Source organism: Clostridium porci, assembly GCF_009696375.1.
Lineage (GTDB): Bacteria > Bacillota > Clostridia > Lachnospirales > Lachnospiraceae > Enterocloster > Enterocloster porci.
Map to the genome: position 1 here is coordinate 115,344 of NZ_VUMD01000004.1, position 115,343 is coordinate 230,686.

Annotated in this window: 110 protein-coding genes, 6 tRNA genes, 4 pseudogenes and 1 riboswitch (2 of these 121 cut by a window edge); of the genes and pseudogenes, 19 read left to right on the forward strand and 101 right to left on the reverse strand. The window is 46.2% G+C overall.

The window, feature by feature from the left end; translation table 11 throughout:
* Positions 1-205, forward strand: the 3' portion of a protein-coding gene (locus FYJ39_RS05705; protein WP_154471562.1) for a hypothetical protein. Its footprint begins 104 nt before the window's first position; the window shows 205 of its 309 coding nt (coding positions 105-309); its start codon lies off the left edge, out of view; its stop codon occupies positions 203-205.
* 1 nt (position 206) lies between these two features.
* Here the strand turns inward: FYJ39_RS05705 and FYJ39_RS05710 are convergent, their stop codons facing one another.
* The 4 genes from FYJ39_RS05710 to FYJ39_RS05725 all read right to left on the reverse strand — a co-directional run bounded on the left by FYJ39_RS05710 (position 207) and on the right by FYJ39_RS05725 (position 5,205).
* Entirely contained in the window at positions 207-1,658 is a 1,452-nt protein-coding gene (locus FYJ39_RS05710; protein ID WP_154471564.1) for a 4Fe-4S dicluster domain-containing protein, read from the reverse strand.
* Between the two features lie 174 nt (positions 1,659-1,832).
* On the reverse strand, positions 1,833-3,011 hold the full coding sequence (locus FYJ39_RS05715) for a SpoIIE family protein phosphatase (protein WP_154471566.1): 1,179 nt from the start codon (positions 3,009-3,011) through the stop codon (positions 1,833-1,835).
* Complete coding sequence (locus tag FYJ39_RS05720; protein WP_154471567.1) at positions 3,011-4,963, reverse strand: [Fe-Fe] hydrogenase large subunit C-terminal domain-containing protein; 1,953 nt, start codon at positions 4,961-4,963, stop codon at positions 3,011-3,013. Before FYJ39_RS05720 ends, FYJ39_RS05715 begins: the two co-directional genes overlap by 1 nt.
* 2 nt (positions 4,964-4,965) lie before the next feature.
* A complete protein-coding gene (locus tag FYJ39_RS05725) occupies positions 4,966-5,205 on the reverse strand; it encodes a (2Fe-2S) ferredoxin domain-containing protein (RefSeq protein ID WP_154471569.1) in 240 nt (79 codons plus the stop codon).
* A gap of 475 nt (positions 5,206-5,680) precedes the next feature.
* Here FYJ39_RS05725 and FYJ39_RS05730 point away from each other — a divergent pair, with 475 nt between their 5' ends.
* The 3 genes from FYJ39_RS05730 (at position 5,681) to FYJ39_RS05740 (ending at position 8,288) form a co-directional block, all read left to right on the forward strand.
* Entirely contained in the window at positions 5,681-6,790 is a 1,110-nt protein-coding gene (locus FYJ39_RS05730; RefSeq protein WP_154471571.1) for an ABC transporter substrate-binding protein, read from the forward strand.
* A gap of 156 nt (positions 6,791-6,946) precedes the next feature.
* A complete protein-coding gene (locus tag FYJ39_RS05735; protein ID WP_154471573.1) occupies positions 6,947-7,684 on the forward strand; it encodes an ABC transporter permease in 738 nt (245 codons plus the stop codon).
* A 13-nt stretch (positions 7,685-7,697) separates the two neighbouring features.
* Positions 7,698-8,288 (forward strand): ABC transporter ATP-binding protein, encoded by a 591-nt coding sequence (locus FYJ39_RS05740; protein WP_154471574.1) that lies wholly within the window; start codon positions 7,698-7,700, stop codon positions 8,286-8,288.
* Positions 8,289-8,406: 118 nt separating this feature from the next.
* On the opposite strand, the gene FYJ39_RS05745 is transcribed toward FYJ39_RS05740, so the two are convergent.
* The 4 genes from FYJ39_RS05745 to FYJ39_RS05760 form a co-directional block, all read right to left on the reverse strand.
* Positions 8,407-8,652, reverse strand: coding sequence for a hypothetical protein (locus FYJ39_RS05745; protein WP_154471576.1), 246 nt, complete (start codon positions 8,650-8,652; stop codon positions 8,407-8,409).
* A 1,165-nt stretch (positions 8,653-9,817) separates the two neighbouring features.
* Positions 9,818-10,435, reverse strand: a complete 618-nt coding sequence (locus FYJ39_RS05750; RefSeq protein WP_154471577.1) for a manganese catalase family protein — start codon at positions 10,433-10,435, stop codon at positions 9,818-9,820.
* Positions 10,435-10,710, reverse strand: coding sequence for a spore coat protein CotJB (locus FYJ39_RS05755; RefSeq protein WP_353847328.1), 276 nt, complete (start codon positions 10,708-10,710; stop codon positions 10,435-10,437). The genes FYJ39_RS05750 and FYJ39_RS05755 overlap by 1 nt, the downstream gene beginning before the upstream one ends.
* The gene (locus FYJ39_RS05760) at positions 10,707-11,081 is read right to left on the reverse strand and encodes a spore coat associated protein CotJA (protein ID WP_154471579.1); all 375 of its coding nucleotides are present in this window, start codon (positions 11,079-11,081) and stop codon (positions 10,707-10,709) included. The genes FYJ39_RS05755 and FYJ39_RS05760 overlap by 4 nt, the downstream gene beginning before the upstream one ends.
* A gap of 163 nt (positions 11,082-11,244) precedes the next feature.
* Here FYJ39_RS05760 and FYJ39_RS05765 point away from each other — a divergent pair, with 163 nt between their 5' ends.
* Positions 11,245-11,496: a hypothetical protein gene (locus tag FYJ39_RS05765; protein WP_154471580.1), complete on the forward strand. Its 252-nt coding sequence runs from the start codon at positions 11,245-11,247 to the stop codon at positions 11,494-11,496.
* A gap of 269 nt (positions 11,497-11,765) precedes the next feature.
* Here FYJ39_RS05765 and FYJ39_RS05770 read toward each other — a convergent pair whose 3' ends face one another.
* The 19 genes from FYJ39_RS05770 to ruvA form a co-directional block, all read right to left on the reverse strand.
* A complete protein-coding gene (locus FYJ39_RS05770; protein ID WP_154471582.1) occupies positions 11,766-12,275 on the reverse strand; it encodes a CBS domain-containing protein in 510 nt (169 codons plus the stop codon).
* A 113-nt stretch (positions 12,276-12,388) separates the two neighbouring features.
* Positions 12,389-12,925 (reverse strand): energy coupling factor transporter S component ThiW, encoded by a 537-nt coding sequence (gene thiW, locus FYJ39_RS05775; RefSeq protein WP_154471584.1) that lies wholly within the window; start codon positions 12,923-12,925, stop codon positions 12,389-12,391.
* A 75-nt stretch (positions 12,926-13,000) separates the two neighbouring features.
* A riboswitch (TPP riboswitch) is annotated at positions 13,001-13,110 on the reverse strand.
* Positions 13,111-13,240: 130 nt separating this feature from the next.
* Entirely contained in the window at positions 13,241-13,996 is a 756-nt protein-coding gene (locus FYJ39_RS05780) for a M23 family metallopeptidase (RefSeq protein WP_178258505.1), read from the reverse strand.
* Positions 13,997-14,036: 40 nt separating this feature from the next.
* A complete protein-coding gene (locus FYJ39_RS05785; protein WP_154471586.1) occupies positions 14,037-14,990 on the reverse strand; it encodes a SpoIID/LytB domain-containing protein in 954 nt (317 codons plus the stop codon).
* Between the two features lie 155 nt (positions 14,991-15,145).
* Positions 15,146-16,669, reverse strand: coding sequence for a carboxypeptidase M32 (locus tag FYJ39_RS05790; protein ID WP_154471588.1), 1,524 nt, complete (start codon positions 16,667-16,669; stop codon positions 15,146-15,148).
* A gap of 199 nt (positions 16,670-16,868) precedes the next feature.
* Positions 16,869-17,669: a prepilin peptidase gene (locus FYJ39_RS05795; protein ID WP_154471590.1), complete on the reverse strand. Its 801-nt coding sequence runs from the start codon at positions 17,667-17,669 to the stop codon at positions 16,869-16,871.
* Between the two features lie 193 nt (positions 17,670-17,862).
* Positions 17,863-18,315 carry an NUDIX hydrolase gene (locus FYJ39_RS05800; protein ID WP_002567924.1) on the reverse strand — a complete coding sequence of 151 codons (453 nt, stop codon included), beginning with the start codon at positions 18,313-18,315 and terminating at the stop codon, positions 17,863-17,865.
* A 173-nt stretch (positions 18,316-18,488) separates the two neighbouring features.
* Positions 18,489-19,289, reverse strand: coding sequence for an ABC transporter ATP-binding protein (locus FYJ39_RS05805; protein ID WP_154471592.1), 801 nt, complete (start codon positions 19,287-19,289; stop codon positions 18,489-18,491).
* Positions 19,290-19,291: 2 nt separating this feature from the next.
* Positions 19,292-20,362, reverse strand: a complete 1,071-nt coding sequence (locus tag FYJ39_RS05810) for a FecCD family ABC transporter permease (RefSeq protein WP_235919748.1) — start codon at positions 20,360-20,362, stop codon at positions 19,292-19,294.
* 3 nt (positions 20,363-20,365) lie between these two features.
* Positions 20,366-21,499, reverse strand: coding sequence for an ABC transporter substrate-binding protein (locus FYJ39_RS05815; RefSeq protein WP_154471594.1), 1,134 nt, complete (start codon positions 21,497-21,499; stop codon positions 20,366-20,368).
* A complete protein-coding gene (locus tag FYJ39_RS05820; RefSeq protein WP_154471596.1) occupies positions 21,496-22,695 on the reverse strand; it encodes a nitrogenase component 1 in 1,200 nt (399 codons plus the stop codon). Before FYJ39_RS05820 ends, FYJ39_RS05815 begins: the two co-directional genes overlap by 4 nt.
* 11 nt (positions 22,696-22,706) lie before the next feature.
* Complete coding sequence (locus tag FYJ39_RS05825) at positions 22,707-23,984, reverse strand: nitrogenase component 1 (protein WP_154471598.1); 1,278 nt, start codon at positions 23,982-23,984, stop codon at positions 22,707-22,709.
* Positions 23,950-24,738, reverse strand: a complete 789-nt coding sequence (locus tag FYJ39_RS05830; protein WP_154471599.1) for a nucleotide-binding protein — start codon at positions 24,736-24,738, stop codon at positions 23,950-23,952. The genes FYJ39_RS05825 and FYJ39_RS05830 overlap by 35 nt, the downstream gene beginning before the upstream one ends.
* Before the next feature lie 286 nt (positions 24,739-25,024).
* On the reverse strand, positions 25,025-26,455 hold the full coding sequence (locus FYJ39_RS05835; RefSeq protein ID WP_154471600.1) for a peptidoglycan D,D-transpeptidase FtsI family protein: 1,431 nt from the start codon (positions 26,453-26,455) through the stop codon (positions 25,025-25,027).
* Positions 26,452-27,804 carry an FtsW/RodA/SpoVE family cell cycle protein gene (locus FYJ39_RS05840; protein ID WP_154471601.1) on the reverse strand — a complete coding sequence of 451 codons (1,353 nt, stop codon included), beginning with the start codon at positions 27,802-27,804 and terminating at the stop codon, positions 26,452-26,454. The genes FYJ39_RS05835 and FYJ39_RS05840 overlap by 4 nt, the downstream gene beginning before the upstream one ends.
* A gap of 5 nt (positions 27,805-27,809) precedes the next feature.
* Positions 27,810-30,062: a U32 family peptidase gene (locus FYJ39_RS05845; RefSeq protein ID WP_407923831.1), complete on the reverse strand. Its 2,253-nt coding sequence runs from the start codon at positions 30,060-30,062 to the stop codon at positions 27,810-27,812.
* A 63-nt stretch (positions 30,063-30,125) separates the two neighbouring features.
* A complete protein-coding gene (gene zapA / locus FYJ39_RS05850; protein WP_154471602.1) occupies positions 30,126-30,815 on the reverse strand; it encodes a cell division protein ZapA in 690 nt (229 codons plus the stop codon).
* A 107-nt stretch (positions 30,816-30,922) separates the two neighbouring features.
* On the reverse strand, positions 30,923-31,915 hold the full coding sequence (ruvB, locus tag FYJ39_RS05855) for a Holliday junction branch migration DNA helicase RuvB (RefSeq protein ID WP_154471603.1): 993 nt from the start codon (positions 31,913-31,915) through the stop codon (positions 30,923-30,925).
* 57 nt (positions 31,916-31,972) lie between these two features.
* Positions 31,973-32,605: a Holliday junction branch migration protein RuvA gene (gene ruvA, locus FYJ39_RS05860; protein WP_154471604.1), complete on the reverse strand. Its 633-nt coding sequence runs from the start codon at positions 32,603-32,605 to the stop codon at positions 31,973-31,975.
* A gap of 165 nt (positions 32,606-32,770) precedes the next feature.
* Here ruvA and FYJ39_RS05865 point away from each other — a divergent pair, with 165 nt between their 5' ends.
* Positions 32,771-33,877 (forward strand): ribonuclease H-like domain-containing protein, encoded by a 1,107-nt coding sequence (locus FYJ39_RS05865; RefSeq protein WP_154471605.1) that lies wholly within the window; start codon positions 32,771-32,773, stop codon positions 33,875-33,877.
* Positions 33,878-33,934: 57 nt separating this feature from the next.
* Here the strand turns inward: FYJ39_RS05865 and xerD are convergent, their stop codons facing one another.
* The 9 genes from xerD to FYJ39_RS05910 form a co-directional block, all read right to left on the reverse strand.
* Positions 33,935-34,825 carry a site-specific tyrosine recombinase XerD gene (gene xerD / locus FYJ39_RS05870; protein WP_154471606.1) on the reverse strand — a complete coding sequence of 297 codons (891 nt, stop codon included), beginning with the start codon at positions 34,823-34,825 and terminating at the stop codon, positions 33,935-33,937.
* A gap of 227 nt (positions 34,826-35,052) precedes the next feature.
* Positions 35,053-35,913: an EamA family transporter gene (locus tag FYJ39_RS05875; RefSeq protein ID WP_154471690.1), complete on the reverse strand. Its 861-nt coding sequence runs from the start codon at positions 35,911-35,913 to the stop codon at positions 35,053-35,055.
* A gap of 58 nt (positions 35,914-35,971) precedes the next feature.
* Entirely contained in the window at positions 35,972-36,514 is a 543-nt protein-coding gene (locus FYJ39_RS05880; RefSeq protein WP_154471607.1) for a hypothetical protein, read from the reverse strand.
* Between the two features lie 63 nt (positions 36,515-36,577).
* On the reverse strand, positions 36,578-37,168 hold the full coding sequence (locus FYJ39_RS05885) for an NUDIX hydrolase (protein ID WP_154471608.1): 591 nt from the start codon (positions 37,166-37,168) through the stop codon (positions 36,578-36,580).
* A gap of 33 nt (positions 37,169-37,201) precedes the next feature.
* Complete coding sequence (gene proC / locus FYJ39_RS05890; protein WP_154471609.1) at positions 37,202-37,999, reverse strand: pyrroline-5-carboxylate reductase; 798 nt, start codon at positions 37,997-37,999, stop codon at positions 37,202-37,204.
* A gap of 123 nt (positions 38,000-38,122) precedes the next feature.
* Complete coding sequence (locus FYJ39_RS05895; RefSeq protein ID WP_328597524.1) at positions 38,123-39,400, reverse strand: diaminopimelate decarboxylase; 1,278 nt, start codon at positions 39,398-39,400, stop codon at positions 38,123-38,125.
* 115 nt (positions 39,401-39,515) lie between these two features.
* On the reverse strand, positions 39,516-40,952 hold the full coding sequence (pyk, locus tag FYJ39_RS05900; RefSeq protein ID WP_154471610.1) for a pyruvate kinase: 1,437 nt from the start codon (positions 40,950-40,952) through the stop codon (positions 39,516-39,518).
* Positions 40,953-41,011: 59 nt separating this feature from the next.
* Positions 41,012-41,866, reverse strand: coding sequence for a hypothetical protein (locus FYJ39_RS05905; RefSeq protein WP_154471611.1), 855 nt, complete (start codon positions 41,864-41,866; stop codon positions 41,012-41,014).
* Positions 41,867-41,908: 42 nt separating this feature from the next.
* A complete protein-coding gene (locus FYJ39_RS05910) occupies positions 41,909-42,850 on the reverse strand; it encodes a magnesium transporter CorA family protein (RefSeq protein ID WP_154471612.1) in 942 nt (313 codons plus the stop codon).
* Positions 42,851-43,139: 289 nt separating this feature from the next.
* Between FYJ39_RS05910 and FYJ39_RS05915 the strand changes: the two genes are divergently transcribed.
* A complete protein-coding gene (locus FYJ39_RS05915) occupies positions 43,140-47,423 on the forward strand; it encodes a 2-hydroxyacyl-CoA dehydratase (RefSeq protein ID WP_154471613.1) in 4,284 nt (1,427 codons plus the stop codon).
* A gap of 162 nt (positions 47,424-47,585) precedes the next feature.
* Here the strand turns inward: FYJ39_RS05915 and glyA are convergent, their stop codons facing one another.
* Positions 47,586-48,833, reverse strand: coding sequence for a serine hydroxymethyltransferase (gene glyA / locus FYJ39_RS05920; RefSeq protein ID WP_154471692.1), 1,248 nt, complete (start codon positions 48,831-48,833; stop codon positions 47,586-47,588).
* 278 nt (positions 48,834-49,111) lie between these two features.
* On the opposite strand from glyA, the gene FYJ39_RS05925 reads away from it, so the two are divergent.
* Positions 49,112-49,429: a hypothetical protein gene (locus FYJ39_RS05925; protein ID WP_154471614.1), complete on the forward strand. Its 318-nt coding sequence runs from the start codon at positions 49,112-49,114 to the stop codon at positions 49,427-49,429.
* 286 nt (positions 49,430-49,715) lie between these two features.
* On the opposite strand, the gene recJ is transcribed toward FYJ39_RS05925, so the two are convergent.
* Entirely contained in the window at positions 49,716-51,446 is a 1,731-nt protein-coding gene (gene recJ / locus FYJ39_RS05930) for a single-stranded-DNA-specific exonuclease RecJ (protein WP_154471693.1), read from the reverse strand.
* 15 nt (positions 51,447-51,461) lie between these two features.
* Positions 51,462-52,829 (reverse strand): branched-chain amino acid transport system II carrier protein, encoded by a 1,368-nt coding sequence (gene brnQ / locus FYJ39_RS05935; protein WP_154471615.1) that lies wholly within the window; start codon positions 52,827-52,829, stop codon positions 51,462-51,464.
* Between the two features lie 239 nt (positions 52,830-53,068).
* On the opposite strand from brnQ, the gene FYJ39_RS05940 reads away from it, so the two are divergent.
* Positions 53,069-53,142: transfer RNA gene (locus FYJ39_RS05940), tRNA-Arg, on the forward strand.
* Between the two features lie 206 nt (positions 53,143-53,348).
* Here FYJ39_RS05940 and FYJ39_RS05945 read toward each other — a convergent pair.
* From FYJ39_RS05945 to FYJ39_RS06055, 23 genes are all read right to left on the reverse strand, one after another.
* Positions 53,349-53,669 carry a hypothetical protein gene (locus FYJ39_RS05945; protein ID WP_154471616.1) on the reverse strand — a complete coding sequence of 107 codons (321 nt, stop codon included), beginning with the start codon at positions 53,667-53,669 and terminating at the stop codon, positions 53,349-53,351.
* Positions 53,670-53,738: 69 nt separating this feature from the next.
* The gene (locus FYJ39_RS05950) at positions 53,739-55,025 is read right to left on the reverse strand and encodes a dicarboxylate/amino acid:cation symporter (RefSeq protein ID WP_154471617.1); all 1,287 of its coding nucleotides are present in this window, start codon (positions 55,023-55,025) and stop codon (positions 53,739-53,741) included.
* An 18-nt stretch (positions 55,026-55,043) separates the two neighbouring features.
* Positions 55,044-55,907 (reverse strand): dTDP-4-dehydrorhamnose reductase, encoded by an 864-nt coding sequence (gene rfbD, locus FYJ39_RS05955; RefSeq protein ID WP_154471618.1) that lies wholly within the window; start codon positions 55,905-55,907, stop codon positions 55,044-55,046.
* Between the two features lie 322 nt (positions 55,908-56,229).
* Positions 56,230-56,301: transfer RNA gene (locus FYJ39_RS05960), tRNA-Gln, on the reverse strand.
* Positions 56,302-56,343: 42 nt separating this feature from the next.
* Positions 56,344-56,417 (reverse strand) — tRNA-His (locus FYJ39_RS05965).
* Positions 56,418-56,456: 39 nt separating this feature from the next.
* Positions 56,457-56,530: transfer RNA gene (locus tag FYJ39_RS05970), tRNA-Arg, on the reverse strand.
* 22 nt (positions 56,531-56,552) lie between these two features.
* A tRNA-Gly gene (locus tag FYJ39_RS05975) sits at positions 56,553-56,623 on the reverse strand.
* A gap of 14 nt (positions 56,624-56,637) precedes the next feature.
* A tRNA-Pro gene (locus FYJ39_RS05980) sits at positions 56,638-56,712 on the reverse strand.
* A 104-nt stretch (positions 56,713-56,816) separates the two neighbouring features.
* On the reverse strand, positions 56,817-57,317 hold the full coding sequence (locus tag FYJ39_RS05985; RefSeq protein WP_154471619.1) for a YfcE family phosphodiesterase: 501 nt from the start codon (positions 57,315-57,317) through the stop codon (positions 56,817-56,819).
* Positions 57,295-57,936, reverse strand: a complete 642-nt coding sequence (gene rdgB, locus FYJ39_RS05990) for an RdgB/HAM1 family non-canonical purine NTP pyrophosphatase (RefSeq protein ID WP_154471620.1) — start codon at positions 57,934-57,936, stop codon at positions 57,295-57,297. Before rdgB ends, FYJ39_RS05985 begins: the two co-directional genes overlap by 23 nt.
* A gap of 13 nt (positions 57,937-57,949) precedes the next feature.
* The gene (locus tag FYJ39_RS05995; protein ID WP_154471621.1) at positions 57,950-59,368 is read right to left on the reverse strand and encodes a lectin like domain-containing protein; all 1,419 of its coding nucleotides are present in this window, start codon (positions 59,366-59,368) and stop codon (positions 57,950-57,952) included.
* 16 nt (positions 59,369-59,384) lie between these two features.
* Complete coding sequence (locus FYJ39_RS06000; RefSeq protein WP_154471622.1) at positions 59,385-60,548, reverse strand: THUMP domain-containing class I SAM-dependent RNA methyltransferase; 1,164 nt, start codon at positions 60,546-60,548, stop codon at positions 59,385-59,387.
* A gap of 19 nt (positions 60,549-60,567) precedes the next feature.
* Positions 60,568-61,125 carry a phosphodiesterase gene (gene yfcE, locus FYJ39_RS06005; RefSeq protein WP_178258794.1) on the reverse strand — a complete coding sequence of 186 codons (558 nt, stop codon included), beginning with the start codon at positions 61,123-61,125 and terminating at the stop codon, positions 60,568-60,570.
* A 40-nt stretch (positions 61,126-61,165) separates the two neighbouring features.
* Positions 61,166-61,498 (reverse strand): rhodanese-like domain-containing protein, encoded by a 333-nt coding sequence (locus tag FYJ39_RS06010; RefSeq protein ID WP_154471623.1) that lies wholly within the window; start codon positions 61,496-61,498, stop codon positions 61,166-61,168.
* Positions 61,499-61,680: 182 nt separating this feature from the next.
* Positions 61,681-61,866, reverse strand: a complete 186-nt coding sequence (locus FYJ39_RS06015) for a hypothetical protein (protein WP_154471624.1) — start codon at positions 61,864-61,866, stop codon at positions 61,681-61,683.
* Between the two features lie 313 nt (positions 61,867-62,179).
* Positions 62,180-62,902 (reverse strand): C40 family peptidase, encoded by a 723-nt coding sequence (locus FYJ39_RS06020; protein ID WP_154471625.1) that lies wholly within the window; start codon positions 62,900-62,902, stop codon positions 62,180-62,182.
* A gap of 239 nt (positions 62,903-63,141) precedes the next feature.
* A complete protein-coding gene (locus FYJ39_RS06025; protein WP_278853434.1) occupies positions 63,142-63,861 on the reverse strand; it encodes a C40 family peptidase in 720 nt (239 codons plus the stop codon).
* Between the two features lie 207 nt (positions 63,862-64,068).
* The gene (locus FYJ39_RS06030; protein ID WP_154471626.1) at positions 64,069-64,578 is read right to left on the reverse strand and encodes a DUF1700 domain-containing protein; all 510 of its coding nucleotides are present in this window, start codon (positions 64,576-64,578) and stop codon (positions 64,069-64,071) included.
* 117 nt (positions 64,579-64,695) lie between these two features.
* The gene (locus tag FYJ39_RS06035) at positions 64,696-65,595 is read right to left on the reverse strand and encodes a sensor domain-containing diguanylate cyclase (RefSeq protein WP_154471627.1); all 900 of its coding nucleotides are present in this window, start codon (positions 65,593-65,595) and stop codon (positions 64,696-64,698) included.
* A gap of 529 nt (positions 65,596-66,124) precedes the next feature.
* Positions 66,125-67,306 (reverse strand): iron-containing alcohol dehydrogenase, encoded by a 1,182-nt coding sequence (locus tag FYJ39_RS06040; protein ID WP_154471628.1) that lies wholly within the window; start codon positions 67,304-67,306, stop codon positions 66,125-66,127.
* 122 nt (positions 67,307-67,428) lie between these two features.
* Positions 67,429-68,820 (reverse strand): glucose-6-phosphate dehydrogenase, encoded by a 1,392-nt coding sequence (gene zwf, locus FYJ39_RS06045; RefSeq protein WP_154471629.1) that lies wholly within the window; start codon positions 68,818-68,820, stop codon positions 67,429-67,431.
* Position 68,821: 1 nt separating this feature from the next.
* Positions 68,822-70,228, reverse strand: a complete 1,407-nt coding sequence (gndA, locus tag FYJ39_RS06050) for an NADP-dependent phosphogluconate dehydrogenase (RefSeq protein WP_154471630.1) — start codon at positions 70,226-70,228, stop codon at positions 68,822-68,824.
* A 17-nt stretch (positions 70,229-70,245) separates the two neighbouring features.
* Complete coding sequence (locus FYJ39_RS06055; RefSeq protein WP_154471631.1) at positions 70,246-71,262, reverse strand: lactonase family protein; 1,017 nt, start codon at positions 71,260-71,262, stop codon at positions 70,246-70,248.
* Positions 71,263-71,651: 389 nt separating this feature from the next.
* Here FYJ39_RS06055 and FYJ39_RS06060 point away from each other — a divergent pair, with 389 nt between their 5' ends.
* Positions 71,652-72,878 (forward strand): M23 family metallopeptidase, encoded by a 1,227-nt coding sequence (locus FYJ39_RS06060; protein WP_154471632.1) that lies wholly within the window; start codon positions 71,652-71,654, stop codon positions 72,876-72,878.
* Between the two features lie 142 nt (positions 72,879-73,020).
* Here the strand turns inward: FYJ39_RS06060 and FYJ39_RS06065 are convergent, their stop codons facing one another.
* The 3 genes from FYJ39_RS06065 to FYJ39_RS06075 all read right to left on the reverse strand — a co-directional run bounded on the left by FYJ39_RS06065 (position 73,021) and on the right by FYJ39_RS06075 (position 75,177).
* Positions 73,021-73,776 carry an N-acetyltransferase gene (locus tag FYJ39_RS06065; RefSeq protein ID WP_154471633.1) on the reverse strand — a complete coding sequence of 252 codons (756 nt, stop codon included), beginning with the start codon at positions 73,774-73,776 and terminating at the stop codon, positions 73,021-73,023.
* Between the two features lie 4 nt (positions 73,777-73,780).
* On the reverse strand, positions 73,781-74,128 hold the full coding sequence (locus FYJ39_RS06070) for a TfoX/Sxy family protein (protein ID WP_154471634.1): 348 nt from the start codon (positions 74,126-74,128) through the stop codon (positions 73,781-73,783).
* Between the two features lie 140 nt (positions 74,129-74,268).
* Positions 74,269-75,177 (reverse strand): helix-turn-helix transcriptional regulator, encoded by a 909-nt coding sequence (locus tag FYJ39_RS06075; RefSeq protein WP_154471635.1) that lies wholly within the window; start codon positions 75,175-75,177, stop codon positions 74,269-74,271.
* 147 nt (positions 75,178-75,324) lie between these two features.
* Between FYJ39_RS06075 and FYJ39_RS06080 the strand changes: the two genes are divergently transcribed.
* Complete coding sequence (locus FYJ39_RS06080) at positions 75,325-76,137, forward strand: hypothetical protein (protein WP_154471636.1); 813 nt, start codon at positions 75,325-75,327, stop codon at positions 76,135-76,137.
* A 299-nt stretch (positions 76,138-76,436) separates the two neighbouring features.
* Here FYJ39_RS06080 and FYJ39_RS06085 read toward each other — a convergent pair whose 3' ends face one another.
* The 7 genes from FYJ39_RS06085 to FYJ39_RS06115 all read right to left on the reverse strand — a co-directional run bounded on the left by FYJ39_RS06085 (position 76,437) and on the right by FYJ39_RS06115 (position 83,076).
* Positions 76,437-77,363 (reverse strand): transketolase family protein, encoded by a 927-nt coding sequence (locus FYJ39_RS06085; RefSeq protein WP_154471637.1) that lies wholly within the window; start codon positions 77,361-77,363, stop codon positions 76,437-76,439.
* Positions 77,353-78,180 carry a transketolase gene (locus FYJ39_RS06090; RefSeq protein ID WP_154471638.1) on the reverse strand — a complete coding sequence of 276 codons (828 nt, stop codon included), beginning with the start codon at positions 78,178-78,180 and terminating at the stop codon, positions 77,353-77,355. Before FYJ39_RS06090 ends, FYJ39_RS06085 begins: the two co-directional genes overlap by 11 nt.
* 25 nt (positions 78,181-78,205) lie before the next feature.
* Positions 78,206-79,477 (reverse strand): PTS ascorbate transporter subunit IIC, encoded by a 1,272-nt coding sequence (locus FYJ39_RS06095; protein WP_178258828.1) that lies wholly within the window; start codon positions 79,475-79,477, stop codon positions 78,206-78,208.
* A gap of 29 nt (positions 79,478-79,506) precedes the next feature.
* Positions 79,507-79,797, reverse strand: a complete 291-nt coding sequence (locus FYJ39_RS06100) for a PTS sugar transporter subunit IIB (RefSeq protein WP_154471639.1) — start codon at positions 79,795-79,797, stop codon at positions 79,507-79,509.
* Between the two features lie 54 nt (positions 79,798-79,851).
* A complete protein-coding gene (locus FYJ39_RS06105; protein WP_154471640.1) occupies positions 79,852-80,301 on the reverse strand; it encodes a PTS sugar transporter subunit IIA in 450 nt (149 codons plus the stop codon).
* A gap of 172 nt (positions 80,302-80,473) precedes the next feature.
* The gene (locus FYJ39_RS06110; RefSeq protein WP_195840384.1) at positions 80,474-82,504 is read right to left on the reverse strand and encodes a BglG family transcription antiterminator; all 2,031 of its coding nucleotides are present in this window, start codon (positions 82,502-82,504) and stop codon (positions 80,474-80,476) included.
* A 212-nt stretch (positions 82,505-82,716) separates the two neighbouring features.
* Positions 82,717-83,076, reverse strand: a complete 360-nt coding sequence (locus FYJ39_RS06115; RefSeq protein ID WP_278853441.1) for a serpin family protein — start codon at positions 83,074-83,076, stop codon at positions 82,717-82,719.
* Positions 83,077-83,700: 624 nt separating this feature from the next.
* On the opposite strand from FYJ39_RS06115, the gene FYJ39_RS06120 reads away from it, so the two are divergent.
* Complete coding sequence (locus FYJ39_RS06120; protein WP_154471642.1) at positions 83,701-84,054, forward strand: Fur family transcriptional regulator; 354 nt, start codon at positions 83,701-83,703, stop codon at positions 84,052-84,054.
* Between the two features lie 281 nt (positions 84,055-84,335).
* Positions 84,336-84,989, forward strand: coding sequence for a hypothetical protein (locus FYJ39_RS06125; protein ID WP_154471643.1), 654 nt, complete (start codon positions 84,336-84,338; stop codon positions 84,987-84,989).
* A gap of 339 nt (positions 84,990-85,328) precedes the next feature.
* On the opposite strand, the pseudogene FYJ39_RS21660 reads toward FYJ39_RS06125, so the two are convergent.
* The 10 genes and pseudogenes from FYJ39_RS21660 to FYJ39_RS21360 form a co-directional block, all read right to left on the reverse strand.
* Positions 85,329-85,403 (reverse strand): annotated as a pseudogene (locus FYJ39_RS21660) (IS200/IS605 family transposase); the annotation flags it as partial.
* 147 nt (positions 85,404-85,550) lie between these two features.
* A complete protein-coding gene (locus FYJ39_RS06135) occupies positions 85,551-86,003 on the reverse strand; it encodes a tyrosine-type recombinase/integrase (protein ID WP_195840385.1) in 453 nt (150 codons plus the stop codon).
* A gap of 13 nt (positions 86,004-86,016) precedes the next feature.
* Positions 86,017-86,367: a hypothetical protein gene (locus FYJ39_RS06140; protein WP_456236681.1), complete on the reverse strand. Its 351-nt coding sequence runs from the start codon at positions 86,365-86,367 to the stop codon at positions 86,017-86,019.
* A 37-nt stretch (positions 86,368-86,404) separates the two neighbouring features.
* Positions 86,405-86,608, reverse strand: a pseudogene (locus FYJ39_RS06145) (IS1380 family transposase); the annotation flags it as partial.
* Positions 86,609-86,928: 320 nt separating this feature from the next.
* Positions 86,929-88,857, reverse strand: coding sequence for a hypothetical protein (locus FYJ39_RS06150; protein WP_154471645.1), 1,929 nt, complete (start codon positions 88,855-88,857; stop codon positions 86,929-86,931).
* Positions 88,858-88,881: 24 nt separating this feature from the next.
* The gene (locus FYJ39_RS06155) at positions 88,882-89,715 is read right to left on the reverse strand and encodes a carbohydrate ABC transporter permease (RefSeq protein ID WP_278853429.1); all 834 of its coding nucleotides are present in this window, start codon (positions 89,713-89,715) and stop codon (positions 88,882-88,884) included.
* Complete coding sequence (locus FYJ39_RS06160) at positions 89,712-90,602, reverse strand: carbohydrate ABC transporter permease (protein WP_154471647.1); 891 nt, start codon at positions 90,600-90,602, stop codon at positions 89,712-89,714. Before FYJ39_RS06160 ends, FYJ39_RS06155 begins: the two co-directional genes overlap by 4 nt.
* A 94-nt stretch (positions 90,603-90,696) precedes the next feature.
* Positions 90,697-91,989 carry an ABC transporter substrate-binding protein gene (locus tag FYJ39_RS06165; protein ID WP_154471648.1) on the reverse strand — a complete coding sequence of 431 codons (1,293 nt, stop codon included), beginning with the start codon at positions 91,987-91,989 and terminating at the stop codon, positions 90,697-90,699.
* A 184-nt stretch (positions 91,990-92,173) separates the two neighbouring features.
* The gene (locus FYJ39_RS06170; protein ID WP_154471649.1) at positions 92,174-93,814 is read right to left on the reverse strand and encodes a sensor histidine kinase; all 1,641 of its coding nucleotides are present in this window, start codon (positions 93,812-93,814) and stop codon (positions 92,174-92,176) included.
* Complete coding sequence (locus FYJ39_RS21360) at positions 93,804-95,339, reverse strand: response regulator transcription factor (RefSeq protein WP_154471650.1); 1,536 nt, start codon at positions 95,337-95,339, stop codon at positions 93,804-93,806. The genes FYJ39_RS06170 and FYJ39_RS21360 overlap by 11 nt, the downstream gene beginning before the upstream one ends.
* A 701-nt stretch (positions 95,340-96,040) precedes the next feature.
* Here FYJ39_RS21360 and FYJ39_RS21665 point away from each other — a divergent pair.
* Positions 96,041-96,217: pseudogene (locus FYJ39_RS21665) on the forward strand (transposase zinc-binding domain-containing protein); the annotation flags it as partial.
* Positions 96,218-96,344: 127 nt separating this feature from the next.
* Here FYJ39_RS21665 and FYJ39_RS06185 read toward each other — a convergent pair.
* The 3 genes from FYJ39_RS06185 to FYJ39_RS20460 form a co-directional block, all read right to left on the reverse strand.
* Positions 96,345-96,548 (reverse strand): PDDEXK family nuclease, encoded by a 204-nt coding sequence (locus FYJ39_RS06185; protein ID WP_154471651.1) that lies wholly within the window; start codon positions 96,546-96,548, stop codon positions 96,345-96,347.
* 88 nt (positions 96,549-96,636) lie between these two features.
* On the reverse strand, positions 96,637-97,401 hold the full coding sequence (locus tag FYJ39_RS06190; RefSeq protein ID WP_154471652.1) for a hypothetical protein: 765 nt from the start codon (positions 97,399-97,401) through the stop codon (positions 96,637-96,639).
* Positions 97,402-97,411: 10 nt separating this feature from the next.
* Positions 97,412-97,567, reverse strand: a complete 156-nt coding sequence (locus tag FYJ39_RS20460) for a hypothetical protein (RefSeq protein WP_195840386.1) — start codon at positions 97,565-97,567, stop codon at positions 97,412-97,414.
* Between the two features lie 61 nt (positions 97,568-97,628).
* Here FYJ39_RS20460 and FYJ39_RS06195 point away from each other — a divergent pair, with 61 nt between their 5' ends.
* Positions 97,629-97,808: a hypothetical protein gene (locus FYJ39_RS06195; RefSeq protein WP_154471653.1), complete on the forward strand. Its 180-nt coding sequence runs from the start codon at positions 97,629-97,631 to the stop codon at positions 97,806-97,808.
* Between the two features lie 744 nt (positions 97,809-98,552).
* Here FYJ39_RS06195 and FYJ39_RS06200 read toward each other — a convergent pair.
* The 6 genes from FYJ39_RS06200 to FYJ39_RS06225 all read right to left on the reverse strand — a co-directional run bounded on the left by FYJ39_RS06200 (position 98,553) and on the right by FYJ39_RS06225 (position 103,102).
* Positions 98,553-99,386, reverse strand: coding sequence for a YiiX/YebB-like N1pC/P60 family cysteine hydrolase (locus FYJ39_RS06200; protein ID WP_154471654.1), 834 nt, complete (start codon positions 99,384-99,386; stop codon positions 98,553-98,555).
* 116 nt (positions 99,387-99,502) lie between these two features.
* A complete protein-coding gene (locus FYJ39_RS06205) occupies positions 99,503-100,162 on the reverse strand; it encodes a hypothetical protein (RefSeq protein WP_154471655.1) in 660 nt (219 codons plus the stop codon).
* Between the two features lie 489 nt (positions 100,163-100,651).
* Entirely contained in the window at positions 100,652-101,542 is an 891-nt protein-coding gene (locus FYJ39_RS06210; RefSeq protein WP_154471656.1) for a Fic family protein, read from the reverse strand.
* A gap of 62 nt (positions 101,543-101,604) precedes the next feature.
* Positions 101,605-102,216 carry a protein adenylyltransferase Fic gene (gene fic / locus FYJ39_RS06215; protein ID WP_154471657.1) on the reverse strand — a complete coding sequence of 204 codons (612 nt, stop codon included), beginning with the start codon at positions 102,214-102,216 and terminating at the stop codon, positions 101,605-101,607.
* Positions 102,217-102,516: 300 nt separating this feature from the next.
* Positions 102,517-102,894: a TnpV protein gene (locus FYJ39_RS06220; RefSeq protein ID WP_154471658.1), complete on the reverse strand. Its 378-nt coding sequence runs from the start codon at positions 102,892-102,894 to the stop codon at positions 102,517-102,519.
* A 52-nt stretch (positions 102,895-102,946) separates the two neighbouring features.
* Positions 102,947-103,102: a hypothetical protein gene (locus tag FYJ39_RS06225; RefSeq protein ID WP_154471659.1), complete on the reverse strand. Its 156-nt coding sequence runs from the start codon at positions 103,100-103,102 to the stop codon at positions 102,947-102,949.
* A 418-nt stretch (positions 103,103-103,520) separates the two neighbouring features.
* Here FYJ39_RS06225 and FYJ39_RS06230 point away from each other — a divergent pair.
* The 4 genes and pseudogenes from FYJ39_RS06230 (at position 103,521) to FYJ39_RS21185 (ending at position 105,943) form a co-directional block, all read left to right on the forward strand.
* Positions 103,521-103,938 (forward strand): annotated as a pseudogene (locus FYJ39_RS06230) (YjdF family protein).
* A 178-nt stretch (positions 103,939-104,116) separates the two neighbouring features.
* Positions 104,117-104,719 carry an alpha/beta fold hydrolase gene (locus tag FYJ39_RS06235; RefSeq protein WP_154471660.1) on the forward strand — a complete coding sequence of 201 codons (603 nt, stop codon included), beginning with the start codon at positions 104,117-104,119 and terminating at the stop codon, positions 104,717-104,719.
* Between the two features lie 74 nt (positions 104,720-104,793).
* Complete coding sequence (locus FYJ39_RS06240; protein ID WP_154471661.1) at positions 104,794-105,441, forward strand: hypothetical protein; 648 nt, start codon at positions 104,794-104,796, stop codon at positions 105,439-105,441.
* A gap of 379 nt (positions 105,442-105,820) precedes the next feature.
* Complete coding sequence (locus FYJ39_RS21185) at positions 105,821-105,943, forward strand: hypothetical protein (RefSeq protein ID WP_268890652.1); 123 nt, start codon at positions 105,821-105,823, stop codon at positions 105,941-105,943.
* 491 nt (positions 105,944-106,434) lie between these two features.
* Here the strand turns inward: FYJ39_RS21185 and FYJ39_RS06245 are convergent, their stop codons facing one another.
* The 10 genes from FYJ39_RS06245 to FYJ39_RS06290 all read right to left on the reverse strand — a co-directional run.
* Positions 106,435-107,844, reverse strand: coding sequence for an ABC transporter ATP-binding protein (locus FYJ39_RS06245; RefSeq protein ID WP_154471662.1), 1,410 nt, complete (start codon positions 107,842-107,844; stop codon positions 106,435-106,437).
* Positions 107,841-108,536, reverse strand: a complete 696-nt coding sequence (locus tag FYJ39_RS06250) for an energy-coupling factor transporter transmembrane component T family protein (RefSeq protein WP_154471663.1) — start codon at positions 108,534-108,536, stop codon at positions 107,841-107,843. Before FYJ39_RS06250 ends, FYJ39_RS06245 begins: the two co-directional genes overlap by 4 nt.
* Positions 108,536-109,135, reverse strand: coding sequence for an MptD family putative ECF transporter S component (locus FYJ39_RS06255; RefSeq protein WP_154471664.1), 600 nt, complete (start codon positions 109,133-109,135; stop codon positions 108,536-108,538). Before FYJ39_RS06255 ends, FYJ39_RS06250 begins: the two co-directional genes overlap by 1 nt.
* Positions 109,136-109,277: 142 nt before the next feature.
* Entirely contained in the window at positions 109,278-109,895 is a 618-nt protein-coding gene (locus tag FYJ39_RS06260; protein WP_154471665.1) for a TetR/AcrR family transcriptional regulator, read from the reverse strand.
* 315 nt (positions 109,896-110,210) lie between these two features.
* Positions 110,211-111,842, reverse strand: coding sequence for an ABC transporter substrate-binding protein (locus FYJ39_RS06265; protein ID WP_195840387.1), 1,632 nt, complete (start codon positions 111,840-111,842; stop codon positions 110,211-110,213).
* A 61-nt stretch (positions 111,843-111,903) separates the two neighbouring features.
* The gene (locus FYJ39_RS06270; protein ID WP_278853423.1) at positions 111,904-112,662 is read right to left on the reverse strand and encodes an ABC transporter ATP-binding protein; all 759 of its coding nucleotides are present in this window, start codon (positions 112,660-112,662) and stop codon (positions 111,904-111,906) included.
* A 4-nt stretch (positions 112,663-112,666) separates the two neighbouring features.
* Complete coding sequence (locus FYJ39_RS06275; RefSeq protein WP_154471667.1) at positions 112,667-113,452, reverse strand: ATP-binding cassette domain-containing protein; 786 nt, start codon at positions 113,450-113,452, stop codon at positions 112,667-112,669.
* The gene (locus FYJ39_RS06280) at positions 113,449-114,273 is read right to left on the reverse strand and encodes an ABC transporter permease (protein WP_154471668.1); all 825 of its coding nucleotides are present in this window, start codon (positions 114,271-114,273) and stop codon (positions 113,449-113,451) included. Before FYJ39_RS06280 ends, FYJ39_RS06275 begins: the two co-directional genes overlap by 4 nt.
* Positions 114,263-115,204, reverse strand: coding sequence for an ABC transporter permease (locus FYJ39_RS06285; RefSeq protein ID WP_195840388.1), 942 nt, complete (start codon positions 115,202-115,204; stop codon positions 114,263-114,265). Before FYJ39_RS06285 ends, FYJ39_RS06280 begins: the two co-directional genes overlap by 11 nt.
* A gap of 87 nt (positions 115,205-115,291) precedes the next feature.
* A protein-coding gene (locus FYJ39_RS06290; RefSeq protein WP_154471670.1) for an ABC transporter ATP-binding protein crosses the window boundary here: on the reverse strand, positions 115,292-115,343 show its 3' end. Its footprint extends 1,691 nt past the window's final position; 52 of the gene's 1,743 nt are visible here — the last part of the coding sequence; its start codon lies off the right edge, out of view — the gene reads right to left on this strand; the stop codon is at positions 115,292-115,294.

Sequence of the window (115,343 nt, forward strand, 5' to 3'; positions counted from 1 at the left end):
AATTACACTTATTAATCTCTATTATCACAACCTCAAAAAGCCCCAGGAGAAAGCAACTCCCAGGGCCAAGGCATCTATTTCTATCGACCTGAAAAGCCATCACGTTCAGGCTGCAATTTCACTTAATTTTCCTTCAAAAGCCACCATATCTTCTGGTTCTACCGTTTCTCTTCAAAAACCACAAGTGTCATCTAAACTACCGTAGCTTAATGCCGGTGCATGGAAAACTTATCCATCGGATACTTCTTCAGATTATCCAGAACATTCCGTTCCTCAGCAGATCCGATGAGATGATCTCTGGCTTTCTTGGCCTCCATTTCTGTCTTGTGGCTGCTGGGACCGCCCACGCAGCCTCCTACGCAGGCCATACCCTCCACAAAATCCTCAGGCAATCTGCCTGCCTTCATAAGCATCAGCGCCTTCTTACATTCTGCGGCTCCATTGCAACGGGCTACCTTAATATCTGTGTTCTCATCCATTTCCTTCAGGCATTGAAGCACAGCCGCCGCAACGCCGCCTCCGTTGCCAAAGCGTTTTCCAAATATAGAGCTTTCCTGATAGTCGTTCTCTGCAGGCTGAAGCTCCACTCCCTTAGCCCGCATCATGGCTCGGATTTCGCCGAAGGTCATGGCATAGTCTGCATTTCCTTCTATATTCAAGTCCAGGCTTTCACTCTTCTTGGCTATACAAGGCCCGATAAACACCGTGATTGTCTCTGGACGCTCGTACTTAATCATTCTGGAAACGCCGCACATGGGTGAGACTGTAGTGGACATATTCTCTAACAGCATCGGAAAATGCTGCTTAATCATATTTACAAAGGCGGGACAGCAGGAGGTTGTCATTTTCTTTCCCTCCTTGTAGGCTTCAGCCCACTCTTCCGCTTCCGAGGCAGCCGTCATATCTCCTCCCAGACCAACCTCCACCATATCCGCAAATCCCAGCTGCTTTAGGGCAATCTTCCAGCTGGCCATGGTAATATCAGCGCCGAACTGCCCTTCCGTAGAAGGAGCGACCATAGCCACCACCCGCTTACCTGCCTGAATCAGCCGTATCACATCCACCATAAAGGTTTTGGAGCCAATGGCGCCAAAGGGGCAGCTGTGAATACAGGCACCGCACTGAATACACTTTTTTTCATCTATTACACAAATTCCATACTCGTCATATGTAATAGCATCCACAGGACAGGCTTTCTTACAGGGACGTTCCAGGTGAGCTATTGCATTGTAAGGACAGGCATTGGAGCATTTTCCGCACTCCTTGCACTTGGCAGGGTCAATATAGGCACGCTCATAGCCCATACTGATAGCCCCGAAGTGACATGAGTTCTGACAGGCCTTCCCCATGCATTTGCGGCAATTATCTGTCACGATATAGGAGGCGATAGGACATTCCTCACAAGCAGCATTGATGACCTGAACCACATTGGAGGAATCTCTGCCGGCAGGGCATTTCCCTTCTGCCAGACGGACTCTCTGTTTGATGATCTCTCTTTCTTTATAAATGCAGCAGCGGTAAGTTGCCTGGGGTCCAGGAATCATCTTAAATGGAATTTGATCCCGCTGTTCCTCCAAACTTTCTTCCCATGCAGCCTTGGCCACTTCATAAAGAACATCATGCTTAAGGCGCAGGATTGTCGCATCGTTGGTTACCATTATTATTTCCTCCTTTAAGTTTTAGACAGTGTCAAGTATTTTGCTGTTCAGCCAGGTCTCAGCACTGGATTGTTAAGTTTATGACAATATATGAATCTACTATATCCTATAGAAAAATGCAAGTTTAAAATAAGGTACAAAGGCTGAATGCGAGTATTCCATCACTTTTTACATTTAGTAGTAGGAAACTGCTACCGTTTTTCCCATCTCCTCAATCACATGCTTTAGCTGCTCTACCAGATTCTGACGGATGCCCAAATCAAAGGGCAGGCCCGGATTCTGGTATGCGCTGTTAATCGCTTTTCCCACATAGAGATGGACCTCCGTGCAATCCTCAATCAGCACCTTGGCTACCATGGAACCGCCATTGGGTTTATCCAGCTCCTGAAAAAACTCCTCTGAAACCGTCTCATTCTTCACATACCGGCGAAGGAGCTGAAGCACCCGGTTCAAAGTGAGAACCCCCTCTGTCACCAGATCTACACCTTCCATATAAGCAATCGGAGGAATCTCCGGATCCACATAGTCCAGAGATACGTCCAGCTTCCGGTTCAGCACCCGTGATACGATTGTAGCGCTGGTACCGCCGCAGACAATGGTCTTGGCATAAGGATCTCCCATAAAATCATGAACCATACGAACATCATCCTCCGGATTTCTGGCAGGACCTGTCATAAGGTGGACAGGCTTACTGTCAATAATCCTCATGCAGGCAACGGTAGTATCGTCACCCGGTCTAAACTGGTACAGTTCGTCGCAGGCTCTGCTGATGGCAGCAGCCAAACGCATAGCGGACACAGTCAGCTGGTACTGACGCACCGCATAATCTGCAATGTCCTGCCAAAGCCATCCAAAGTTTAAAAGCTCTCCTACCCCTGCATGTATGGTTCCATCGCTCATAAGAATCAGAGCGTCGCCCTTTTGCACCTTAAACCGGTATTCATTAATGGACTTGCCCTGTATGATTCGTGTGTTCCTTGGAATCTCCATCAGCCTTCCGTCCCGTATGAAAATACAGCCCGGATTGTCATATTCAACCAGGTAGGCATCCCCATTGTGGTACACCTGGAGAATACTGAAGGTGGAATAAGCCACCTGGCGGATCTGACAGATGGGCAGAGTCTCGCTGATTGTATCGACACATTCCTCCAGAGTAGCTCCATTTAAGAACATGGTTCCCAGGATCTTAGAGGTAAGGGTGGACAGGATGTTGGCCTTCACACCGCTGCCCATACCGTCTGCCAGAATCATGATATTCGAATCCTCTGTCTGAAGCAGCTCCACCTTGTCGCCACAGAGTATCTCGGAAAACTTATTCAGGCTTTTATATGCAACATCAACCGTAATTCCCATTATTTACCTCCGCCGCCTCCTGGCCTGTGCAGTTCGTCACTGTTTAAACGGACATAGCCTGTTTTTCCAGAGCCTGAGGACTGGGGGCTTCCAATATGAACATAGCCCCTGGAACCGGTTTCCTTGGGCTTCTCCTTAGGCGTCATCACTCCCCTTAAGGGCACCGCTCCGCTACCCAAATGAACCTCAGCTATCTCCCGTTCCTCATCCCCGCCTGCGTATCCGCCATCGCTTCCATCCTCCAGCAAGGAATGGCACAGCTTGGTCAGGGTCGTCTTTGTCTCTGCCGTTGTCTCCCCTAACAGGCCGGCAATCTCCTGGGCCACCATCATTTGCTTATGAATAATCTTCTGTGCCAGATCAATGGTTTCCAGCTTCTTCTCATACTCCTCCCTAGCCTGCTCCTCCTCCCTGGTAATGTCGATAAAGGTGGCTAGAACCGCATTTTCACGCTCTATGTATACAATATTTTGCAGAGTGGAAAGCTTATACTCCGGATAGCTCACCCGCTTGCCGTGAATATTTTGGTGCGTATCGAATACCCACTGGAAGTTCACCGGATCGATAAGCTCATATAGATACATCTGAAGAGCTTCGGATCGGGTTTTCCCAAAGTATTTCTCCCCTACATCAGAATACTCCAGAATCCGCATATCTTCTCCCACAATAAGCACAATGTTAGGGGACGTTTCCATTACCAGATTAGCCATAGACTCCGCCTTTTCATGCATAAAGGGAATACACATACTCACTTCCGCCTTATGCTGAAATACGGCAATGGCCTTCTCCCGGCAGGTGGGATAACCACATGCGCCGCAATTTAATTCATCCTCAGGCTTTGTCTTATTGGTCATACGGAGGATGTCCCGAATCTGAGCCTCTGTAGGCTGAGTTTCTCTGGGCGAACGATCCTCAAAGATCTTATCAAATGCCATCTTTTCCCATACAGGAGCCATCTGCTCTTTTTCAGCAGGCACACGCCCTATGGTTTCCTCCATATCCAGCTTCACCTTGAATCTGGATATAGACTCGTCATTTACAGCCGGCCCCTTGATACAGCCGCCAGAGCACATATTCATCTCAATGAAGCAGCCGCTTATCTCTCCTCTAGCCATGCTCTTGCACAGATCAATGCAGTTTGACACGCCATGAACATAAAACTTACGATAGCTGTCTCCTTCCTCCGCGGTAGCCAATACAGAGTTGACGATACCATTGGTTACCGGATAAAGTCGATTAACCTTCGGATCAAAACGGACAAACGGCTTGTCCTCGCAGTCCTCGATCACAATATCTTCTTCCTTCAGCCACTGATTGATATCCTTAAAATTAAGAACACCGTCAATGCAGTCATCATGTCTCGTATCCTTAGATTCCTTTTTCTTGGCGATACAGGGCCCCAGAAATACCACCTTAACGTCTCTGCCCAGTTCTTCCTTTAAAAGCTTTCCATGGGCAATCATAGGCGATACTACGGGAGCCAGGTTCGGAATCAGCTGGGGGTAATATACTTCCACCAGATCATTGACGCTGGGACAGCAGGTTGTAATAATATTCTCCATCCTGTGCTCTTTCAGCAGCTTCGTATACTCGGCCGTAACAAAGGCAGCCCCCTCCGAGGTCTCCCTTACATCTTCAAAGCCCAGACGCATCAACGCGGTACGAACCTGTCCTATGGTCTTATATTTTAACAGCCCCATATAAGCCGGAGCTATGGAAACCACCACCCTCTGCCCTTCCCGGATAAGGCCCTTTACCATATCCAGATCGCTCTTTAAGGTCTTTGCGGATTGGGGACAGATTTTCAGGCAATGGCCGCAGAGCACGCACTTATCAGGCATAATCACCGCGCGTTCATCCTTCACCTGAATCGCCTTAACCTCACAGTAGCGGACACACTTATAGCAATGCTTACATTTTGTGGCTTTGAAGTCAATGATTTCCATGCCCATGGCTATAGTCTCCCCTTAATTTCATTTTCAAAGAATACTTCCGTATCCTCAGGCTTTAAAGAATAGAGCTCTTTCTCTACCGTTACACACACACCATGGTCACAGTTGCCGGAGCAAAATGCGCCATTTAAATCTACTTGTTCGGAAAGTCCATTGGCAGCCACCAGTTTCTGCAGCTTTTCAATAATTTCCCTGGAACCTTTCAAATGACAGGCACTTCCAATACAAATCGTAACTTTCATCCCTTCGTCCTCCACCTTACACGTGTATTCGCTGGTCACCCCAAACGTTAACATCATTATCTCATATCATGATGCCTATATCAATAATTTTTCTCAAATATTTTATGGAATTGGCAGATACTTTATGTTATACTGTGAGCACTTGACATGGTCTTTTCCTGTCTGGCAAGAACGGCCTATCCTTTAGCGGATGGCCTAATGAATCTGGTGTCTTATCATCCGAGAGGATGCTGCTCCGGGTCGATGACGGCATCAGGCCGGTCACATAAGAAACACTTCCCATAGCCAGAGGATATGGCAGCCTATCCGGGCATAGTCCCAACTCCCGGACGGGCGCATTGGACAGTGAGGCCGTCTGGTTTACCCTCCTCACAAACCATGCCTTAAGTCCCCTGGAAAAATACCATGTCTAACTAGAAGGTTCATAGCAGTAATTATCTATAAAAGGTTTAAAATGTTTAAAAAGGAGATAGTTATGAAAAAATCAATTTCTTACATGATGGCTGCCTGTTTGGGAATCTCTCTGCTGCTAAGCGGATGCGCAGGAAGCGGACAAGCGCCACAAAAGCCAGCAGCGGAATCTTCCTCTGAATCCGGCAGCGCTGCCAAAACTTCCTCTGCTTTACAGGAAAAAACCACCGTAAGTCAGGATTCTGCTGACTCAGGCAAGGCTTCCGATTCAGCAGGTGTGGATGGAATTCGCGTCGGCTCTCTCAAGGGGCCTACTTCCATGGGGCTGGCATCGCTCATAGACAAGGCATCCAAGGGAGAGACGGAAAACTCTTATGAATTTACAATGTCAGGCACGGCCGACGAGCTGGTTGGCAAAATTGCAAACGCAGATCTGGATATCGCTCTTTTACCTGCTAATATAGCCAGCGTCCTCTATGCCAAAACCCAGGGACAGGTTACAGCTATAGACATCAATACTCTGGGGGTGCTCTATGTAGTGGCTTCTGACGATTCCATTCAAACTATGAACGATTTAAAGGGCCGTACCATTTATATGACAGGGAAAGGCACTACCCCCGAATATGTTATGAACTATCTTTTAAGCCAAAACGGCCTTTCCATATCCAACGTTGATCTTCAATTTAAATCAGAGGCTGCAGAGGTTGCTTCTATCCTGAAGGAGGACTCCACAGCCATTGGCGTGCTGCCCCAGCCCTTTGCAGCGGCTGCCTGTATCCAGAACGAGGCATTAAAAACTGTACTGGATTTGACCGAGCAGTGGAATCTGCTGAATCAGGAAAGCAAAAGCATGCTGGTAACAGGCGTAACCGTTATCCGAAGTGATTTTCTCCGCGAAAATAAAGCGGCTGCTGAGCTGTTCCTAAAGGATCATCAGGCATCTGCTGCTTTTGCGGCAGAGCATGTGGAGGAAGCAGCAGAGCTTATCGCGGCTCAGGGCATTGTGGAAAAGGCTCCTATTGCTAAGAAAGCACTGCCCCTGTGCAATATTGTATGTCTTACTGGCGAAGAGATGAAAGCCGCGCTTTCCGGCTATCTGTCCGTACTCTATGAACAGGATGCCAAATCCATTGGCGGCGCTATGCCCGGAGATGATTTCTACTACATTCCATAATCGAAGATAACTTCTTTTTGCTTACCACAGGGTTTTGTCCTCTCTGCAGCCACCGGATGAACATCCCGGTTTCCACAGGGGATGGCTGCAAAAAAGAGGCGGCGCAATATCTGCGCTGCCATTTTACCATATCTAAAACAGGGAGCGTCAAATGCAATGAAATACAGCCATCCCTTACGAACATGTTTTATATGGCTTTTCTGGCTTGGAGTCTGGCAGGGAGCAAGCCTGCTCATCAATAACAATATTCTGTTTGTGGGACCTGTGGAAATGGCTGCCTCCCTCTGGGGACAGCTTGATCAGACATCCTTCTGGCTTACCATACTCTGCTCCTTTTCCAGAATCAGCCTGGGCTTTCTGGGCGCGTTCCTCTGCGGGATTCTTCTGGGAAGCCTGGCTTACATTTCTCCTCTTATAAGAGAATTGATTGAACCAGTGATGCTTCTGATCAAGGCTGTACCTGTAGCCTCCTTTGTTATACTGGCATTAATTTGGGTCGGTTCCGGGAACCTTGCTGTGTTTATCTCCTTTCTGGTTGTAGTGCCTATGATTTATATAAATACGCTCTCAGGGCTTGGCAGTACAGACCGTAAGCTTTTGGAGATGGCTAGGGTATTCCGTATTCCTCTTCGGAAACGGATTCATTATATATACATCCCTGCCCTTCTGCCCTATCTGATCAGCGGCTGCAAAACGGCTTTGGGAATGAGCTGGAAGTCAGGAATCGCAGCAGAGGTTATCGGTATTCCCAGGGGGTCTGTGGGGGAGCAGCTATACTATTCCAAGCTTTATTTAGATACAGCGGGACTTTTTACGTGGACCTTTGTGATTGTTGTAATCAGCGCATTGTTTGAACAGCTCTTTTTGTTTATGCTGAGGAAAATCCAAAGGTAGAAAGGTGACTGTTATGATAATCCTGAACAATATAACAAAAACCTATGGGACTCTTACTGTGCTGAAGCATTTGTCCCTGACTCTGGAAAAAGGAAAACGCTACTGCCTTATGAGTCCCTCCGGTTCTGGAAAGACCACACTGCTGCGCATTCTTATGAGGCTGGAGAAGCCAGATTTCGGGAGTATTTCCACGGCATCAGGAATACCCTTTGAGGAGCTGGTGATTTCTCCTGTCTTTCAGGAGGATCGGCTTTTTGAAGCCTTCTCCCCTGTTGAAAACGTGAGCATAAGCGCAGGCCGCTTCAGGAAATCGGCCCAAATTAAAGAGGAGCTTGAACGGCTGCTGCCAAAGGAATGTCTTACCCGGCCCGTATCTACCTTAAGCGGAGGTATGAAGCGGCGAGTAGCCATTCTGCGGGCACTCCTTACTCCGTCGGACATTCTTTTGATGGATGAGCCCTTTACCGGATTGGATGAAGAAATAAAGCAAAGAGTGATAGAATATATAAAGGAAAAACAGGAGGGAAGGCTTCTTGTGCTTACTACTCACCAGGATGAGGACATTGCCCTTCTGGAAGGAACATTGATCCGTCTTTCTTTTTAAGACTGGATTATCTTTTCAAGATGAGGTAGAATAAAGAACCTGCTGACAAATACCTAATTTATAAATGAATTCCAGTGATTTAAAATGGACGCAAAAAAGTTGACAAATATCAGCGCTGTTACACTGCTTTTACCGCTGCTTTAGATTCAATGCCGTTATTGATAAGAGGCATTCCTCTGTTGCATTCCGAATCCGTAAGGTTTTTTAAATATTCTTTTTTTATTTTCTGGATCTCTGATTCCACATAGCCAGACACGGAAGCAAGTTCCTCATCAAGCTCTTTTATATATTCTACCGTGGAATGTTTAATTGTTTCAATCGTTTTATTCCGTTTATCCCAGGACTGATGGCAGGAATGATCCATTATAGCCGGCTAGCAACATTTTAATCAAAACGACTAGAGCAATAGCCCTTCTTCCGACAGATGAATATCAAGGATCTGCTTTTTCATATATAAAATCAAAGTTTACGCAATTCTTACTCCGCCTCAAAAGATGGTTGTGTGAAATCATCGAGTCAATGTCGAGTATTATGATTTGCATCTAGTAATCTTGTTTTTCCATCATAAGAAATAATCTCCTGTATTTGCGATAGTAATTATAACATATAAGAAGCCATTCTTCTTTATTTTATCAACAGGCCCTTTTTAATCTGTCTCAACAAATGATTTTAAGGAATCATAGAATCAATATCAAGAACAATCAGTTGCATCTGGCTATCCGTTTTTCCCATCATAAAAAAGCACCTCCTAATCTGATATATTAATTATACCATATAGAAAATGCTTTTTCTTTAGTTTGTCAACAGGTCCACTTTGAAACAGTCTCGCTGTTTGATACCAGTTCGACCAATCCGCTTTTATTAGTTGCTCAATATCTTTTTTGAAGATTTAAAGAATAAGTGAATTTGTCAACAGAGCCAGGTATACACACTCGTAATTTGGGGAAGAACAAGCTACAACTTGCCATTGATAACGCAATTTTAAATCAAATACTCTGATTGGGCAAGAAACGGCAGGTATTTCTTATTTACTTCATCTGTAAAATCTCTTTTTAAATACAATAGCTAATCGGAGAGTTCCTTTCTCTCATGATAACAGGCTTCTACTGCCTCCACATCACTTGCATACTCCCCTTTATCAATGAATTCACCGATTCTTTTTGCAGTACCTTTCCAGTATTCATAGCCCTCTATGTTCTGCTAGAAAATCCAGAAAGACGCTAAGGAGGCTCCTATCTTCTTCTGTCACTAAATAAGTAATTGTGAGACTCTGAAAGCCACAAAAAACCTAGCTCTTTCGAGTCTTGTTTCTGCCTCTCTTCTCATCAAATTTTATATCCACTTTGCCTAAAAATCTCACTTAATATATTCCATTCAAGATTATTTCTATAGGAAGTGCATAAATTCTAGTCAGTTTGCTTCACAATCATTTACCTATTTCTAAACGGGTAATGGAAAGTGCCGCAGACAGGATAGAGCCCTTCCACAGGGCTCTGCCCCCGCTTCTCCTATTCACATTACAGTCTTACTTACTGTCTGCTAGGTACTGACTGCACATCAAATGCAGGGTTAAATGCATAGAAATTCCTGCTGTCCAGATTATCCTGAGTGATTCTTAACAGTTCACCGAATCTCTGATAATGCACAACCTCCCGCTCTCTCAAATATTTGATAGGTTCACAGACATCATAATCCTTTACTACACGAAGGATGTTATCGTAGGTGCTTCTAGCCTTCTGCTCTGCTGCCATATCCTCATGAAGATCCGTAATCACATCGCCTTTGGACTGAAACTCACAGGCATTAAAAGGTATACCTCCTGCCGACTGAGGCCAGATGCCTGTAGTATGATCGATATAATAAGGGCCAAAGCCCTGCTCCACCAGCTGATCGGCTGTAAGGTTGCGGGTAAGCTGATGAATGATAGCTGCTACTATCTCCAGATGACCCAGCTCCTCAGTTCCGATATCCGTAAGTGCTCCCTTACACTCTTTATAAGGCATAGCATAACGCTGTGAAAGATATCGCATGGAAGCTCCCATCTCACCGTCTGGGCCACCATATTGACTCATTATAAACTGAGCCATCTTCGCATTTGGCTCTTTAATATTAACCGGAAATTGTAACCGTTTTTCATATTTCCACATTAATTCTGACCTCCTTCCCACGGCCATGGGTCATCCATCCAGGACCAGTACGATGAATCATTGCTGCGGTAAGCCATAAGTGGTCCGAACTGCGCTTCGTATGATGCTACTGCATTGCGGTACATTTCAGATACCTGATTAAAGTATGCCAGCGCCTCCCTATCACAAGGATGTGTGTCAAGATACAGCTGGGTATCATCCAAAGAAAAGCCTACCTGATCAATTTTCCTTAAGAGCGCCTCACGAGAATTGGAATCACAATCATACATCATCATCTGCCGCACCTCCCGTAATTAAATTCCAGATCCAAATCCGGGAAGATAGTCCCCTGTAACAACCCTCTCTCAGGAGCATAGGTCGTCTGCCACTGCTGCCAGGGCACATAGGCCATTGCAACTGGGAACTGCTGCTCCAGACATCCGGGAGCCGTCTGCGTACATGCCATTCCGCCTGGCTGTGTAAATGAGGCTTCTGGAAATGCGTAATTAGGTGTGTTTACATCATATTCCCATGAATTCCAGGGAAATGTGGTCATATCCGAATAATCCGGCGTAGCGGCAGAGCCCCATTGGTTGCTGAGACAGTTACTTGCCGGTACAGATCTCTGGCCGCAGCTTCGACCACTTACATCTGTATAAGAATTCATATGGTGAATACTCCTTTCAATTAACATTTTCTACTATAGTCTATGTGGAGCCAAAGTACGGGTGACAAAAACTTCAATCCAGACAAACTGTAACACTTTGTCTACCTGTCCCATATGATATAGTACAAAATTTAAAAAAAGGAGATGCGATATATGTGTTGTTTTGAATCTAGATGTGGATGCAATCGTTGGAATAATGGATGCGGTTGTGGCTGTAATCGTTGGAATAATGGATGCAGCTGCGGCTGTAATCGCTGGAATAATGGATGCGGCTGCGGCTGTAATCGCTGGAATAATCGCTGTGGCTGCGGCAATGATAACCGGCGCGAGGCCTTCCGTGATGGCTTTCGCGAAGGCTTTTGGGAGGGCTTCCGTGACGGTTCCCGCATCGGTTGGAGCGGATTTACTACTCTAAGAGGAAACAGCAGAGCTTTCTCTGAAGATAGCTGCTGCGACTGTGACAACTAACTTGAAAATCAAATCTTGCCTCTCATTAGCAAACGGGATTTAGGAGAACCTGCCCGGACTGCGGACAAAGGCGGCGCTGGGAAGTTAATCCCAGCGCCGCCTTGTCTCATCTGATTTTGCAAGCTTACTGCTGCATACTAGCCACTCCTGTTTCCTCTTTCTCTTTGCCAGCACATTTTCCGGCTGTTTCTGATTCATGTACACCTCTGTCAGTCTCTATACAAAGGCTTTTTCTTTGCCGCGCATTCTTACTACTGCTGATAGGTCTACATTTTTATGCGCTCTGCCGCTGACTGCGGCTTCTAGCTGAGAGCCATCCTTGGCTGTCTCGCATTTCCGATAGAAGTATTTAATAATATCCTTTCTGGTTATAATTCCGATGAAACACTTCTGATCATCTAAAACCGGAACAAAGTTCTGATTCAGCGCTTTACCAATCAAATCCTCCATATCTGCGTCCGCTTTCACCGGGCGGTTATCACACCTGCGGCGTATGGCAGTAACCGGTATTTTCTCTGCGCTCTTAAGATCCAGGTTAAACTGGTTTTTCATGCCCCATAACAGATCGCCCTCTGTCAGTGTTCCCACATAACGGCCTGTTCTGCTGACAATCGGTACAGAGGAATATTTATGGTGCTCCATCTTCTCCAAAGCCTGTCTTAACGTATCATCCTCACTTATATACGCTACGTCACTTTTAGGAGTCAGGAAAAATAATATGTTCATATTGTCACTCCTTCTTCCTGTATTCTTTTGTTAGTATAAAATACGCCTCTGAACCGTCTGTGAACAAATTATTATAAAACTCTGAAATTTCTTAAAAAGTGGAAAAAGTTTCCTTATTTCCCTACTGCGCCGGACAGCTCCATCTCCATGTCCAGCAGATGTTTCAAATATTTAAACGCTCCCGATTTGCACAGAACACCCATTAAAAAAGCCGCAATCACAGTGCCGCTTAAGGTGCTCATAAGGAACGGCATCACATAAGCAAACACTGCCGCTTCCTTTCCCATAAGCAGGGTTGCAACAGGATAGCACAGTACCCCTCCCAAGATTCCGGTTCCAAAAACTTCCCCTCCATAGGCCCAGACCAATTTCCCGGAATGCTGATACAACATGCCGCAGGCAAAGGCTCCAATCATGCTGCCTGGAAAGGCCAGGAGGCTGCCTGTTCCCATGAGGTTACGGATAAGAGACGTGCAGAAAGCCATTGCCACACCATACCAGGGTCCCAGGAATACGCCTGCGATAACATTTGCCAGGTGCTGGACAGGAAAGCATTTGGATGCTCCAATCGGAATGGAGAGGCTGGACAAAGACACTGCAACCGCCACCAGCATTGCGCTAACCGCTAATTTTTTAACATTTACGTTCATTTCATATCCTCCGTTTTTCATAATACTTTGTACAAAAGGTCCACCCCCCGCAGGAAATGAACCTTGAAATGCAAAAAATAAGCGTCTCATATTTCCCTACGTTGGCATTACCCAAATCAGGTACGATAGGTCGAAGTTCGATTACTTCCTCTCAGCCTGCTTTACAAGCTCCCTGTTGTCATTTAGCATATCACCGGTTGTTTGCCTTGTCAATGTATTGTATCAAATTATTTTTCCATACAGATCCCTCACAGGCAAAAAACCAGCTGGTTAGCCGGTTTTCTGACTAATGCTTCTATAAAGCTTAGCGCTTTCCTACTCCATGAAATTCAGAGGATCTACCGTCTTATCCTGATGCTGCAGCTCGAAGAATACATTAACGCCTTCTACGGAATAATATTTGGTAGGCTCTGATACATAGCCCATAATCTGTCCCTGCTTCAAATACTCGCCCTCTACTGCGCAGACTTCCTTCAACTGACCACAGGTAGCTTTGTACTCATTACCCAGATCCAGGACAACGTAGCTGCCGATTTCATCACTGACGCCCACCTCCAGGACCTTTCCATTGGCAGGCGCCTCTACAGGAGTGCTGACATCAGCCTGAATCACTATTCCGGGATTGCATTTGTACTGATCCAGGGTTGGGAAATAAATTGTCTGATCCATGCTGTAATCCAGAATAACATTTCCCCTTACAGGCCATGTCATCTTGCTGGAATCATTAAAATTCAGCACCAGGGCTTCTGCCGCATTCTGCCCAGCTCCCGCCTCTGCCGCCAGGTCATTGCCCTGGTTCTCGTTCTTTGCCACAGCTGTCTGGCTGGGCGCCTGGATTATATCTTTCGCGTTTTTCGTCCCATCAGAAGCTCCTGCAACCGGAGGAAGCTCCGGATCGGTTTCCTGGGCAATCATCTCTGGCTGTGGAACCTCAAGGTACGGATTTGTCTCATTACCTTTTCCTCTTTGTACGGTAAACACTCCTGCTGCGGCTACAATAGTCAGCAGGCCTAACACTAGCATGACAAGAAACAGCTTATCCTTGAACATTTGATTTACTTTCTCTTTCACGTTTATCACCTCGGTACTATTCTTACCAAACCGAGACTGATTATTCAGAAAGGAGTGTAATATTTTTATAAAAATATCCAAGAATGTCCTCTGCCTTCCATCCCTCCTTTGCCTTCTGGTTAGCTGTCCATTGACTTAAGCCGTAGCCATGCCCGATTCCCTTTGATGCTGCCCGGATTTGCTCCTCATAAGGCTCCAGGGTAAACGCAGCCGACTGAAGTCCCAGAGCATACTGAACCTCCTCTCCTGTATAGCTGTAACCACCAATTTGCAGCTCCTCTATATACCCGGCCTCATCCCTGGCTGCGATCTGTATCGAGTCCGGAATCTGGGATGGGTCTATCTGGCGGGAACTGGAACTAGTCTGAGGAATACTGTTAATACGCGCCGCAAAATCCTCCTTTGATAGTGCCAATATCTGCATATACCCTTCCGCCTCCACATCGTTTGGACACTCTAAGCTCTGAAAATAAGGATGTGCAAAATCCCCATTTCTGGTCATTCCTGCTGCCGCCCGGCAGTACATAGGCTCAATACACTTCCCTTCGTAAGTCATAACCATACCGGAGGTGGCTTTTACCGCAGACTCTAGCTTCTGGTAATACTGCGGAAAACGGCTGGAGCCCCATAGTCTTTTAAGCTGATCCGACTCCAGATAATCCATATCCAGAGACGACTCTTCAATCTCTTCCTCCTCTCCTGCCGCTTCCATTTGACGGCAGATATAAGTCCTGGCAATAATGGCCTGAGCCTTTAATGCCTCCGGCTCAAACTCCACAGGCATCTGTCTGGCAATGACTCCGGGAAGGTATTCCTCCATATCCATGTAATAAGAACCGCCGCTGCGATCCAGCAGGATACGCCGCCCTCCAGATACACCTTTTTTCTGCTCATAGCTTAGCTCTTCCCCACGTATCGTGCCTGTCCAGGCCAGGGTTCCTACATAAGGAACCATCAGGCCTATGACAGCAGCCCATATAATACGTTTATTCAAAGTCCTTATCCCTCCATTTCCAGCATGGTATGCACATGCACTTTGCTACGTATAATATATGAGCGGCTATTCCTGCCTATGAGGCGTTTGTCCTTAAGTATAAAAATATCGCCGCGCCAGAAAAGAGCCGGCAGGCGATATATGATGGAATGTGTTTATTGCTGTGAGAGCCCTTCCTCTTGCACTTCTATGCCATAAAGCTTTGCATATTTTTCTTTCAGATAATCCAAATAATAATGCGGGTTAAAATCCTCTCCCGTCACATCCTTCAGCAGCTGGCGGCTAGTTTTAAGCTTTCCGAACTGATGGATATGCTCTTTCAAATACTGCCGGATCACATTCACCTTTCCCTTCTCCAGAAGTCCCTCAAAATCCATGTTCTTTTTCATATGGCAGTAAAGCTGTGCGCCAAAGGCGCTTCCCAAAGCATAGGACGGAAAATAGCCGAAGGAGCCTTGGGACCAGTGAATATCCTGAAGCGCCCCTTCTGCAGCCGTTTCAGGACGTACTCCCAAATATTCCTCATATTTGGAGGCCCAAACTTCAGGCAGCTTCTCCACATCTAAATCCTCCTCAATAAGCATTTTTTCAATCTCATATCGGATTAAAACGTGAAGGCTGTAGCTCAGCTCGTCAGCTTCGGTACGGATAAGGCCGGCTGTCACCTTATTGACAGCAGCCACAAAGGTATCCAAGCTTACCTCTCCCAGCTGCTTTGGAAACATGTTCTGCACACGCCCGTAGATGGGAACCCAAAAGGCGCGGTTTCTGCCGATTATATTTTCGAAAAAGCGGGACTGTGACTCATGCATTCCCATACTGGCTCCCTGACCTGCAGGAGTGAGTGTCAGCTCATCCCGGATTCCCTGCTCATAGATGCCATGGCCTGCCTCATGGATAACGGAGAACAGGGAGCTGTCCACACAGTCAGTATAATGAGTAGTAATCCGTACATCCTTATTATGAAGGTTCGTGGTAAAGGGATGGGCGCTAACTGCCATAACGCCCCGATCAAAGTCAAACCCCACATATTCAGCCAGGAACCGGGCCAGCTTCTCCTGCTGTTTCACAGGATAATCCCCCTTAAGAAAGCTGTCGTCCGCCTTTTTACTTTCCTCTGCCACCTGCTTTAAGAAGGGAACCAGTTCTCTTTTTAACAGTCCGAAAAACGCATCCAGATTTTCCATGGAAAATCCAGGTTCAAAGTCATCCAGCATCACATCATACAGCCTTTTTCCATTATTAGCCCGGTAGCCGGCAAATTTCTTCTGATATTCGATTACCCTTTTAAGGGTAGGAGCAAAGGCTTTAAAGTCATTGTCCTCCTTGGCTCTGGCCCACACCCTGGTAGCTCTGGCTGTAAGTGTGGCAAAATCCTGGTATTCATTCTGGGGAATACACTGGATCTTCTCCAGCTCCTCCCAAAGCTCCCGCACATTGGCGGCCTCTGGCTCAGACAGTGCTTCATCTTCCCTGCATTCCTTTAATCTCTGACGCAACTCACTACAGGTTAAGGCCTGAAAATATTCTCCAGAAAGTACTCCAATCACCTGGGAGGTCAGCTCTCCGGCCTCTTGAGGGGCCAGGGTTTCATTGTCCCATTCAAATAGAGTCATAGCCGTCTTAATAGCCATGACCCGATCCATATATGTCTTTAACTGCTCATATCGTTTACTCATTTCCAAACGCTTCCTTTCTATTTATATCTGCCTGCTCCGGTATAAGACACTTTAAAAAAAGGTTCCCCCATCCGCTCCTTTTTATTCTTCCTGCTAATTAAGAATACGAAGCCTCTCCTCTTCCGATAAAGCCTATTCCCTGTTCTGGTCTTCCACATTGTTTAAACTATAAGGCAGCTCTTAATGCTGTCTCTTCTACCTAGAAAAAGCCTGCATACCAGGACGTAATCCATTTCCCAAAGAGAAGGCAAAACCAGGTTCCTACAGCAATGGCCGGGGCAAAGGGAATCAGGGATGGTTCCTCTCTTTCCTTCCTCTGCCCGGATGATAAAGCAGCAAGAATTAACCCCATAATACAGCTGACAATCAGATTTAAAAGATTGCCAGGAAATCCAAGATAAAGGCCAGTAACAAAGAACAGCTTAATATCTGCGCCTCCCATGCTTTCCTTACCAAGCATCCGGTCAAAAGCTGTAGTAAGCAAACGCAGGCCGCCTGCTATGGAAACGCCTCCCATAAGTCCGGCTGTCAGCCGCTCCGTCACAGGCTCTCCTGAGTATGGTAGATAAACACACCACCAAAGAATCGCTGCCAGGTGAAAGCCATCAGGAATTTCATAAATCTCCCAATCTATCAAAGCCTCCCCCAGAAGGATGAACGTAAATATCAGATAGAAAATAGCCTTTAAACTAAGGCCATAACGAAAAAGCAGGCTGACAGCCACCGTTCCCATAAGCGTCTCTGACCACAAATAACGGAAGGGAATCGCAGCTCTGCAAAAGCGGCATCTTCCTCTTAGAAAAATCCAGCTAAATACCGGAATCAAATCCAAGACTCCCAGCGTATTACCGCAGGAAGGACAGCGGCTCCGTCCCTTCATAACACACTCTGCGCGAACCATCCTCCAGGACAGACAGTTGATAAAGCTGCCTCCGGCTGCTCCCGTAAGGAAGGCAAGGGCTGTGAAATATATAATTGCAGGCCAGTTATTCTCCACCATAGCAGTATCCCCGGTTTGTACTTACATGAATATCGGCATCCAATGCCGCTACCACCCATTATAGCTTATCCCAGGTTCCCTTACAACCGGTAAATCAAATATAATTACGTTACCTTCAAAGTCCGGCGGATTCCAGCTGATATCCAAAGGCGCCCCGGTGAGCCCGGAGCGCCTTAAAACTAAGTCAATTTCATTAAAAATATTTCTTGCTTCCCCAAAGATTACTTTTCTTCAAATCCAGATATTCATTGTAAGCCTTTTCCAGTATCTGCTTTTCATTGGAAAACTTAAGCAAATGGTAAGCCTCATAAAATTTATAATACCCCGAATCCAGAAAGTATTCTTCCCGCTGTGGTTTGCTGTAATAGCTGTCGGCCATCATCAGGTACCAGTGCACATCCTTTTCCACCACATCCTGAGGGGTGTTAAAGGAGTATTGGCTTTTACCTATATATTTGATAATGGATGCACTGACGCCGGTCTCCTCCTTTACTTCACGGAGCGCCGTTTCCTTATATTCCTCACCAGCTTCTACTGTTCCCTTTGGCAAAACCCAGCCTTCGTACTTATTTTTGTAATTTTTGTACAGAACCAGGATTTTTCCTCGAAAAATAACCACACCGCCGCAGCTCGTTGCTTCAATCATTGCAATTCCTCCTGGTGTTGGTGTGAACCTGGCTACGCTTTGTTAGCCCTTTTAACGGCCTGCGCAAGCCATAACTGGTCTTAGTATACAACGTTTGGAGGGGATATGCAAGGAGTATGTTTTATTTCATTATTATTTAACCTTCAACCAGCCTTTTTCTCTGGCAAAAGCGGTTATTGAGCGGCGGTCTCTTTTGCGATCTGATATGGAAAAATCGTATGGTATTTCCGCGAATCTACCAGCACGGAGACAACCTTCGTGCAAACGTCAAAGTACTCTCTGATGTGATCCTCGGTAACAATTTCCAGGGTATTCCCAATTATTTTTTTATTTTTATAACCCAGCATCAGCGTAGTATCTGAAATTTTCAGGGCATGATTTGGAAAATGAGTATTAATTAAACAGCTGGTTTGAAATTCCTTTGCCGCCCGCTCAATGGTATTTACAATTTGAAGCTGGTTTTTCATATCCAAATTGGACTCTGGCTCATCTAAAATCAGCAGCTCCGGCTCTGAAATCAACGCCCTTGCCATCATCACCATCTGCCGCTCGCCGCCGCTTAACTGATTGAAGCTTTTGCAGGCCAGCTTTTCCACCTGCAGAACCTTCAGAATTTCGTATGACCTTTCGTAATCCTCCTCTGACGGCATGGCAAAGAAGTTCTGTCTTGCATTTAGCCCCATAATTACCACATCAATCACACGATAGGAATAAATACTTTGTTTCGCCTGGGGAACATAGCTGGTATGCTTCCAAAATTCGTTTGTGCCGCTGCCCAAAGCCTGTCCATTGAACCAGGTTTGTCCTTCCTTCCATTTCAGAAAGCCCATAATGCATTTAAGCAGCGTTGTTTTCCCAACTCCGTTGGGACCAAGAATCGTCATAATCCTGTTGCTTTCCACAGAAAAATTAAGATTCTGTAAAAGCATGTGTTTTCCGTAACCAAAGCTTCCATTTCTGACTTCCAGCTTCATATTCAGCCCTTTCCCCCCATTGTTTTTCTTAACATATACGCAAAAAACGGCGCTCCTATCATCGCTGTAAGAATGGACAGCGGAAGCTCGGCTGCTGTTAACGTTCTGGCAATTCCGTCAATCAGCAGCAAATACGCTGCGCCTGATATTACACAGGCAGGCAGCAGCCCACGGTGATCATTGCCGACAAAAAAGCGGCAGATATGGGGAATCACCAGGCCAATCCAGCCAATGAGCCCACACAGAGAAACTGAAACGGCCGTCATAAGAGTGGAAGCTACAATAATCAGCAGACGCAGGAGCTCCACATTGACTCCCAGAGAGCGGGCCTCCTCTTCATCCAGAGACAGCAAATTCATTTTCCAGCGCAACGCCAGCATAACCAAAATGCAGGGGCCAAGAGTGGCGGCAGCCAGCCAAACCTTTTGATAGGAGGCAGACGCCAGGCTGCCCATCAACCATACGGTAATAGCCGGCAGCTTATCCTGGGGATCGGCGACGTATTTCACAAGAGACACCAACGCTTCAAACAACGCACTTACAATCACGCCGGAAAGCACAAGCATATACAGCTCTCTCTTTTTCTGCATCCGGGAAACCAGCAGCACCAAGCCTACAGCCAAAAGCCCGAAGGCCAGGGCCTGAAGCTGCACCAGAAAAGCGCCTGCCGAAAAGAGGATAGCAACCGCCGCACCAAAGCCTGCTCCAGCAGATACTCCCAGAATATCCGGGCTTACCAGAGGATTGCCAAATAAGCACTGATAAGCTGCACCGGAGCAGGCCAGTCCCGCACCGACGAGCATGCTCAGCAAAATACGGGGCAAACGCGCCTGCATTACTACATTTACCCGGATCTTATCCATTCCCTCCATTGAATCTGTAAACCACGCAGCAATGATTGCGGCAACCTCACCTGGTGTAATGGAATATCTTCCGATACACATGGAGAAGAAAAATGCTCCTATCAGCACCAGCAGCATAATCAGTATTTTCCCATAAACAGAATGCAGCACTGCCTTTTTCGTTCCCATGTCAATCTCTTTCCCCTCCTTTTTTCCAGGATTCCCCGTCATCTGTCAGAAATCCTGAGTATCATTTAAAATCTCGTCCAGCATAGCTTCTGTCAGCTCAAAGCCGTACACCTCTTTATAAAAATCCGAAACCTCCTTACGCATATCCAAATCCTCAAAAAGCTGAGGATGCTGAATTTTAGCCAGCCATTTCACCATCAGAGGCGTCTCCACTCCTGGCGGGTCCCACCGGTAGCCGCCAATCGGAATTTTATATACCTGTCCTTTTGCCACAGCGTCCAAAACCGACCAATCCTGTCCCTCCAGCTTATTTCCAACGATATCAGAGGGCTGCATAGATGTAAAATTACCAATATAAATAATATCCGGATTCCACTGGTAAATCTGCTCCATATTCACATTCAGCGCTTCACCTGACAAATCCTGCGCAGGATTCACAGCGCCGCTCTTACCAACATAGTACTCATAAAACCCGCTTCCATTTACCTTCAGATTATCTGACATAATCAAAATATTTTTATAATCCTCTAAAGAAAGCGTATCAATTTTCTCTGTTACCTCACCGACACTGTCATGGAAATAGGCAATCAGTTCTTCAGCCCGCTTCTCTTTGTCAAACATTTTCCCGATAATCCGAATCCAGGTTTCCAAATCCTCCAGTGTTCCATACTGCAGCGCCACTACTTTAATGCCTGCGGCTTCCATCTTTGCAATTTCTTCTTCCATGTAATTCCACTGGAAAACTACCTCTGGCTCCAGTTTCAAAAGCTCCTCAATATTTACCACAAAGCTGGTATCCACAAATTCTGTGTTGGCATGGGCCAGCTCAGGGTACATATATTTAAGGGCGCTGTCCTCATAGGCAAGAAGGGAAGAGGGATTGCAGGCAATTAAATGATCCGAGTTTCCGACAACAGCATAATAAATATAGGGAAAGGGCATAATGGTGGTTGCCACACGCTCCGGTACGCCATCCAGCACAATTTCCTTCCCCAGCTGGTCCACAATCACAATCTCCTCCTTGCCGATGCCTTTCTCGTCCCTGGACGCTTCTGTAATAACAGACTCCTCGGACTTCTCCTTGGCTACGCCTTCCCCTCTGGCTCCCTGGCAGCCGCCAGTCAGCGCCATACAGCCCACAGTTACACAGGTCAGCATAAAATATTTGATTCGTCTCATATCTGTTTGCACGAAATGTTTTCATGCGCTCCTCTCTCTTCGTATTCTGCCAACTCCTTTAAAAGCCTGTCAAACTCTTTGCTTAAAAATCTTGGCGCCTGATTCCAATATAATTTACTGGATAAGGCCACATGGGGCAAGGCCCGAAAGTCCATCCTCTCATCCCCCTCCAGCAGCTCCTCCATCAATGGATCACCTGCCAGAATCCGGTATGATCCAGACTCAATCAGCTCAATCAGCCTTTCCTCGCTATGAATATCAATATCCCCCTCTCCTGCAATATCATGGTTCAGCCCATACAAGGTACCCACCGCTACCTTTACATCTGGATTCTGCCTCAATATAGCTCTGCGCATGCTGTTCGCCAGCACCTGTTCTCCTACAATCAGAATCCCTCCTTCCTGAGAACCATCGCAAATTACCCTGCATTGCTGATCCTGAATCGTCCGCTCCAGAGCCTGACAAACCTCATCCTCCTTTCCAAGAGGCATGCCAACCACATAGGGAATTTGGAACTTCTCCCAAAGCAGCTTTGCCGCCGCCACACCGGATTCAGTCACCACCAGGTTAACCTCTGCCCCGGCCAGATTACGTATCTGCTCCATAGATGCGCCCATCATCATGCGCCCCACTACGGTAAAGCCCCAGGAGGTAAGGCATTCCGTCAAATCTGTGTCGTTTCCATTTGCCCCCATGTCAATGGCGTTGGTGCCTAGAATATTGACGCCTCTGTCAACCCGTTTCTCCTGAGCTCTGGTAAACCGCCCGATCAATGCGCAAATGGCCGCTTCCACCCCTTTGTTGTATAAGCCCAGGCCATTGGTATCAAAACCAAAGGAGGGTACCCCTGTCTCCATCTCAATTTCCCTGGCAATTCCTTTCATATCTGAACCGATCACCATAGGCACCGGGCTTCCAATAACCGTATAAATGCTTGGCTTTACCAGCTCTCCCGCCTGAATGGCATTGTCAATCAACCGGTCATCCCTGCCAAGCACCGCGTCAATATCCCGCAGCCCCGAGCAGAAAATTTTCGCCTTGCTTCCATACCAGCGAGGCTCGTCATATCCTGTATAGTTTCCCGTACAGCCAGACGCATCATGAATAATGGTAACTCCTCCAAGATCAAATACGGCAGAGCATACCCCTGAATAATCCGGTGCCAGTGCGGGAAGGGTTATCCACAACTGCTCCATGATCCTCAACCTCACACAACCAGTACTGCATCATCTAAAAGTTTCCTTAAATCTGCTTTCTCCCCAGCAGCCTTTTCCATCATCTCCATCAACTCCACAATCCCTCCATATCCATAGAGTCCATGCTGCCCTCCTAGATCCAAAACATGAGCCGCCCCGGTAATATACGCAGCGCTGTACCCAATCGACAAAGCTTCTTGTGTCAGCTTTTCAAACACAGTGACTCTTGGATTCTGTGTCTGGATGATATTTACCTGGGGATGCTTCGATACTATCCATTTATAATTCTCCTCATCCGGGGGCAGCACCTTCTGTTCAAAAATATGCGTCACCTGGAACCCATGCTCCAGCAGCGCTCTCGCCAGATCAAAGGGCCGCGTCACAGCCTCACCGTCCAGGAGCACCGTCATTCCCTTCAGCTTCCCTGCTGTCTCCCACATCCTCCGCTCACATTCTTCCTCATAGATGGAAAGCTCCGGACACCTTACCCGCAGCTTATCCGCAATACGGCTGTAGGTATCCCTAATACAGGAAGTCCGAAAACTTGTCAGCGCCGTTACAAACGGAGTTCCATGCTTGCTCTCCATCTGCTGGGAGGCATATGTTCCGGCTGGGGAAATCACCAGATTCAGACAGCTGCGCGCCATCTCCTGATAGGCGTCAAAGCCTTCATAATTAGAAATATGCCGGATGTCTGAAATCCCCATCCTTTTCAGTATCGTAAACAGCTCGCTGGTCTGACGCAGAGGTGAAAGGCTGCCAATCAGGTTTACGCCCTGATCCCGCTCCTTCGTTACGTCCAGAAGGCTGTAAATCTTATTCTGAATATTGACGCCCGGAGGAAGCTTCGTATCCGTTGAGGTAGGATTCATATGGCAGAACATAAATCTTATATGGGGATACGCTGCGGAGAGCTCCTCTGTCAGAGCGTCATGATCCGTCCCCAGCAGATCATCAATACAGCTGACAAAAATCATCAGCACACGAGGCATCCGGTTCCGTTTCTCCAGATGTGCCAGCAGCTTCCCTGCACCTTCAATGATTCTCTCCTCATACCCACCGGAAACAATGTCCTCTTCCGTCAAAAACAGATAGGACACCCGGTTTTTCCGTTTTTCAAGGCAGGCAGCCAAAGCCCCGTGCCGGCCGCAGGCTGCCGGACTTACAAAAAGCTGATAGCTGTCGGGAACCAGATGCCCTGTTTTTACCACTCCCCATCCTCCGTGTGCCGGGGACGAATAATGAAGAGAGTCCTCAAAGCCATTCCTTTGCGCACAGCATCCGTTCATGTCCGCTCACCTCCAATACTTTATCTGCCAAACTGGCATAGACCTTTGCCATACTGCTTTCCGGCAACGCTTCGACGACAGTCTTTCCCTGGGCCTCCGCAATCTGAACCGCCTTATCACGGGGAATAATGCTGATGACGGGCTCACCTATCTCCTGAGCCGCCTTCTCTACCAGCTGTTTCTCGTTTTCTACATTTCTGCAGTTTAATATAATTCCACCCACTTTTGCATAACCCCGTTTCCCAAAATTATGGACAGCGCTGGCAATATTTGAAGCCGCATAGAGGGCCATCATCTCTCCTGAGGTTACAATCAGCACCCGTTCTGCAAAGCCGCCGCGAATGGGCATGGCAAAGCCGCCGCATACCACATCTCCCAATACATCATAGAGTACGATGTCGGGTTGAAAGCGCTCAAAAGCCCCCAGCTCTTCCAGCTTTTCAAAGGCCGTGATAATCCCTCTGCCTGCACAGCCAATACCTGGAGTAGGACCTCCGGCCTCCACACAGAGAATACCATGATATCCAGTGTAAACCAGATCCTCCAGCGTTACGCCCTGGGGGCCCTTTTCCCGAATCTGTCCCAGGACTGTCGGAATCTTTACGCCACCCATCAGACATTTGGTAGAGTCTGACTTGGGATCACAGCCAATTTGCATGACCTTATAGCCAAAGGTGCTTAAGGCCGCTGACAAATTCGACGTTGTGGTGGACTTTCCAATCCCTCCCTTTCCATAAATTGCGATTTTGATCATAGGAATACCTCTTAACTTCAATTTTAACACATAATTTCATTACTGAAATTGATGATTAGTTATGGCTAACTTCTAAAGAAGTCTACTACGAACTTCCACATTCGTCAATACTTTTAATTCTCAATTAGGAAATTTAAGAAATCCTGATCAAGGAAAAATTTTGCTGAAACAGGGCGGCTAACCTGCCGCCCCCCATTAATACAAGGAAACAAAAGAACATGTCAAACCAATATGAGCGCCGGGAACATTTTTACCGGGCTATGAGAGCCCTTCTCCATTTCGCCTCCTAACGGCTCATATATAAATCAAAGAGCTGCCGTGCAATGGGAACTGCCGCTTTCCCACCGCTTCCTCCTTCTTCCACTAAAACCGTAACCACCAGCCTTGGAGACTCTGCCGGCGCAAATCCGGTAAACCAGGCGTGGGTTTCCTTTCCTGCCTCAAATTCCGCTGAACCGGTTTTGGCAGCCACTGTATATGCGTCGGTTCTTGCTCCAGAAGCTGTGCCCTCTGTAACCACTGCCTGCATCAGCTCCGTCAGATCAGCAGCCTCCTTTGCCGTCATAAGGCTGCCATAGGAGGATGGCATGAATTTTTTAATCTCCTCTCCCCCTGCACTTACCACAGAATCTAAAAAATAAGGCTTCATCAGCGTACCGCCGTTTGCAATGGCTGCCGTTATCATGGCGCTATGGATAGGCGTTATCTGGGTGGCACCCTGGCCGATAGAAGTTTGAAGTATTTCCCATGGGCCGGCTCCTTTGTTCATATGAAAGGCACTCTGCTTGTAGGGCACGCCGGGAAGGGGCAGACTGGCGTTAAACAGAAGCTCCCCGGCAGTCTCATTAAAATTTCCCAAATCCATTTCCAGACCCAGGCTGGCAAAGGCCCCATTACAGGAATTGGCGAAGGCCTGAGTCAAATTCTGACGTCCGTGGGCTGTGGAATGATAGCATTTAATCTGGTATTTCCCGTTGCTGTAAACCCCACTGCAATCAAACTGGTAATCCTTATAATCATCAGGGCGCTCTCTCATATATGCAAGGGCTGTCACAATTTTAAAGGTGGAGCCCGGAGGATACAGTCCCTGAGTGGCCCGGTTTAAGAGACGTCCTTCACCATTTCTATCGCCTGTAAGCTCCTCCCAGTCCTGAAGTAGGGTATTGGGATCATAGCCGGGCTTGGATACCATGGCAAGAATCTTTCCGGTATCCGGCTCCATGGCAATCACAGCCCCTTTCCGGTCTCCAAGAGCCGCATAGGCTGCCTGCTGAAGCTCTGCATCCAAAGTAGTGTAAACACTGTCTCCAGGGTTCTTCTTTCCTGCCAGCTCATTGGCAATCTGTTCAATCAGATTTACATGAGATGTAAGCAGATAGAAATTTGCCATTGCTTCTATCCCTGTTTTTCCCCTGGCAGAGTATCCCACCACATGGTCAAAGACACTGCCATAGGTATAGACCCGGCTCTCATTCCCATCTTCATCTATCTGGGTCTGTGCCAGCACCGTGCCATCCTCCGCCAGAATGTTACCTCTAAAAATCTGATCAGAAAAGCTATCCAAACGTGCATTGTAGGAATTGTTAATCACATCCTCACTTCCAACCTGAATAAAATACCCCAGATACACCGCCAATGACAGGAACAATCCCACGATCACATAGGTAATTCTTATAATATTTTTATTGGCCTTCGGGTTTGGACTTGCCTTCTTCATAAAGCCTCCTCTTCCATATCCTCCTCATCGCTGCACTTTAAAATATAAAGCCCCTGTATCATTCCAAACAGCAGGAAAGCGCTTAAAATAGAGCTGCCTCCGTAGCTTACAAAGGGCAGGGTTACTCCTGTAGAGGGAATAAACTTCGTTACTCCGCCCACTGTCAAAAACACCTGGATAATATATTCTATCCCAAGCCCAAAGGCAATGAGCTTATAAAACATAGCCTGCATGCTGGCCGCAATCATCATAAACTGGATAAAGCAGCCCAAACAGATAAGAAGCACGCAGACTGCGAATATTCCTCCTAGCTCCTCTGACACGGCGGCAAAAATAAAATCCTTCTCCACCACCGGTATCTTTCCCGGCATCCCCTGTCCAAGACCCATGCCGAACCATCCGCCTGTGCCAATGGCGAACAAGGACTGAGTAATCTGATAGCCTTTGTTGTCGATATCTGCCCAGGGGTTTTTCCATGCTGCCACCCGCCTTTGTACATGTTCAAAGAGCCGATACGCCGTCATAGACGCCGACGCCCCTAAGCAGGCCCCTACCCCCAGGTAAAGCCAGCTTCCAGTTGCGATAAACAGCATCAGCACATACGTAAGAAAGAAAATCAGAGCGCCTCCCAGATCCTTGGACAGCACCATTATCAGCACATGGGCCGCAGCCACCGCTGTGGTAGTGACAATGGTTTTAAAATTCAGGGACTGGTAGAAGGCAGCTGCTACAAACAGTACAAAGGTGAGCTTCACAAACTCGGAAGGCTGGATGGCTATTCCTCCGATGGTCAGGGATAGCTGAGCCCCGAAGCTTTCATTTCCTGCCAGCCATACCGCCAGAAGCACCGCAAGCCCCACCCCGGCATAAAACCACCGGAACTTATAAAGCTGCCACACCCGTTCCATAATATATGGGATAAGCCACGCAGCAACCGCAGAGACCGCCGCGATAGCAAACTGGCGGACTGCCTTATCCATCTCCCTGCTTAAGGACAGACGTGTCAGCATTATAAACCCAACGCACAGCAGCATGCAGGTATTATTCACCAACAGTCTGGACACATTTCTGAATATCATCCGGTACAAATAGATGTAACACAGGAAAAACACTGCCTGAGCCCCATAAAATCCCATCAGCATTCCCCTCAAGACTTCATCCTCCGTCTTTAAGTACATCACAAGATAGGCCAGAAAATGGAGCCCTAACATAACCCGTATCTGCCTGCCGCAGATCCTCCGCTTTTGCTCTATATAGGGGCAAGAAAAGAAACGGAAATTGGCATAGGTGTAGACAGCCATAAGGATAATCATCATATATTTGGATATCTGGGCAATAAGATTGGTCATAAGCATTACTCCACTCCACGTTTAAAATGTCCCCTGGTAAACTCCCTGTAAGGAACCTTCACTGTCTCCCCATAGAAAAATGCCCTTGAAAAAGCGTCCAGAACAGCCTCTGCCTGCGTTGCGTCCTCCAGCGTAAATGCCAGACGGATTCCATACACGCCAAGGGCCTTCACCTCCATTTCATACCCCAGCAGAGAGGTAGGGGAGGGATTATAAATGGTATTATAGCAGAAAGCACAGTGGTTTTTTACAGGAAGAAAAGCACCCGTCCGATCCTTTAGCATCAGGCTTCCCGGCTTTTGACAGCAGCCTTCTGATGTCCGGGTAATACACTGAGCTGACACCATCATAGGAGCATGGCCATAAACCATCAGTTCAGCCGGTATTCCAAAATCAGAACAAGCAGACAGGACAGGCTCCAGCTCCCTGACATTCAGCTCCAAAGGCAAAGTAAGGGACTTCGCCCCGGTTTGAGCCAGGACTCCTACTGCTCTGGTATTCCATCCGTAGACAGATGCGTCCAGCTTGAAGGGAAGCTGTACCCCTGCCTCCCTAAGCCACTGCACTTCCTCCAGAGCTTTTATAATCACTCCATCAAAACCAGCCTCATTCAGCAGCGCCTTATTGGTTTTGAAATACCTGATAGCATGCTCCCTGAAAATCTGAGGCAACATAAGGTAGCAGCTTTTATCCCTTTTATGGCAGCGGCCTGCTGTTTCCTTCCAGCTTTCGGGAGGGAAGGCTCCCGCGTCAATATAGATAGCCGCCGCTTCTTTGCAGGCCAGAGCTGGAGGAAGCTGTGCAAGATCCTCCAGAGATACGGACATCTGGAGCGCCAAGGATACAGAAGGCTTTGGCTTTGCTCCGTTTCCCCTCCTGCTCTTCTGCTTTCTGTCCGTCTCCGCCCATTCCGTAGCTGGGTATCCCTTTATATTTCTCCTGCAAGGCTCCAGTACCTTCTCTTGTAGGGCCTCAAATCCCTTTCTTCTCAGCTCGTTTAACGCTTGAACCGGAAGAAACAGCTCCCCCTTTATATCTGTAGTCAGACGGGTAAGAGTAAAGGGTGTCCCCCCTGTTTTCTTAAGCTGCCTTTCCACTGTTTCCCGTGTGATCGGCTGCTTTAAGGCTGCTTTAGGGGCCTGTCCCTCCACAGCCACCCCCCTTTTGCCTGATCGTAAGGTCAGTCTGGCGGGAAGTCCCTGCTCCAGGGTAATGTAACCCTCAACCGGCTCCTTAAGCTCCGCCTCCACATAGGTTTGATCCAGAAAGCTAAAAAGCCTGGGGTTTCCCTCCCGAAACTCCGGCTTTGCCCTTAAAGCCAGCATTTCACGCCCGTTATGAGCGTGGTAGTACCCAGAGGTAAAACCGCCTCTGTCAAAGAGTTCTAAAAGCTCCTTCCTGTCCTCCGGTTCTACATAATAGCCCTCTCTGCCCTGTTCCAGATAGAGATCCGTATATTTGCGGTAGATACGGACGACTCCGGCTGTGTAGCGTGAACGTTTCATCCTTCCCTCAATCTTAAGAGAATAGACGCCTGCTTCTATTATATCCGGCAGAAGATCCAGAGTACATAAATCCTTCATGCTCAGTACATGCCGTTCATGTTTCTGATTTAAAGGCTTCTGGGGCTGGCTTCTCTCATACACCGTATAGGGCAGGCGGCAGGGCTGGGCGCAGCGCCCCCGGTTTGCGCTTCTTCCTCCGATCAGACTGCTCATCAAACATTGACCGGAATAGCAATAGCACAGTGCGCCATGAACAAAGCTTTCGATCTCCACATCTACTGCGTCGTGAAGCCTCCGGATTTCAGCCAGAGACATTTCCCTCGCAGTCACGATCCGGCTGCATCCAAGCTCCTTCATCATCCTGGCCCCATATAAGCTGGTAATGGTCATCTGGGTGCTGGCATGAAGCTCCAGGCCCGGAAATTTAGTCTTTAGCTCCTGCAGTGCCCCCAGATCCTGGACAATGGCTCCGTCCAGACCCGCCAAATAGTAAGGCCTCATGTATTCTGCCAGATCCTTTAGCTCCCGTTCTTTAAAAAGGGTATTCACGGTCATATACAGTTTGCGCCCATGTAGATGTACGTAATCAATGGCCTCCACCAGCTCTTTTTCATCTGCGTTATCTGCGTAGGCTCTAGCCCCAAACCGGCTGCCTCCCATATAAACCGCGTCGGCTCCGGCCGCCACCGCCGCCTTCATGCTGTCCCAGGAACCGGCTGGAGCCAGTATTTCTACCTGTTTTTTCTCCATCATACTTTGACCTTTCTGAAACAAAGGATGCCTCACGTTGATTCATGAGACATCCCCCTTGTTCTTTTATCTGCGCCCGCCTTTGCGTCCGGCAGCCTTTCTGGCTGCCTGCAAAGCCTTCTGCGCCAGCTCTTCTTCCGCAGCCTCTGTACCCTCTAAGGTGCAGGCTGTCTCTGGAAGGACTTCCTTCTCTGCCCCCTGCTCTATGCTGTCCTTCGTCTGTAACGTTTCATCTTGCGTATCTGACATTTCTGTCTGCTCTACCTCAAGGGTCTTCGTTATTTCCTCTGTTGCCCTTATCTGCACTCTGGAGGCAGCTGCCTCCCTCTCCCTTTGACCCCTGTCTGTTTGCTGTCTGACTTCCTTTAGCTCTCCCTCCAGCTGTGCGCACCTTCTGGAAAGTTTCTCCAGCTCTCTCTGGCGTTCCTCTAAATCCTTAAGCACTGCCTCCAGCTTCATCTGGGAGCTGACCAGCTCATGCTTTAAACTGTAGGTTTCCTTCTCCAGCTCCTTTTTCTGGCGTTCCATACCGCCTGCACGCTCCACAGCCTTGAAATAATCGTCGGCAAGGTTCAGCTCCATCATTACCGTCTGGTAATCGGCGTTCTGCTTCGTGTACCCCGGCACCTTGCGCATCTGGGCTTTTTTCTCATTTACATAGCTGGCTGTCTTCTGAAGATAGCCTTCATCCTCGCTGCCCCCTAAGGTATATATCTTTCCATCTATTAACACCTGCGTATAGTTCTTCGCTTCCATCTATGTCTCCTGCTTTCAAAACGGGCTTTTTGGGTTACCTTTCATCAATGATACCATAATCAGACCAAACCCTCAACCCCTCTGCATACAAGATTTTAAGCAGACCGTCACAGCTCAAGCCCCAGATGCCTGTAGGCTGTCTCTGTTGCGGTGCGCCCTCTGGGTGTCCGGTTAATCAGTCCGTTCATCAGAAGATACGGCTCGTATACATCCTCCAGAGTACCGGAATCCTCTCCCAGAGCCGCAGCCAACGTATCAAGCCCCACCGGTCCGCCGGAGAATTTCTCTATAATCATCAACAGGATATTCCTGTCGTTCTGGTCCAGTCCCAGCTTGTCCACATCCATTATATCCAGAGCAAAATCCGTCACTTCTTTTGTAATAACACCCTCATACTTAACCTGGGCAAAGTCCCGGACCCTCTTTAACAGCCGGTTTGCCAGACGGGGCGTTCCTCTGGAACGCCTTGCAAGCTCTAGGGCTCCCGTCTCCTCAATCTCCACATTTAAAATTCTGGCTGAGTGAAGGATAATCCTGCCCAGTTCCTGAGGCGTATAAAATTCCAGCCTCTGAACCACTCCGAACCGATCTCTGAGAGGCGCCGTCAGAAGCCCGGCTCTGGTAGTGGCCCCTACCAGCGTAAAATGAGGAAGTTCCAGACGGATGGATCTGGCTGTCGAATCCTTTCCCAGCATAATATCAATGGCAAAGTCCTCCATAGCCGGATACAGTACCTCCTCCACCTGACGGTTCAGGCGGTGAATCTCATCCACAAAAAGCACATCCCCCTCCTGGAGCCCATTAAGTATTGCCGCCATTTCCCCCGGCTTTTCGATGGCCGGGCCGCTGGTTACCTTCATGCTGGTTCCCATTTCATTGGCAATAATACCTGCCAGGGTAGTCTTTCCCAGTCCCGGAGGCCCGTAAAAAAGCACGTGATCCAGAGCCTCCCCCCGTTTTTTAGCCGCTTCTATATATACGTTCAGCGTAGACTTAAGCTTTTCCTGGCCTACATAATCGGCAAGCCGCTGAGGCCTCAGCGTCGTCTCAATACGCACATCCTCATCTGTAGCTTCCGTTGTTATAATTCTGCGTTCCATAAATACCTCAACCATCCATCCATTTGCCCCGCTCTTCCCCTGCAGCAACGGCATCATTTATAAAAAGGACAAATACTTTAGCGACGCCTTCAGGACATCCTCCGCAGTCATCCCCTCCGAAACCTCCACCTGCTTCACAGCTCTGACCGCCTCCATATTGGAATAGCCCAAAGCGACCAATGCCTGAACCGCCTCCTTTGCAGCCTCCGCCAGCTCCAAGGCCAACGCCCCGCCGGGCGATACAGCTCCCTCTCCCGGTGCATCCGCCAGCTTCGCCAGCACCCCCTCCATGGGTATCCTGTCCTTCAAATCCAGAATCAGCCTCTGGGCAGTCTTAGCGCCGATCCCCGGAGACTTGGACAGAGCCTTCACATCCTCGCTGACAATGGCAAGCCTCAAGGCATCGGGACTCAGTGCCGAGAGAATCCCCAAAGCTCCCTTTGGACCAATGCCGTTCACTCCGATGAGCTGTTTGAACATATCCCTGTCTTGCCTGTGCAGGAAACCGTACAGGGTCATAGCGTCCTCCCTCACCTGAAAATATGTATGAACTGTCACCTCCGTCCCCAGATCCGGAAGCTCCGGAAGGAGGGAAACCGGCACATGAACAGACAGCCCCACCCCTCCTGCCTCTACTACGATTGTATCCTCATTTACAGCCACTAAGGGCCCCTTTATATAAGAAATCATGGTTTTTCCCCATTCTCTTTCCTTATCATTTCCTGCCCTTCATCATATCATACCCCTTTATTCAATGCAAGAGATAACGAACAAATATTCTGTTCTCCCCTTGCATTCGGAGGCAAATTACGGTAAACTAACGGATATAGAGGAATAACAAAGGAGCCCTGTCTTATGATAACCATTAAGCGCCCGGTTGATTTACCAGATACATATCCCCTGGAACGCATCGGCCCCTTAAAGGAGCTGCTGTTCTTTGATATCGAAACCACTGGCTTTTCTGGCGATACCTCACAGCTTTACCTTATCGGCTGCACCTATCACGACGGCTTTGGCTGGAAGCTGATCCAGTGGTTTGCGGATACAAGGGACAGTGAAGGCCAGCTTTTGGAAGCCTTTTTTACCTTTATGGAGAGGTTCAAGGTACTGGTGCATTTTAACGGGGACGGATTTGACATTCCCTATCTCTTAAAACGCTGCAAACACCTTGGGCTAAACTATAATTTTGACAAAATCACAAGTCTGGATCTCTACAAAAAAATAAAGCCCTACCGGAAGCTTCTGGGGCTTGAGAACATGAAGCAGAAATCCATTGAAGCATTTCTGGGCGTCAGCCGGGAGGATAAATATTCCGGAGGCCAGCTTATCGACGTTTACAGAGAATATCTTATGACCCGCCAAACCCTCCTGTATGATCTTCTCATTCTTCACAATGAGGACGATTTAAGGGGAATGCCCTCCATTCTGCCAATCTTAAGCTACCCGGATCTGATGGAGTCGCCCTTCTCCCTGCTCTCCCAGCAGGCCTGCTCCTGTGAAAATAACCAGGGAACTGACTGTGCATTTTTAAATCTGGTATGGAAAAGTCCATATACTGTCCCGGTGCAGCTGTCATATGACTGCTATCCGGTAAGCCTGGAGCTTCATCAGGATACCCTAACCTGCAACATTGCCCTGTATCAGGGAGAGCTTAAGTATTTCTATCCCAACTACAAGGACTATTACTACCTGCCCCTGGAGGATGCCGCTATCCATAAAAGCGTAGGAGCCTATGTAGACAAAAACGCACGGAGGAAAGCCACTGCCAAAACCTGCTATACCAGAAAGCAGGGGCTTTTCCTTCCCCAATTCGGCTCTCTATGGGCCCCGGCCCTGCGGGAGGACTATAAAGCTTCCCTGACCTATACCCAGTATTCCCCGGAGCTTTTGTCCGATACAGACTGTGCCGATACCTATGCCAGACAGCTTTTATCCTATGTAAGCGAAAAAAATCGCCTGTAGAGCAGGCCAATCCCCGAAGAGCAGCAGCCCTTCGGGGATTTACAATTCAGTTCTCTGTCAGGCTTTTTTTCTCATGAAAGCATCCCGGTAAGCCTCCCTGACTGTACTGTCCGAATAGGCCGCGTACATCTGAGTCGTAGCTGCGTCGGAGTGTCCCAGCATCGCCTGGACCGCATGAATGTCCGCCCCGCCCCGGAGCAGATGAGCCGCGAAGGAATGGCGCAGGGTGTGGGGAGTTATATCCGCCTCTATGCCTGCTTTCGCCCCATAACACTTAATAATCTTCCAAAAGCCCTGTCTGCTCATGGCCCTTCCGTTGCAGTTGGTAAAAAGCCACTCCGACTCCTTTCCTTTTAAAAGAGCCTCACGTCCCTGATCCAAATACCGTACCATAGCCTGCTTTGCGTTTCTCCCAAAAGGCACCATCCGCTCCTTTTGGCCGTCCCGGCAGGTAATGTAGCCTACCTGCAGATTCAAATCATTCATGGAAAGTCCAATGAGCTCCGACACACGGATTCCCGTAGCGTATAAAAGCTCCAGCATGGCCTTGTCCCGAATTTCCTTAGGCGAACCATTCATTGGCTGCTCCAGAAGAGCATTCACCTCATTAACGGTCAAAATAACCGGCGCTTTCTTTTCAATCTTAGGCGCCTTTAAAAACTCCGCCGGATCTCTGCGTATCCTTCCTTCCCGGAAGAGGAAATGAAAAAATGCTTTGATGGAAGCCAGCTCTCTTGAAATGGTAGTTGTCGCCTTCCCTTCCTTTTCCAAAAAAAGGATATAAGAGTTGAGGCTGGTCCTTGTGATCTTTCCAACCTCGGTAATCCCCTTTTCCTCCAAAAACGCTGCCAGCTGCGTCAAATCCCTCTGGTAAGAGACTTCCGTATTTCTGGAAGTCTTTTTCACATCCCGCAGGTAGTTTACAAAGTTTTTTATTTCCGACGTCATATGCTTCAATACCCCTAACCCATTACTTACAAAAATCACGCAAAATTCCTGTGCTGACTATCATTATAGCCACATTTTCTTATAAAATCAAACATATTTTTCCCACTTTATGCCACTTTTCTATCTACTTAACATAAAACATACAACATGTTGGAGGGGGAGGTAAGCTTCAACCAACATGTTGTAAACTTATTGAGAAAATTTACATTCCAATACCTGGCCAAAGGCTATAAAAGCAAAAGAAAAGTGCCTGCCGTTAGCAAAGCAAGGCCGTAAAGCGATGCTTTCGTCAACCGCTCTCTTAAAAGCAGCCGGGAAAAGAATATAGTGACTAGAATGCTCAGCTTATCAATGGGCGCCACAATGCTGGCAGGCCCTTCCTGGAGCGCTCTGTAATAGCACAGCCAAGAACCTCCCGTGGCAAATCCGGATAGAATCAAAAAAAGCCAACACCTCCCTTGCAGCTTTTTGAGGCTGTACTGGCTTCCCCGAAGAAATACCATCAGCCATGCCATCAAAAAAACCACACAGGTACGGAGGGCTGTTCCCAGATTCGATTCTACCCCTTCAATTCCTATCTTTCCCAAAATAGAGGTCAGGCTCGCAAAAACAGCCGATAGCAATGCCGCTATCAGCCACCGGCTTCCCTCCCTGCCTTCCGGTTCCCCTTCCTTCCTCTGAATCATCATCCAGGTTCCGGCTCCAATTAATATCATGCAGAAAACCTTCAGCCCTCCCAGCTCTTCCCCCAGTATCAGGCATGCCAGAAGCATTGTCAGTACGACGCTGGATTTGTCAATGGGAGCCACCTTATTTACATCTCCCAGCTGCAAAGCCCGGAAGTAAAACAGCCAGGACGCCCCTGTAGCCAAGCCTGACAGAACAAGAAAACAAAGAGAGCTCCCGCTGATAGCCCCTATGGTTTTAAATCCTCCTGTCAGCAAAGCCATGAACCATGAAAATATTAAAACCACCGCTGTGCGGATAGCGGTCGCTACAGAAGCATCCACATCCCTAATACCAATCTTGGATAGAACCGCGGTAAGGCCCCCAAACACAGCCGATCCCAACGCAAACACAAGCCACATGATCCTTAAGTCACCCCAGTCTTTTTTCACAGGCCAATTCCTTCCCCGGCGTGTAAGCTTAAACCATCCCCCACACCACAGGCATCAGATATATCTCCAGGCAAGCCCCGGCTCCGGCAATCAGCAGCAGAAGTATTCCCGGCAGTATATGAAGTCTCTTAGGTCCCGGCCCGGCCCACCGGGACAGTACATACCACACCATCAGGTACAGAATTCCCTGAGGCAAAACTGCGCCGAGAAAGGCCCCAATTCCCAGCATTCCTTTTCGCATGGTAAGCACCGACAACACCACAGCCACCGACATTCCGCAGTAGAAGGTGAGAACGCCGTAAAGCAGCTGACTGCACACAGTAAGTCCAGCCAGCCAGCCGGCCCCGGTTTCCAGGGCTCTCTGCCTCCACACAGACAAAAATATCCCCACTCCCGTACACCGGGATTGTCCTGCCGTTTGGGCCGCTCCCAGGATACTGCCCTGCACCACAGGCCCTCCAAAAGCTAGGGCAGCTCCTGTCCCGGTCAAAACACCCAAGGCAAAGCAAGCCAGCAGCCAGTCATCATAAGTCAGCCTCCTGAATACCAGCCTTAACTGCCTAACCACCATCCTTCACCTCTTCCTGTCCCAGCCTCTGATTCTTTTCACTACTCTATGCCGGGAGCAGGACTTTTATACCAGATCGTCCGCCTTATCTGACGAGCGGTACTTCCTGGCATAAGCCATAATGGCGGCAATGGTCTTGCCATCTGTGATCCTTCCTGTATAGATCATATTCTCTAAATCCTCCAGCTCACAGGGAACTACGTCGATAACCTCATCCTCGTCCAGATGCTGGCGGGAGGGCTGCAGATGATGGGCCACAAAAATGTCAATAGCCTCGTCGCAGAAAGCAACGGTTGTCGTAAGACTCATCAGATACTCCAAATGCTTTGGGGAATCTACCCGGTAGCCTGTTTCCTCCTCTAGCTCCCGGTAGGCACACTCCACCTTAGGCTCTCCAGGAGCATCCAGCTTTCCTGCCGGAATCTCCAGCGTAAAACGATCCAGAGCATTGCGGTACTGGCGCACCATCAGAATCCTCCCATCCTCTGCCACAGGAAGCACAGCGGCAGCCCCGTCATGATGGATAAAATCCCACTTTGCCTCATGACCGTTGGCCAGTACCGTATCCTCATAGATCTTCAGAATATTTCCCTGATATTTAAGCTGCCTGTCCAGGCGGACAACCGGAATACGCTCATGTTCAACTTTATTTTCCATCTCCAAAGTCCCCGCTTTCTATATTACATACCTTTATTTCATCCCTCTGGCCTTCTCCCAGCAGGCATCTGCGGCCTTTATCACCGCGTTCCTGAATCCGTGCTCCTCCAGCGCAGACACACCTGCAATGGTAGTGCCTCCGGGAGAGCATACCTCATCCTTTAGCTGGCCCGGATGCTTTCCTGTCTCCAAAATCATCTTCGCGCTGCCAAGGACTGTCTGGGCAGCCATGGTGTAGGCAGCCCTTCTTGGAAGGCCGTACTTCACACCACTGTCAGCCAAAGCTTCAATAAACATGTAAACATAGGCAGGGGAGCTTCCGCTGACGCAGCACACCGCATCCATCAGTCCTTCCTCCACTAGCTCTATACGTCCGCAGGAGGTAAAGATAGCCTCAATCCCGGCCTTCTCCTCCGCTGTATAGACAGCTGGATCATAGGACACACCTGTCATTCCCTCGCCTAACAAAGCCGGCGTATTGGGCATCACACGAACCACCCTTACATTTCCCCCCAGCCGTTCTGTAATGGTTGCAATGGATATGCCGGGAGCCAGAGAAATAATGACCTGATCCTGAGTAAGAACCTGACGGATATCCTCAAATACTGGGGTAAAGTACTGGGGCTTTACAGCTAAAATTAAAAATTTTGCCTGCTGTGCACATTCCCTGTTGGTAGCAGTGTGGGGCACTCCTGTCTTTTCCGTAACTTCCTCCCGCTTATCCTTAAGTACATCTGTGAATACCATTCGTTCAGGAGCGTATATCTTTAAAAGTCCTTCCAGAATCGCGCCTCCCATATTTCCCATTCCGATAAAGCCTATTTTATCCATATTCCTATCCTCCTCATTGCCGGCTCCGCGTCCTTTCTTTGGTTACATACACAGGATACATAGAACCAGCTAACCCAGCGGGCCTCTGCCCCTTGGAGCACATTTTATGACAGCGTCCTATTTTTAGCCTCTTTCATCAAAAGCCTTTAGTATATCGCAAAAATCAAAGGTAGCAAAATAATCCCTGGGGGTTTCCGCCCGGCGGATCAGCTCCACCGAACCATCCTCCTTCAGTAAAAGCTCGGCTGACTTTAGCTTTCCATTATAATTATATCCCATCGCATATCCATGGGCTCCTGTATCATGGATAAAAAGAAGGTCGCCTTTCTCCACCTCAGGCAGCATTCTGTCAATGGCAAACTTGTCATTGTTCTCACACAGGGAACCTGTCACATCATACATATGATCACAGGGCGCATCCTCCTTTCCCATAACAGTAATGTGATGATATGCCCCATACATGGCGGGACGCATAAGATTGACAGCGCAGGCGTCCACTCCCACATACTCCTTGTAGGTATGCTTCTCATGTATGGCCTTGGTAATAAGAGCGCCGTAAGGCCCCATCATAAAGCGGCCAAGCTCCGTATAGATAGCCACGTCATCCATACCAGCCGGAACCAGCACCTCCTCATAGGCTCTGCGGACTCCCTCCCCAATGGCCGTAATATCATTAGGCTCCTGATCGGGGCAGTAAGGTATGCCAATCCCTCCTGACAAATTAACAAAGGTAATGTGAACTCCTGTCTCCTCCTTCAGCTTCACAGCCAGCTCAAACAGAAGCTTAGCCAGCATAGGATAATACTCGTTGGTCACTGTATTGCTGGCCAGAAAGGAATGAATTCCAAAGCTCTTAGCTCCCTTTGCCTTTAACAGCTGAAATGCCTCAAACATCTGCTCCGTCGTAAGTCCATACTTAGATTCGCCCGGATTATCCATGATGTCATTGCTTATCTTAAAAAGTCCCCCCGGATTAAACCGGCAGCTGATCGTCTCAGGGATATAGCCAAGGGTCTGCTCCAGGCACTCAATATGGGTGATGTCATCCAGATTGATGATAGCCCCAAGCTTTTCGGCATAGGCAAATTCCTCCAGAGGTGTGTCATTGGAGGAAAACATAATATCATGGCCCTTAAATCCACAAGCCTTAGACATCATTAGCTCCGTCATTGAGGAACAGTCTGTTCCACAGCCCATCTCCTTAAAAATCTTAAGCAGAAAGGGATTTGGCGTAGCCTTAACCGCGAAATACTCCTTAAATCCTTTATTCCAGGCAAACGCCTGCTTCAGCCTGACGGCATTTTCCCGAATCCCCTTTTCATCATAAAGATGGAAGGGTGTTGGATATGTCCTTTCAATCTCTCTTAGTTTCTCCAATGTTACAAATGGTTTCTTGTCCACTGCGCTCTCTCCTTTTCCTTCTTACGTGTTAAGATATAAAAGCCTGTCGGGGAGTCCATCTATCCTTGCGGATTATTGTACTCCCTGGCAGACTTCTTTGTCCAGTATTTTTTCTTTATTCGATATTGATAACCCGCATGATATTTGTCTGTGTGGCCGCCTCATGGCGCCTTGCATAGGTTACTACTCCAGCCGTTATGACAGCTAGCTCTCCAGCCGCTACAAAGCCTCTCTTCTTTAACTCCTCCACCGAGTTTTCAATCAGCTCGTCCGTAGACTCGGCTCTTCTTGACCATACAGGCACAACGCCCCATTGCAGCTGCATCTGGCGTACCGTAGCCATGCTTGGAGACATGCCGATAATTCTCGCCCCCGGTCTCCACTTAGAGAGCATCTGGGTGGTAAAGCCGGTAATAGACGGAGCGATCACCACATCCGCCTCCAGGTTATAGCAGGTAGATACAGAAGCAAAGCAAACAGCGTTGGAAATATTCTTCATATTCTCTTCACTTACCTTCCTCAACCGGTAAGCCGCATAGTCCAGATGGGACTCTGTTTCCTTGGCAATGGAGGCCATCATCTTAAGAGCCTCAACCGGATACTTGCCCATGGCTGTCTCACCGGAAAGCATAACCGCGTCTGTACCGTCATAGATGGCATTGGCTACATCCGTAACCTCAGCTCTGGTTGGCCTTGGATTTCGGATCATAGAGTCCAGCATCTGTGTAGCAGTAATCACTGTTTTGCAGCTTTCATTACATTTACGGATAATCTTTTTCTGAATATGAGGAACCTTCTCGGCCGGAATCTCCACACCCATATCGCCTCTGGCAACCATGATTCCGTCCGCTACCTCGATAATCTCATCCAGGTTTTCGATACCCTCTGCATTCTCAATTTTGGCAATGACCTTCATGCTGGAGCCCTGCTTCTCAAGCATTGTCTTAATTTCCCGTATGCAGTCTGCTGTCCGCACAAAGGAAGCAGCAATAAAGTCAAAGCCATGCTTTACACCAAAGCGGATATCCTCCTTGTCCTTATCAGTGAGCGCCGGAAGCTTAATTTTAACATTGGGCACGTTAACGCCTTTTTTCTCTCCCAGCTCGCCTCCATTGACAACCGCACAGACAATCTCCGTTCCCTTCACTTCCACAACATCCAGTTCAATCAGTCCGTCATCAATCAGTATCTTATTGCCCGGCGCCACATCCTCATTCAGGCCATCGTAATTAATATGTCCAATGGTATCGTCTCCAATCAGATCTCTGGTGGTCAGGGTATAGGTCTGCCCCTCTTTTAGGATCACCTTCTTCCCATCCTTCAGCTGTCCAGTGCGAATCTCCGGTCCCTTGGTATCCAGCAGGGCCGCAACCGGTATACCCAGCTCCTTTCTCACTTCCTTCAAAAGCTCCAGCCGTCCCAGATGCTCTTCATAGTCTCCGTGAGAAAAGTTAAAGCGGGCTACATCCATACCGTTTTTAGCCAGCTCCATAAGAAGCGTCTTATCGTTGGTATTGGGCCCCATGGTACAAATAATCTTGGTTTTTTTCATTTTGTTCCTCCATAAACAAATGACTGTGATGTATAAAGCTATAGGAAATGCCGGTAAGTCTACCTCTTTTCAGAGTCCGGCCCTTTCACATGCGTATGGGTGTACAAATGATCCATGCAGTATTCATAGCTGCCTTCACATTTTGAACAGAACCGAAATTCCATGCCCGGACTATCCTGGCCGGTACGCCCGCAGACTGCGCATCTGTGAATCGTCTTCGCGGCAGCCATTGGCTTAATTTTTCTCTGAAACTCCTTTTGACGCTTTTTCTGCTTGTAATTCGTGTCGCCTGCCAGCGTCATCCAGGCAAAAAAGAGCATCATGTGCACCAGACATACCAGGATCTCCGCTCTGGTATTAAGGCCGCCATTCACATAACCGTAGATATAGAGAACCGCCTCTCCCACCGCCAGCCATTTCGCCTTGATAGGCAGCACCAGCATCAGAAGCACCTGAGTATCCGGGAACATTAAGGCAAATACAAAGAAAAAGGAATACACCAGATAGATAGGCGTAAGCCAAAGGAATAAGCCGAATAGCTTGTAAGCGATCAGGGAAACAGCTACATTCAGGATCACGCCCAGAACAATGTAGCAGTTAAACCGGAATTTCCCCCAAACCTGCTCTACAATCATTCCGAACATGCGGATGCAGTACAGAGCCAGCGCATTAAGAAGCACAAAGCTCATAGGCGTTCCGTCGGTAAAGGCAGGGGGAAATATAAAAAATGTGAATATTCTCCATATCTGCCCCCTCATAATAGCAATGGGATTCAGTATCAGATAGTCAAGCACAAACTCCGGCACAAGCAGATACAGCACAATCCCCAGAATCTGCATTCCAATAACATAATTAATGATTCCGCTGACTGCGTAGGGACCCAGCTTTTTCTCAAGTTTTTTTAAAAAATTCATGTATACTCCTTCTATGCAATATCCTTAGCCTTGGCATAGGATTCAGAATAAATCCTTCTTATTAAAAATATACGCTACCAGCAGGGACAGGGCCAAGGCAAAACCCAGTACAATCACAAAACCATAAGGACTATCCGCAAAGGGCATTCCCCTGGAGCTGACATTCATTCCGTAAAAGCTTGCTACCATGGTAGGAATGGACATAACGATTGTAACCGTCGCTAGGAATTTCATCACAATGTTCAGATTATTGGAAATAACCGAAGCGAAGGCGTCCATAGTGCCGCTAAGGATACCGCTGTAAATATTAGCCATCTCAATGGCCTGCTTATTCTCTACGATTACGTCTTCCAGCAGATCGGTATCCTCTGGATATTTCTTTATTTTCTCTGTTCTCAAAAGCTTCTCTAAAACTACCTCATTGGAGCGAAGGGAGGTGGTGAAATAAACCAGGGATTTCTCCAGCTCCAAAAGCTCAATCAGTTCCTCATTTTTCTGAGACTGGTGGAGCTTGCGCTCTATCACCTCGCTCTTCTTATCAATAATCCGCAGATACTGCAGATATTGTGTGGCATTTTTATAAAGAATCTGCAGAATAAACCGTGTCTTCATAAAGGTGTGAAAATCTCTCACACGTCCGTCCATAAAGGAGGTGAGAACCGGTGTTTCCTCCAGGCAGACCGTAATCAGCACCTCATTGGTCATGATAATAGCCATAGGGATAGTCACAAACCAGTCCTTGCCGCTTCGCTCCTCGATGGAAGGGATGTCCACCAGAACCAGCGTATACTCATCCTCCACCTCAATACGGGAACGCTCCTCCTCATCCAAAGGAGCCTTGAGGTGGCCGGCTTCTATATTATAGGCATCTGCAATCTCCATAATTTCCGAAGCTGTAGGGTTTGTTAACGCAATCCAGCAGCCAGGCTGCATCTCTTCTTTTTCGTGCATCGAACCATCTTCGGTCTTAAAAATCCGTATCATGCCAACTCTCCCCCATTTTGATTTTACTTAGTCAATTATAGTGACTGGCCAGCCGTTTGTCAAATAAAATAGACCATGTCTAAAATTTTCACGTTTTTTTAACACTTCGGACTAATTGTATTCCTACCTAATTTATGCTAAACTTTGGAGGGGCTCCTGTAACGCCTCATCGAGAATGTTGCATAAATCACAGTTTTTACTATAAAACTATACTATGATGGAAAAAAAATAACTTGGCGGATCATCAGTCTGTCAGTTACAAAGGAGGTCAGGGTACAATCCCAGGTATATGAATGTACATACTACCCTAACACTTGGAATTGATATTGGTTCCACAACCGTTAAAATTGCTTTATTAAACAGCGAGCATACGATCATTTTTTCCGATTATGAGCGCCATTATGCCAATATTCAGGAAACTCTGGCAGGACTTTTAAAAAAAGCCATTGTCCAGACAGGTCCTGTATCTGTTATCCCCGTTGTCACCGGTTCCGGCGGCCTTACCTTATCCTCCCATCTGAAGGCCCCCTTTGTCCAGGAGGTGGTAGCCGTGGCTTCCTCCCTTCAGGACTACGCGCCCCAAACTGACGTAGCCATTGAACTGGGCGGCGAGGATGCCAAGATCATTTACTTCACCGGCGGTATTGATCAGAGGATGAATGGAATCTGCGCAGGCGGCACCGGCTCCTTCATAGACCAAATGGCCGCCCTGCTTCAAACTGACGCAGCCGGCCTGAACGAATACGCAAAGCATTACAATGCGATCTATCCAATCGCAGCCAGATGCGGCGTATTTGCGAAATCCGATATTCAGCCCCTCATTAATGAAGGCGCAACCAGGGAGGATCTTGCCGCTTCCATCTTCCAGGCAGTGGTAAATCAGACCATCAGCGGCTTAGCCTGCGGTAAGCCTATCCGTGGAAATGTAGCTTTTCTGGGAGGTCCTCTCCACTTTTTACCGGAGCTTCGGGCTGCATTTGTACGAACCCTCCACCTGTCGCCCCAGCAGATTATCGCGCCTGAGCATTCCCATCTGTTCGCTGCGGTAGGAGCTGCCATGAATCCTAAGGAACATCAGAGTGCGGCAGCATTAGAGGATATGATTAAAACGCTTTCTTCCGGAATCCAGATGGATTTTGAGGTGAAACGCATGGAGCCCCTCTTTCGGGACGAGGCTGATTTTGAAGCCTTCTCTGCCCGTCACTCTGTAAGCCGTGTGAAATCCGGCGTTCTTGCTTCCTATGAGGGAAACTGTTACCTGGGAATTGACGCAGGCTCCACTACCACCAAGGTAGCTGTGGTAGCTGAGGACGGAACCCTGCTATACCGGTTCTATGACAGCAACAGCGGAAGCCCCCTTGCCACAGCCATAAGAGCCATTGAGGAAATCCAGTCACAGCTCCCTGAACACGCGCATATAGCCTACTCCTGTTCCACCGGCTATGGGGAAGCCCTCTTAAAGGCCGCCCTGATGCTGGACGAGGGGGAGGTGGAAACCATCTCCCACTACTATGCGGCTTCATTCTTTGAGCCCGAGGTGGACTGTATCCTGGACATCGGCGGGCAGGATATGAAATGCATTAAAATAAAGGAAGGCACGGTAGACAGCGTTCAGTTAAATGAAGCCTGTTCCTCAGGCTGCGGCTCCTTCATTGAAACCTTTGCCAAAAGCCTGAACTACAGTGTGGAGGATTTTGCCAGGGAAGCCCTTTTTGCCAAAAATCCAACGGATCTTGGCACCCGCTGTACCGTATTTATGAATTCCAATGTAAAGCAGGCTCAAAAGGAAGGGGCTACGGTAGCCGACATTTCCGCAGGTCTGGCTTACTCTGTCATTAAAAATGCTTTATTTAAGGTAATTAAACTTACAAATCCCTCGGATCTTGGCAGCCATGTAGTGGTTCAGGGAGGAACCTTCTACAACAACGCCGTCCTCAGAAGCTTTGAGAAAATATCTGGCTGCCAGGCTGTCCGGCCCGATATAGCCGGCATCATGGGAGCCTTCGGCGCGGCTCTGATTGCCAGAGAGCGGTATCATATGAACGGTGAGGCCAAAACCTCCATGCTGCCTCTGGAAAAAATAATCGCCCTGAAATACAGCACCTCTATGACCCGGTGCAAGGGCTGCAACAATCACTGTGTTCTGACCATTAACCAATTTGGAAGCGGGCGCCGTTTCGTGTCCGGCAACCGGTGCGAACGGGGACTGGGACTGGAAAAGGCAAAAAAAGAGATTCCAAACCTCTTTGACTACAAGTTTCACCGGATGTTCGACTACACGCCTCTGCCTCTGGATCAGGCGGATCGGGGTACTGTGGGAATACCCAGAGTTTTAAATATGTATGAGAACTTCCCTTTTTGGGCGGTATTCTTTCAACAGCTGCGCTACCATGTGGTTCTGTCTCCACAGTCCTCCAGGCAGATTTATGAGCTGGGTATTGAATCCATCCCCAGTGAATCGGAATGTTATCCTGCCAAGCTGGTACACGGCCACGTAGCGTGGCTGATTAAGCAGGGTGTGAAGCTTATCTTCTATCCCTGTATTCCTTACGAGCGCAACGAAAGTCCAGACGCAGGCAACCACTACAACTGTCCGATGGTTACCTCCTATGCAGAGAACATCAAGAATAATGTAGAGGCCCTGGAGGAAGAGCAAGTAACCTTCATGAATCCATTTATGGCCTTTACCAATGAGCGGATTCTTACCGATACATTGATCAAACTATTTACAAAGGAGGCCAAAATTCCCGCGTCTGAGATCCGGAGGGCGGCCCATATGGCATGGCAGGAGCTCTTAGCTTCCCGGGAAGATATGAAGAAAAAGGGCGAGGAGGCTCTGGACTGGATGAAGGAGCATAACAAACGGGGGATTGTGCTGGCAGGCCGTCCATATCATGTGGACGCCGAAATTCACCACGGGATTCCTGATTTGATTACCTCCTATGGCTTTGCTGTACTCACCGAGGATTCCGTTTCCCATTTAGCCCAGGTAGAACGGCCCCTGGTTGTAACTGACCAATGGATGTACCATTCCAGACTCTATAAGGCGGCTTCCTTTGTAAAAACCCAGGATAATCTGGATTTGATTCAGCTTAATTCCTTTGGCTGCGGACTGGACGCTGTAACCACCGACCAGGTATCAGATATCCTGACCCGATCCGGCAAAATTTATACGGTTCTTAAGATTGATGAGGTAAATAATCTGGGAGCGGCCCGTATTCGTATCCGTTCTCTGATTGCTGCCCTCCGTGTAAGAGATCAGAAGCATTACCATCGCCACATTGTGTCTAGCGCTTATAACCGGGCTGTTTTCACAAAGGAAATGAAAAAGGATTACACCCTTCTCTGTCCGCAGATGTCACCTATCCACTTTGATCTTCTGGAGCCTGCGATCCGCTCCTTTGGGTATAAAATTGAGGTGCTTCAAAATCATAACCGCAGCGCAGTCGATGTAGGGCTCCAATATGTAAACAATGACGCCTGCTATCCTTCTCTGATCGTTATCGGTCAGATTATGGAGGCTCTGCTTTCCGGCAAGTATGATTTGAACCGTACGGCGGTTCTTATGTCACAGACAGGAGGGGGCTGCCGGGCCTCCAACTATGTAGGCTTTATCCGCAGGGCTCTGGAGAAGGCTGGGCTGCCTCAGGTTCCAGTAGTCTCTGTAAATGTAAACGGAATGGAAACCAATCCAGGCTTCAGCTTTTCCATTCCTATGATAACCAAGGCAATGCAGGCCATCGTGTACGGAGATGTGTTTATGCGTGTGCTCTATGCTACACGTCCCTATGAAGCAGAGCCAGGCAGCGCCAATGCCCTTCATGAAAAATGGAAGGCAAGATGTATCGCCTCCCTGTCTAAAAAGAATGCGGCTATGATGGAATTTAACCGCAATCTGCGAGGGATTATCCGGGACTTCGACCGTCTTCCCAGGCTGGAGCTTCAGAAGCCAAAGGTAGGAATCGTAGGTGAAATTCTGGTTAAATTTTCTCCCCTTGCCAACAACCATGTGGTAGAGCTATTGGAGGCTGAGGGAGCTGAGGCAGTGATGCCTGACTTAATGGATTTCCTTCTTTACAGCTTTTACAATACCAACTTTAAGGCGGACCATCTGGGGACGAAGAAATCCACTGCAAGATTATGTAACGCAGGCATTGCCCTGTTGGAATACTTCCGTAAGGAAGCCAGAAAGGAGCTGATTGCAAGTGAGCATTTTACGCCGCCTTCTTCTATCAGCGAGTTAGCTGACATGGCTAAGGATTTTGTCTCTCTTGGCAATCAGACCGGAGAAGGGTGGTTTCTGACAGGCGAAATGATGGAGCTTATACATAGCGGAGTGAATAATATTATATGCGCACAGCCCTTTGGATGTCTGCCTAACCATATTGTGGGTAAAGGAGTAATAAAGGAGCTGCGGCGGAATTATCCTCAGTCTAATATTATTGCAGTAGATTATGATCCGGGAGCCAGCGAGGTAAACCAACTGAACCGGATTAAGTTGATGCTTTCCACAGCCCAGAAGAATTTAAAAAAAGATATGACGGAAAAGGAGCAGGATACAAAAACTGCCTGAGTTCCTTTTAAAAGCCCTTGCTAACAGCTATAGCAGGGCTTCCATAAAGCCTGATAGCAGTTTTGACAACCATTCGTCTATTTGAACAAAAACGCATAAAAGCTGCGCCTGAATCTTCTCAGGCGCAGCTTTTTATCCTTGTTGACCTGTTTCTGAAAATACCTACTTGTAAATAGGATACCTTTCGCACAGTTTGGTAACTTCGCTTCTGATATAATCCGCCCTGCCGCTAAAATTAGTAGCCGCCAGCCAGATACACTCCGCAATCTTTAACATATCCTCTCCCTTTAAGCCTCTGGTGGTGACAGCCGGAGTTCCGACGCGAACTCCAGAGGTCACAAAAGGACTCCTTGGATCATTAGGAACGGTATTTTTATTCAATGTAATATACACCTCGTCACAGCGGTTCTGCAGCTCCTTGCCAGATACCTCCAGCCCCCTGAGATCTACTAGCATCAGATGATTGTCCGTACCGTCTGTCAGCAGCTTAAAGCCCTGAGCCTTCAGCGCCTCTGCCAGCGCCTTTGCATTGGCTACTACCTGATGCTGGTATGTCTTAAACTCCGGCTTGAGAGCCTCTCCAAAGCATACAGCCTTAGCTGCAATCACATGCTCCAGCGGACCGCCCTGGGTTCCCGGAAAGATAGCCTTATTAAAGTTGAACTTCTCTGCTGCTTCCTTATTAGCCAAAATCAGGCCGCCTCTTGGTCCTCTTAAGGTCTTGTGTGTAGTCGTAGTCACAACATCTGCATAAGGAATTGGGCTTGGATGCTCGCCTGCCGCAACCAGGCCTGCAATGTGAGCCATATCTACCATGAGATAAGCCCCCACCTTGTCAGCAATTTCACGAAATCGTTTAAAATCAATCGTTCTTGCATAGGCGCTGGCCCCTGCTATGATCATCTTAGGCTTGGATTCCAGGGCAATCCTCTCCAGTTCTTCATAATCAATATAGCCCTGATCATTTACTCCGTATGGCACAATATGAAAGTAAAGGCCGGAAAAATTAACCGGGCTTCCATGGGTCAGATGTCCTCCGTGATTTAAATTCATGCCCATGACAGTATCTCCTGGCTGAAGCATTGCTATAAATACTGCCATATTAGCCTGAGCGCCTGAATGAGGCTGAACATTGGCATAATCACAGCCAAATAACTTTTTGGCCCGCTCAATGGCTATGGTTTCTACCACATCCACACATTGGCAGCCGCCGTAGTAGCGCTTGCCTGAGTAGCCCTCCGCATACTTGTTGGTAAGTACGGTTCCCATTGCCATCATAACCGGCTCTGATACGATATTCTCAGATGCGATTAGTTCCAGATTCTGCCTCTGACGCCCAAGCTCAGCCTGAATGGCATCGCCCACCTCTTTGTCATAGTCAGTAATAAAATTCATTACCTCATTCACCATAGTCCTGCCCATTCCTTACTTTACCTCCCTCATATGACTGCTTTTTTGCTGATTATACCTTATATAATCGCAAAATGCAAGCAATCACAGCGCATCTTTGATTTTTTGATTGTTTATAGTTTGTCGATAAATTTATTATTGTTTCGTTCACAAATATATGATTTTCTTCATTATTTGTTCATATTTTATTCATATTTATGGGATATCATCATGTTTGTTCCTAAAAAGTAAGGAAAGAAAGCCACAGCAAGAGGCTTTCAAAGGAGAGGAGAACTATTATGAAGAAATCTATCGCAAAGACAATGACAGCCCTTATGACAGCAGCAATGATCGCAGGAAGCTTAACTGCCTGCGGCGGTTCCGGCAGCAAGACAGAGTCTACTACAGCTGTTGAGACCACAGTGGAGGCATCCACCGAGACTACTGCTGAGGAATCTACCGAGGCTGTTGAGACAGAGGAATCTACTACAGAAGTTGTTGAGACAGAGGAGTCTACTGAGGCTGCTGACGCCGAGGAGTCTACTGAGGCTGCTGGTTCTGAGGCATCTACTGAGGCTGCTGACGCTGAGGCATCTACTGAGGCCGCTCAGAACTAATTCAAAAGAGAATACATTCAGACGGATATTTTCGGCTCAAATGCGGAAAACCAACCGTGAAATGCCAAGTGTTAATCGGAAGGTACTTCCAGTATCACGATTATTCGGCATTACAGGGGAAAAACAGGCATCAATCAAAGGGTTGATGCCTGTTTTTCTGTAACTGCCACATTGGTTTTCTTGACAATAAAGTCTCTAACAGCTCTTCCTTTTTAAATGCTGTGTACCCCTCGTAGTAGCAGCCGTTTTTAATTTTCCACAGTCTGCTATTGTTATATTTAAACGTTTAATGAAACCTCCAGCACTTTACAATTATTTGAAGCTCCCGATTTCCATTGTATTCATTTAACGCAGGATAATAAATCACATCCATCTGCCTTGCGTCTCCCTTCTCCTTCATAAATAAATCTCCCTCTGTAAAGACTACAGCGTTCATAGGCATACCCCGATCATTAATCAAGCTCAGACGCACTACGTTCCTGCTGCGTCCCAGAACCTGAGCTCTTCGAATCCACAAACCCTTTTGTGCAAACTGAGGCTTTTCATTGCCCTGGCCGTAAGGCTCCAACAGCTCCAGCTCCTTTATAAAAGGCTCTGTTATGTATTCAAAGGGCATCGCCGCGTCAATCCAAACCCTGGGTATAAAGTCCTCCGCAGTCAGCTGCCCTGCCGCATTAGCGTTAAGACGGCTGCGGAACTGCTCCACATCCTTCTCTGCCAGAGAAAATCCGGCTGCCATAGGATGACCTCCAAATTTTAGAAGCAAATCCTTTACCTCCACCAGCGCATGAAACATATGGTAAGCCTCAATGGAACGTCCTGATCCCTTCACGCAGTCCTCTGATCTGGTAAGAACCATAGAAGGCTTATGATACCGTTCTCTAAGGCGGCCGGCCACAATTCCTGCCAAGGACTCATGGCAGCTGGGAAGGAACACAACCAACACCAGATCGTCTTTGTAACACTCCTCTACCAATGCAGAAGCCTGTTCGATCCCCTCCAGAGTCATATCCTTTCTTTTATCATTCAACTCTTTCAGTTCCCCTGCCAGCTGGTCTGCCTCCCCCTCATCCTGGCATAGCAGCAAGGACAATGCAAGCCTGGCTGTCATAAGCCGCCCGCTGGCATTGAGACACGGTCCGATTACAAAGCCAATATGATAGGCCCTGATCTCATCAGCCATAAGATGATTCTTTTCAATCAGCTTGCGAAGGCCTATATTGGAAGTTCTTCCCAGACGCTTCAGCCCTTCCTTCACAACAATCCGGTTCTCATCCTGAAGCTGCATCACATCCCCCACTGTGGCAATAGCCGCAAACTCCAGAAGCTCCAGCCATTCCTGCTCTGGAACTTTGAATATCTCATAAAGCACTTGTACTAGCTTATAGGCCACCAGCCCGCCGCATATATCGGGAAAGGGATAGCAGCTTTCCCTTCGCTTGGGATTTATAATCGCGTCGGCAGGAGGGAGAAGTTCCCAGGACGCTCCGCTCTCATCCTCCGCCACCTGTATGTCATGATGATCCGTTACAATCACAGCCATACCCAGCTCCTTGGCCCTGGCAATCTGCTGGATAGCCGCAATTCCGTTATCACAGGTGAGAATTGTGTCAACCCCTTCCTTAGCCGCAGCCTCTATGATCTGCTCATTGATACCATAACCATCTTTAATCCGTTCGGGAATCACATAATCCACACTGGCCCCAACGCGGTTCAGTCCCCTGTAAAGCAGATACGTGGAACACACTCCGTCAATATCATAATCTCCCACAATCCGTATCGCCTTTCTCTGGGTAATCTTAAGCTGCAAAAGCTCCGCAGCTAAATCCATATCCGGCAGCAGATGGGGATTATAAAGTTCCTTCACAGTTCCCTTAAGATATCGTCCAATATCCTCTTTGGCCTCAAGTCCCCGGTTCCGTATAATCCTTGCAGTCACCGGACTGATTCCAAATGTTCTGCCGATCTCTTCAAAATTTGCCTTTTTTGCATAGAGCATCCATTTCTCTTCTGTCATCATCACATCTCGCTTCTAATATTCCTGATCCTGGCCCCCTCCCGCTGAGGAGGAAACGAGCACCCCAAGAGCCATACCTACCAGAGCCGGTACAATCCAACCCAGCCCTACACTATAACCCGGCAGCCAGGCCGTCGCCCAGGTAAGCAATGGCACTGCCGTCTTACCTTGCTCCAGCCCAGAGGCTACGCTCACTATACCTGTCAACAGAATACTGCAGGGGAACATGGCCGGCCATCTTTTTGTCAAAGGAACCATGAAGGCTAGGGCAATCAGCACAATGGCCACTGGATAAATAGCTCCCAGAACAGGCACCGACACTGCCAGTATTTTGTTCAGCCCAGCGCTGGATATTACCAGACTTGCAGCCGAGAATAGAAACACCCACACCCTGTAGCCTATTCGGGGAATAATCGTAGTAAAATACTGGCTGCAGCAGCTCAAAAGTCCGATACAGGTATTTAAGCAGGCTATAAAGAATATAATGCCTAATATTATTTTTCCTGCGCTTCCAAAGAGATTTCCTGCCACAAGAGTAAGAATCCTGGCCCCATTGGCGCCATCCTCCAGAACTCTGCCGGCAGTCCCCCCAATATGGGCCAAAGCCCCGTAAATCAGAGCCAGCAAAGCGCCTGCGATCATTCCGGCCTTGATGGTATCCTTTACCACCGCACTCTCCTGCTCCACCCCCTTGGCCCGGATATTGATAGAAATAATAATACCGAAATTCAAGGCTGCAATGGTGTCCATAGTCTGGTATCCCTCTAAAAAACCCTTCACTGCCGCTCCCGATCGGTAAGCCTCAGACGGCGAGCCATAGGGTCCCATAGGCCATAGCAAGCAACCGATGAATATGACTCCTATAAGAATCAACAGAGCGGGGCACAAAACCTTCCCCAGCCTGTCCGTCAGCTTATCTGGCCGAAAGGCCACCGACATTGCAATCAGAAAAAATACAACTGAATAGCCATATTGGGCTGCTTCCCCCACTGTAATCCCTGTATTGCCGATTACAGTTTTCATGGAAACCTCCATTTCCTCAAGTACTGGCAGCACAGTCATCTCAAAGGAGGTGCTGGCTGTCCTGGGAATGGCCAGACAAGGGCCTATGGACAGGTAAATCAGCAGTGTAAACACAAAGGCAAAGGCAGGATGCACCCTGCCTGCAAGCTTAGAAAGCCCACCGGATAAAGCAACTGCAGCCACTCCCAACACCGGAAGCCCTACTGCGCTGAGCAAAAATCCTGCCATGGCCTGCCAGGTCAAAGTTCCTGACTCTGCCCCCAAAAACGGCGGGAAGATCAGATTCCCCGCTCCAAAAAACATAGAAAATAATGTAAAGCCCACAAAAATAAGATTTTGTCCCGATAACCTCTGGCCCATTTCTTTAACCTCACCTGATACAAAATAAGAGATAAGAGCCGGCTTCCCAGCTTTTCTTACCTCTTTCCATATTATAGCACAAAACTTCATTTCTTTCAACCGTCAACAGCCAACAGCAGCAGCGGGCTGTCTGACCATTTCTGAAAAACTTTCTGGAAAATTTTTTTAAAATATATTGACATTTCCCGTTCTTTTATATATAATATCACTTGCGCTGTTGAATAGCCTAACAGCGGCATGCGTCAGTAGCTCAGCTGGATAGAGCATACGGCTACGGACCGTAGTGTCGGGAGTTCGAATCTTCTCTGGCGCATGACTTTTCCCTGCAAGCATATCAGCGGGCTGCTGTTTCTAATAGCCTTGCAAGCAGGGAATAAACAGAAGCAGAGAGCAAATTCCTTTTAGGGTCATTTGCTCTCTGCTTTTTATTTTCTATTTATGTCCTGCCACGAAGGAAAAAGCCTCTCTGACTTTGTTCGCCTCAGATTGGCGGCTGTTCCTTCATAGTCTAAAACGCTGCTATCCTGTTTCCTCCTGCTTCTTTATCAACTCTCTTACTGCCTCCAGTATTTCCGGCGTTATTTTTATCATTTTCTGCTTCTTCTCCGCCGTCCTGGCAGCCTCTTCAAAGGCTGCTCCACCCTTAGATGTCATGGCATCCCGCACCAGAATATAATAGAACATGGAAGCCTTAATATCTACATTGGGAAGCCGCGTCCTTAACGCCTGCTCTACCTCTTCCCTCTGAGCCGGCCCTTTGGGAAAAATACGCAGAAAGAATTCTCGCTTTTGCTCCTCCCGTTCCTCTTTGGTCTTAAACTCAAATCCGAATACATTCATACTCCACCCACTTTCTTATTCTGCCATTATAAGCTCATTCTCTTTTGTCCATGTTACCTGTCTCTCATTCTAATTTTCCGCATTCAGGCCAGCTGCTGGATCATTAAACGTCTCTCTCTTTACAGCCTTATCCTGGTAGGCCACAATGGTGGTGCACACTGCGTCGCCAGTAATATTTACAGCGGTTCTGCTCATATCCAGAATACGGTCTATTCCCATAATCAAAGCAATGGCCTCTACTGGAAGTCCTACAGACGCAAATACCATGGATAAGGTAATCAGTCCCACCCCCGGAACACCAGCCGTTCCGACGGACGCCAGAGTTGCTGTAAGAATCACTGTCATATAATCTGACAGGGTCAGGTGGATTCCGAAGGCCTGGGCAGCGAATACCACTGCCACTCCCTGCATAATAGCAGTTCCGTCCATATTAATAGTAGCTCCCAGAGGGATGGTGAAGGATGAGATCCGCTTCGACACTCCCATCTTTTTATCCAATGTATCAATAGACATAGGAATAGTCGCATTGGAGGTAGCTGTGGAAAAAGCAAACCCCATAACAGGCAGAAACTTCTTCAAAAATTTAACAGGACTCAAGCCGGTAAACCCCTTAAGCATGATCATATAAATGAAACAGCACTGAATTGCCAGAGCGATGATAACTCCTGCCATATACTTAAAAAGAGGCAGAAAAGCGTTAAATCCAATGCCGGAAAATGTTTTTGCAATCAGGCAGAAGACGCCATAAGGGGCCAGCTTCATAACCATTACCGTCATCTGCATCATCACATCATTAAACTGGCTGAAAAAGCTGCCTACAGTTTCCGCGCTCTCACTAAGCCCTGCCAGTATTACCCCTACAATCAGAGCAAACAAAATAACCTGGAGCATTTCTCCATCTGCTAAAGCCTTTATGGGATTTGTGGGGATTATATTTAAAAGTGTATCTGCCAGACTGGTTTTTTCTGCAATCGTCACTTCAGCCGCCTGGATGGAGGTCATGTTCAGCCCCACTCCAGGATTAATCACATTAGCCGTAAGAATGGCTACCGTAATAGCCAGAGCAGTAGTTACCAAATATAGTCCCAAGGTCTTTACACCAATTTTACCCAGCTTTTTGGTATCCCCCATAGCCATGCTTCCGCAAACCAGGGAGCTGAATACCAATGGAACCACCAGCATCTGCATCAGCCTCAGAAATCCGTTTCCCACCACATAAAACACTCCGTTTATAAACACATCATCACGGATTTTACCAGCAGGAACCACATAGTGAAACAAAATTCCTGTAGCCGCTCCTAGAAAAAGGCCAATAAATATAGCTGTTGTAAGTCCGATTTTTTTTCTTTCTCTCATATCTGTCAATCCTTCCTGTCACATTCTCCCCTGTTTTTTAGCAGCCCTCTGCTCCATATACTCCTTTAGCATTACCTTCCAGTCCGGCAGCAAATCCACCGAAGACATTCTAAGCATCATATTATCCAATACCGAATAGGAGGGCCGCATGGCAGTATAAGCATCCCGAATCGCCTCCACCGGTTCTACCTTAGCGCTGTAGCCAGAAAGCCGCACCACTTCTTTTGCAAACTCATATCTGGTACAGAAGCCCTGACCAGTCACATGATAAAGGCCGTCCTCCCCATATTCCATCAGCTCCTTTACCTTCTCTGCCAGCCCTGCCGCTCCAGTCGGAGAGGCTATCTGATCCACGGCCGCCTTCACTGTCTTCCCCTCTGAGGCCAGCTTCAAAATGCTTTCCAGATAAAGACTTTTATCACCAAATATCCAGGAGCTTCTTATTATAATATGCCGGTTGCAAAACTCCCGGATGAAATTCTCCCCAGCCAGCTTGGATTTTCCATAGACGGTTTCAGGGGAAGGAGAGTCAAACTCGGTATATGGAACCTGCCCTCCGCCTCCAAATACGTCGTCTGTGGACAGCTGCACCAGCCTGGCCTTCACTACTCTGGCAGCCACGCTCAGGTTTCTGGGGCCTAAGGCATTGACCAGAAAAGCCCTCTCCGGCTCTGCCTCGCACATTCTCACATCTGTCAGTCCGGCGCAGTTTACAATCACATGAGGGCGGTTGATGCCGGCATATTCCATCACCTCTTTTGAGTTGGTTATATCCACTGAATCTATGTCTGTTAAAAGAAGCTCCACCGGCTTCTTGTCCAGCAGTCTGGCCATCTGTCTGCCTACTCTTCCACCCGCTCCGCATATCCAAATTTTCTGCATTTCACATCCTCCTTTTATCGAATTTTCCAGAACACAGTATACCAAATTCCTTACTCACGTCTATTTTAATATCTCTGACTATCATTTGTCAAACCTATAGGGGGTTTTTTACATTCCTTTACAAAAATGGGAAAAAATAGAAGCGAAACCCAAAAAGAGGAGGATGGAGCAGTGACACATACAAAAGAAATCTTTAACGTACATACGATCAAGAAGGGGAGCTAAAAGCTCCCCTCAAATGTCTTGAAGCCTCTGTTAAACTACCGCAATATAGAGGTTCCTGGACAATCTGGCGGAAACATGAAATGCTCCTGCCAATGAGCTGGGCCGGCGGGATTCGAACCCTCGAATGCAGGAGTCAAAGTCCTGTGCCTTACCGCTTGGCGACGGCCCAATGTATTATTTTCTGATAAAAAAAAATCCCATTAACGGGAAGGGTGAGTAGAGGGATTCGAACCCTCGGCCTCCAGAGCCACAATCTGGCGCGATAACCAACTTCGCCATACCCACCATAGCAAAGAATCACATGTATTTGAGCAGTTGCCCAAATGAGCCTGAAGGGATTCGAACCCCCGACCCACGGCTTAGAAGGCCGTTGCTCTATCCAGCTGAGCTACAGACTCATACAGCAGACTTCGCTGTTAAAGCAGGTGATGGGAATCGAACCCACGTATCTAGCTTGGAAGGCTAGTGTTCTACCATTGAACTACACCTGCATATATAGCTGTAATCGGGGTGACAGGATTCGAACCTGCGGCCTCCTGGTCCCAAACCAGGCACTCTAGCCAAGCTGAGCCACACCCCGGTTCCAGACATAATATACATGTCATCCTCTCCCGTCCCACAACGCAAAAGTTATTATATACTATGCCCTTCATATTGTCAACAAAAATTTTATCTTTTTTATTCTTACAGAAAATTCAATGTAAAATGGGCCACTCCACTGTCATCAAGCTCCATCAGCATATAGGACGGTTTATGCCCGTCCTGACGGGGATATGACAGGCTTCCTGGATTCAGCACAATCAAATCCTTGTCTCCCGCCTTTTTGTCTATCTCGTAGTAGGGTCTGTGGGTATGACCATACATAGCTATATCAAAGCCTCTGGCTCTTGCCTCCCGCTTAAGGGTCTCCGCTCCTACCGATACGTTATAATAGTGTCCATGGGTCAGCAGCGCACGGTACCCTCCTATCATAATGTCCTTTTCCCGATCCAGGCAGGAGAAGAAATCGTTGTTCCCCAAGATCATTTCCACATCACAGCCTTCATTAACCCAGGCTCCAATCTCAGACTCGCTGCCCTCTGCGTCTCCCAAATGAATCAGCATATCCAAAGGCTTTGTCCTTGCGATTACTTCTTTTAGATTTTCATCCCTTCTGTGGGTATCACTGACAATTAATATTTTCATCCTCTGTCCTCTCTGCCTTTCCCTTCAGTACCTCCCAAAGAACCCTTTTCATGGCCTTTAAGGCTTTCCCTCTGTGGCTGATTTTATTTTTCTCCTCTATTGTAAGCTCCGCTGCAGTCACGCCAAACTCAGGAAGGTACAGAATCGGATCATAGCCAAAGCCCCCTGCGCCTGCCGGCTCATAGGCAATCAGCCCCTCCATGGTTTTCTCCATGTGAAGCGCCCGGCCATCCGGCAATATAGCGGCAATATTACAGACAAACCGTGCGCTCCGCTCCTTCCCCTCCGCCCCTTTCAGGCGCTCAATGAGATTTCGGTTCTTTAATTCATAGGGTGTATTTTCTCCCATGTATCTGGCGGAATAAATACCCGGTTCTCCTCCGATATAATCTACAACCAGCCCGGAATCATCTGCCAGCACAATATCTCCTGTACATTGCCATACAGCTCTGGCCTTAATCTCCGCATTTTCCCCGAAGGTTCTGCCGTCCTCCACAATCTCCACCTGGGCTCCCGCCTCCCTCATAGATAGTACAGGAAGCCCCAAATCCTCCAAGAGCAGCCGTATCTCCCTCATCTTGCCCTCATTTCCTGTAGCAAATATTATTCTATGTCCCATCTTCCATATCCTCTTATTTTACGTTTTTCGTATATGCTTTCAGGCATACGTTGCATTTCTGTGTCTCCTCCACATGCTCCCAGCTATCTCCATCAATGCTCAGATACCCTTCTCCGTCCGTCAAATCGACATTGGCGAATCCATCCCCTGTATCAAATTCAATCGCTACGGGATGCGCAGCGCCTGGTGTGCTTATTTTTATTATAACAGCAAACCTTTCATTCTCATCCAATGGTATTGTTTCGCCCAAAGGAACCGTGTAATAGCCTCCATTTTCAAGTTTTCCCTTTACTGCCGGACTGCGGCTGCTCAAGGCTGCCTCCATCTCCGGTGAGCCTGCTTCCGGCAGATGCCTGGCTACATACACCTCATACTCCGTATTCTCCCCTGTAGCATAGAATCCGGCAGCAGCCAATTTCTCCCCAGGGCCAGCCCTGTAAGCGTTGGCAAACCATACGCTTTCCTCTCCATAACCAATCTGGCCTAACCAGCCGCATAAATCACTTTGATAAATCGCGTCGTAATTATCCGTCTGCTCCACACCAGTATATACAATATTATGCACACCGATATTGCTGTCATAATAGGATACATAAAAATATCCCTGTTCCCCGAACTGTTCCCCCCAGCTGTTAGTGCATAAAAACGCTCCGTCTCCCTCCAACTCCATATTAAAATTCTCCTTCGGATAATTATCATCCCAGCCTACAATCACTGAATCATGATTAGGCTTCTCATCTCCTATATAACAGTAGGAATTGGTTTCCCTGTTATAATACACAGACTCACTCCGGTAATCCTTCATAGATGTGTAGAGAGCGCTCTGAACCCCACCCCTCAAATACACAGCCCGCTTGATAGACTCATAGTCCTTGGAGGGAAGGATCTGGATCTCCTGAACATGCTTGCAAGGTTTTAAGCCCTCTGGAGAATAACCATCCCCATAGGGGTCCTCCGACTCCCGAACCGGCCCCTGCCAGCTCAGCAGATAAGCCATGGCCATAGGATACTCACCGCCCTCATCCTGGCTTAGAAGGAAGCTGTTATAAATGGACATATGGTCTACGGAAAATGTGGTCTGATCCTCTGGAAGCAGGGAAGATTCAAGCGCTTTTAAAGAGGCAAAGGCCCAGCAGGTTCCCAGGGAGCCCTGATTGCCTATCCGGGGCGCCCTGCCTGCGGCTCTGTAATCATAAGACGCGGGAAGCTGTGCATCCCTGTTCTCCTCCCGGTTCCAGGTATAAGGAAACGCAGCTTCCATTATACCTTCAGGAGCCTGCGGGGCGCCTGCGTCCTCCACCTTTTCCGGCACCTCTGTGAAGGCTCCCTCATTCTCCTTCCCCTCTCCCTTGACGCAGCCGCTCAGAGATGTGGCAGCTGCCAGAACCGCCGCCAGCAGCGCATACCTCTTTCTTCTGTTCCTATTTAACATAAAGCATTGCCTCGTTTCAATTTCCCTTATTTTCCAACTTTCGTCCCGGCGGTTTTGGGCCCATAAACTGATAGAAATAGGTCTTTAACATGCCATTGTATATTTTCCTGTTTTTGTCCGCCTTCCGCCCAATGTATTTCTCCGCTTCCTCATAGGAAGTGATAAGATACATAGACCAGGCATCCAACTCTCGGAAGCGTTCTCCAATCTCCCTGTACAGAGCGGGAAGGTTCTCCTTCTCCTCTATGCGCTCTCCATAAGGAGGGTTGGAAATCATAAAGCCATACTTTTTCGGATGGCTTAAAGCGCTTACCGGACGCTGCTGAAAATGAATCATATGATCCACGCCTGCGGCTGCCGCATTCTGTCTTGCGGCCTTCACAATAGCTCCATCTATATCATATCCCTGGATATCCACCTTTGCACCCGTATCCATCTGATCATTCGCCTCATCCATGGCCTCATACCAGCATTTCCGTTTTATCAGGTGCTTCCAATCCTCCGACAGAAAGGAGCGATTCATGCCCGGCGCCATTTTGGCCGCTATCATGGCGGCCTCGATAGGAAAGGTACCGCTTCCGCAGAAGGGATCCACCAGAATCCGATCCCGATTCCAAGGAGTCAGTAAAAGCAAAGCAGCAGCTAGGGTCTCCGTAATCGGCGCTTTGCTGGCTAAAATCCGGTAGCCCCGCTTATGAAGTGAATCCCCACTGGTATCAATCCCGATTGTAACAGTGTCCTTATAAATAAACACACGAAGGGGAAAACTGGCTCCATGCTCTGGAAACCAGGCAATTCCGTAATACTTTTTCAGCCGCTCTACCATGGCCTTTTTCATAACAGACTGAATATCCGAGGGACTGAACAGCCGGCTCTTGATAGAGGAAGCCTTGGCAACCCAGAATTTTCCGTCCTCTGGAATAAATGCTTCCCAGTCAATCGCCATGGTTCCCTGGAAAAGCTCCTCAAAGGTTTCTGCATGGAAGCTTCCAGCCTTTAAAAGCACCCGCTCCGCAGTACGCAGAAACACATTCCCACGACAAATAGCCTCGTCATCCCCTATAAAGGTGACTCGGCCGTCCTCCACCTGAGATATTTCGTATCCCAAATCCAATATTTCTTTTTTCAACACTGCTTCCAGCCCAAAATGGCAGGGAGCAATTAATTCATACGTGTTCAACAGTTGCTCCTTTCCTCTCCTACAGCTTCAGCTCCTTCACCGCTTCCCCATCTAAAGTCAGAATGGTAAATACCCCGTCCTCCAAAAGCCCGTATGTTGGAGGATTGCCTCCTTTGGGAATCGATACAGAGCCAGGATTCAAAATACAGATAGGGCCGCAATCAGCTGTATCCACCCTGTCGGCCCTTAAAAGATGGGTATGGCCATGAACCAATATGTCTCCCGGAAGCACCGGAGGCAAATGCTCCTCATTAAACACATGTCCGTGGGTAGCATAAAGGATTTTTCCCTCAATGGCTAAGACTCCGTAATCTGCCATTATAGGAAATTCCAGCACCATCTGATCCACCTCTGTATCACAATTTCCCCTGACTGCATATATCTCATGCTTCAGAGGATTCAGCATAGCGATCACCTCCTTTGGAGCATAGTCCCTGGGCAAATCGTTGCGGGGACCATGGTATAGAATATCCCCCAGCAAAACCAGACGCTTTGCTCCCGACTTTTTATATCGCTCTACCATCCTCCTGCAATAGAAAGCGGAGCCATGTATATCTGACGCAAACATTATCTTCACCGATCCGTTATCCTCCTGAAGGCTAAATTTTAGTTCCTTTCTATTCTAAAGCCGGCAGTGGACTTCTGTCAATGTATTTCCCCTTGTATTGCAACATTCCTCCGGCCAAATCCACCGCCCTGTATCCCATTTTCCACAAATCCCGGCACACCAGCATGCTTTTCGCACCTCTGTCACAGTAGAATACCACTGTAGACTCCCTGTTGATCTCATGCATCCGGCACTCCAACTCTCCAAAGGGGATATTAATACTTCCCCAAAGCCGCTCCCGCTCATACATCCAGGGCTCCCGCAAATCCACCAACTGGCCTATCTGTCCCTGCTCCAGCCATCTGTCAAATTCTCTGTAAGAAATCATAGGAAATGTCGTCATCTCTTGCTCACCTGCCCTTTCTATTCCACACATATCCCGCATTTTACAAGACGTGTCCTACTACCAATATATGCGGAATAACAGGACAGGTGAAGCCGCCCAAGGGCTGACGAAAAAAGCCTGCTTCACCTATTATGCGAAGCAGGCTTCTCTCCTTCCTCAAAGCTTCTTTCTAACCTTGATTAGAAGTTAGAGCTGTTCTGAGAACGATTCTGGCTGTTGTTCTGGGAACTGTTCTGACTGTCATTTCTAGAGCTGTTCTGGCTCTTGTTTTGAGAATGGTTCTGGCTGTTATTCTGCTGATCCATGTTCCTGCAATTTCTTGAGCTGTTTTCCATGTCATTGTTGTAGTTATTCTTGTTAGACACTTTCACTACCTCCTAAAAACACGTTTTTTCTGGTTACAGTCTTAGTATGGCAAAAATATATCCCTATTATTCTTAAAACCACAAAAAATAGTTGATTTTTTATTAAAAATAAGTTATAAATAATATGAGGAAAAATGGTTTCCCTTAAACCATATTACCTCATCCTTATTAATTATTTATACTCCCCTTGAGTAAGCGCCGGATAGCTCCCCTATCCGGCGCTTCTCCTTTTCAGTTCTGCGTTTTTATAGAGACAAGCAATAAATAAGATCTGCCGCAAGAGCAGATCCTATTCTATAAAAGATTGAAAATCCTATCCTAGCACATTCACTATCTTAACGGGATTTCTATAATTCCAGTTAGATATTGTAATTCCGGTACGCTCTGTAGAGGCATGGACAATTTGTCCATTTCCTATGTACATAGCTACGTGATTGATGCTGCTTCCAGCGCCGTAGAAAATCAAATCTCCCGGCTGCATCTGATCCGCGCTCACCGGTACGCCCTGACGGGACTGGGCAGTTGAGGAACGGCCCATGGAAATGCCGGCCGAATTCTGAAGAACGTATCTGGTAAAGCCAGAGCAATCCACTCCTGTGTTGGGATCGCTGCCGCCGTATCGATATCTCCCGCCCACAAACTGCAACGCATAATTTACAACCTGCTGCCGTTTATAGCTATTGGAGGATTCTACTGCGTCCTGCTGTACCTCTGCCATCTCATCCGCGCCCACCTGGGCTACCATAGCGTTGCCGCTGACAGGCAGATAGCCTTCCGTATCATTTACGCGGACTTTTACCCATCCATTTCCCAAATCGTCCAAAACCTCATACTCACTGCCTGCCTTTACAGTCAAAAGCACCTCTTCGCTGTCTCCGCTTTTATTAATATTCACACTGTCTGCCGTAATGGTTGCCACATAGGATCCCTCTGTAAATCCAGGTCCAATGGCTGCCATAGAGGGGAACGAATAAATAGCTGCCATCGTTCCACAAACAGCGCCGATTCTAATCAGGTTCTTTACCGCTAATCTCATGAACGAAAACTCCCATCCCTTGGTTTCTATCGAATATTGTCTATTATCCTATGATATTATTACATAATTGTTACATTCGTTACAAATGTATTATAGCATATTTTCGTATTTCGTCAACAAGTTTAGACATTTTTAATACTTTCTCCCCTATCTATCCATGTTCACTGGCTTCAAGCGGTATAACTGTCTGAATTAAAACAGCGGCTAAGTTTTTTACGGACATCAAAAAACCTGCCGTCCTAAGACAACAGGCTGATAATCTTAACCGGTTCCCGGTAATCATATGGAGAGGTTTTGATTCCCGTCTTCTCTGTAGAAGCATGAACCACCTTTCCATCTCCGATATACATAGCTACGTGATTGATTCGGCCTCCGCCGCTGTAAAACAGCAAATCTCCCGGCTGCATCTCTTCCTCAGAAACTTCTTTGCCATAGCTGGATTGCCCTCCGGAGGAATGGGGCAGGTTGATGGATACTGTCTTAGACAAAACATATCTGGTAAAACCAGAGCAGTCCACTCCTTTGTTGGGATCTGTTCCTCCGTAGACATAACGGCCTCCTACGAACTGCAGGGCATATTCCACTACCTCACGGCGTACTTTGACAGCCTCATCTACCGTTTCCATGGTTTTTTCAACTATGGAAGCCGTTCCTACTGTCCGGATATAGCCCTCCTTTCCTTCCATGAGGATCTTCACCCAGCCCTGACGCGGCCGGCCCAGAACCTCAAATGACTGTCCCCGTCTTGCCTGGCCCCGCTTGTTTGCCCCCTGGCTTGCGGCTGTGTACACATCTACAGACGGAGCCTCAATCTTAGCCACATAGCAGGATCGAGTCTGCACCACCGCCTGAGCTGCCGCCGCCTGGCTCTCACCGGGACTGGAAAGCATCAGTCCCATGGCCAGACACAAAGTGCCCGATATTTTTAATAATCCTGTCCCAAACACGTTTCTATCCACTGAACCCTCTCCTGATATTGATCTATGTATCTGATTCTCTCTAAATCACATAAATATTACACAAATATTACGTTTGTTACAAAGAGTATATAATCAATTCACATATTTGTCAAGAAAAAAGAGCTGTGTGCAACAGCTCCAATGCTTACCAGCTAAATCTCATTACAAGCCTTCCGTCTGTGTAAAAGCAGATTTTCTATTTGTCCCCTACCGTCTTGGCCCCCGAAACATCCACAACAGCAGCAGCACCAGCAGTACCGGCCAGATATAAGACAAAATCCACCCGGCAAGTCCCACAATTCCGAAGAACACAGCCATAACCAAGCAAATGGCAAAAAATACAATCAGTCCTGCACTGAGCCGTACATACCATTTACCAAAGTCCACATAGTGAATATTCCGGCTGCGTTTCTCCTCATAAGCAGTACGGCTGCTTCTGTTGCTTTGTCCTGCCCTTTCCTCCGACTCATAGGGGGCTGTTCCAAAGGCCTCAAAGCCATCCGGCCCATCCTCCGTGTCGAAAGCGGCATCTACAATGGTTCTGGCAATAATCTTAGGCCCTCCCAGGCCGTCAATCACTTCATTCTCATCCTTTCCCTTGGCTGTCTCTTCTGATATATAAGTGTCGTAATACCGAAGATTTTCCTGTATCACTGAATAGGGAACTCTGCCTTCCAGCTCTGTCTTAAGTCCCTGTAAAAATTCTGTCTTGCCCATTGCTCAACCCTTTCCTTAATTGTGCCTTCCCGTATACCAAAACTTGATATTTTAGTTATAGTAACATAATTTTCTCCAATTTACAAACACTTTAAGAAAGCTGTAAGTCATGGCTGTTCAGCCAACCGTTACACAGTTTTTCCCCTTCTTTTTACTTTGATACATAAGATGATCCACCCGGTTCATAAGCGTTTCCAGCGTATCATGAGCGCAGATAACCGTGACACCTATGGACATGGAAACTCTAAGGGATGCTTCGCCGTAGGGAAGATCTGTATGAAAAACCATCTGTCTGAATTTTTCACCGATTACAGCCCCGTCCTCTGGTTTTCTTATGCTGTAAATCCCCACAAACTCTTCGCCTCCCCATCGTCCGATTAAATCATCTCTGCGCATATTCCCCTTAATACTGGAAGCAATATTTACCAAAACCCGATCTCCTGCTTCGTGGCCATAATGATTATTAAAATGCCGGAAATTATCAATATCCCCCATAAGAACTGCGCATAAACGTCCAAAGCGCATGTACTCGCTGATCTTATACTCCAGAAAGCTTTCCAGATAACGGCGGTTAGGCAGTCTCGTAAGGGGATCATGCATGGCCAAATCCGCCAGATGCTCCACCAGGCTATCTTCATACACAGCCGGCGAATTCTGGGTAAACACTTCCACCGCCCCTATGATTTTTCCATTCTTCCTCAGAGGAAAAATATTGGTGGAAACCGGAACACGGTACCCCTTCTTATGGCGCACAAATATATTCTCCCGGCGATTCTTTCCATCCGAAAGGGTTGCAAACAGAGGACAGGAAACCGAACATAAAGGTCTTCCCTTCTGATCAATGTGATTCAGTCTGCTATTCTGACAATTCTTTCCCACGATCTCATCTGCGGAATAGCCTGTAATTTTCTCTGCCGCCTTATTCCAAAAATGAATTTTGCGCTCATTATCTACAAAATAAATTCCGTCTGGCAGATGATTGATAATTGATAGATACAACTCTTCCATTTCCTTCATACCACACCTCTATTTATAAAAGCCCCCAACAGTTTTTTACATATATTATTTCAACAATCGTCAATATAAACCAGAACATAAGCTTTCCCTATGCCAGTTCAATAAGCTTGCAGGTTTTCCAAACCTATAAGCAGCCTATCCTTAAGCAAGCAAAAAGCAGCTTGATTTTGATTAGTAGGGAGAGGAACGTCATGGAAGAACTATACGTATTGGGACGCTGCAACGCGCAGTTCACACATTTTTAATATCTGCTCTGCCATCGAGAACCCTAAGAAATTTTTCATGGCAGACGCAGGCGCCGGAAAGGGAGGCTTGAAGCTACCGGATGAGAAGGTGGCTTAAAGCCGAATCAATCATATTTTCGTATGCAAAGGCAAGCCATTGACTTCTCCACAGGGCGTTCTACCTGTACAAAAGACATAGATATTTTTAAGCCTTACGAAAAGCATCCTTTCACACTTTCACAATAAGCACACAGGCCGGCCCCATGCCACCCCCCCCCCCCATTACATCTGATAGGACGCATCACCTACCCCATAGCCATACTGTAAATTTTAACCATCTCAGCCTTGCCCAGCTCCCGGATGCCTGGAAGCGTACGTTTGCCGAAATTCGTACATTTTTCTGCCATCTCCTCAATGCGATCAGGCTCAACCTCTAGCTCCTTCAGAGTAACAGGCATGCCTAGGCTCTTATAAAAATCCTCGGTAGCCTGGATACCGGCCAAAGCTGTTTTCATAGGATTGTGGAAATCCATATCCAAATTCCATACATTCACCCCATACTGGGCAAAACGGTTCACATCTGCCGGACAGGTAAATCTTGCCCAGGATGGCCACAGCGCTGACAGTCCCGCTCCATGGGCGATACGGGGATACATGCCGGACAGCTCATGCTCCAGCTGGTGCACCTGCATGACAAAGCTTCTTCCCGCACTTGTCAGTCCGTTATGAGAAAGGCTTCCGGCCCACATCAGCGTGGCTCTAGCCTCATAATTATCCGGCTCCATATCGGCTATTTTTCCTGCCTCGATCACAGACTTGAGCAATCCCTCTGCAATTCGATCGGTAAGCGCCGTATCTCTGGAGCTGCTGAAATACCGCTCCAGGGTATGGGCCATAATATCCACAGTACCGCAGCCGGTCTGAAACCTGCCCACGCTGTAGGTCAGCTCTGGGTTGCAGATGGAAAACAGCGGTCTGTGAGTTACGCTGTTAAATCCTCTCTTAAGACCTGTCTTTTCATTGGTAATAACACAGGACGCGCTCATCTCGCTGCCTGATGCAGAAAGAGTAAGGACAACGCCCACAGGCAGCGCCTTGGCAGGCGCATCCTTATGAAGGAAGTAATCCCACACATTTGCCTCTGGATTTCCTGCTCCGTCCGCAATACATTTGGAGGAGTCCATCACACTTCCCCCTCCTACTGCCAGAATAAAATCTACCTTTTCCTTCAGGCACAAGCCGATGCCCTTCTCAGCCATAGCCAAGGTGGGATTCGCCTGAACCCCACCCAAAGTTACATATTCAATTCCTTCCGCCTTCAGTGCGTCACACACCGCGTCCAAAAGCCCGCTGTTCTTAGCGCTGGAGCCTCCGAAATGCACCAGCGCCTTTTTAAAACCGTATTCCTTTACAATGGTTCCTACCTTTAGATGGGTATTCCTTCCAAATATTACTCTGGTAGGAGTAAAAAACTCAAAATTTTCCATATAACTCCTTCCTCCTATGCCGTTCCATTCACTCCATAGAAGCAAGTATACCATTAATTTAATTCATTCTCAAGGCTCAAATTCCTAAGGCCTATATCCGTCCAGCCTATCATCCAGTCCTTTTATTCAAACCACCTGTGCCCGAAGCTCTTAAGAAGCCTCTCCGCTTCTTCTGGTCCGCTGCTGCCTTGTCTATATCCATAGGCCGGAAGGCCCTTTTGACGGTATTGCTTCCGGACCTCATCCACATAGCTCCAGCTTATCTCAACCTGATCCCACTGAGAAAACCAGGATCGCTCGCCTCTCATGCAGGCCCCCAGCAGGCGTTCATAAGCCTCCGGCGTATTCATCCGGTTCACCAGGGAGCAGTTCTGGCAGAAATCCATTTTTGCCTGGCTAAGCTCCTCCGTTTCCCCTGGCTTCTTGATATTAAACTGTAAATAAACCCCCTCTGTCGGCTGTATCTTGATATTCAGAATATCTGGCTCCACTCCCTCCGCAGGGCTCTTGAATACAATCGCCACCTGCATCTCCCGTGTTCCCAGCTTCTTGCCTGTGCGGACATAGAAGGGCATCCCTCTCCATCTGTCATTGTCTACCAGAAGCCTCAGGGCAGCATAGGTTTCCGTAGTTGAGTTTTCATTTACCGCCGGCTCCTCACGGTATCCCTCGTACTGTCCCAGCACCATATGCTCCGAAATATCCTCCGGTATGCGAAGGGCCTTTAGCACTTTTATCTGCTCTCGATGCATGTCCTCCACAGCCATACTTTCGGGCTGCTCCATGGCTACGATTGTCAGAATCTGAAAGAGGTGATTCTGTACCATATCCTTTAGCGCGCCGCTGTGATCATAATAACCGCCTCTTGTCTCCACTCCCACCTCTTCCATTGCAGAAATCTGGATACACTCTATATGCTCCGCGTCCCATACATGGCTGAAAATCGGATTAGCAAAGCGGATAATCTGGATATTCCGCACCATTTCCTTTCCAAGATAATGATCAATCCTGTAAATATGATCCGCCTTAAAAAACGCCTCCATGGACTCATTAAGCTTGGCTGCAGCCGGCAGGCTCTCTCCGAAGGGCTTTTCAATCACTACCTTTCCCTCCCCGGCGCCTTCCACCCGTTTCAGGCCCTTTACAATGGCGCTGAAAAACCTGGGGGCAACGGCAAAGTAAAAGATGTGGCTTCCTGCCTGCATTTTCTTGTAGAAGCTGTCCAGCCCCTCATAGGCATTTTCATCAGTAAAGTCCATGCGGTAATATACAATACGTCCGGCAAATTTTTCATAGGTTTCCTTTTGGAAGCGGAGCCTTGCAAATTTCTCCACCCAGCCCCTGGCCGCTTCTCTGTATGACTCGCTTGTATAATCTCTCCTTCCAACCACCACAATCCGGGCGCTGAGCTCCTTGTCATCTGCTGCCTCTATGTTATAAAGAGCCGGAAGAAGCTTTCTGAAGGTCAAATCACCGGTTCCCCCGAAAATTGTGAAGATCTGCTCTTTATTCATACTAAAACCTCCAGTCATGGTGGAAGCTTCCTTCCCGATCCGTACGTTCATAGGTATGAGCCCCAAAGCAATCCCTTTGCGCCTGAATCAGATTCGCTCCCACCGGCATTCCTCTAAAAGCGTCAATATAGGCTATGGCCTGGCTCATAGCCGGCACAGGGATACCATTCTGGATTCCCAATCCCAGGATGCACCTCAGACTCTCCTGTCCCTGGTTAACTCCATCCCTGAAGAATGAGTCAAGCATCAAATTCTTAAGAGCTTTATTTTTTCCAAAGGCTTTGGTAATATCATCTAAAAATTCAGCCTGTATAATGCAGCCTGCGCGGAATATAGAGGCAATCTTACCATAATTCAAATCCCACCCATATTCGGAAGCTGCATGTGATAGAAGGTCGAAGCCCTGCGCATATGCCGCAATCTTAGCAGTATAAAGACCCTTCCTGACCTTCTCCTCAAAGGCAGCCTTATCCGCTGCCAGCTTCTGCTGCGGATGTTCAAAAAGCTCCTTGGCAGCCCTTCTTTCCTCTACGCGGTTTGACATAATTCTGGCATTGCAGGCCGCGGTAATCATGGATACATTCACTCCCTGCTTTAAGGACTCCAGGCTGGTCCATCTTCCGGTTCCCTTCTGACCGGCGCTGTCCACAATATAGTCCAGCAATTCCCCAGCTTCAAAATCATCCTTTTCACGTAAAATACCCGCCGTTATCCCAATCAGATAGCTTTTTAGCTCACCCTCATTCCACGCTTCAAACACATCCGCCAGCTCTTTGTTTGTAAAGCCGCCAGCATATTTAAGCAGCAGGTAGGCCTCTGCAATCAGCTGCATATCTGCGTACTCTATACCGTTGTGGACCATTTTTACATAATGTCCTGCTCCGTCTGTCCCCATATAGGCACAGCACGGCTCCCCCTGAGCCTTTGCTGAAATTGCCTCCAGCACCGGGGCAATATGCTTATAGGCCTCTTTGTCTCCTCCTGGCATAATGGAGGGGCCGAAACGCGCTCCCTTCTCTCCGCCGGAAACTCCCGTACCGAAATAATAGATCCCCTTTTCTTTTAAATACGTTTCCCTTCTTCTAGTGTCTTCAAAGAAGGAATTTCCTCCGTCCAGAATCATATCCCCTTCCTCCAGAAGAGGAATCAACTGTTCTATAACCATATCAACGGGCTTGCCGGCCTTCACCATAATCAAAAGCTTGCGAGGCCGCTCCTGAGATTTAACAAGCTCCTCTAAGTCATAAAAAGGAACAAAATTTTCATGGGGATATTCCTTAACCACAGCATCCGTCACTTCCCTGCTGCGGTTATATCCGCCTACCTTAAATCCGTGATCCGCCATGTTAAGAGCAAGGCTCCTTCCCATAACCGCCAGACCGATAATTCCTATTTGTGTTTTCTGCATAACTCTGCCTCCTCTGTTTAATCTCTCAATGTCAATGATACGCACTCCGGCATGGCCGCCCAATGCCGCAGGTCTTTCAATAATCCAGTTTTTTTATCTCTCTCAATACTTGCAATACCGCCCTGAAAGCGATTTGCCACCAACAGGAATTTTTCATTACCGCTTAAAATAAAATCCCTGGGATGGGCCCCTTTGCAGGAAGCATGCTGTATAGTAACCGCCTCCTCTCCACTTACGTCAAAAACGCTGAGGATATCCGCCCCTCTCACGGAAATATATAAAAACCGCTCGTCCTTTGAAAGGCGGATTGCCGCTGCAGCCGCTTCACTTTTTCCAGTCCAGCCCTCCGGAAGAACAGAAGCCGTCTGCCTCAACGTAAACGCTCCGCCCTGAACCTGAAAAACAAACAGCTGGTTGCTCCACTCGCTTACCACATAAAATTTACTGTGATCCCTGTTAAAAACGCCGTGTCTGGGTCCGCTGCCCTCAGGAAATACAAGGTCGTCCGCCGGACGGTACCCATCCTCCCTATCAAACATTCTTATCCGGTTCTGCTCAAGGCAGGGAACTAAGAGGTATGCTTCATGCAATAAAATCTGGTGGCAGCCGGCTCGCGCCCCATTTTCAATCCGCATTACCAGAGAGGGCTTTCCCTTATCCAGATGATATATCATCACATTCCCCTCATGGTAGTTAGCCGTATACACGTTATCCCCATCCTGAAGTATATAACAGGGCGTCTGTCTCTCTTTCAGTATTTCCTCTGACTGAATCACCTCACCATCTCTTAATTTCAAAAAGCAAGCGCCTGCTCCCTCGTCCTTCTCTATAGGAAAAACCATAGAATCACCATGATAGCAGACCCATTTTGCATTGGGGGCCTCATAGAATAATTCTGGCTCTGTAATCCTGCCGTTTACTGGGTCAAAGGAAAAGCGATAGATTCCTCTGCTCTGCCGGGAGTAATAGGTTCCGACATAACCATCCACCAGCCTCTCCCTTATTCGTCCTTCCGTCTGCCTGTTCATTACCATATAATCTCACCTGCTTTCCCATATACCAAACGCTCCGGCAAACGGCTCCTTCCCTCCGCCTCGCGTGCGTCTGTTCTCGATCTGGTTCCATCACCTGTCCTAGGGATACGCTGCTCATATACCTGCCATTATCTGTACAAGCCTTTTTTCGATCCCTTATGATGGAGCAGTCAGCTCCCTGACTTATATGTCAATAATAATAATCGTTATTATTTAAAAAGTCAACCAGTTCTTACGATAGTTTATCTAAATCCCCATCCTTTAACGCCTCATTCTTATTCCTTCGAGGGCTTCCTTCCCCGGACTATGATCATATTCTTAACAAGTCATTCATATGATAATCCTAGAGCCTATATTTTATGGGATGGGTAAGCAGGAGGTGCCGCCGAATGAAACGCTTCAAATTACTCCAACAAAATTTACAAATCCGTTCAAAAGCCTTGATTTTCGTGGAAATGCTTGTCTTAAGCATACTCTGCCTAAGTCTTTTTCTTCTCAGAACCAACTCCGGTCAGGCTGTCATGAGCCGAGCCTCCCAGATTGCAGAAGGTATCAATCCCCTAAAGGGGGAGCATGAAAAAAATGGGGAAACTAAAAATGATTATATTAAATGGGTGGACTTTGGAGTCACCAGCGAGGCCATGAACCAGGCCTTCCGCTTTGATGTGGATACCTGCCGTGAAAACGTCCATTTAAACTGGGTGGATCTTCTTGCCTATCTGGGTACTAAATACGGAGGGGATTTCAGCAAATACAAGCCGGAGCATATGGACGCTCTGGCCCGTCAGCTAAAAGACGGAGCCACTGTGGAGGATCTGACCAAGGATATGAAACATTACAGCTACTATAGAGATGCATACGGAGCTGTGCTGGATGGTATGGTTGGAGAATTTCAGGCGGAGATCCCGGCCAGCGAAGCCCCCGCCTCCTACCTTCCCTCAGGGATTACAGGAAGTGCACAGGGAGGTCCCGCCACCGTCTGGGTGACTAAGTACGGACTGAAAGCCTTCTCTCCCATTGCCAAGGGCTTTCCCTACAGCGATTTTGATGATTTCGGCGTAGCCAGAAGCTACGGCTTTAAGCGTCAGCATTTAGGCCACGATCTTATGGGGCAGGTGGGAACCCCAGTAATCGCAGTAGAATCCGGCTTTGTAGAAGCCATAGGCTGGAACCAGTATGGCGGCTGGAGACTGGGTATCCGCAGCTTTGACCGCAAACGGTATTACTACTACGCCCATCTTCGCAAGAACTATCCTTACCAGTCCAATCTGAAGGAAGGCTCCATCGTCCAGGCAGGAGATGTGATCGGCTACCTGGGGCGCACCGGCTACAGCTCCAAGGAAAATACCAACAACATCGACGAACCTCACCTTCACTTCGGCCTGGAGCTTATTTTTGATGAATCGCAGAAGGACAGCAACAACGAAATCTGGGTCAGTTGCTATGAACTAGTGAAGTTTCTGAGCTTAAACCGCTGCGAAACCTACAAGGTGGAAGGCACCAAGGAATGGACCCGCCGCTACCAGACCAAGGACCCTGTAGTCCCTGCTACTCCTTCTGAGGCTGAAGCTCAGTCCGGGCAAGCTTCCCTAAGCCAGTACGGCTCCAGTGGGTAAGAAAAACCTCAAGGCGATTTCTCCCCTCTCCCCATAGGAGCGCCTGAGCACAAGGCCCGCTGAACAAGCAGCCATTTACACACCAGGCAATGAGGCACAGCATCCTCCGGTTGCCATATGGTTATTTTTTGATTTAAGATTCCTACAATCCCTTACTTATAAGAATTTTTTCAAATTTCTTTTCTGACAATATTTCGTGTGTTATAAATTGACCATCATAAAATAAAGAAAATGTTGTAAAAGGGGTAGGAGCGTTCTGTGCTTCTGATTTAGTCTGAATATGGACCGCTTGAAAAGCGGCATCTCGTATCTTTGCAATATTTTCAAGCAACGGAACATACTTCGCTGTAAATGGGCATTGACTTGTATAATATAGTGTAAAGCCCTTTGTCAAATCCCTATGTTCCTGCACACAGCCCTTGAAGCGGGGTTTGTCTGCATTTATATCAAAAGGCAAATACATCAGCTCAAAATAAGGATCTGCTGTATCAGCCGTTTCAAATCCCTTATATCTCATGTATTTTGGATCAGAAAGAAAACTCGTTTTCTTTTTTGAAGATAAAATGACAAGCCCTTTTTTCCCTTTCGCTTTACAATCCTCAATACATCTATTCAACAACAGATTTGAGTATCCAAGACCTTTGAATTGTCCCGATACCCACAAACAATCAATATACATATATCCTTCTGCCTTAATCGGTGTCCAAGCATATTCGGCAGGAATATACTCTATAAAACATTTTCCACGGACATTGCATTTTAAAAATACAAGTCCCTCATCAAATCTATCTCTTAACCAATTCTTTTTTGACAGAACCCGTATATCTTTATTGTTAGCTATGGCACAGCAGATATGCTCTTGTTCAAGATTATCATGCGTTATTTTTATCAATTCCATTACATCACTCCTTTTGCCTTTCAAGTTTTCCTTTTCTTGCTTTCTTCTTGACTTCCGGCAGCTCACGGTACATCTTGCGCAGCACCTCAGACATAAGATCCGTTTCCTCAACATTATCTACTACAACCATAAGAGATTTCGAGCCTTCATACGGATATGCTCTGTCTGCATCAGGCATATACTCCAGTACCGTTTCTGTTGGCTTAAGAAAAAGACAGTTATCACAAATAACTCCCACAAGCTTGTTTTGAAAATAAACCAGATATTCTCCCATCATTTTTCTGGTAGAAACAGCTCCAACTGTTTGTAAATTTTCCAAAATATAATCATGATATTCCTTTGACGTTGCCATTTAGTCATCCCCTTTCCTAATTGGATGTCTGATTAATGTCTTTTGTCTTACCGGTGCAACACGCCTTGCACCTGATAAATAAATCTCACGATACTTTAAACTTGATTTTTTGCAACACATTGTTTTTTACTTTTAATAATTCATTTCTCGTATCTGTGCAAAATGCTTTTAGCGATACGAATTATTTCATCTTTCGCTTCTATCGGCTCCAAAACTTCCACCTTATCTCCAAACGTAAGAAGCCAGCATAGCAGGTTTTCCATATCTGTATAACCTGCCGAAAACAAAAGCGTCCCATCTTCATTCACGGTAAAACAATCTACACCAAATTCTTCTACCAATCTCCATTTTGACTCTTGTGGAAATATTGCCTTTACCTTAATCTTAAAAGGAAACATTTTCTCTGTTGACAAATCAGGAAGAGGAACTTCTCTTGCTGCAAAAACCGTGCTGTTTTTAATTGGCATATCCATCCGGTTTAACTTAAACATTCTAAAATCCTTTTTTTCTGTGCACCATCCCCATACATACCAGGAAGACCATTTAAACACCAGGTAGTACGGTTCAATGTTTCTTTTACTCTCTCCTTTTGGAGCATAATAATCAAATGATAAAAGCTTTCTTTCCTCAATTGCATCTTGAATCAATTCGATCTTGGGAGCAAGAGCTTCTTTATACCACGATGATAGATCAATTAGAATAGAATCTCTTCCACTGACAAAATCAGATGCTCCTGCCTGGAGTTTTTCCATGATCTGCCTATAATAGCTGCTTCCGCTTACACTATCAAGGCTCCTGAGTCCTGCCAAAATCATCTGCATATCTTTTGACGTAAGAAGTGTACGATCCATACGATAACCATCCATAATTCTAATACCACCGCCAGAACCCTGTGAAGTAAAAACTGGTATTCCGGCTTTACAAAGAGCCTCAATATCTCTGCTAATCGTTCTTCGCGATACTTCGAACATTTTTGCCAGTTCCGGAGCAGTGACTTTTTCATACTGCAGCAATACGGAAAGTATTCCAATCATTCTATCTATTTTCATGATACACCTCGTGTCTTTATTATCATACCATGCCAAACACGCCAACTATATGTCTTGTTTATTATATCACTAAAACGACTATACATAAAGTTCTAAAGCGCTTCCCTACCCCTGCGCAGCACTTGCCTCCTGATAGCACCTTGTGCGGTGCTGTTTTCAGCCCGCCCGTTTTTCAAGAAACCTATTCCATTCTCCTGGTTAGAAGTATATAATGAATCTGGCAACAAATTCATATTTAAGGAGAAACGGAAAATGAGAAAAACCTGCTTGTTAATATTCATGATCATGGTATTGTGCCTGACCGCTTGCAAAGCAGATAAAAATAATGAAACATCAGAATGCAGTAATGCAGCTCCTGAAATTACAGCGGACACAACGGAAATAGAAGCACCTGCTTCTGCAAATAATGTGCTGGAAGCACAGCCGCAGACAGAGGAAGCCTTTGAACTTACCGAGCAAGGAAAAGCTTTTCTGATGCAGATGTGCAAAACATTGAATGATTTTGATTCCCAGACAACAAAGGACGAAGCTTTTTGGCGTAATTTTCTGTTTTATTCTTACACAGGCGCATTAGAAGGTTCAGAAACAGAGCAGGTACATCGTGAAGATTTAGGATTTGATGAAACGGTAGTCAAAGTAAGCCTGCAAGAAGCAGAAGCCTATGCAAAACTGATATTTGGCACTGACCTGCCAGATACAAAACCCTCTTTTGATATTATGGAAAAGGGACAAACTACCTGTTATTATCAGGACGGTTACTATTATATCGGCGTTTCTGATTTCCCCGATTATCAATATGCGTTCGCTGATTACGAGGAATCCGATCACTCCATTACTGTAAGATTTACGATTGATTTTGAGGGTGAAAGCAATGTTGGCACAATCAGTTTCAACCTTGTGCCAGAAGCAAATAAAAACGGTTTTATCATTGCTTCTAAAATCACAGAATTTTCCAATTAGCCAAAAATTCATTGCAACGCATAAACAAAAAAGTAACCCTCCAACCCTGGTAGATGGTTTTGGCGAAAGGCTGCGGCTGAAAAAAAGCTGCAAACCCTTATAAATAAAGGCTTGCAGCGTTGTTCGCTGGCGTCCGCGAGAGGATTTGAACCTCCGCCCCCACGCTTAGGAGTTCTAAATGCCCTTTCGCAGCAAGTAACTCCCCACTCCTTGTAATACCATCTAACACCTTATAATGCAGGAAAAGGGCAAATTCCCCCGGCGCAGAAAATGGGCTTCTGCCGCTCGAATCATACCATTTACGCTTCAAGCTTCTTCAACACATTCTCTACCGTCAACCCGTATTTTGTCTTTACAGCCGCAAGGGCTCCGGATTCTGTAAACACATCCTCCACACCTACGCGCATAAGGGGCGCATGTGCCGGTAGGTCGCAGATGGTCTCCGCCACCAGGCCGCCGAGCCCTCCCATAACGGAATGGTTTTCAACCGTCACTAGCTTCTTTACCTCTCCTGCAATGCGGCGGATGCATACACTGTCCACAGGCTTTAAAGAAAAGATATTTATAAGTTTTCCATTTAGGCCCTTTTTTCTGCATGCTTCAAAACTCTGCATAGCTAGGTCAGCGGTGGAACCCTCGTAAATGATGGCAAAATCATCGCCCAAATTCTCCGCTATCACGGCCTTGCCCATTTCCATCTGACATTTGGCTGGAATATTAGGTACGCTGTCTCTCGCACATCGGATATAGACGGGCCCCTGATGTTCAATCGCCAGCTTCACCGCCTGACGAAGCTCGTCTGGATTGGATGGGGAAAGTACCCTGAGGTTTGGAAGCACACGCATCAGCGCGATGTCCTCGTTTGCATGGTGTGTGGCTCCATCGTAGCTTCCGTCCATGCCCGGATGGGTCGCAATGAGCTTTACATTCAAGTTTGCATAGCAAATCTGGCGAAGCTGCGTCCAGCAGGTGCCCGACACAAAGATGGCGAAATTTACATAAAACGGTATCTTGCCCTCGGTTGCCATGCCAGCCGCAATGGACATGGCGTTCTGCTCCGCAATCCCCGATTCAAAGAAACGCCTAGGAAACACGTCTTGGAACTTATTTGTGGTAGTAGACTTCGCAAGGTCGCTGTCAATCACATAGATGTTCGGATTTTCAGTTCCCGCTTCTACCAATACGGTACCCACCAACTCTCTTAACGTAATCTTATTATACAGCATGAACAAGCTCCTCCTCTTTCTTATCCAAATCCCTCATGGCAATCTCGTATTCCTCATCGGTCAGGCCGCTGCTATGCCATTTCGGAACGTTTTCCATGAAGCTGACGCCTTTCCCTTTTACGGTGTTGGCAATGATCATGACAGGCATTCCCTTCACGCCCTTTGCTTTTTCTATAGCAGAAAGAATCTGTTCCATGTCATGCCCATCGATGTCGATAACGTAATAATTAAATGCTTTCAGCTTATCTGCGATGGGTTCCAGACTGATAACCTCGTTGGTTGGATGGCTGGAAGAAAGCTTATTATAGTCCAGAATAAACACCAGGTTATCCAGCTTATAATGGGCCGCAGACATCAAAGCTTCCCATATCTGGCCCTCCTGCATCTCGCCGTCTCCGGCAACCGCGTATACCTTGTGGGGATCTCCTTCATTCTTCTTCACGACTGCCATACCAACAGCTATGGAAAAACCCTGGCCCAGAAGACCTGTAGTGGCATCCACCTCCGGTATATCGCAAATATAAGGATGGCCCTGAAGCTTAGAATTAATTTGACGGAAAGTTGAGAAAAGGCTCTCGTCTACGATGCCCTTCTCCGCCAGTTCCGCATAAATGGCCGGAACCGCATGTCCTTTTGAGAGCACCACTCTTGTCCGTCTCTTTTCCGTAAAGTCCACTTCATTCTCATAAATTGCCGTAAGAAAATCAATGACGGAAAGGGAGCCGCCAACGTGTCCCACTCCTGCGCGGTATACCATTTCCACGATCCGTTTCCTATTATGATTTGCAATAAGCTTTAACTGCCTTTCGTTTTTCATGCCCTAGTTTACCTCCAAACATAGTCTACCATTTGCCAAGAACGTTTCCGATGATATTGAATATAATACCAATCAAGTTGAAGTCTGTCTCAGGGAAACTGCTACCGGACAATCCTACGCTCTGGAGGATACCATAAATAACAGCCGGTCCTACGGAAATCAGAATCCCTGTTACAAATGCTCCGAGTACACAGCCCTTCCAGCCGCCTCTTGCATTCCCGAATACACCCGCGGTAGCGCCGATGAAGAAGAATGGAATCGCCACCGGAATCATAACGACCGTTTTCATAGCCGCCATCACGAACATGCAGATTAATCCTGCTACGTAAGCAGAGATAAATCCGATCACCGTTGCGGTTGGCGCGTATGGAAACACAACCGGGCAGTCCAGAGCCGGCTTCGCGCCGGGAATCAGCTTTTCGGTAATACCCACAAACGCAGGGACGATTTCACCCAGGAACAGGCGCACGCCAGTAATAACAACATAAAGGCCGCCAGTAAAGGTTAATGTCTGTATCAGAGGCCACACCAACCAATGTTGTCCGCCTGCCAGAGCCTCCACTGCGGTTTTTCCTGCCACGATTGCCGCCACATAATAAATCACGCCGATGGATAAGGATACAGATACAATGTAGTCTTTAAATATGGAAAGCCATCCAGGCAAGTTGATGTTCTCTGTGCTGTCCTTGGGATCTCCCACCTTGCTGCCCAACCATCCAGAAAGCGCGTAAGCCAGTGTACAGTAATGTCCGATTGCAATTTCATTGTTTCCTGTTACAGCCCTCATGGACTTCTGAGCAACTGCCGGATAGAGGGCCGCGGCAAAGCCATGGATAATGGAACCGATGATAATTGCAGTCCAGTCAGACAGGCCCAAAGCCTTAAGCATAACTGCCAGCAACGCGGATAAAAACAAGCTGTGCCCACCTGTCAGGAAGATGAATTTAAACTTTGTAAGCTTTGCGATAATCAGGTTGCATAAAAACCCTCCCACCATGATAAGTGCGATAACCATTGGGAACAGTGTTTGTGCCTGTGCCGTAATTGCCTCGGAAATAGGGGTAACGCCCTCAAGTCCGAACGCGGTTACGAAGAGTGCCTGGAATCCGCTCAGTGCCCCCTGGGCCGCGGAAGAACCGATACCGAAAATCAAAAAGCCTACGATTGTCTTAATGGTTCCGGAGATTACCTTATCTGCCGGTTTTTTCTGAATCAGCAAACCTACCAGGGCCATCAGGCCAATCAGCAGCGATGCTTCTCCTAAAATACTATAAACCACGAATTGTAGTACTGCCACGACATATTTCCCCCTTTAATTTTTTCTTTTCATTCTTCTATCTGCGCAAAATACTTGTCGAGACTTTTCTCTAAAAAATCCACGTCCATGATGTCCTTTACGCCGATGACATACGCCTTGGAGTTCTTAAATTCATCGATGAGATCTTCCATCGTGATGATCACATCCACATTCTGCTGTCCCGCAAAACCGCTGAAAGCGTCATGTGCCACATCAAGCGGATAGCCCTTTTTTTCAATTAGCTTGTCCACCTTGATTTTCAGCATCATGGAACTCCCCATTCCTGTTCTGCACATAATCAGGCATTTTTTTGTTTGCATAGTATTTTCTCCCTTCTTTTATTTTGTCTGCCAAAGGCAGATTATTTGCTGCTTTCATGAGGCGTAAAGTTTGATATATGATATAATGTCAGCCGGTTCCTTCGCCGTTTCCAATACAGCCATAAATTCTTTCCGCTCCAGGAATTCAGTCAGATCCTGAAGGGCTCCCAGATGGGAACCTGTATCCGTGGTAGCAAGCATAAACAAATATTTCACCGGGTCATTGGACTTATTGCCGAAATATACAGGCGTCCCTAATCGCACAAAGGACATGGAAGTGCGGTTCACGCCCACCTTATTGGTCGCATGAGGCAGAGCCACGCCTTTGGTAATTACAATGTACGGCCCGGCAGTCTTTACGTTGTCGATAACAGCCTGGATGTAAGCCTCCGTAATGTCCCCCCTCTCAAGAAGCGGTTCCCCCGACTTCCTTATGCAGTCCTCCCAGTTCTTACATTCCACATTCAGACGGATGTTCAGCTCATTTAGCAATTCACTCAACATATATCTTGTTCTCCTTTTTCCTTGCGGTTTGTTTTTCTGCATTTAGTATAGCAGCTCCTTTTTGCAAGCAGAAGTCCAAGAACTGTTTTTTCAAATTTGCAAATGTTTGTGCTCCGCACAAAAAAAGATGCCTGCTATTGTGTCTAGCGGCATCCCTTTCGGCTATATCGCGTTATCGGGTATCAATAATTTTCCTTAAATAGTCCAAGGCATCCTCCACAGTCTCTTTTTTCTCCAATTCCTCCACATGGGAAAATACTTCAATAATCCTCATTATATCCTTCAGTACTTTCAGGTGCCCTTCCTGATCCTCCGCCGCCAGGACAAAAATAATCCTTACAGTCCGGGAGCCTGAAAATACAACAGGCTCTTTAAAAATTGCCATGGATACCGCAAGATGGTTGACACCTTCTTCCGGCTTTGTATGAGCTAACATGACGTCATCTGTAATAGCCATATAAGGGCCATAATAATAAATATGAGAAATGATATTCTCCAGAAAACATTTCTCGATATCGCCCGACTCTACAAGGCATCCTCCAGCAAGGCGGATTGCCTCCTGCCAAGTCACCTGCTTATCCACAATCCGCACAGTCTGATGATTCAAAAATGCCAAAAGCCCTTCCTTATCTGATTTGCCGCTTAATTTCTTCATAAAGCCTTCCAAATATGCTTCCAAATCTGCCTTTACTTCCTCATAATCCTCTTTTTTTATGTACTTTTTTACAATGTTAAATACCGCATTGCTTTCGTGAATTTTTTGTTTCCCGGAAATCAGTTGGTGATTCAATATAAGCTTCCGGTCCATGTCGGTCAATATGGGATGAACCACAATAGCTGGCACAATACAATTAATTTTTACTGTAGAAATAACCAAGTCACAGATTTTTTGCACATTAACCGAATCCGTAGCAGCCATCACACCTACAATCTCCCCATATGGAAGCAGCCTCTGTATCTCCCGCTTCAGCATATTCCCTGTAGATATTCCATGTACACAGATTAAAAGTATCCTTAACGTATCTTTTTCTTTTTGCGGAATCTGCAGATGGGCGCCAAAATGCAATGCCAGGTAAGCCACCTCATCATCGGAAATAGGCAATCCTACCATTTGTTCCAGATACCGGCATGCCAACTTAGTCAGTTCAAAAATATTGGGATATTCTTTAATGACATCGTCCAAAAGGCTGTTTCCAATCTGAATACCATATTCAAATCTGTACAGAGAGGAGTTCAAATGCATGAAAAGCGCCCGCTCCAGTTCTTCCCGATTCTCAAATATAACACAAGCTATTTTTTCAAATTCTGTGACGAGCGCCTTAGTCAGCTCATAAACGCTCTGATTAGGCCTTTCCTCAAAAAAGTCATAGGGAGCTGTAATGGTTCTCGCTCCCAGCAGATGAAGGCATAGATAACTCTTTTCTATTGTTTCCAAATTGCCAAAATATCTTTCTACCAGCCCCCACTCCCTGGTCTTCTCTATTTTATTCTGACGGAAATCCGGGAGATATATATTGGCGCCCTTCCTTCCAAGCAGGGGAAGCAGGGCGGCAATAGAAAGTAGAACCCCATCTACATATTTTGTATGCAAAGCCGTTTCAATTTCCTTTAAAATAGACAGGTTATCGAGTATTTGCTCCTGATTGAAAAATTTTAAAAGCCCGCTTTGGAACAATTGCTTTAGCTGATAAAAATTCCTTAAATATATAGCCCGGAGCTTAAGGGTGTCCCCCTGGACGGTATAGCCTTTCTTAGACTCATATTCCAGCTTCAAACCATAGTCCTGCAATTGGTTCATTACCACCCTCAAATCATTAAAAACCGTATTGCGGCTCACCATGCAGTAATCGGTCAACTGGTCAATGTATACAGGCTCAGGGGAATAAATCGTACTGCAAATAATAATTCCAATCCGCTCCATAGGGGAAAACACATAATTTTCTTCCGCTTCTCCCCCTTCTACAATTACATTTATGCGTTCTTTGGTATCCACGTTGATGAAAATGCCTTTTTTACGCACCGTCTCCAGTTCTGGGATTCCGTAGGAGTTCAGCCATTCATTAATCCTGCACATATCATAATAGATACTTCGTTTTGAAACTTTCATTATTTCGGCGATTTGAGCCAAGGTAATATATGAATCTGAACTCAGAAGGATATTTAGTATCTCCCGGCATCTTGCATTCATATAAATCAATGACATTTCAACTTCCTCCATAGATACTTATAAAAAATTATTGTACCAAGTGTGAATCCGTAACCTGAAGTTTGAGATATAATTGTTGAAAGCGTTATCTGCCCAATAATATCCGGGATTGTTTTCCAATGTGAGCCGTTTTTATTAATATTTCTCGAATATGTTCCTCATCTTACACCATAAGAACCCCGTCAACAAAAAAGGATTATACGGTCTTCCTATTCCAGCCTTTCCGCCGTGCCGAGGAACAGCAGCGCTTCCGTCTCCATATCCACAATACCGTAAACGAATGGCCGGTCGTACCACAGGGAATTGGCCAGAGTGCTCTCGGTGGAGCCGCCCAGCTTTCGATAGCCAGTGAACATCTGGGCGCGCAGGGCGTTGAGAGCGGCCGAATCCATTCCAAACAGGGCAGCAAATTCATCCAGCGTTTCCCCAGTGGCCCCATTCGCGGTCATACCAAGAGCCATTGCCACGAAAAGGGGCGACAGCAGGGTGTTCTCCCCTTCGGTGCGGCTCTGCCGAAACAGCTCCACAGCGAAATCCCCATAGGCAGTATAAGGGTCAACGCCGGTGATGACAGAAAAATCCTCTACCTAGATCTCTCCCGGAACATTGGGGATTGGCTCCATCTTTCCATCTGGGGTATTGACAGACTCGCCGGTACAGCCCGCAAGCAGGACAATGGCCAGTACAAGAGGGATTGGTTGTTCCTTTATAACAAAGGCTCCTCCTTGACGTTTCCATTTATTAAGATGATAAAAAAAGGAAAAGGTTCCCAATCAGGCGGATCACAACTGCATTCAAACACGGTTTTGCGCTCCCCAGCCGCACAAGGCATCCAGGATGGGAATGAGGGATTAGTATCACACTTAAATGTGCGTACTTATTTCTACCTTAAATTTTGCATCATAACCACATGTTTCAGGCTACATTGTACATTGGAATCCCCTCCTTAGCCTTCGTTTTTCTTTAATATAATTTTATCATATCCCTTTTATCTATACAATATATTTTCTGGATTGTTTCCTCATTGCAGCTGCTTCACAAAATTTTTTCTTTCATATCTTGTGGCAGTCTGTTGTCTGTTGCTGCTCTGCGAATACATAAATATATCCGGTGCGGTTGACAACAAACAACAAGGTTCTTAATAAGATATAATACTAAATAAATAAAACAATATTTAAGAAAAGGCAAATCCTATGAAGCGCAAAACCATTCAACGATCCTTGACACTGCAAGCAGTACAAACCATGCAAAGCCATCCAACCGCAGACGAAGTATACGAGGCGGTATCAGCAGTGCCTCCCAATATCAGCCGAGGTACGGTATACCGTAATTTGAATCGACTGTCCGAAGCGGGAGAAATCCGGGAAATGCATGTGCCCGAAGGTGCCGGCCGTTTCGGCCATTGCTGCCATGCACATTATTATGTACGGTGTTTAACGCACAGCCGGGTCTTTGATGTGGATATGGATTATATTCCCGATTTGGCAAACGGCATCAAAGACACCCACGGCTTTCAGTTCAGCGGGTATGATTTAATGTTTAATTAAACGACTTGCTGAGAGTTCCGGCTACTTTGTATTCATATACAGCAAAAACCATGCCCAACTATATGACAAGAAAACCATTTCAGGAGGAACGCTGGAGGAATTTCGTGTTTTTATAAAAGGCGCAACCGGTAAGTCTATCTCGGATGTGTAGATCCCCTATATTAGTCGTTTTATTTCTGAAATTTATCGTTGGCATTCACACAATTTCTTTTTTATTTTACAGCATAAAACGATACATGATTGAAACGCAAAAAATTTAAGAGGATGTAAGGAGGATATTTATGGTTCAAACGTATTCTTGGGAACCCCTGGATGGGTATCCCACAAAAGAATCGATTGCAAAGCGTGCGCCCATTTTTAGTAAATGGCTCTATGTGTTACTCTGGCTGATTATTCCTACGGTAGTTGCTGGTATTATGAGCCAAAATTATGTTATGAGCGTTGCGCCAGGCATTTATACGCTAGGAGCCGTTTTAGGTATGGTTTGTTCGGTTGTATATGGCGTGATTTTGCTTCAGTTGTCCTCACAAGAAGAGGGGTACCGCACTGCCGGAATTTTCCGCTTAATTTTCTCTGCAACCAGCTTCATAGCCGCAATCATTTCTTTTGACGGATTGCTCCTTATTTTTCTGAGAATAATCATCGATTTGGTAAGCGAGTACCATGAATACAAGACTCATTCGCTGATTCTTACAGGCATTGATGATTTTTTGTCCGAAAAATGGAAAACGCTTTGGAAGTTCTATATTGGTCTCATGTTGGTTATGTTTGGCTGCGTTATTGTATGCTTTGTTTCTTATACTCTTGGTTCCATCGTATTATTGGCTTCAGCCGTGGGAAGCATCATTGTGAGCATTATAAAATATATTTATATTTATCAGACAGCAACGGTGTTTCGAGCATATTCAAAGAATCATTTTGAAGAAGCGCTGTAATGAAATCTAACCATTTACCGATTGCTTGCGATAGGGAAAAAACGTAAAACAAGAAAAGTGATACGTTTGAAACACAGACCTCCATTCTATCGGGATTGATACATATTCTGCTAGTGGAACCAACACACAGTCAAGACCAGCCTCTTAGCGAGTGGCTTGCTCTGCCCCTATAAGGGGCTTTTGCCTGCTTGCGCCCGGAAGGCGCACTGAAGTCTGCCAACTGCACCACATTTACAGCTGCCCTTAAAAGGGCATGATCAGTGCTTTCTTCTTCCGGCGCAGCCCCAAAAGGAGCTTGCTGGTTTGCTTTGACTTCCTACGGACTCTTAAGAGTCTTTTTTATTTGTGTTTCTTTACCGGCTTGCCTGTGAACGGGTCAATATACTCTACTAATGACATCTGGTCATACTCTAGGCATCTTTATCTCCTTTGCCGGCTCAAATTTGGGGAAGATGTCCCCATACATGCTTTCTATCTTTTCCGTCAGGCCGGGAAACGCCTCTGCTGTCAGCTACAGTTATCTTCCGGTGGCAGAAATGGAACGATGTCCCATATACGCACTCAACAGTTGGAGTGCCATGCGGGATGGATTTTGGAACAATACCAGAAACAGTACTCTGCCAGTGAACCGCTAATGGGAAGATGCCGGTCTTTATGGTTCTTTGGGTCAACAACACAGATAACTTTTTCGTCGAGGTTAACATCCTCCATGGTAAGACGCAGCGCCTCTGAAATACGCATTCCGGTTCCATATAATACTCTGAACAATACGGGATAAAAGATGTGCTGCTGTCTATAATTCGGGTGTATCCAGCCGGACAGGCAGAACAGCTCGTCTATCTCTCCGCGCGAAAAGATATACGGCTTGAAATTTACCTGGGCGGTACGCAGTGCGTCATATCCGGGCAGGAACGCCTGTACATCGTGGTTCAGCAGGTAACGGACAAAATTCTGCAGGAAGCTTTTGCGTCGTTTCTGGGTTGCCGCCTGCCAGTTCGGTTGATATTTCCTCATAGTCTTTTCAATTTCATCGGACATCTTCTGCCCGATGATTTCTATTCAAACACTCATAGGTACTGTGGTCGTATCTCCATGCCCGATCCCCTTCCAGATTGGCAAGCAGATGTTCCCGGACATTTTTATATTCAGGTCCGATGAGCCCCAACCGCAACATAAAGGTGCGGAAGGTAAATGCCGGATTCTCCGTGATCTCCGTTTTCCGCATCTGCGTACACTTCTGATTGATAGCTTGAGCGGAAATGGCAAGCGCCAGAGTGATATTTGCCCGCACTTTTCCTGCATGGAGGGTGCCTTCAAAACACCGCATGCAGGTATAGAGCATAATACCGGGTGCTGTCATAGTGGTCACCACTCCCATCCCTGCCCTCATACCATGCCCGTTTAAATTACGCAAGGATATAAGAACGCATGGATGAGCCAATTTCATCCATCCGCTGGCGCAGCGTCTCCTCAGAAGGGATGCTTCTGACAATGCCAAGTGCGTATTTGTAAAAATCCGGGTCGTCATCAAACTCATGGACGGACTCATAAGCAGGTTTCCCCATGATGAGAAGTCCGATATAAGCGAGCAAGACATCCCCGTTCTTGATCTGGTGCTGTGAACAGTTTGGGGTGACATCCATACGGTTGCACCGCAGTTTTCACAAATAAGGCCGTAAATAAGCCATGAAATGCATTTGAATGGAAACGGTTCCGGATTCCATATTTAATAACGTTACAGGATATTAATGGGAGCATATGTAATTCCTGTTTTGTGCCAGACGAGCTTTTTCATACAAGCTAAAGCAGACAAAACGCACCGAACACGCTCTAGAGCGGCAAGGTTGTATCCAATAGTCCGGTGTCGTGTGTTGTAAAAATCAACTGTGCATGATTGATAAACCATAAGCCAATACGACCAAAGAGTTTATAATTCATATTATAAGCAGCCTTCCAGTATAACAGACTCATATTTTAACGCGTAATACAGTGCCCAGTCCTGATCATTGGCCCATGGATCATAATATTTTCCTTTTTTTCCATTTACGGTCTGCGGAAACACCATTGTGCAGGAGGCGCTTCCGTCCGCAGCAAATAGATTCAGGCAGCCTCGCAGGGAAGCTCTGGCCGTTTCCCGGAAGGTATGATCTCCCGTAGCCTGTTCGTACTGAATAAAATCCACTCCGGTTAAAACACTCCAATAATGAGGGTAAGTATCGCCAAACATCCGGTATTTTCCGAACCAGTAACCATCCCAGTGACGAATTGAATTCTCAAACTGATGGTAATCCGGCTGTTGTCCGTTAAACTGATAGAGAAGCCTTAACTGCCGCTTCGCCTCATCAAGATATCTTTCCTCCCCCGATAGCTGATAGGCCTGCAAAAGACAGCTTATTCCGGGAGCCACGATACTCTGTTCAAAATTTACCTCATGAAGCGGATAGGATGTCCCTCTTTCCAGGATAAAATCTGCATGTCTGAAAAAACTGGTTTTTAAATACTCGCACTGAACATCCATGTGGTTTTCGCTCAATAAGGCTGCTAATTCGCTTACAGGAAGGCCAATCGCATAGAACCGGTCTCCACCCTCCAGGTAGTATCGTTTCATCGTGCGAAAGGCATGCTCCAGATAACGCGTCTCCTTTGTCAGATGATACATTTCGATCTGCAGCACCGCAGCCCACGGGTAATTATATTTTCGATGCCAGTCTAAATTATGTGAAATATCGTTATACACAGTTCCCGTTTCCTCATCGTATAATTCCCTATACACATACGTTACATATTGAGACAGACTTTCCCTTAAACAGGGGTCTTCCTCCTTTTGCAGCCAAAGCGCCATAAGAGCTCCCATTCCGATTCTCTCACGACCGCCATTATGATCATCCAGATGGCTGTAATACAACGCCTTTTCCTCGTTATCATAGATCAGATACGCTCCGTCCAGCGCTGAAATATCACCGTGATACTGTTGTTTTTCTGCAATAAACCTGCAGCGGCTCCGCACCAGACTCCTTAACTCCGGACTCACATAAAATACCGCATTCAGTTCTTTCACTCCTACTCTGACGCATACCCGGATCTCTCCCTCGTAATCTGCCTTCTGTCCACAGTGTATGCGGGTAACCATCCCATCCCAATCACTTTGAAATGCCACACGCCGTTCATTCAAAGAAACTGAAATATCATCTGATTCCACATGCGCCCCATAGAAAACATCAAAGACAATATTCTCACCTGGAAAGTAAGTGCACTGCCGTGTCTTTAGCACCGGTATTTTCCCTTCGCCGATCAACTGCCTTTCAAAATCACCTCTGTTTTCAAACCAGAACAGTTCCCATACGATTTCCGCTGTTTCCCCGGGTTTTAATGGCTCCAGTACCGGATGCAGGATAAAATCTCCCCTGTCATTACTTAACGCATATTCATCCCGCTCTACGCTGTAACTGCCTATATTCCCCGCTGTCACCATCAGCCCAAGATGCGGCGCCTGTCCTCCCATGCGGAGCGCCATGACATTGGACGCTTCTCCGCCGCAGAAAATATGTGTATGGCACCGTTGAGTCATACATGCGTCCGCCTGACTGTAATCGTCATTAAAGGTGGTATATATACCCACATCTGTTTTCTTAAAAAATACAGGAAATTCAGATACATTTTGAAAACAAAAACGCTCCTGTAAATGCCCGTTTGGCAAGATTTCACGTTTCACAGCCGTCTTGATTCCATCAGGGCAGATGGTTGTCCCCCATGGTTTGCTGCCTTCAATCCAGTTCATTTCTAAGTCATCTTCTTTCGCTCCCAAAAATGTCAGTCTGCTTTCCTTATTTTCCTGTAAAATAAATGAGTATGATTTTCCACTTTTCATTAATCCGTCTCCCTGCTTATTCTTTTATCCTTTTATTGACCCGCTCATAACGCCACCGATAATGTAACGCTGCATAAATAAGTAGAACACCAGCAACGGAAGCGCGCCTAGCACCAGCATCTGAAAGAGACTGGTCCAATCTGTGGAGAACTGGCCAACGTTCCGGTAAATCTCCTGCAATAAAACATCTTTCCCTCTGACCTGTAAAAAATACAGCGGTCCTATAAAATCATTCCAGATTGTCAAAGCGTTCAGGATTGAAACTGTAGCTACAATTGGCTTCATTAACGGAAATGTAATCATCCAGAAGGTTCGGAAGGTTCCCGCGCCGTCAATTCTGGCCGCTTCCTCCAGTTCCGCCGGTATTGTAGAAACGAAGCTACGGAACATAAATGTAGCAAACGGGACATTGCAGGCAATGTCAATCAGGATAACCGCAGTCAGATGATTCATTAATCCCATCGCCTGTATCAGTCGGTAAAGTCCAAGAATCGACATCTGATAGGGAAACAGCATCCCTGATAGCAGTAATGTAAAAGTTATCTTAGATAACCGGAAATTGCCCTTCCGATTCAGCACATATCCACACATGGCCGATACAATGATAATTCCAATCAAGGAACAAACCGTGATTATTACGGTGTTCATCAGAGCCCTTGGATACTGCATTTTTTGAAATGCCCTGGCATAACCACTTAAATCGAAGGAAGACGGTAAGGCCATCGGGGATGCTGTCGCTTCCGCAGATGTCTTGAATGTCGTTACAATTAAATAGTAGATCGGCACCAATACCAGTACCGCCAAAATAGTCATAGATACATATTTCAATCCCTGCTGTACTCTTTTCTGCCTAATCACTGTCCCAGTCTCCTCTCCCATTTACCAAACAGTCCAAGTAAAACTGCTGATAATGCCATACTGACAATCAAAAACATAATTCCAAAAGAAGATGCATATCCATAATTACCCTCTGAGAACTTGGCAAACATCAAAGACAATATCGTATCTGTTTTATGGGCCGGACCCCCATTCGTCATGGACAACACTACATCGAATACCTTCAGGCCTGAGATAATCCCTGTCACCAGATTAATTTTAATCGCAGGAGCGAGTCCCGGTATTGTGATATGCCAGAACCTTCTCAAAGTCGACGCACCATCAATCGACGCGGCCTCATAAAGATCATCGCTGATGCTCTGGAGGTTTCCGAGGTAAATAACCATGGACCAGCCAAACCACTGCCATACCTGTGTAAATATAATGGAGGCAAGTGCCAGTTTTCCATTGCCAAGGAAATTTACAGTTCCAACTCCCAACCGATTTAAGATCTGATTGACAAACCCAAAATCACTGGCTGAAAGTATATATTTCCAAAGATAGCCTACTACCAGCGTGCTTAACACCGCCGGACAGAAAAAGATAGCCCGGAAGAAATTTTTTCCTTTAAACTTTGAATTAAGAACAACTGCAACCGGAAGCGATATCAGATTCTGCAGTAAGACAGTAAAAAATGCATACGTCAGGGAATTCTTAATTCCTCCAATGATGGTGATATCTGAAAACAGTTTTTTATAATTATTTAATCCTACAAAAAAAACATCCGGTGAAAAATTGGTCCAGTTGTAAAAGCTGTATCGAATCGTAAAAACCAACGGTAAAATGAAGAATGTGATGAAAACAGCCACTGCCGGCATTGCCATCAACACAAATGGGATTTCACTTTTTTTCCTTAAATTTGTGCTCATACTTCCTCTCCTTAATATTCTGATTAGCGTGCCTGACGGCGCACGTTTCTAACGAGTGAGGGAGCTAATCACTCCCTCCTACTAGATTCCTGTTTTATTCGTACCGGATAGAATCAGCTTTGCTGTCCAGTGCTTTTAAGAAATCCTCCACTGATAATTCACCCGACACCAATCCCTGTACCTGAGCATTGAATTCGTCAACCAAGGACTGCGATGGCATATTAACACCCCATCTGTCCCAGCAACAGGCGATTTTCCCGGCATTCAGAACTGCCTCCACATCCGCATATTCTTCTGGCAAACCAATGGTAACGCCTTCCCGATAACTGCTGCTTCCAGGGTTTTCATCAATGAATGCTTGCTGCACCTCTACGCTTGCAAGCGCTTCCATCACTTTCTCAGCACCTTCTTCATTTTTTGTATTGACATTAATTCCCCAGCTTGCCGCTGGTCCGCCAATCAAATAGGCGTTATCTGCATCCGGCCCTAAAAATGGCATAACACCAAAGGGCAGTCCTGCGTTCTTAAAATTCTCATATTCCCATGGACCGCTGTAATACATGCCCGCTTTTCCGGCCATAAACTCATCTTTTGCCTGATTGCCCGAAATACCAACCATTTCCGGAGTGATATAACCTTCATCGACCATCTGCATCCATTTTTCTATAGAATCATTCAGAGTTCCGGCCATTGTCTTTTCGCCTTTTGCAAACTTTGTATCGAATTCTTTTCCCTCTTCGGAAGTCTCATAGAAATTGCTCTCCAGGAATCCACAGACAGAGTGTAAGCCGTTATCGCCGTCCGCAAGCCCCAACGCCAGAGGCTTCACCCCGTTGCTGCTCAGCTTTTTACATGTGTCCAGAAACTCGTCATATGTTTTCGGTGTTTCCGTAATGCCGCACTGTTTAAAGAGCTCTGCATTATAAAAGACACCTGCAAACCAGCCATAACAGGGAATGCCATAGTTCTTATCATCCATTGTGCATAATGCAAGTCCTTCCTTACTGAAGCCGTCTGTCAACCCAGTTCCCGTAATGTCCTTAATATTCCCGGCTTTGATTCTCGCTGGAAAATTTGCGCCATCCGCTATAACATCAGGGCCTTCGCCCGCAGCCAGCTGAGTACTCAACACATTATTGTAATCGGAATTTGCAATATATGTATATTCCACCTGATATTCGCCGCCAAGCTGTTCGTTAATCGCGTCTATTACCCTCTGCATGTCATCCTCTGCATACCAGCACATCATTGTGACAGTCTTGCTGCCCTTAGCGCTTTTCTCTTCTCCGGCGGCGGAAGATTTCTTGCCGGCGCTGCTGCCGCACCCAGCCATAAGTGCCGCAGCCATAGCGGTACTTAAGAGTACGCTCATCACTTTCTTTTTCATAATCTCTTCTCCTTTCGAAATAAGATAACTTATTTTGATACTTATATTTTATAGATTTTATCCTGTCATTCCTATCCAAATAATCTTAACTCTATACCGTTTTTATTAACTCGGCGTAATTTTCAGAAAGTGAAAAGGGCTTACAGCGCTTCGTTTCATACGCTTTGTAAGCCCTTTAAGCCTGTCAGCTAATCTGTTTTCTCAAATCTTTCATATTCAGATTAATGATAGAGGTCGTTCCTGTTTTATCCGCTGTAATCGTAAGGCCGCACTGCTGACCGTATAAGAGCCGAATGCGCTTATGTACATTCTGGGTTCCATATCCGTAGTTCTCCGGCCTCATCGCCCCAGCCCCTATCTTTTCATACAGGGACCTGCCGTTATCATGCACTTCCAGATACATACAGCCTTCTTCCTGTCTCGCACTGATTTTGATCCGTCCCCTGATATCCTCCAATTCTTCAATACCATGCTCAATAGCATTTTCAACCAGTGGCTGCAGAATAAAAATTGGCACGACACATTCCAACAGGCTTTCGTCAATATCATACTCCACATCAAATTCATTCTCGTGTGCAATCAATTGAAGATTGACGTAAGATTTAATATTGGTTATTTCTACAGAAAGGCGGTCAATGTTATTTCCCTTGTTCAAAGCGGTTCTATAAAACGTCGCCATCTCTGTGGTGATCTCCGAGATTTTCTCTTCCCCGCAGTCTATTGCAAGCCAGTTAATTGCAGACAGATTATTGTAAAGAAAATGAGGGCTGATTTTCGCCTGCAGCAGATTCAATTCCAGGTCCTGACGCTCTATCTCTTTTGCGTATACCTGACGGATTAACTGTTTAATCTTTCCCAGCATACCCTGAATACTCTGTGTCAGCACATAAATTTCTTCTGTCGCGGAAGACTGGATTTCCACATCAAAATTTCCATTCTGCACTTCATTGACTTCCTCCATCAGGACAGACAAATCTCTCATCAAATATCTGGTTAAAATACGGATGCAGAACCAGGCCAGGAAAAGCACCAGGCATATGATAAGCATCGGCATTCCTAAACTGACAAACACGTTCTTACTGAAATATTTTTTATCTACTTTATAGGAAATCTCCCACCCTGTATCTGCCAATGCCCGGTTCTGCCGGAATCCCCATGAATCATTGTCATTCTCGTTCCCATACTGGTAAATCACAGTATCTTTATCCTTTAGCTCAATTTTGACAGGAATCTGCTGAAACATCTGAAAACTATTTTCAAATGTCTCCTTTTTCAATTGAGCCACAACAATTCCAATTGTACTCACCGGATATGCTGTAACGATTTTGCGTCCGATGTACATCTCTCCACCGCTGCTCCACCAATATATCCCTGTAGTATTCATGATTTCCTGATACCACTCTTCATTCATTACCGCTCTCGAATTCTTGATCAGACTTGTATCAATATGGTACTCTTTATCTGTATATACTGAAATGTTTTTATAATACCGATTTGTCAGAATAACATTATACAGAAGGGGATTTACATTTTTGATCGCCTTATTAACCTCTATATACTGATTTACATCCATCTTGAGGAATTCCTGAAGTGCAAAATTGCCCGCAAGATAACGAAGCGAACTTTCACACTGTTTGGCCCAGTTATTTAAATCTGTCTGGTTTTGTATCACCAGGTTAGAACTCTCCATCAAACGCTGCTCTTTTATATATCTGTGGGACGAATAAAAGATAAATCCGCCAAGACAGAGTACCGGTATCATAATTACAATGACAAATGCTGTTCTCAGCTGTTCTAAAAATGATCTTTTTCTCTCAGCCTTCATCCTTGAACACTCTTTCCCTGTACTTTGCCGGACTGCATCCCATATTATTTCGAAACAGAGATATAAAATAAGAGGTATTTAAGTACCCCACTTTCTTTGCCACATCTCCTACCTTGACATTTGTCGTGGTCAACATATCCCTGGCCCGTTCAATCCGATACCAGGAAATATATTTTACCAGCTGCTGGCCCGTCTCCGCCTTAAACTGAGTACTCAAATATGCCGATGAGATTCCCAACTCGTCCGCTATCGAGGAAACACTCAATGTACAGTCCTGGAAATGCTCATGGATATATGCTTTCGCCATGAGCACAACACGATTTTCCTCATTCTGGCTACTTTCGTCCTTTGCCAGCACGTCAATCAGATGAGATACAGCCTGTTCCACCTGCGTGATCGAACGGGAGCCATAGATATCTTCCACTACCTCCATAAGCCGTTCTCCTCTGTGCAGGATTTCACAGCACTGCTTAATCACTTCCGAAAAATTATATTTGATATAAACCGAACTGAATCCCACATTCTTTTCCACATATTCAAACGCTTTTTCAAATTCACGTTTTATCCCCTGAAAGTCCTTAAGTTTTGCACAGGTCAGAATTTTTTTAAAGTAAATGGAGAGCATATCACTTTCTTTTTTCACAAATCCGCTTTCTTCTATCAGGAAATACGTGCTTTCTGTAATAAAAAACTGGTAATCCAATTGCTCCCGCATGATCTCATACTGTGTTTTCAATTGCGCCATGTTGCTGCACTTCGTACCCATAACGATAAAAATTTCCGACTGGAAGTTATCTCTTGACATTTGGATTAGTCTCTCACAGACCTCTTCTCTTTTCCTTTGCGAGGCAAGTTTGCCGCATCCGGCCAAAACCAGTGTTTGTGTATCGTCCTTATTGATGATCACCGGTTTATTTTCAAATATCTTATTAATATCCTCCTCATAATTCTCCCAATACTTGGAAAATAGATAGGAATAGCTGGATAAAATGACCGGCACCAATGCTTCCTTCGCAAACAGCTCCTCTGCGTCTTCCGATAGTTTGTTTGATTCAGACTCAAGGTATTTCAGCAGCTGGCGATACATCTTATCATTTTCCACATTTCTCAATTTAATTTTTAACGCTTCACTCTCTGCCTTCTGACGTTCTTTCTCTTCACACAGGGAAACGACGTGTTCAAATAACTTCTGAAATTCCTGCATTTTTATCGGTTTAAGAAGATACTGCATCACGCCAAGCGCTATGGCATTCTGTGCATACTCAAATTCCCCATAAGCACTGTAAATAATGCAAATAGGATCCCAGCCTCTCTTATGCACTTCTTTGATCAACTCAATGCCTGACATCAATGGCATCTTTATATCGGTAAGAAGAATATCCACTCTGTTCTGCTCAAATTTCTCCAATGCTTCCCGTCCGTCTGACGCCTGAACAATTTCTAAATTGAACTGATACCTTCTGATTAATTTTTCTATTCCAGTACGTTCATTTCTTTCATCATCCACAATTAATATTCTGTACACCTCGATCACCTCTCGCTTTGCAGTTCCGCTCTATCCACACATCAAACCAAGTATTTCTCATAATCCCCAATATCAGTCTTCCGCCGGAGCCTCTCCCACCGAGCCAAACGCCCTGACAGAACTGTTGACGCCGCCCGAAATCACTCTGCATGACCTCTTCTCTCAGAATCCGCGATGTCAATCCCCCTGCCAGTTGAAACAAATGCGTCACCGCCTCCCGTTCCTTCACGGAAAACGAAGTAATCACGGTATCTTTTTTGTAAATAAAAACACCGCCCTGACATCAATCTCCGCTATGGTATGGTCAATGCCTGTCATCTATACTCCCACAGTATCCGTCCTCCTCCTGTATTCCTATCTCTCTTTTTCGCCATTATTCTATAATCATTAAACCCCTTTGTCAAGAAACTCTCTGGACACTTGTCGATGAATTTAGCCGGGCAGAATTTGCTGTTTCGTATCTTTCGGCAGGCAATATCCGCCATATCAAAAAGAGGGGTTTGTTTAGACATTGATGTACTTTATAGATTGGAGAAATGATTTTGAGGTTTTATATCAGCACTACGCAAGAAAGAATACCGTCCTCTATGGTCATTTATATGAGAAGGACTGGTAAGTATGGTATTGAAAATTACAAACTGATGGATACATGTAGAGAATTGGAGGTTCCTTTTTACATCATTTTGTTCCATAATAGTCTTATGAATGTGATACAGAAGATTCTTAGAGATTATTATGAAATAATCGAATACGATATAAAACCCAGACCTGTTGTCATGGAAAACATCGGAAAGGTCATCAACTGTGGTGATCCTTCTTTCGGCGGCGCCATGTATGGCTGCCCCCATTGCTCTAATCTTAAGTTCGTTCCTTTTCAGTATACCGATGCAGACGGCAGTGATCACATCTGCAATCCAATACTTCACTCCAACTTGCTCCAAAGGAATAACGCGCGGCAAAAAGAAAATAGAGAAAATCATGATAAGTCCAAGGTCATACAGAAATTTAAGAATCCGGCAGCTCACTGAGCATGTTTATGGTGCGGTAGATTTCTCCGCAGGCAGGGCACTTCCAATCCACATTACGCTTTTTTGCTTTCTTATGAAGATGTTCCAATTCCGCTTGGCGGCATTTGGGACATATGGTTGGAAGCCCTGCCCACAACCGTTTCAGCAACCGGACTTCGTTCTCTCGGCTGTTCGTATACATCGTCTCACCTCATACAGCCTAATCTATAAGCCTTATTTTGACAAGCTAAATTCTCCAAACAAGCAAGTTGCCACATAGAGCAGCCGATCTACCATTCATTGATGGCATACAATAATCCAAGCCGGATATTTCTCAACAGTTCCGCAGAAAGCGTTTCATATTCCTGCTCCAACCCTTTTTTGTGCGCCATCCATGGAGGAGAATCATTCCATGAGCCCATAGCTCCAAATACATCAGCTCGGCTTGCTGCCTCAAACACACGCAAGTTATATTCCGGTAGTGGTGGCAGTACAAGGCCGTATGCTTCACCGGGATACTCCTTGCTGCCGTCCAAAATAGTGCCCGCTTGATAAAAGATGTTTGCAAAGTTTTCAAATCCAAGCCGGAGAGCCAAGTCCTGGATATCGTGCAATACACTTCGGAAAGATTGCGTATTATTTTCAAAACGTGGCCATGCCTGCGGAGGATCGTTCCATGGATGTTCCGTGTAAATGACATTCCACTTTCGATCTTTAGAATCAAATTTCCAATCAGAAATAAAATAGGTCACCCGATCCCCCTTAAAAAAACACACCATACTTGCCTGGGTCGTATTGGAAAAACCTAACAAGCCTCGATCTCTAACAGAAGTGGGACAATAGAGTTGAATGTCTGTCAAATTTTGCTCTTTGAGATGTTCATACCATTGTGATACATGGGGAGCGGTATATGGTGCGGCTCCATTCCTAGTCAAACACAGAAATTGTGAACTGTTCTCATAGTTTGCTGGTATGTAACAAATAGAACTGCGTTTTTTCAATGCCCTTCTGGCGGCTGCCACAATTGAGCATATCTGATACATCTGTCCGTTCATAACCATCCACCTACCTTTGAGTTGTCATGTTTCCGAAGCCAGCCAGTGCCGCTCCCACCAAAAGGCCCAGCGGGAGGTTCTCCAACAAAATCCCGAACATCAGGCCAAACCCCATCCCAATCGCAGCCATACCATTAAAACGTTGTTTTTTATCCGGTTGTTTCATAGGTCCCTCCCTCCCTGTATGACATTGGTTCTTGAGCATATTATATCAAGGATATCCGATTTTGAAAAGCGAATATAATCCAATCAGCACAACAGAATCCTCCATCATACAGGAAGCTTGGGGGACTTCCCCAAAGAGAAAATCCCCGGCCCGGCAGGGTGTACCGGGGCAGGGATTTGCCGGGAGTGTGGCTACACTCCCTATGTTTGCTGTCCGCAACAATCGTATAGCGATTCACTGACTACTGCCACTTTTTTAAGCAATCGCAATAAGATATTTGGTTTACCTGACCAATTCCTGGTTCAGCAGGGACTGGCTTCGTCAATCCGTTTCTCTTGGCCGCTGCTGTGAATCATTTCGCGGGGCTTTTTTCTTTCTTACTGCTATCAATCCGCAGGGCAGGCTTGCTGCCCGCTGTTTGTGGTCAACAAGTGAAAAATTTTTGTCCTGCTTGCTCTTTCTTGCCCAACCGAAAATGAAATTTCCAGATGGGTAAAACCATGTATCCATGCTTACCCTTCAATGCATCTGTTTTCTTCAAATGGACGCAAACAAGTCGTAAATCCTGCTATGGTTTACGGATCGCTTTGACCGCTGGTATGCGGTTGGGATATTTAATTTTAATTGATTTTGTTATCTGCTTGTGTTATAGATCGAGAGCGTTTATAATGAAAGAAAAAGCCAAAGAAAACAATTAGAATAGCGCTTCATAGATCTCTATAGTAGTGAGTGTGAAGGAGAAAACGCAATGAAAAATCCGAATATATTTTTTGTAATTGGGTGCCTAATGGTCGTAGTGGCGATCTGCTTTGTAGCTTTTGTATTAAACCATCCTGAGATGTCGTTTCCATGGCCTAATAGCATTACTTACGCAATCTATGTATTGTTTTTGATTGTTACAGTTTTTATGTTTATCAAATCGAGAAAACAATAAAGAAGCAACCGCCCTACATATTGAGGCGGTTGCTATACATCCATTATGAGGTTATTGCTCAGAATACGAAACTGTATATGTTTTTGAGCTGCCTACAATATCGTGAGGTGTAATCCCTGGTTCTCCATGTAACCCACCAACTTCAATATCAATGCCTTGGTTTTTATATGCTGCCCATACTAATTCAGAGCAATACCAATCTGTTTCATTGGAACTGGTATCCTTAGCAAGGTCAAGGCTATAACTGGAGCCAACTTCTCCCCGGCAGAATTTAACTGCCTCGTTGATGATGTCAGAAGTTGCTCCGCTAACCCTTAAGATTGTTACAGACTTTTCATCAACACGAGTGTCATCTAAGATGCTTCTCGTTACACCGCCCTGATCATTAGAAATGGCTTCAATCAATCTAATATACTCTGAACCGTCTGACTTTGTATAAATTCCATCAACGATTGCTATATGGCCTGTTATACCGCCGCCCCCGTTTGCTTCATAAATAACATCACCTTTTTTCACTACATCAAGAAGATTGTACTTGCTGTATGTAGCTTGAGAAGGGCAGGAAAATCCTGTGTTGTAGTAATATGTGCTTCCTCCTGATGAACTGCTGGAACGAGTATTACCTACAGCAGGAGGCACCAATACAGAGTAATATGATTGTTCATAGGATAGTACGGGTTGCCCGGTGTAATTTGACAGGAAATCATCATATGTCATGTCCAAATCAATATTGTTGCTTGCAGCATAGGACATAACATTCTTATAGGCAATTCGCAATTCTCTGTCTGTTTGTGTTTCTGCGGCAAAGGCTGGCGCTGATACTCCTATGATCATTATTGCGGCAAGAGCCAAACCAACGAATTTCTTAAAATACTTTTTTATCATCAGTAATACCCCCTTTTCTCCTAACCAATTATAGCGGTTTTATTGCCAGAATGATCGCAACCAAGATTATAAAAACCAACAGTATTATACCAATTATTTTAAGAACTTTCATAAGATCACCATGCGCTTCCGGTGCCCTGCCCAGTACCATCACAGTTGTAGTTGATATAAAATGTACGTGGGGTGACACCTATAATGTTATCTCCGATTTTAGCTCCAACATACGCTGTAAAGGCTGCGCTGGCATAGAATTTTCTATTACTAACATAAGCATCGAGGGAGGTTCTTTCAAAGCCAGAAAGAGGAACCCAGTTTTTTACAATATAGGCATTCTTATATTCAACACTTTTTACAATAGAACCAGAATGCGTAAATCGCCCTTCTAATCTAATTGTTACGAAGGTTATTCCAAACAACTGAAAATCGGCATCATAATTCACACTTCTTTGGGACGTGCTGCTTCGTGTTTGTGGAAAATCGTTCACAGTCGTTGCTGAAAGTTTTACATCTAGCGGCCCACCGTTTTCTAGAACATCGAGCACTTTTTGTTGTTTTTCCAGCGTAAGCGCTTTAAATTGTGATAAAAAGACGCTATATGCACCATCAAATGATTCTAAGTATTCGATATAGCTATCAGGTGAACTATAGGGATTAAATGGCTGTGCCTGTGAAGAACTTATATGGTCGTAATTATTACCGGCTTCAACAGCAAATGCGGTTGAAGAAAGCGAAAAAATCATAGTCAAAGAAAGAATAATAGATAGAAACTTTTTCATTGCAATGCCTCCTTCATTTGTTAGATGAGTAAGGAAACTGCGGTTGAATTTTCTGGCCCATGGTAATCACCTCTTTCCACTTCTTGATAAGAAAATTATACACAAAATTTCTGCCTCTATCAACAATAAAATATTAAATATTTCAATATCTTTATGAAAAATCACAAATTTATAACCTGGTAAACAAAATAACAAAACATATTAGCAGTATGTGCTAAAAAATTCAAAATTCTGTTGCATTTTTGTTAGGATAAACTAACCTAATAAATGCTCAACTTAAAATAAGCAAAAGGAGGAACCAGCTATGAAAACAATTCGTAAAATGATTAGTATGTTGTTGGTCTTTGTAATTGTTTCCAATCTGTCTTGCATAATAAGGAACCAAGTTCCAAAGTGCAATTCAAAGTGCGAATTTTGCCCTTTAAAGTATTTCCAAAGTATCAAATTGACACTTTGGGATGAACTTTTGACACTTTGGAAATCGCTTTTTTAGTAAGCAATTTTGAAATAATCCAAATACGCCTTATATTGTTCCTGTGCCTTCAGACAAGTATCTGTCAGACATCCCTTCTCGTTTTTCCATTCCTTCAGTCCACGATAATAAAACTGCTTCTTATCCTCTTCAATCATAAACGGAACGATATGATATTTCAGGCATTCCTTAAACAGAATCAATCTCCCCACTCGACCATTACCATCCTGAAACGGATGAATCTGTTCAAACTTCACATGGAAATCCAAAATATCTTCCAAAGTCTTTTCTTCTTTTCTGTTATACCCTGCCAGCAGCGTTTTCATCTGATCGGCAGCTTCTTCCAACAGTGCTGTTTTCATCCTATCAGCTTCATTCGGCAGCTTCTTATAATCACCCACTGCAAACCAATCTTTTCTGGAATCGCTGGTTCCATTCTTCAAAACCAAGTGAAGATCTTTGATCCATTTCTCCGTCAATGCTGTCTTTGCATTTTCAATCACAATATCAACACACCGGAAATGATTTGCCGTCTCGATAAGATCGTCCACATTCAAAATTTCATGTTCCACACCAATCGTATTCGTCTCAAAAATAGATCTGGTCTGATCATAAGTAAGTCTGCTTCCCTCCATACGATTGGAATGATAAGTCAAAGCAATCTGGGTTTTATGGTAGATACCGCCAGAATACGCTGCTCTCTTTTCTTCTTGCAGAATATCCAGCAATGTCCTCTGCTTTTCTCTTTTCTTATTGGAACGCTCCGGCTTTTCTGCATTTTCCGGTATGTTCCATGTCTTTCCGGTAATAAATGCACCTTCTACACGGTCATGGGCACAGTAATTGCGAACACTGCGTTCCGATATATTCCATTTTTCTGCTGTTTCGGCAACTGAAAGATACTGCATCCATTTTCCTCCAATTTCCTAACACTGAGTCTGCTTATACTTTCGTTCAAAAATCTGTCCGCTTACATTTCGGTCAAATCTTCCGTCTTAAACACATAGTAACCTTCATAATAATAACTGTGATCAATGCCCTTCATATAGATTTCTCGATCATTTACGTTGTCCGTAAGAGCATTCTTTAGAAGGAATTTTATTTCGATTTCTTTGATGGGACTTCGCTCCATGGCAAGCAGATAATCCTCTTTATCAACCCTGCTCCAATCAACCACATAGCCGATCTCTTTTTTCAGCATCAGATCAAGCCATATTCTTGTACTTCTTCCGTTTCCTTCTCTGAACGGATGAGCCACATTCATTTCTACATATTTTTCGACAATTTCATCAAATGTTGACTGGGGCATTTTGTCTATGCTCTGCAGTGCCGCATCCAGATACATCAGCGGAGCAAATCGAAAATTTCCCTTTGAGATATTGACTTTGCGTAATTTACCGGCAAAATCATAAATTTCACCAAAGAGATATCGATGAATCATCGCAAGGCTTTTATAAGTGCCCGGTTCTAACTTCTCAAAAAAGCCACTCTCAAACATTTCAATCGCTTTTTGCTTACTGATTTTTTCCTCTGCTCTTGCTAATTCCGTCGAATCCGTAATACCCAATTTATTTTCAAGCATAACTTACCTCACATTCTTCATGCGATTACCTTTTCTGTCACAAATCTATCGTTATAAGTATACCATAATACCGGCAACAAATCCAATTCTTTGTAAAATATTGTGTTTTTGTTTTTGCCGTTTTCAGTATTCTCCTTGCAAAATCCCAAAACTGCCATTGTAAATCAAAAATCCGTTTTACAAGGCATATTTTCGTCTATTTTTCTCGATTTTCTGCACCAAAACCTTGTTTTTAAGATTTACCGGCAATTTTGTCTATTAAAGAAACCAGCCCGTTTCCAAGCTAGTTCTTTTTTCACATTATGTATAAATCACTTCCCTGACCACTACTTCCTCTGCCATCGCTTTCAGCATATTCATATGCCCTACCCAAGCCATAGCGTCCCTTTCCTTATCCGGTGCCGGATTCTTTTCAAACAGTCCAGCCATAGTCACTTCCACTCGGTTTTCCGCAATCTCCTGCACCTCATACAGATGCGGAAACAACTGCTCAGTCAGCACCAGATCATCAAAGAGCATCGGATTCTGTTCCCGCAGGAATTCCCTTCTCATCCGTCCGTATTTTCCAAGCGGCTTTTCCTCAACAGGCTGTAATTTGATTACTGAAATTAGGTAGTCTCCTGCTGCAAATGCAGGCTCGCTGTACTGTAAAATGTCAGTATTGTTCTGTTCTCTCATGACCAAAACTCTCCGTAATGTTTTCATTATATCACGGCAAATTTAGATGCATTCATTCAATTTTCAGCAAAGGCATAGGACACTCGGAATCCGCTTTCGCTGCTTCCTCGTGAACGCAGGCTGCTTTGCAGCACGTCAGATGGTGCCTTACCGCCCCATCTGACACGAGCATCCCCTTTTCCTTATTTTTACTTTCAAAATTCATCATGGGGGATTGCTCGTTCTGCTTTCATATCAGGGTTTTTCAAAAAATGTGGTGTACTAAGAGGAGGTCAAACGTGCGGGAAGCATTGATTTTACTGACTTTTTCGGGTGTCGGGTGAGATATTGCCGTGACATTGTGAGAGGAACCGTACTACTTTATAATCGGTTCTTCTCACTTTTTTACAAAAGCACACTATACTTTGATGGTGGGGTGAAGTATAATGTAAGCAATAGAAAATTTTGATTTTCGTTAATCCAGCCGATGGGGCTTGATTATAAAAAGCAAAGATAAAAACGCAACGCATGTAATGATATATGCCAGAGCCGGTAGGTAGCCCGGCCGTCCTGTTTATCAGGGTAAGTAACCTGCCCCTCCGGGTTGTCCATTCTTTGCTCATCACAATCATTAAGGAGGGATTGTCATGAGTACAAGAATAGGTAAACTGACAGTATTTTTTGAAGAACCATTTTGGGTAGGTGTTTTTGAGCAAATTGAAGATGGAAAACTCTCGGTTTCCAAAGTGACATTTGGATTCTGAACCAAAGGACTACGAGATTTATGAGTTTGTTTTGAAGTATTATAACAGCTTGCGGTTTAGTCCAGCAGTAGAAACTGATGTAAAAGAACAAGCTAAAAATCCGAAGAAACTTCAGCGCGAAATTCATAAGCAAATGTCTACTAAGGGGATTGGAACAATATCTCAGCAGGCTCTAAAACTACAGCAGGAACAATGCAAACAGCTGCGTAGAGCTAAAAGCCGGGAAGAAAAAAATGGCAGAAAAAAGAGGCTGTTTGAATTGAAACAACAAAAGAAAAAGGAAAAACATCGGGGGCGCTAAGCCCTTGATGTTTTTACGAGAATCCAATTTTCCAATCAATGGGCGAACTTAAAGTCTAAGCTCTACCACTTACCCGTGACACCACCGAGCATGAAATAATATTGGGATTAACTTTGAAATACCTTTGGTGTGTTTTGGATCAGGTTATTTACTTTACCATAGGAAAGGGGGCAGAAAAATGAAAACGGTTCTTTTACATGGTTTGGGACAAACAGCACAGGACTGGAAAGAGGTAGTCCAACAGCTTCCAGCTTCCGATGTTGATTGCCCAGAGCTTTTTTCTTCCGCAGAGAATGAAATATCCTACCCTAAGATTTTGGATGATTTAGAACGGCAGTATTCTAATGTGAAAGAGCCGCTTTGTATCTGTGGTCTTTCGTTGGGAGCGCTTCTCGCGATTGATTTTGCTATTCGGCATGAGGATAAAGTAGCTTCTCTGGTTTTGATTGGCGCGCAATATAAAGCTCCAAGTTTACTGATAGATTTTCAAAATCTTATTTTCCGCTGTATGCCAAACAAGAGTTTTGAAAGTATGGGACTATCGAAAAGCCATACCATAAAATTGGCCCGTTCTATGCGGTTATTGGATTTTACTTCGCAATTAAACGATATTGTTTGTCCGGTAACAATTCTGTGCGGCGAAAAGGATAATGCCAATCTGAAGGCTTCTAAAAGGCTAAAAGAATTACTTCCCCAAGCTACTTTGCACATTATTCCAAACGCAGGACACGAACTCAATAAATATGCGCCAGACATGATTGCAAAGATACTAAATAACTGAAAAGAACTCTATCAGTCTGATTGAGGTGAAGTATGATAAAAGCAAAGAGAAATGTGAAGTTATGGAGATAGAGAATGAAGAACTTTTTGAATGCTATACGAAGTGCGGAAGATCCGATACCTCTTAATAAGAAAATTATAAACACTGTACGTATATTGTTTATTGGAATTGTTTTGGGAACTTTTTCAAAATTTTTAGACACCATACCAACAAATGAGTTGCCATTTATATTTGAATTTTCAGACATTAGAAATTTTTTTGGGCGTTTTGCTATATGGTTGCTAATTGCCTTGTGTATCTCGATTTATAGCAACTCATCTATTAGAGCGTCAATCAATGTATTTGTGTTTTTTATGGGAATGGTTACAAGCTATTATTTGTATTCAAAATTTGTAGCTGGATTTTTTCCGAGAAGTTACGCAATGATTTGGGGTGCTTTTACAGTTATTTCTCCGATATTGGCATTTATCTGTTGGTATGCAACGGGGAAAAGTAAACTTGCCTTTGTTCTATCAGTGATGATACTTGCTGTTTTATTTAATATGACGTTTGTTTATGGTAGTGGTTATTTTGAAATGCGTTCAATCTTAGAATTGGTAACCTTCATTTGTGCGGTAGTGTTTTTGAAGCGAACTACCATAAAGGATACAATGATTATGCTTGTTTTAAGCTGTTGTATGGCATTTGCTCTTGACCTGATAGTACCATTTCATTTTGGATAAGCAAATCCCAGTTTGTTTGTATAACTAATAGGCTAACTAAAATTTAATATTCACAGCTTCACTGGGGGTGTTGCAAAATAGATGAGTAATCATCTATGGAGCAACAGCTCCTTTTTGATGAAAATGAAAAAGCAGGCTCCGAAGAACCTGCCATTCATTGTATAATATCGCCAGATATTGTACCGCGCTGGTTCGGTGACACGCGAATGCGTGGCAGAGCACCGATCCGAACCATGTGCATCCCCCGGAGGGATACCATAGCCGGAGGATATGGTATAATAAATTATGACTAGTAAAATAAGCTACCAAAAAGATTATACCGAACTTGGCGCAACTTATCAACTGGTTTTGCCATTAAGTTTAGAAGAGCTTTTCCCTGATGATGATTCCGTTCGAATACCGTCAGCAGGAGGAATTGGACGCGGTTGTGGGAAACCATGTCCGGGCCAAAAAACAGTATGACACATGGGATGAGGAGGATGAGTCATCTGGCTTGGCATAGAAGTGAGCCATAAGAAAAAAGAAATGAGCTGTGCCTTACACAATAGCGCGCAGCTCGATATTATTTTTCATCTTATGCTCCTTTATGCATTGATATAAAATTACTTTAGTAAAGTAAAAAGCGGATAAAGGTATTGTCTCCTTACCCGCTGATTGCTTTGTCCGCGTCGAGAAAATACGGGCAAACAACTAAAATTCTTTTGTCACTGCTTTATATTGCTTTTTGATTGATTGAAAAGCAGAGTTTGCAGAACCAGACACCGGTATAAAACAAAACGCTGCTAATCAATAAAGGAAACCCAGATTGTTGATCCGTTAGTTGCCTCACTTTGGCACAATGTTACTCTACTGGTTTAACATTGTGAGCACTGTCCAGCAGGAGCTTATGCCGTATCAAATAATTCATATCAGCTCTGCTCACTCTCTCTATAGTCATTACTGGTATGAAGATCATTAACAAAACGTTCCAGTCTGCCTGTTTATATGTGACAATCAGTCGCCAGCACAGGAATTATTTACCTCGATTATATGATTACAGCAGCAACGTATGAGTTCGTCGTCATGTGTAATCGCCAGAATCGTTTTTCCAAGGGAGGCCGCCTCTTTCAGCACCATCGCTACAATTTCCATGTTCCCACCGTCCAAGCCGCTTGTGGGCTCATCGAAAACAAGAACCGGTCTGTCCGAAAGTATTCCACAGGCAATGGAAAGGCGTTGCTTCTGACCGCCGGATAAGGAGGCAGGATGTGCATCTTTATACGAATACAAGCCTAATTGCTTTAGAATACTTCGGGTTCTTTCCAAGCGTTTGTCAGAACGTTCCTGATGGAGCAGCAATTCCTCTGTAACGCTGTTTGTGAAAAATTGCGTACCTGTATCGTTGGAACTGTACCAGACCTGTTTGCAACGTTCGGCCGGACGTAGTTTTTTGCCGCCTATCATAATCTGGCCGCTGCTTTCCTTCCGCAAGCCGGATAAAACTAAGGCGAGACTTGTTTTTCCGACGCCATTATGTCCGGTAATCGCTGTAATCTGTCCGGGATATAAGGAAAAGTTGACATCACAAAAGACATTTTTCTGCTTTCTGCGGAAGGAAAGATCATTCACACACAGTGATGGAGTGTGATTTATATGGCTTTCGGAAAACGGTATACTCCCGGCTTCTGATCCTATAACTTCCCGCAGGCCGTCTGCCTTTCGCTGCTTGGCCGGTATTTCGTCCATTTCCTTGGCGCTTTTCTCCCACAGGATTTTCCCGTCCCGGATATATACAAAGCGATCTGCAATCCCGTGAAGCCATGCTAACCGATGCTCCGCAATCACAAGGGTACAGCCTTCTGCTTTCAGCTTCTTCAGTATCAAAGCCAGTTGTTCTGCCCCCTTTTTATCCAGATTCGAGGTAGGCTCGTCACAGACATAAATACCGGGTCGGAGGGCATAGACCGAAGCAATGGCGACTTTTTGTTTTTCCCCACTGGAAAGCGTGTCAAGATTTTGTGTCCTAAATCCACTCAGGGAGAAGGCAGCGATAGCATGGTCGGTGCGCTTACGGATTTCTTCCGCAGGCAATCCATAGTTTTCGCAGGCAAAAGCAACCTCCCCGGCCAATTCTGAGGAAAAAAACTGACTCTTAGGGTCTTGAAATACGCTTCCTGCCTGACGCACCAATTCAGACTGTGGTATCTGAGAAAGCGGTTTCCCGTCCAGAAAAATATCACCTGTCAGCGTGCCTGTATAATAAGACGGTGCAAGGCCGTTTATGAGCCGTGTAAGGGTTGTCTTTCCTCCGCCGGACGGGCCGGTGAGCACCACGCACTCACCATCCGCAACCGTAAGGTTGATTGCCGAAACTCCTTCGGAGCTGTCCGCATATTGAAAAGAAACCTCTTTCATCTGTATCATATGCGAACACCTCCCAAGCACAAAAATGTTACGGTTGCAATGGGCCACAGGATCAGGCACGTCCAATCCTTTGCTGTCATTTTCTTTTCATAATAGCTGCCCCGTCTGCCTGGTGTCTCCGCTCCGCGCGCTACAGCAGAGACGGAGAGCTGATCGGCAACTTGAAGACAGCGCAGCAGCATCGGCACCAGTACATATTCACAGGTCGCTGCCGGATGGAACAGAAACTGATTTAGGGCGGTAAGACCTCGATTGCGCATGGAACGCCACACGCTTTTCAACTCGGCTTTCATCGTCGGGAAGAAACGGAACATGACAAGCAGCCCCAAAATAACAGCGGTCGGCATATGAATGCGGGACATAAATGCTGACAGCTCACCCGGCGGCGTTGTGATTAGATCCCACCCGACAATAAATACGACGGACAGGCTCCAGAACATCAGCACATAAAACTCTGAAAAAAGAACCATGTGAAGCCCCTGATAGCGGATTAAATACAGCAGTACCGCCAAAACCAGATAAAACACGCCAAAGGAGCGCAACAGCTTCCAGTTTTTCTGAACCACCAGATGAAGGAATGCCGTTATCACAAGGACGAAGGACAGCATTGTGCCGGCGGTGAGCGTTATCCCAGATATAGCACATAAAAGAGCAAACAGTTTAACCGGCACTGCCAGATTTTCCCGCTGCATCAAAGGACTCCCGCTTTTCTGAAATGCTTGTTGATCAGCCGCCCTCCGATCAGGCTTCCGACAAAGCCGCAGAGGGTCGTGAACAGGATGATAAATACCAGCCATCCGGGAGAAGAATAATACTGTATAAAAGAATCGATATAGCTCTGTTCCATACCGCTGGAAACAGCAAACGCCTCATAGGCATCCCAGAAAAACCACAGCGGCAGCAGATTGACGCCATTATACAGCAGGCTGGATATAGTCCACGCCGCTGTCATGTTCTTTTTTGATTCCCATCCGTTTTTCCAGAGGATGACCTCGCATACAATGCCCACAATCATGTAGTAGGGCAGTAAATACCAGTTACCCATGATAAGGAAAACAATGCCGAGAATGGTCATATAGACCAGGGAAACAAACCATTTGCGTACCCGGCTGACCATAAGGAAGTAAACAGGGGCGCACAGCAGCATGGTAAAACCAACGGATAATACCATACTCACGAAATCATTTGCCATGCACACCATATTTACAACAAGTTGAATCAGGATCAACAGCACCGTAAGCAACACGGTGGTGATCACATCCTTTACTGTCCATTTACTTGTCTTGTTCATAATAATTCTCCCTTCTTTTCTTTATATTTTCAGTATCGAGTCTTCAGCTATGTGCGCTGTCTTTTCTTTCATCATATATTTGCCATCAATACATCCATAGCAATCGATTAGCGCTAACTAACCACATTCCCCAAAATAAGGCTCACGTGATCCTTAACAGCCCATTCCAGCCATGGTTGAAAAATGCGGCGACCTCATTTACATATTCAATCGCATCTTCCCTCCCCATGTCATGTACCACTGTTTCAAATACCGCAGTAAAATAGGCGCTGGTAATCATATGGTGTACGTCACGGCTGACTTTCCTGTTTGGTACTCCGAGCTGACGGAGCCTATCATAATAAACTTTTGTTTGAGCTACCTCCAGTTCCACCAAATCGTGAATATAGTGGGCGTATCTGGTTCCCTCCGAACAACAGAGCACCAATTTAAAAGCATCGAAATGATCATAGATATAGTTGATAAAGTGATTCAAATAATCGGTCGATAGATCCGTGCTTTCATTCACCTTGTTCGTTGGGATCAAGTCAAAGTGCGCATTTTGCGCAGCTTTAAATTGATTTGTAAGGCCGTCTGCGGCTTCTGCCACAAGGGCGTCAAAAAGCGCAGCCTTATCTGGATAATATCGGAACACGGCTCCCGTTGTCAGTCCCGCTGTCTTGGCAATATTGCGAACAGAAGCTCCACTATAGCCCTTGCTTAGGAACTCCTCTTTTGCCAATTCCAACAAATATTGCTTTGTCGCTTCACCTTTTTGCAAAACATTGCCTCCTTCCGCCAAAAATAGCAGCACTATTTTTATTATACACAAAGATTGCTGTATGTCAAGATAGCGGTGCTATTTTTTCGGCTATGGATGAAATGATGTCTCCAGATCCCCTCATTGGCTTGGTGAGAGACGGAAAGCAGGAATCGTTAAATGAAAAAACCTCACAGTTTCTGAAATAGTCATCAGCACAATAGCTTTTTAGTCCCTCTCCTTAATCAATAAAGGAAATCCGGGGTGTTGATCTGTTAGTCTCGTCTATATTTTCATTAATGGCTTGAGTCGTTGTTGGAACGCATATTTGTATTGCTATTTTACCTTTACCTTGGCAACCTCAATAAATAACTGGTCACTGCCAAAGCTGAATGAGGCAACTTTTTCACTATTGAAAGCGGCATATTGGTGAGCCGAGGTAAACGGAACCAATACTGCTTGATCTGCCGCAAAGGCAAGTACCTGATGGTAGATTTCCTGTACACGTTCCAGATCGCCTGTACTGTCCAGTTCCGTAATGATCTTTGTGCCGTTCTCCATAGCAAGCGCGACCTGCCACAGAATCGGGTCAGACATCATTTCGGGATTTATGTTCGTCATGGTGAGGAACGGATCATAATATCCGCCGTAGGTTGAGTGGAGAGAAAAATCAAAATCGGTAGAAACCTGCGTAAACCAAGTCATGTTGTCCGAGCCTCTCGGTGTTACCTCAAACCCTGCTTCACCTAATTCCTGCGCAATTACCAATGCGGCATCGTCTAAAGTGCCCTGATTGGTGATGTAGTCCAGCGTGACGCTCAATTTTGCGCCGTCCTTTTCACGGATGCCATCTCCATCGTTATCCACCCAACCGGCATTGTTCAGTAATTCCTTGGCTTTATCTCCATTGTAACTGTATGTTGTTGTTTTTATATTGCAATACGGCAGAGAGGGATCAAGCAACTGCTCCGAAGGTGTTTCAAGGCCGGAGAATACGCTATCGCTGATCGTGTTTTTATCAATCCCATAAGCCACCGCTTTACGAACAGCAGCGTCATTAAACGGAGCTTTCTGTGTGTTGAAGCCGATGAAACGGTTATTGGAAGTGCTGTCATCTAACACTGTACCAATCCCACGAACAGAGGAAAGCTCAGTATAACCGGCAAAGCTCAAACGGAATGTACCGGCAAGCAGATCCACCTCGCCATTGCGCAGCGCGAGAACCGCTGCATCCGGGTCTGCAATCACTTTTACCGTAAACTTGTCGACATCAGGCTTTTCTCCCCAATAGTTAGGATTGCGAACAAAGGTATAAGAGGTTCCGTCGCCGTCCCCGGCATACATATAGGGGCCTGTGCCTATTGTCTGGGTCATCAGTTCTTCTTTGGTTGTCAAATCCTCATTGAACGCATTGGGCGATACGATTCCCATCGGATTGCACATGGCAAGGTCGTTCAAAACGCCGTAATACGGGGTGATGAGGTGAATAGCTACCGTATTTTCATCCACTATTTCGATGGATTCGGTTAGCACACCGATTTTACCAAAAGCCGCTATGCTTTGTCCCATATTGGAAAAAGCGGCCTCTATGCTGGTCTTTACTGCCTCTGCATTAAGATCAGCGCCATCCGAAAATTTCACGCCTTCTTTGAGATGGAAGGTGTAGGTCAGGCCATCATCGCTGATGTCCCATTTCTCGGCCAGCCCAGCCTTAAATTCACTGCCCTCCCGGACAACAAGCGTGTCGTAGCAGTTACGGGCATAGTAGGTAAAGCCGTAAGTTCCGTTGGAACCTCCGGGAGCCAATGCCGGATAAAAGCCTGTGGAAAAATCCCAGCTTTCCGTCGTTGTGATGCTTACCGGCTCCGCACTGGTATCGGAAGCATCGGGTGTCTCATTGTTGCAGGCGCAAAGGCCAAGCGCCATAACGCCAGCCATCATAAGCACAGCAAGTGGCTTTCGTTTCATAAAATAAACCATCCTTTCGTTTTTTGTATATATCACGCCCTAAAGAGCGCATATATCTGTTTCAAATCAAGTGGGAGGCCTGTAAAAGCTGCTTGGTATAAGGATTTTTGAATACATCCAGATTCCCGCGCCATCGGCGGCTTTCAATCAGTTTTCCGTTTTGCATCACATGAATTTCGTCCGCAAGGAACAGTGCCGCGTCAATCTCATGGGTAATGAAAAGATAACTGCATTGTTCTTCCTCCTGAACTCTTTTTAGTAATTCCAAAATGTTTTTGCGGAGAATAACGTCCAAGCCGCTGATGGATTCGTCAAAGACGATATAGCGCGGTGAGACAGCCAGAGCGCGGGCAATCCCTACGCGCTTTTGCTGCCCGCCGGACAATTCGCCCGTTTTCTTTTTTGCCGTTTCTTTTGGCAATCCCATCCGGTCAAGCAGTTCCAGAATCCTTGACTGCTCCTTATCCTTCGGCAGATTCAGCAGGTTTCGGATTGGCTCGGCAATCGCCTGATAAACCGTAAAATGGGGGTCAAGGGCACTCTTTCCATCCTGGAATACCAGTTGAACCGCTTTCGCCGTTTCTTTCCGGTTTCTTTTCCCTTTGCGTGAAATTGGTTTTCCGTCCAGCAGGATTTGCCCGGACGAGGGGGATTCCAACCCCAAAACCAGCCGCGATAAGGTACTCTTTCCGCAGCCGCTTTCGCCTACTAAAGCATAGATGCAGTGATCGGCCATAGACAGGCTCACCTCGGAAACAGCATCATACAGCAGTTTATCCTCACCCTTGTATTGTTTGCTTACCTTTTTCACCTCCAGCACAGGCTCACCCCCATCCTAAATGGATTGCCTCAATCAGTTCTCTCGTATAGGCCGCCTTCGGATTTTGTAAAACCTCTTTGGCGCTGCCCTGTTCCACCGTTTGGCCTTCCTTCATAATCAGGACATGGCCGCCGATATGCCGGGCAACATCAAAATCATGGGTTACAATCAGAAGGGCGCAGCCTTGCTCCTGTAGCTGCAAAAATTGTTCTACCGCCCTGTCTCGGTGAATCGCGTCTAAAGCGGTGGTCGGTTCATCGGCAATCACCAGTTTTGCTTTACCGGCAATCGCAAGAGCAATGAGGCATCGCTGGAGCATACCGCCGGAAAGCTGATATGGCCTGCTGCTTAAAATCCTTTTTGTATCGGTAAGTCCTGCCCGAGCCATCGCCTGTTCGTAAAGAGAAATGGCATCCTTTTTCTTCAGGTCTTGATGAAGGCTAAGAAATTCAGCCATTTGACCGCCGATTTTTCTGGAAAGGTCAAGCGCTGTCATCGGATTTTGCGGCACAAAAGCGATTTTGCTGCCATAGTACAGCGCCCGTTCTTTTTCCTTGAGCTGCAAAAGCGATATACCATCAAAAAGGAGGTCTCCGTCCACTTGGAAGGTACTGCTGTTAAGCAGTCCCAAAATTGCCCGGCAGGTCATCGTCTTTCCGCTTCCCGATTGGCCTAAAAGGATAGCTGCACCTGCTTCCTCCAGCAAAAGGCTGATGTCCTTCACCAATTCCTGACGTGGGGTTTTAAGCGCAATACTAAGGTGTTCCATCTGTAACAGTTTTTTGCTCATAGCACATCCTCCTGTGGCTGGAGAATGTCCCGAAGCGCCTCGCCAAACAGATTAAAGCCTGCGGCGGCAATAAAAATGCAGATACCAGGATAGATCAGCAGCTCCGGATGAGAATACAACGCTACCCTCGCTTCCTCCAGCATTGCGCCCCATTCAGCCGTTCCGCTTGGCAGGCCAAGGCCAAGAAACGAAAAGCTGGAAACGGTGAGGATGGCCGAAGCTACGCCTGTCGAAAAATACACCAAAAATTGCAGCAGGATATTGGGAATTAAATGATGAACAATAAGCTGCCATATCCCACAGCCGGACACCCTTGCGGCTATAATATAATCCCTCCCAAGCTCCGTTTTGGCATAAGTGCGAATAAGCTGCATAAACCGCGCCCACATGGAAATGACAACCGCCCAAATGATATTTTGCAGGCCATTCCCCAGAGCACCGATAATCGCCACCGCGATAATGAGCGTGGGGAAAGCGATGAATACCTGGCTGATTCCCGTCATAATGCGGTCAAACCACCCGCCGGTACACGCTGTCATCATCCCAAGGATTAAACCGATCCCTCCCAGCAGAATCAAAATGGGAAGTGCCAGACCAAGGGACGCGCGCGCGCCATAAAGCAAACGGGATAATTCGCACCTGCCAAGCTGATCGGTTCCAAGGGGATAATCGGCGCTCGGCGCTTGATATTTCAGCAAAGGGTTTACTGTGTCCGGCGAATGGGGAGCTAAAATCGGTGCGAGGACTGCGACGGCGCAAATCAGCACAATCAAAGCAAGCCCAATGACTGCCTGCGGAGTTTTCCATATTTTACGCAGCATCGCTTTCCTCCTTTCTCCACGGACATAACAGATGGTTTAGTATTTCTCCGAACAGTTCAGCCAGAAGATACAGCGCAGCGATAATCAGCATACAAGCGCCAATCGCATTGGCATCAGCGGCCATAATACAGTTCATCAGATAATTGCCCACGCCTTTGATGGAAAAAACTTTTTCTACCACAGCGCTTCCGGCAATCAGATAGCTTACATACTGGCAGAACAGGGTAATGACAGGCGGAAGTGCGTTGCGAAATACTTTCTTCCAGAGGATTTGAATGAGTGACATTCCGTTAGCGTGGGCAAAGCTCACATAATCCCGGTGCATTTCCTCCAGCAGCGAAGCCCGAAATACCCGGATGGTGGAGCAAATCACAGGGAAGGATAGTGTAATGGATGGCAATATCAACCCCACAATACCCGGTGCAGGCGTTACGCTGAAAATGGGGATTTCCACAGCGAAGCCAATCAGAAGTAAAAAGCCGAGCCAGAAGGCCGGAACGCAAATCCCAAACAGTGAAACAATCCGCATGATATGGTCGGTCAGCTTATTCTTTTTGGCTGCGCATAAAACGCCAAGCAGGATGGAAAACACGATAATTTCAGCCAGCGCCAGGAAAACTAATTGCAGTGTTTGCGGGAAGTATGCCGCCAAATCCGCAGCCACCTCGTTTGTCGAAAAAATAGATTCCCCAAAGTCACCGTGAAAGACACCTCCTATCCAGTTAAAATATCGAATCGGAAGCGGCTGATCCAAACCAAGCTCCGTGCGTACCTGCTCAATCACTTCCGGCGTAGGAGAGAGATTCCCACGGCGCACAATATAAGCGGCCGGGTCTGTACTGGATAATGCGGTCAAGATAAAACACAGGATGCTTACGCCAAATAGCAGAATCAGCAGCCGCACGATTCGTTTTATCCAATGAGATTTCAAGGTTTCCCTCCTTTCCGGTTTAGCGAAGCTAACCCTTGTATCAAAGTAACTGCGGCAGGCGGCATATCGCCCGCCGCAGTACATAAATTACTGTGCAAGTTTCCAGTTCCGCGCTTTCTGCCGGATATTCCAGAAGTTT

Excerpts from the sequence above, each read along its gene's own strand:
- FYJ39_RS05710 (WP_154471564.1), bottom strand. The coding sequence starts at position 1,658 with ATGGTAACCAACGATGCGACAATCCTGCGCCTTAAGCATGATGTTCTT.
- FYJ39_RS05715 (WP_154471566.1), bottom strand. The coding sequence starts at position 3,011 with ATGGGAATTACGGTTGATGTTGCATATAAAAGCCTGAATAAGTTTTCC.
- FYJ39_RS05720 (WP_154471567.1), bottom strand. The coding sequence starts at position 4,963 with ATGGGCATGGAAATCATTGACTTCAAAGCCACAAAATGTAAGCATTGC.
- FYJ39_RS05725 (WP_154471569.1), bottom strand. The coding sequence starts at position 5,205 with ATGAAAGTTACGATTTGTATTGGAAGTGCCTGTCATTTGAAAGGTTCC.
- FYJ39_RS05730 (WP_154471571.1), top strand. The coding sequence starts at position 5,681 with ATGAAAAAATCAATTTCTTACATGATGGCTGCCTGTTTGGGAATCTCT.
- FYJ39_RS05735 (WP_154471573.1), top strand. The coding sequence starts at position 6,947 with ATGAAATACAGCCATCCCTTACGAACATGTTTTATATGGCTTTTCTGG.
- FYJ39_RS05740 (WP_154471574.1), top strand. The coding sequence starts at position 7,698 with ATGATAATCCTGAACAATATAACAAAAACCTATGGGACTCTTACTGTG.
- FYJ39_RS05745 (WP_154471576.1), bottom strand. The coding sequence starts at position 8,652 with ATGGATCATTCCTGCCATCAGTCCTGGGATAAACGGAATAAAACGATT.
- FYJ39_RS05750 (WP_154471577.1), bottom strand. The coding sequence starts at position 10,435 with ATGTGGAAATATGAAAAACGGTTACAATTTCCGGTTAATATTAAAGAG.
- FYJ39_RS05755 (WP_353847328.1), bottom strand. The coding sequence starts at position 10,710 with ATGATGATGTATGATTGTGATTCCAATTCTCGTGAGGCGCTCTTAAGG.
- FYJ39_RS05760 (WP_154471579.1), bottom strand. The coding sequence starts at position 11,081 with ATGAATTCTTATACAGATGTAAGTGGTCGAAGCTGCGGCCAGAGATCT.
- FYJ39_RS05770 (WP_154471582.1), bottom strand. The coding sequence starts at position 12,275 with ATGAACATATTATTTTTCCTGACTCCTAAAAGTGACGTAGCGTATATA.
- thiW (WP_154471584.1), bottom strand. The coding sequence starts at position 12,925 with ATGAACGTAAATGTTAAAAAATTAGCGGTTAGCGCAATGCTGGTGGCG.
- FYJ39_RS05790 (WP_154471588.1), bottom strand. The coding sequence starts at position 16,669 with ATGAGTAAACGATATGAGCAGTTAAAGACATATATGGATCGGGTCATG.
- FYJ39_RS05795 (WP_154471590.1), bottom strand. The coding sequence starts at position 17,669 with ATGGTGGAGAATAACTGGCCTGCAATTATATATTTCACAGCCCTTGCC.
- FYJ39_RS05800 (WP_002567924.1), bottom strand. The coding sequence starts at position 18,315 with ATGATTGAAGCAACGAGCTGCGGCGGTGTGGTTATTTTTCGAGGAAAA.
- FYJ39_RS05805 (WP_154471592.1), bottom strand. The coding sequence starts at position 19,289 with ATGAAGCTGGAAGTCAGAAATGGAAGCTTTGGTTACGGAAAACACATG.
- FYJ39_RS05810 (WP_235919748.1), bottom strand. The coding sequence starts at position 20,362 with ATGACGGGGAATCCTGGAAAAAAGGAGGGGAAAGAGATTGACATGGGA.
- FYJ39_RS05815 (WP_154471594.1), bottom strand. The coding sequence starts at position 21,499 with ATGAGACGAATCAAATATTTTATGCTGACCTGTGTAACTGTGGGCTGT.
- FYJ39_RS05820 (WP_154471596.1), bottom strand. The coding sequence starts at position 22,695 with ATGGAGCAGTTGTGGATAACCCTTCCCGCACTGGCACCGGATTATTCA.
- FYJ39_RS05825 (WP_154471598.1), bottom strand. The coding sequence starts at position 23,984 with ATGAACGGATGCTGTGCGCAAAGGAATGGCTTTGAGGACTCTCTTCAT.
- FYJ39_RS05830 (WP_154471599.1), bottom strand. The coding sequence starts at position 24,738 with ATGATCAAAATCGCAATTTATGGAAAGGGAGGGATTGGAAAGTCCACC.
- FYJ39_RS05835 (WP_154471600.1), bottom strand. The coding sequence starts at position 26,455 with ATGAAGAAGGCAAGTCCAAACCCGAAGGCCAATAAAAATATTATAAGA.
- FYJ39_RS05840 (WP_154471601.1), bottom strand. The coding sequence starts at position 27,804 with ATGACCAATCTTATTGCCCAGATATCCAAATATATGATGATTATCCTT.
- FYJ39_RS05845 (WP_407923831.1), bottom strand. The coding sequence starts at position 30,062 with ATGATGGAGAAAAAACAGGTAGAAATACTGGCTCCAGCCGGTTCCTGG.
- zapA (WP_154471602.1), bottom strand. The coding sequence starts at position 30,815 with ATGGAAGCGAAGAACTATACGCAGGTGTTAATAGATGGAAAGATATAT.
- ruvB (WP_154471603.1), bottom strand. The coding sequence starts at position 31,915 with ATGGAACGCAGAATTATAACAACGGAAGCTACAGATGAGGATGTGCGT.
- ruvA (WP_154471604.1), bottom strand. The coding sequence starts at position 32,605 with ATGATTTCTTATATAAAGGGGCCCTTAGTGGCTGTAAATGAGGATACA.
- FYJ39_RS05865 (WP_154471605.1), top strand. The coding sequence starts at position 32,771 with ATGATAACCATTAAGCGCCCGGTTGATTTACCAGATACATATCCCCTG.
- xerD (WP_154471606.1), bottom strand. The coding sequence starts at position 34,825 with ATGACGTCGGAAATAAAAAACTTTGTAAACTACCTGCGGGATGTGAAA.
- FYJ39_RS05875 (WP_154471690.1), bottom strand. The coding sequence starts at position 35,913 with ATGTGGCTTGTGTTTGCGTTGGGATCGGCTGTGTTTGGGGGCCTTACC.
- FYJ39_RS05880 (WP_154471607.1), bottom strand. The coding sequence starts at position 36,514 with ATGGTGGTTAGGCAGTTAAGGCTGGTATTCAGGAGGCTGACTTATGAT.
- FYJ39_RS05885 (WP_154471608.1), bottom strand. The coding sequence starts at position 37,168 with ATGGAAAATAAAGTTGAACATGAGCGTATTCCGGTTGTCCGCCTGGAC.
- proC (WP_154471609.1), bottom strand. The coding sequence starts at position 37,999 with ATGGATAAAATAGGCTTTATCGGAATGGGAAATATGGGAGGCGCGATT.
- pyk (WP_154471610.1), bottom strand. The coding sequence starts at position 40,952 with ATGAAAAAAACCAAGATTATTTGTACCATGGGGCCCAATACCAACGAT.
- FYJ39_RS05905 (WP_154471611.1), bottom strand. The coding sequence starts at position 41,866 with ATGAATTTTTTAAAAAAACTTGAGAAAAAGCTGGGTCCCTACGCAGTC.
- FYJ39_RS05910 (WP_154471612.1), bottom strand. The coding sequence starts at position 42,850 with ATGATACGGATTTTTAAGACCGAAGATGGTTCGATGCACGAAAAAGAA.
- FYJ39_RS05915 (WP_154471613.1), top strand. The coding sequence starts at position 43,140 with ATGAATGTACATACTACCCTAACACTTGGAATTGATATTGGTTCCACA.
- glyA (WP_154471692.1), bottom strand. The coding sequence starts at position 48,833 with ATGGTGAATGAGGTAATGAATTTTATTACTGACTATGACAAAGAGGTG.
- FYJ39_RS05925 (WP_154471614.1), top strand. The coding sequence starts at position 49,112 with ATGAAGAAATCTATCGCAAAGACAATGACAGCCCTTATGACAGCAGCA.
- recJ (WP_154471693.1), bottom strand. The coding sequence starts at position 51,446 with ATGACAGAAGAGAAATGGATGCTCTATGCAAAAAAGGCAAATTTTGAA.
- brnQ (WP_154471615.1), bottom strand. The coding sequence starts at position 52,829 with ATGGGCCAGAGGTTATCGGGACAAAATCTTATTTTTGTGGGCTTTACA.
- FYJ39_RS05945 (WP_154471616.1), bottom strand. The coding sequence starts at position 53,669 with ATGAATGTATTCGGATTTGAGTTTAAGACCAAAGAGGAACGGGAGGAG.
- FYJ39_RS05950 (WP_154471617.1), bottom strand. The coding sequence starts at position 55,025 with ATGAGAGAAAGAAAAAAAATCGGACTTACAACAGCTATATTTATTGGC.
- rfbD (WP_154471618.1), bottom strand. The coding sequence starts at position 55,907 with ATGCAGAAAATTTGGATATGCGGAGCGGGTGGAAGAGTAGGCAGACAG.
- FYJ39_RS05985 (WP_154471619.1), bottom strand. The coding sequence starts at position 57,317 with ATGAAAATATTAATTGTCAGTGATACCCACAGAAGGGATGAAAATCTA.
- rdgB (WP_154471620.1), bottom strand. The coding sequence starts at position 57,936 with ATGGGACATAGAATAATATTTGCTACAGGAAATGAGGGCAAGATGAGG.
- FYJ39_RS05995 (WP_154471621.1), bottom strand. The coding sequence starts at position 59,368 with ATGTTAAATAGGAACAGAAGAAAGAGGTATGCGCTGCTGGCGGCGGTT.
- FYJ39_RS06010 (WP_154471623.1), bottom strand. The coding sequence starts at position 61,498 with ATGACGACATTTCCTATGATTTCTTACAGAGAATTTGACAGATGGCTG.
- FYJ39_RS06020 (WP_154471625.1), bottom strand. The coding sequence starts at position 62,902 with ATGAGATTAGCGGTAAAGAACCTGATTAGAATCGGCGCTGTTTGTGGA.
- FYJ39_RS06030 (WP_154471626.1), bottom strand. The coding sequence starts at position 64,578 with ATGGGCAAGACAGAATTTTTACAGGGACTTAAGACAGAGCTGGAAGGC.
- FYJ39_RS06035 (WP_154471627.1), bottom strand. The coding sequence starts at position 65,595 with ATGAAGGAAATGGAAGAGTTGTATCTATCAATTATCAATCATCTGCCA.
- FYJ39_RS06040 (WP_154471628.1), bottom strand. The coding sequence starts at position 67,306 with ATGGAAAATTTTGAGTTTTTTACTCCTACCAGAGTAATATTTGGAAGG.
- zwf (WP_154471629.1), bottom strand. The coding sequence starts at position 68,820 with ATGAATAAAGAGCAGATCTTCACAATTTTCGGGGGAACCGGTGATTTG.
- gndA (WP_154471630.1), bottom strand. The coding sequence starts at position 70,228 with ATGCAGAAAACACAAATAGGAATTATCGGTCTGGCGGTTATGGGAAGG.
- FYJ39_RS06055 (WP_154471631.1), bottom strand. The coding sequence starts at position 71,262 with ATGGTAATGAACAGGCAGACGGAAGGACGAATAAGGGAGAGGCTGGTG.
- FYJ39_RS06060 (WP_154471632.1), top strand. The coding sequence starts at position 71,652 with ATGAAACGCTTCAAATTACTCCAACAAAATTTACAAATCCGTTCAAAA.
- FYJ39_RS06065 (WP_154471633.1), bottom strand. The coding sequence starts at position 73,776 with ATGGAATTGATAAAAATAACGCATGATAATCTTGAACAAGAGCATATC.
- FYJ39_RS06070 (WP_154471634.1), bottom strand. The coding sequence starts at position 74,128 with ATGGCAACGTCAAAGGAATATCATGATTATATTTTGGAAAATTTACAA.
- FYJ39_RS06075 (WP_154471635.1), bottom strand. The coding sequence starts at position 75,177 with ATGAAAATAGATAGAATGATTGGAATACTTTCCGTATTGCTGCAGTAT.
- FYJ39_RS06085 (WP_154471637.1), bottom strand. The coding sequence starts at position 77,363 with ATGCTGTATAATAAGATTACGTTAAGAGAGTTGGTGGGTACCGTATTG.
- FYJ39_RS06090 (WP_154471638.1), bottom strand. The coding sequence starts at position 78,180 with ATGAAAAACGAAAGGCAGTTAAAGCTTATTGCAAATCATAATAGGAAA.
- FYJ39_RS06100 (WP_154471639.1), bottom strand. The coding sequence starts at position 79,797 with ATGCAAACAAAAAAATGCCTGATTATGTGCAGAACAGGAATGGGGAGT.
- FYJ39_RS06105 (WP_154471640.1), bottom strand. The coding sequence starts at position 80,301 with ATGTTGAGTGAATTGCTAAATGAGCTGAACATCCGTCTGAATGTGGAA.
- FYJ39_RS06110 (WP_195840384.1), bottom strand. The coding sequence starts at position 82,504 with ATGTCATTGATTTATATGAATGCAAGATGCCGGGAGATACTAAATATC.
- FYJ39_RS06120 (WP_154471642.1), top strand. The coding sequence starts at position 83,701 with ATGAAGCGCAAAACCATTCAACGATCCTTGACACTGCAAGCAGTACAA.
- FYJ39_RS06125 (WP_154471643.1), top strand. The coding sequence starts at position 84,336 with ATGGTTCAAACGTATTCTTGGGAACCCCTGGATGGGTATCCCACAAAA.
- FYJ39_RS06135 (WP_195840385.1), bottom strand. The coding sequence starts at position 86,003 with ATGAGGAAATATCAACCGAACTGGCAGGCGGCAACCCAGAAACGACGC.
- FYJ39_RS06140 (WP_456236681.1), bottom strand. The coding sequence starts at position 86,367 with ATGGGAGTGGTGACCACTATGACAGCACCCGGTATTATGCTCTATACC.
- FYJ39_RS06150 (WP_154471645.1), bottom strand. The coding sequence starts at position 88,857 with ATGAAAAGTGGAAAATCATACTCATTTATTTTACAGGAAAATAAGGAA.
- FYJ39_RS06160 (WP_154471647.1), bottom strand. The coding sequence starts at position 90,602 with ATGAGCACAAATTTAAGGAAAAAAAGTGAAATCCCATTTGTGTTGATG.
- FYJ39_RS06165 (WP_154471648.1), bottom strand. The coding sequence starts at position 91,989 with ATGAAAAAGAAAGTGATGAGCGTACTCTTAAGTACCGCTATGGCTGCG.
- FYJ39_RS06170 (WP_154471649.1), bottom strand. The coding sequence starts at position 93,814 with ATGAAGGCTGAGAGAAAAAGATCATTTTTAGAACAGCTGAGAACAGCA.
- FYJ39_RS06185 (WP_154471651.1), bottom strand. The coding sequence starts at position 96,548 with ATGTATACGAACAGCCGAGAGAACGAAGTCCGGTTGCTGAAACGGTTG.
- FYJ39_RS06190 (WP_154471652.1), bottom strand. The coding sequence starts at position 97,401 with ATGAACGGACAGATGTATCAGATATGCTCAATTGTGGCAGCCGCCAGA.
- FYJ39_RS20460 (WP_195840386.1), bottom strand. The coding sequence starts at position 97,567 with ATGAAACAACCGGATAAAAAACAACGTTTTAATGGTATGGCTGCGATT.
- FYJ39_RS06200 (WP_154471654.1), bottom strand. The coding sequence starts at position 99,386 with ATGATAAAAAAGTATTTTAAGAAATTCGTTGGTTTGGCTCTTGCCGCA.
- FYJ39_RS06205 (WP_154471655.1), bottom strand. The coding sequence starts at position 100,162 with ATGAAAAAGTTTCTATCTATTATTCTTTCTTTGACTATGATTTTTTCG.
- FYJ39_RS06210 (WP_154471656.1), bottom strand. The coding sequence starts at position 101,542 with ATGCAGTATCTTTCAGTTGCCGAAACAGCAGAAAAATGGAATATATCG.
- fic (WP_154471657.1), bottom strand. The coding sequence starts at position 102,216 with ATGCTTGAAAATAAATTGGGTATTACGGATTCGACGGAATTAGCAAGA.
- FYJ39_RS06220 (WP_154471658.1), bottom strand. The coding sequence starts at position 102,894 with ATGAGAGAACAGAACAATACTGACATTTTACAGTACAGCGAGCCTGCA.
- FYJ39_RS06225 (WP_154471659.1), bottom strand. The coding sequence starts at position 103,102 with ATGATGAATTTTGAAAGTAAAAATAAGGAAAAGGGGATGCTCGTGTCA.
- FYJ39_RS06235 (WP_154471660.1), top strand. The coding sequence starts at position 104,117 with ATGAAAACGGTTCTTTTACATGGTTTGGGACAAACAGCACAGGACTGG.
- FYJ39_RS06240 (WP_154471661.1), top strand. The coding sequence starts at position 104,794 with ATGAAGAACTTTTTGAATGCTATACGAAGTGCGGAAGATCCGATACCT.
- FYJ39_RS21185 (WP_268890652.1), top strand. The coding sequence starts at position 105,821 with ATGATGATTCCGTTCGAATACCGTCAGCAGGAGGAATTGGACGCGGTT.
- FYJ39_RS06245 (WP_154471662.1), bottom strand. The coding sequence starts at position 107,844 with ATGATACAGATGAAAGAGGTTTCTTTTCAATATGCGGACAGCTCCGAA.
- FYJ39_RS06250 (WP_154471663.1), bottom strand. The coding sequence starts at position 108,536 with ATGCAGCGGGAAAATCTGGCAGTGCCGGTTAAACTGTTTGCTCTTTTA.
- FYJ39_RS06255 (WP_154471664.1), bottom strand. The coding sequence starts at position 109,135 with ATGAACAAGACAAGTAAATGGACAGTAAAGGATGTGATCACCACCGTG.
- FYJ39_RS06265 (WP_195840387.1), bottom strand. The coding sequence starts at position 111,842 with ATGAAACGAAAGCCACTTGCTGTGCTTATGATGGCTGGCGTTATGGCG.
- FYJ39_RS06275 (WP_154471667.1), bottom strand. The coding sequence starts at position 113,452 with ATGAGCAAAAAACTGTTACAGATGGAACACCTTAGTATTGCGCTTAAA.
- FYJ39_RS06280 (WP_154471668.1), bottom strand. The coding sequence starts at position 114,273 with ATGCTGCGTAAAATATGGAAAACTCCGCAGGCAGTCATTGGGCTTGCT.